Genomic DNA, 113,305 nt, shown 5'->3' with positions numbered 1-113,305 from the left:
CGCAGCAGCGTCGCCAGCACCCGTACCGCCGTGGTCTTGCCGGCGCCGTTCGGGCCGAGCAGCCCGTAGACGGTGCCGGCGGGGACCTGGAGATCCATGCCGGCGAGCGCCCGGGTGTCTCCGAACGACCGGGTCAGGCCCTCGGCCTCGATTGCCAGGCCGGTACTGCGTTTCATTGTCCCTACCTTTCGCATGTGTCCAGGAGACGTACGGGCGCGCGGCGCGGCCGTCCGCGCCTGTTTCAACGAGGCCGGGAAGCTGTGGTTGTACTCGGGGGTGACCACGGCGAACGCCTCCGCCAGGCCGACCCGCGCGACGAACGACCGGACGGCCGGCGTCGGCTCGGACGGACAGCTGGCGGGAAGGACGTGGTCAGCATGATTCTCCCTCCCGGCTCCGGTCCCACCCGTCTGGCGCGAGGAGGCGGCCAGCGCCCGCCAGATCAGAACTAGCGGGGCGGGACGCCGGGAGGTTTCGTGACGGACGTGCGGATCGGGGCGCTGAGCAGCCCCGCTGGCCGAGCCTCAGGCGGGAAGGTAGTCGAAGGTGTCCGGGTTCGGGCCCTGCCGACCGGCTGCACCCCTGTCCAGCCCGGTGATCCGCTCCATCGCCGCGTCGTCCAGCTCGAAGTCGAAGATCCGGAAGTTCTCCTCGATCCGCTGCGGGGTGGTCGACTTCGGGAAGACGATGTCGCCGCGCTGGACGTGCCAGCGCAGCACCACCTGGGCCGGGGTGCGGCCGACCTGCTCGGCGATGTCGACGACCGTCGGGTCGGTGAGCACCTTGCCCTGCGCGATCGGCGACCACGCCTCGGTGGGGATGCCGTGCGCCGCCCCGTACGCGCGCACCTCCTCGTTGCCGAAGTAGGGGTGGACCTCGACCTGGTTGACCGCCGGCGGCACCTCCGCCTCGGCGGCCAGCCGCTCCAGGTGCGGCACCTGGAAGTTCGACACCCCGATGGAACGGGCCCGGCCGTCGCGCTGGAACCCCTCCAGCACCTTCCAGGTCGAGACGAAGTCCCCGTCGTAGCGGGTGGGCAGCGGCCAGTGGATCAGGAACAGGTCGACGTGGTCCATCTTCAGCGCGGCGAGCGTCGACTCGAACGCCTCGCGGGCGTCGTCGGGCCGGTGGAAGCCGTTGTTCAGCTTGCTGGTCACGAAGACCTCGTCGCGGCCCAGCCCGGACTCGCGGACGGCCTGGCCCACCTCGGCCTCGTTGCCGTACATCTCGGCGGTGTCGACGTGCCGGTAGCCGACCTCCAGGGCCTTGCGCACCGCCGCGACGGTGTCCTTCGGGTCGATCTGGAACACCCCGAAGCCGAGCTGCGGGATGGCGTTGCTGTCGTTCAGTGCGATGTCGGGAATGGCGTGCGCCATCGGGGCTCCTTCACGGGCGTACGGTGTCGGAAGCGCTTCCACCTCCGGCGGGCCGACCTGTGGCGTACCCCTGATCAGGGGTCTTACAACCGGTCATGCCGCGTCGGTCAGGGTGCCGACATGTCGGCGAGGGCGCGCACCGAGCGCCAGTTGCGGGTGGTCGCCACCACGCCGAGCTTCTTCTCCAGGTGGTTGTTGGTGAACTTCGACCGGCCGTAGCCGCCGTCGGGATAGTGCAGGTAGGCCTCGCGCCCGGTGACCGTGAACGCGAGCTTCTCGCCGTCGGGCACGGTCAGGGCGGCCACGGCGGAGGGGGCGGGCGCGGTCGCGAGGAACACCACCAGCAGCCGCGTCGGGTCGTTCTCCCGGTCGGCGTACGGGTTGCCGCCGGCCACCGCCGCCAACTCCCGGCCGCCGCGCACCAGCACCGGCACGGTCAGCCCCAACTCGTCGGCGAGGGCCCGCTCGATGCCCCGCGCCAGCGCGTCGGCGTCGCGCACGGTGCTGCCGAAGACCACGTTGCCGCTCTGCAGGTACGTCTTCACGTCGTCGTGGCCGAGGCCGGTGACGATCCGGCGCAGGTCGGCCATGGCCACCTTCGCGCCGCCGACGTTGACCCCGCGCAGTAGCGCGACCCACCTGTCCACGTGACCTCCTCCGTCGTACGGGCCAGCCTATGCGTGCGGCGCCGGTTGGTTCAGAGTTGGCGGATGGCGGTGGAGTCGAGCCGGAAACCGATCGTGCGGTCCACGATCCGGTCCACCAGGTCCGCCTTGCGTAGCCCGCTGACGCCGCGCAGCTCCAGGCTCGCGGCGAGCGCCCGCAGGTCGCGGGCCGCCCAGCCGGCGAGGTACGCCGTACCGTCGTCGCGGCGGGACATGGCCGCCAGGTCGGCCCGGGCGCGGGCCGGATCCGGCCCGGGCGCCGCCCGACGGGCGGGTGGGGCGGCCCGGCGTGCCTGCGGAGTGCCCTGTCGGGCGGGGGAGGTGGCGCGGGCGGCGGGTGCGGCGGTCGGGCCCGTGCGGAGGGCGACCCGGTCGGACGGCGGGTCGGCCGCAGCCGCGTGGACCGGTACCACCGCGAGCCGGGCCCGTCCCTCGGTCAGGGCGGCGAGGTCGGCGGCGGGCAGCCCTCGCAGCAGCGCGGCCACCAGGTCGGCGACGTCGCGGGCGGGGCCGGTCACGCCCCGACCCGCTCGGGCTGGAGGTGGTCGAGGAACTCGGTGGCGAGCTGCCGCAACTCGTCGCGGACGGCCGGGGTGGCGATCCGGTCGCGGAGCACCACCGGCACGCCGCGCGGGGCGTTCGTGGCGAACGCGGTGACGTTCTCCCGCAGTGCGGTGGGGAAGACCGGCAGGCCGAGCGCCCGGACCTGGTCCATGTAGCCCTGGTGGGCGGCGATCGGCCGCTGCGCCATGAGGTGGATCATCGTGAACACCACGCCGGCCACGTCGGGGGCCACCTTGTGGTGCCGGCGGGTGGTGGCGAACCGGCGGGCGTCGGCGTTGTACTGGTCGACCAGCTCCCGGACGTTGCCGTGCAGGTAGTCGATACCCAACGTGGACAGGTAGTCCGCCTTCGCCGGGATGAGCAGGTGGTCGCTGGCGATGATGGCCGACTGGGTGACCACGTTGAAGTTCGGCGGGCAGTCGATGAGCACCATGTCGTAGCCGCCGAGCGCGTCGTCGTGCAGCCCCTCGGCGAGGGAGCCGCGCACCCGGAACAGCTCGGCGTCGTACCCGTCACCGTCGGCCACGGCCCGGGCCAGCGCCAGGTCGATGTCGACGAGCTGGAGGTGGGACGCGATCAGGTCGAGACGGCCCGTGCCGGTGAGTCGCGCGTTGGCCGGGCCGGGGGAGACGACCAGCTCGCCCAGGGTCGTCGCGGGGGTGTCCCCGCGCAGGCCGTCGTACCAGCGCTTGACGGTCCGGCCGTCGCGCAGCCGGTCCCGCCAGTCGTCGGGGTCGTAGAAGCCGAACGTCAGGCTGGCCTGCGGATCGAGGTCGATCAGCAGCACCTTCATCCCGCGGTTGGCCAACTCGGCACCGAGATTGGCGGTCACGGTGGTCTTACCGACCCCACCCTTGTAATTGATCACGGACACGACGTACACGTGGCACCTCCCCAGACGGGGAACGGTAGCGGGCGATGGATCTTGCGCCGAATCCGCTGCCGGGTCGGCGGCGAGCCGATCACGAGATCGGCGGGTCGAGCCGCCGGAACCCGTGCCGTCGACCTCCTGTCCGGCGCCGGCTCCCGGCATGCGTCGAGGCGCCCTCGGGTGGGGGCGAGACTGTTAGAGTCTGCGCTGCTCCTGGACCGGCGTGGGGAGGGATCGATGCTGGTGCCGTTCCGCGACGCGCTCTCGCAGATGCTCAAGGCGCGCTTCCCGGTTCTCTACATCGAGTCGTCCGAGGAACAGCGGGTGGTCGCCGAGGTCTGCGCCGTCGCCCGGGACGCCACCGTCGTCCGCACGCCCCGGGCGGTGTGGACCTGGTCGCTGACGACGGGGCTCGTGGAGCCCGACGGCACCGCCCGTAAGGGCACCACCGACCCCGGCGACGCGCTGGCCGCGGCGCTGCGCGTCGACCATCCCAGCGTGCTGATCTTCAAGGACCTGCACCCGGCGCACGGTGGCGGCGACCGGCCCGGCACCCCCGGGGTCGTCCGCCGGCTGCGGGACGTGGTGGCGGCCTTCAAGTCCGGCCCGGTGCCGCGCACCCTCGTCCTGATCTCGCCGGTGCTGCACATCCCGGTGGAGCTCGAGAAGGACGTGACGATCGTCGACTTCCCACTGCCCACCGAGACGGAGATCCGGCGGGTGCTGGACGGCATGATCGCCGCCAACTCCACCAGCGGCCGGATCCGGATCGCGCTGGACGACCTCGGCCGGGAACGGTTCGCCAAGGCGGCCCTCGGGCTCACCCTGCACGAGGCGGAGAACGCGTTCGCCCGCGCCATGGTCAACGACGGGGTGCTCGACGGCAGTGACCTCGCCGTCGTGCACGAGGAGAAGCGGCAGACCGTACGCAAGTCGGGGCTGCTGGAGTTCGTCGACGCCACGGTCGACCTCGCCGACGTCGGTGGGCTGGAGAACCTCAAGCGGTGGCTGGCGAAGCGGGACGGTTCCTGGCTGGCCGAGGCGGCGGCGTACGGGCTGCCCGCGCCCCGGGGCGTCCTGATCACCGGCGTGCCCGGCTGCGGCAAGTCGCTGACCGCGAAGGCGATCGCCTCGGCGTGGGGACTGCCCCTGCTGCGGCTGGACGTCGGCCGGGTCTTCGCCGGGCTCGTCGGGTCCAGCGAACAGAACATGCGCACCGCCATCCGGACCGCCGAGGCGACCGCACCCTGCGTGCTGTGGGTCGACGAGATCGAGAAGGGCTTCGTCGGCGGGGTCGGCGACTCCGGCACCTCCGCCCGGGTCTTCGGCTCCTTCCTGACCTGGATGCAGGAGAAGGCCCGGCCCGTCTTCGTCATCGCGACCGCCAACGACTTCGAGCGGCTGCCCCCGGAACTGCTCCGCAAGGGACGCTTCGACGAGATCTTCTTCGTCGACCTGCCGACCCGCGCCGAGCGGGCGTCGATCTGGCGGGTCCACCTCGCCCGGCGGCTGCGCAACCCGGCCGTCGCCGGTGCCCTGACGCCCGACGACGCCCTGCTCGGCGAACTGGCCGCGCTCAGCGAGGGCTACTCGGGGGCCGAGATCGAGCAATCCGTCGTCGGCGGGCTCTTCGACGCGTTCGCCGAACGGCGCCCGTTGCGCCGCGACGACCTGGTCCGGGCCCTGGTCAGCATGGTGCCGCTCAGCGTCACCCAGGCGGAACGCATCGATGCCGTACGCTCCTGGGCCGACGCCCGCGCCGTCGCCGCCACCGCCGCCGAGGACTGGGACCTCGGCGGCCGCCCCGGCGACCCGGGCGGTTCCCGCCCCGGCGGCCCCGGGCAGCAACGAGGGCAGGGCGGACGGGCGGTCGAGTTCTAGTGTGTGCGTCGACACGAAGGGAAGGTCGTTGATGAGCGTCTCACTGATACTCCTGCCGCTGGCCGTCGCCGCTGTCGCCGCGACACACGCCGCCACCGCCGGGCAGGACGGGGAAGGCCGCGTCGTCTGCGAGGTGCAGACCCGGATGCGGGACGAGACGCTGCTCGTCGCCGCGGTCCGCGACACCGGCGCGGCGGTCACCGCCGCGCAGGGCGAGATCACCGCGGAATGGGCCGGCGCGCGTGCCACCTTCCGGCGTGGCGAGGACGGCATCTGGTCGGCGCACTTCACCGGCGAGGTCGACGAGCAGCGGGCCGTCGAGGCGGTCCGGGCGATCGACGCCGCGTACGGGCGGCAGGTCCAGCGGGCCGTGCTGGAACGGCTGCGCGAGCAGGCGCCCGCCGCCGGGCTGCGGCTGGAGTCCGAACAGGTCACCGAGGACGCGAGCGTCCGCCTGGTGTTCGCCGTCGAGGGCAGGTCGTGATGGGCGGGCAGCCGCGGATCGTGGTCACCGTGACCAGCGAGGGCGTGGTGAGCGCCGAGACCAGGGACGTGTTCGGCGAAGGCTGTCTCGACTACGTCGCCGTGCTGGAGGACCTGCTGGCGGCCCGCACGGTGCACAGCGCCTACACCGCCGACCACGACCGCGCCGCCGTGCCCGTGCGGCAGGAGCAACGCGATGTCGAACGCGCCTAGCCCCGGCTGGCCGCCCCCGGCCGCCCCCCGGCAGCGCGCGATGTGGCAGGTGCTGCACAGCTGGTGGCTGCTGCTGCCCGTCCTCGGGTTCACCTGCCTCGGCGGCTTCGGTTTCATCTACGTGGGCCTGCGGGCCCGGCGCGCGGCGTGGTGGATCCCCGGCATCCTCTACACCCTGGTGGGCTGGGCGACGATCGTCGTCGTCGGCGAGTCGGAGAAGGGCAGCACCGCCGGCGACTGGGGGGCCGGCGCGTTCATCGCCGTGTGGATCGCCAGCATCATGCACGCCGCGCTGATCAATCCGGCGTGGCTGCGCTGGCTCGCGGACCGTCGTGCCAGGTACTCGGCGACGTCGTGGCCCGGCAGCGCGTACCCGCTGGCTCCCCTGCCCGGCATGGCCCCCGCCGGCCCGATCACCGGTCCCCACCCGGGCATGTCCCCGCCGTACCCGGGCATGTCCGTGGCGTATCCGCCCGGTTCGCCGGGATATCCGCCTGCTGCGTATCCGCCCGGGTACCTGTCGGCGTCCCCGGCCTATCCGTCGGTGTCGCCGGCACACCCGTCCGCGCCACCGGCCTATCCGTCGGTGGCGCCGGCGCAGCCATCCGCGCCGCCGGCCCACCCGCCGGGATATCCGTTTCCGCCGGCAGCCGACCCGACGATGGCGCCGTACCAGCCGGTCGACCACTTCGGGTCCGGGCCGGTCGCGACGCCCGCGTCTCAGCCGGCCCGACCGGCCGGCGGGCAGCCGGCCCCAGGGCTGATCGATGTCAACGCGGCCGGGCCGGGCGAACTCGCGGCACTGCCCGGCTTCGACCCGCAGCGCGCCTGGCAGGTGCTGGCCGAGCGGGAACGGCGCGGGTCCTTCGGCAGCCTGGCCGAGTTCGCCGCCGCCGCCAACCTGGCCCCCCACGAGTACGCGCGCCTGCGCGACATCCTGGACTGCGTTCCGCCCGCGGGGCCGCCGCACGGGCAGCCGCCAGCCGGCCGGGTCCTCGATGTCTGACGGTCCACCGACACCGGCCCGGTCCGAACCGCCCGGGGGCCTGCCCCGCCCGCCGGCCGGGGCGGCGGGGGTGCCGGTGGCCCGGTTCCTGGCCGCCACCCGAGCCGAGGGGCCGGGCGAGCGGACCGCCGTCTGGGTGCAGGGCTGCGCCATCCGCTGCCCGGGCTGCTTCAACCCGCACCTGTGGAGCTTCCGGGGCGGTGAACGGATCCTCCCCGCCGACCTGACCCGCCGGGTGCTCGACGCCGGCACCGAGGGGCTGACGCTGCTGGGCGGCGAGCCGTTCGACCACGCCGCCCCGCTGGCGGCCGTCGCGGCCGGGGTGCGCGCCGCCGGGCGTTCGGTGATGACCTTCACCGGCTACACCACCGCCCAACTGGACCGGGCGGTCGACGCCGGCCGGGACGACGTGGCGGCGCTGCTCGCGGCGACGGACCTCCTCGTCGCCGGGCCGTTCCTGGCCGACCGGATCGACACGCGGCGGCCCTGGGTGGGCTCGACCAACCAGGAGTTCGTGCTGCTCGGCAACCGTTTTCCGGGCCTGCTCGACGAGGTGTCGCACAGCCCGGACCGGGTGGAGGTGACCGTGGACGCCGCCGGCGGAATCGCGGTCAACGGCTGGGCCGAGGTCGACGTCCTCGACGAGCTGCTGGCGTCGGTGACCCGCCCCCGGACCCGGCGGGCCGACGCCGGGCGCCGCTAGCCGCCGAGGGCGTGGCTGACCGCGCCGGACACGTACCAGCCCCACCGGGAAAGCTCACTCGGCGATCGGCAGCACGACCTCGTTGTGGCGCAGGAACCACGGTTTCCAGGGCCGGTCGAAGCGGGCGTACCGGACCGCACCGGCGGGGCGCAGCCCGGCCGCGGTGACCGCGCGGCCCAGCGCGATGGCCCGCCGGTCGAACGCCTCCGCCGTCGAACGGCCCGCGAAGCGCACCGCGGCGGCGAGCTGCTCCGGAACCACCCGGGTGTGCACCCGCGGGTCCACCGGCTCGGGCAGCGTGTCGGGGGTGAAGCCCGACGGCATGACGAGCCACGCCAGCCAGTGGTCCGGCCGGTCCCCCTCCTCCTGCACGAACGGGGCCGTCAGCTTGATCGTCTCCGGGCCCGTCCCCCGCGCGATCGCCCGCCGGGAGCGGTTGGCGCCGTCGACGTACGCGCCCAGCGGCCCGAAGGCGTCCAGGGCGGCCCGCTCGAACGCGCCCTCCGCCCGCACCTCGGCGACCAGGTGTGCCGGGTATCGGCGCAGCTCGAAGCCGGGGTGCCGGGCCACCACCCGGTACGGCTGCTGCTCGGTCATCGCGCGCTCCCCGTGCCCCGGGCCCCGTCACGAGCAACGCTACCGGCCGTCGCCCTCCGGCTCAGCGGAAGTCGCGTCCTGCGGCCGGGGACGCGGGGCGGCCCGGGTCGGCCGCCAGTACTGCCGTTTGCCGTCGTCGCGGATCACCACCCCGGTGCGGGCCAGCTCGTCGCGCAGTTCCCGGGCCTCGCCGGCCTTCTCCCTGTCGAGTGCCCGCTGGCGGGCCCGCAGCAGCGCGTCCGCACCGGTCGGCAGCCCGGGCAGGTCCGGCACCCACCGCCGGTACGCGTCCCGGTGCGGGTCGCCCTCCGTCCACGGCCAGCCGTGCGCGCGGAAGGCGTCGCGCAGCCGGTCGACGGCCAGGTCCGACCGTTCCCGCACCAGCTCCTCGTCGCCTGCGCCGAGCAGCACCAGATCCTTGCCGTCGACGAAGACGGCGCGCACCGGCCGCCGCTCGACCTGCCGGTCGGCGCGGTCGCGGCGCAGCCGGACCCGTTCGGTGCCGACGGTGACGGCGAGCCGTTCGGCGGTGCCGACACCGGCGACCAGCAGCCCGCCCAGCGCGCCGACCGCCAGCCCGCCGATGCCGGCCTGCGGGTCGGGCAGCCCGGCGACCAGCTCGAACAGGCCCTGCGCCGGGGCCCAGGGCAGCCCGGCGATCCACCCCGCGCCCGCGGCGAGCAGCCACCCGGCACCCGCACCGAGCGCCGGGAGGCCGCCCCAGAGCACCACCAACTCCGCCACGCCGCCGTCGACGACGGTGGGGGTGCCGTAGCCGTCCACCGTCAGGACACCTCGCGCCGCAGCGTGCGGACCAGCCCCGCGAACAGGGGTAGGGCGAGCCAGACCAGCAGCGACACCGCGAGGCGCCCCCACTGCTCGGCGGTGACGTTGGGGGTGAACAGCGGTTCCATGGTCTGGCCCGTGTCCAGCCAGCCCGCCGGCCCGCGCAGCGGCCGGATCATCCCGCCGAGGATCGACCAGAGGGTCGGCAGCAGCAGGTACCCGACGATGGCCAGCGGAGTGTTGAGCAGCAGCAGGCCGAAACCGGCGCCCATCAGCACGCTGGCCACCTGGAGCACCACGGCGTGCAGCAGCAGGGCCCACTCCAGGCGCCAGGTGCCGGCACCGCCGGTGGCCGGGGCGACCAGGGTGCCGACGGCGGCCAGGCCGAGGCTCACCAGCACCGACGCCAGGGCGGCCAGCACCATCGCCGCCAGCTTCGCGACGATCACCCGCCCCCGCCGGGGCACCAGGGCGAACGTGGTCAGCGCCGTGCGCTGCGACCACTCGCTGGTGATCGACAGGATGCCCAGCACCGGCAGCAGCAGACCGATCGGCAGCAGCGACGGGACGAAGAAGTTGGCGAAGGTCTGATCGGCGTCGTCTGCCCAGACCAACTGGACCACCACCAGGGCGGCGGCGACCAGCCCGATGGTGATCAGCAGCCAGAGCCCGGCCCGCGTGTCGACGAACTTGCGCAGCTCCACCCCGGTGAGCCGGAGCAGCGACGGTCGGCGTACGCCCTCGGGATCACGGCGGGGGGCGACGGCGGGTGCGGGTGCGGTGGTGGTCATCGGACGGCCTCCTTGGTCGACGCGCCGGCGGTCAGGGTGAGGAAGAGCTGTTCCAGGCCGCCGCTGCCGGCGGCCCGCAACTCGGTGAGGGCGACGCCGGAGTCTGCGGCGGCCTGCCCGACCGTGTCGGCGTCGGCGCGGACCAGCAGCCCCTCGGTGCCCTCGGTGACCGCCAGCCCGGCCCGGTCCAGCGCGCCGCGCAGCGCCGCGCCGTCCCGGGCCCGGACCAGCGTCCCGCCGCCGGCCAGCAACTCGGCCTTGTCTCCCTGGGCCACGATCCGGCCACCCCCGATGACCACCAGCCGGTCCGCGACCGCCTCCACCTCGCGCAGCAGGTGGGAGGAGAGCAGCACGGTGCCGCCCCGGTCGGCGAAGTCGCGCAGCAGGCCGCGCATCCAGAAGATCCCCTCCGGGTCGAGGCCGTTGGCCGGCTCGTCGAGGATCAGCATCCGTGGGTCGCCCAGCAGCGCGTGTGCCAGGCCGAGCCGCTGCCGCATCCCCAACGAGTACGCCCGGATCCGCCGCTTCGCCGCGACCTCGTTCAGCCCGACCAGGTCGAGCTTGCCGGCGACCTGCCGACGGTCCACGCCCATGGTCGCGGCGGCCACGGCCAGCGCCTCCCGCCCGGTGCGCCCGGCGTGCTGGGCGGAGGCGTCCAGCAGTACGCCCACCTCCCGGCCCGGGTTGGGCAGTTCCCGGTACGGCCGGCCGCCGACTGTGGCGCTGCCGCCGCTGGTCGGGGTGAGCCCGCAGATCATCCGCATGGTGGTGGACTTGCCGGCGCCGTTCGGCCCCAGGAAGCCGGTGACGGTGCCCGGCTCGCAACGGAACGACACGTCGTCGACGGCAGTGTGCCGTCCGTACCGTTTGGTGAGGTGTTCCACGCTGATCATGGCGGTCACGCTGCCGGAGCCACCCGGCTGCCCGCTGCGGCCGACGGTCTCGCACGGCGGCTACCGAAGTCGACGCCGGGTCTCGACTTTGGTAGCTGGCCGGCGTGCCGGCGGGCTGCCTAGCATGGCGGCGTGACCAGCGCCGCCGTGCCCGACCACCCCTGGCTGCTGCCGGGGGCCCTCACCGAGGCGGCCGGGCGGACCCGGCGCACCACCCGCGACTGGCTGGTGGACACGCTCTGTTTCCTGATCGCGATCGGCTTTGCCCTGCTGGCGTTCGAGGACGCCACGTCGTCCGCTCCGCAGTTCGCGTTGAACACCGGCCCGGCCTGGCTGGAGGAGCTCGACTTCGCCTGCGGGCTGGTCGCCGCCGCCGCGCTCTGGGTCCGCCGCCGCTGGCCGGTGGGCCTGGCGCTGGCCAGCCTCCCCCTGGCGACCTTCTCCGTCGCCGCCTCGACCGCGATGCTGATCATCATCTTCACGGTGGCGGTGCACCGCCCGTTCCCGATCGCTGCCGGGCTGGTCGGCGTGCACGTGCTGCTGTCGTTCGCCTACTACGGGCTCCGCCCGGATCCGAGCACGGGGTTCTGGGCGGCGACGCTCTGGACGGTGTTGTTCATCGCCGCCGTGCTGGCGTGGGGGATGTTCGTCCGGGCGCGGCGGCAACTCGTCGTGTCGCTGCGCGAGCGGGCCGAGCGGGCCGAGGCGGAGCAGCAGCTGCGGGTGGCGCAGGCCCGGCACCTGGAGCGCACCCGGATCGCCCGGGAGATGCACGACGTGCTGGCGCACCGGATCTCGCTGCTCAGCCTGCACGCCGGCGCGCTGGAGTTCCGCCCCGACGCGCCGCCGGAGGAGGTGGCGAGGGCGGCCGGGGTGATCCGGGGCAGCGCCCACGCCGCGTTGCAGGACCTGCGCGAGGTGATCGGGGTGCTCCGCACGGAGACCCCCGGCGAGCAGGACCCGGAGCGCCCGCAACCCACCCTGGCCGACCTGCCCGCGCTCATCGAGGAGTCGCGGGAGGCGGGGGTGCGGGTCAGCGTCCGTGAGGTCGTCGTCGCGGCGGAACGGCTGCCGACGGCGGTGGGGCGCAGCGTCTACCGGATCGTGCAGGAGGGGCTGACCAACGCCCGTAAGCACGCCGCCGGGGCCTCGGTCGCCGTCGACGTGGCCGGTACTCCCGGCGACGGGCTGACCGTGGAGGTCCGCAACCGGTGGCCGGTCGGTGGCGTCGCCGGCCCGGAGATACCCGGCACCGGCACGGGCCTGGTCGGTATCGCCGAACGGGTCAGCCTGGCCGGTGGGCAGCTGGAGTACGGGCGGGACGACTCGGGCGACTTCCGGCTGGCCGCCTGGCTGCCGTGGCCGGCATGACCGGGCCGGCGACGGCGTGGCCCGGTCCCACCCCGGACCGGCCGGTGCGGGTGCTGGTGGTCGACGACGACGCGCTGGTCCGGGCCGGCCTGTCGATGATCCTCGGCGGGGTGCCGGACCTGCACGTGGTCGGGGAGGCCGCCGACGGCAGCGAGGTGCCCGCCGCCGTGGCCGCCTGCGCGCCGGACGTGGTGCTGATGGACATCCGGATGCCCCGGCTCGACGGACTCGCCGCCACCGAGGCGCTTCGCGCGTCGCCCGACCCGCCGGAGGTGCTGGTGCTGACCACCTTCGACGCCGACGAGCAGGTGCTTCGGGCGCTGCGGGCCGGGGCGGGTGGCTTCCTGCTCAAGGACACGCCGCCGGCCGAGATCGTGCGGGCGGTGCGCCGGGTGGCGGCGGGGGAGGCGACGCTCTCCCCGACGGTGACCCGCCGGCTGATCGACCACGTGACCGGTCCGGGCACGGCGGGTGGCTCCGACCCGCGCCGGGAGCGGGCGTTGCGGCAGCTCGCCGGGCTCAGCGAGCGGGAGCGCGAGGTGGCGGTCGCGCTCGGCCGGGGCCGGACGAACGCGGATATCGCCGCCGAGCTGTTCATGAGCGTGGCGACGGTGAAGGCGTACGTGTCGAAGCTGCTGGTGAAGCTCGACCTGAACAACCGGGTGCAGGTGGCCCTGCTGGTCCACGACGCCGGCCTCGTCTGAGCGGCACGCCGTGACCGGGGCACGACGGCGGCCCGGGCGGAGGTGGGAACCCCGTGCCCGGGCCGGCGTCGTCACCTGTCCGGCCGACCGGCTCAGTTGTTGCCGGCGCCGATCCCGCAGTCCGGCGCGGACCAGGTGGTGGTGTTCGGGACGTTGTCGCTGTTGTTCTCCCGCCGCGAGTCCACGTGCACGTGGTCGTCGTGGTCCGGGTAGCCCGGCCCGAAGATCCCGCTGAAGCCCCGGTTGCGGGCGTCCCGGGCGACCTGGCACAGCGACTTCGTACGCGACACCACGTCGGCGGCGTTGCCGTAGAGGTGCTGGCTGTCCGACGCCCCGCCGACCTGGTTGTTGCAGGCGCGGCTGCGGAAGCCGCTGCTGACGAGGATCGGCTTGTCGCCGAGGCTGCGCCGCATCGCCTCCAGCTTCCACATCGTGCGCAGCGCGTTCTGCCTGGTCTGGGCGGCGGAGAGCGGACCACCGGTCCAGCCTCCGCGACCGCAGCCGTCGTCCATCTCACTGAAGCTGAAGTGCCGTGGCGTGCAGTCGTTGTCCTGGAGTTCGTAGAGCTTGCCGTACGTCTGCGGTCCGGCGACGCCGTCGGCGCGCAGCCCGTACGCGGCCTGGAACCGCTTGACCGCGGCGGCGGTCTTCGGCCCGTAGCGACCGTCGTTCTCCACGATGTCCCGGTTGCCGGCCCACCCGGCCACCCGGATCTGCAACTGACGGACGTCGTCGCCGGAGCGCCCCTGGTAGAGGTTGCGCTTCCACGTGTAGCAGCCGTCGGCGTGGGCCGCTGGCGCGGCGACCACCGTGGCGACAGCGGCTGCCGGCAACGCCAGGGCGAATGCGACAGCCGCCCGTTTCAGGGTGTTTACGCGCACAGAAGTCCTCCCGATAGGAGTGTGAATGGGGTGGCATCCCGGGACATCGGCCTGGCCGTCCCGTCATTTCCACCCTGGCAGGCCCGCAGGCCGTTCGGGGCAATTAATGAGAATTGTCCTCACGATTTGCCGTTCCTGGGCATTGCCTGGGAATTACCCCGAATTGCGAAACGCCCATTGCTCGGCAACCGACGACAGGAACGCGCGAACGGCGCGGAAAGTCGCAGCTCAGCACGCCGAGGGTGATGTTCTCCCACTGGCCCGACCCGGTAACGTCAGCGCCGGCGGGACCGGGAGGGGGCGGAATGGCACGTGGCGGCGTCTTCTGCATCGAGGGCCAGTGGCACCGGGACCTCAACGAGCGTGGTTCCGTCCTGCCCACCCTCGAACTGCTCGAACGGCTCGGGAAGATCCGCTTCATCCACAAGGACGCGGCCACCCGCGACGAACTCTTCTACTTCGTCGACCGCTGGCTGCTCAAGCAGTACGCCGACCACCGCGTCGGCTTCTTCGCGATGCACGGCGAGCCGAGCCGGCTCTGCCTCACCGACTGGGAATCGGTGGCGCTCGTCGATGTCGCCGAGCTGATGGCGGGTCGCTGCGACGGCCGGCGGCTCTATTTCGGCAGCTGTTCGGTGCTGCGGGCCTCCGACGCGGTGCTGCGGGACTTCCTCGACGCCACCGGGGCGGCACTGATCTGCGGGTACACCCGCGAGGTGGACTGGGTCGAGTCGGCCGCCTTCGAGACCGTCCTGCTCGACGTGCTGGCCAACGGTCAGCGTCACAACGCCGCCGAACTGCGGATGGGCTCCGCGCACTGGGCGCCGCTCGCCTCGTATCTCGGCTTCCGGGTGATCTACGCCAACGGCCGGGCCTGGCGACCCTCCGTCCGGCCCCGGGTGCCCGCCCAGCCCGCCGCTGGCCGCGCCGCCGCACGACCCCGGTGAGACCGGTGCGCCGCGGCTGCCCTCAGTACGCGGCGGTGAAACGGCGGTTCTCGTGTTGCGGATCCTCGATCTCGTCGACGATCGCCACCGCCAGGTCCTCGTAGCTGAGCACCGAGCGGCCCTCGCGGTCGGTCACCGGCTGGTCGCCGCCGGTCCGGTAGTGCCCGGTGCGCTCGCCCGGGTGGAACTCCAGCGGCGGCGGCGAGACGTACGTCCAGCTCACCCCGTCGGCCGAGGAGCGGTAGAAGTCGAGTGCGTCGGCCTGGCCCAGCGCCGCCTCGCGGTATTCGTCGGGGAAGTCCGGCTCGTCGAGGTAGCGGGTGCCCTTCGGCGTGAGCAGGGTCGACCCGCCGCCCACGTGGATGATCCGGGGCGCGGCCGGCATCCCCCGCAGCGCGCCGACCAGGTTGCGTGCCGCGTCGAGCCAGAGACCGTGTTCGCCGCCGCCGACCGCCACCACCATGGCGTCCGTGTCGGGCGCCAGCTCCCGTACGCTCCGCTCGCTGGTGGCGTCCCCGGTGACCACCGTGACCGCCGGCGGCAGGTACGAGGTGGCCTCCGGGCGGCGCACCGCCGCGGTGACCCGGTGCCCCCGGCCGACCGCCTCGGCGGTGATCCGCGAGCCCGCGGTGCCACCCGCGCCGAACACGACGATGTTGCTCATGGCCGACCGCCTCCCGTCCTGCCCGACGTGTTCCGCCTTCAGGCTATTGACCGGGCCGGCCGACCGGTGCCGTTACCGCGATCCCGGGCTCAGTCGACCAGGGCGGAGTAGACGAGCTGCCGAAGCTGGGGCCGGATCGGGTGGGTGCTCGACGGCATGAGCTGGGTGAAGAACAGGGCCGTGACCTCCTCCGCCGGGTCGACCCAGAACGCCGTGCTCGCCACCCCACCCCAGTAGTACTCGCCGACGCTGCTCGGCACCCGGCTCGGCACGGGGTTGTCGACCACGGCGAAGCCGAGTCCGAAGCCGATCCCCTCGAGGGTGGTCTCGGAGAAGCCGCCGGCGGAGAGGGTCTCCAGGTCCTGCCCGCCGGGCAGGTGGTTGCGGGTCATGAAGCGCACGGTGCGCGGCCCCAGCAGGCGTGCCCCGCCCAGCTCGCCGCCGCGCAGCAGCATCTGGGTGAACCGGTGGTAGTCGGCGGCGCTGGAGATCAGCCCCCCGCCGCCGGAGAGCAGCAGCGGCTTCTCGTACGCCAGCGCGCCCAACTGGTCGTAGCGCAGCGCGCGGCCGGTGCGCGGGTCGGGCGCGTAGAGAGCGGCGAGCCGCTCGGCGACGTCGCCCTCGGCCCACCAGTGCGTGTCGGTCATGCCCAGCGGGCGGAAGATCCGGTCGGCGAAGAAGGCGTCGAGGCTCTGCCCGGAGACCACCTCGACCAGCCTGCCGAGCACGTCGGTGGCGACCGAGTAGCCCCACGCCGTGCCGGGCTGGAACAGCAGGGGCAGCTCGCCGAAGGCCTGGCAGGCCGTCGCCAGGTCGACGTCCGCCGGCGGGTACAGGTCGTAGCCGGCGGCCCGGTAGATGCCGTCGACCACCGAGGTCTGCATGAAGCCGTACGTCAGGCCGGCGGTGTGGGTGAGCAGGTGCCAGACCCGGATCGGCTCGATCGCCGGCACCGTGTAGGGCTTGAGCGCCGTGCCCTTGGAGTAGACCCGCAGGTCGGCGAACTCGGGCAGCCACCGGCTGATCTCGTCGGTCAGCTCGAAGCGGCCCTCCTCCCACAGCATCATCGCGGCGACGGAGGTGACCGGCTTGGTCATCGAGTAAATGCGCCAGAGCGTGTCCGCCTCGACGGGTGCGCCCGCCTCGGCGTCGCGCAGCCCGTACGTCGACGAGTGGGCGATCTCGCCGCGACGGGTGACCAGCACCTGGAAGCCGGCGAGACGGCCGTCGTCGACGTACCTGCCGAAGTGCTCGTCGATGCGCGCCAGGCGCGCCGGGTCGAAGCCGATCTGGTCCGGGTCGATGCTGCGTGCCACACTCACGCCGCCGAAACTACTAGCCGGTACGCCCCGTTGGAAGGGGCGGGTCGCGATGTCGGGCCTGGCCGATAGCCTGGCCCGATGCCCGAACTGACCGAGGACGCGACCTTCCGCAACGAGGACTGGTACGGCGAGGAGCTGGTTGACCGGCACTTCGTCCGCTGCGAGTTCTTCGACGTCGACCTGACCGAGGCGGTCAGCCGGGGCGCGGTCTTCGACGGCTGCACCTTCGGCAACGTGAGATTCAACGCCTCCCGGCACACCGACTCGGCGTTCACCCGCTGCGACTTCCAGCGGTGCAACCTCTTCGAGGCGGAGTTCACCGGCTGCAAGCTCGTGGGCAGCAGCTTCGCCCAGTGCGACCTGCGGCCGATGACGGTTACCGGCGGCGACTGGTCGTTCGTCGCGCTGCCCGGCGCCGACCTGCGCGGCGTCCGCATCACCGACGTCCGGATGCGCGAGGCGGACCTCACCGGGGCCAACCTGACCGGGGCCACGGTCACCGGCGTCGACCTCTCCGCCGCGCAGCTGCACCGTTCCCGGCTGTCCGGGGCCGACCTGCGCGGCAGCGATCTGACCGCGCTCGACCCGACGGCGGTGGAGCGCGCCGGGGCGATCGTCGACGCCGCGCAGGCCATGGTGATCGCGCAGGCGCTCGGCTTCGAGATCCGCTGAGGAAAGCTGACGTGGGTTGTCCGGATTGCCTGCCAGGCTGAGCGGCATGACATGGTGGGACGACCTCGTCCGCGAGGAACCCGAGTTCGCCGAGCGCGTCAGGGCGCGCTTCGCGGTACGCAGACACGGCACGATGGCGACGCTGCGCCGCGACGGCTCGCCCCGGATCAGCGGCACCGAGTTCGAGTTCGGCGCCGGGCACCTGCGGCTGGGCAGCATGGCGGGCGCGGTCAAGGCGCTCGACCTGCGCCGCGACCCACGGGTGGCGCTGCACTGCCCGACCGAGGACACGCCGGAGGACGACCCGGGATCCTGGGACGGCGACGCGAAGATCGCCGGGCGGGCGCACGAGGAACCACCGGCCGAGGACGGCTCGCACCGGTTCCGGGTCGAGCTGACCGAGGTGGTACTGACCCGGGTGGGCGACCCGCCGGACCACCTCATCATCGAGAGCTGGCATCCCGGTCGGGGCCTGCGTCGCCGACGACGGGACTGAGCCGGCCGTCGCAGGCCCGCCACCGCCGTCGGGATCGATGTTCGCGGTGACCGGCTTCCCTGCCGTGGGCGGCCGGGCGGCGTCGTTCGCCCGGCGACCGGCCGCGGCCCGGAGTAGCGTGGTCGCCGACCGGATGCGCGATGGCGAACGGGAGGGCTCATGACGTCGAGCGAGCAGGTGCTGGACAGCCCGCAGGACTGGGTGGCAGACCACATCCGGCGGTACGTCGAGACCGACGGCGCCGAGGGGCACGAGTGGCGGCCCGGGGTCTTCACGCTGCTGCTGACCACCAGGGGCCGGCGCAGCGGGAAGCTGCGGCGCACCGCGCTCATCTACGGCCGCGACGGCGACGCCTATCTGGTCGTCGCCTCGCAGGGCGGCGACCCGAAGCACCCGGCCTGGTATCTCAACCTGCTCGACGAGCCGCTGGTCGAGGTGCAGGTGGGCGCCGAGCGGTTCACCGTGCGGGCGCGTACCGCCACGGCGCAGGAGAAGCCGCGGATGTGGTCCACGATGGCCGGCATCTGGCCGGCGTACGACGACTACCAGGCGAGGACCGACCGGGACATCCCCGTCGTCGTGCTCGAACGCGCCTGACCTGGGCGGCCGGACGCCGTTACCTCACGGGTAATCGACGCCGGGCGGGTGCCGGCGGAAGACTCGGCGTACCGCCCCGGTGATCCGGCCGGGCGGACCGGCTCCAGGAGGACACATGCCCGCGTTCGCGCTCGCACAACTGCACGATGTCCCGATGAACGAGGACATTCTCACCTACCTCGAGCGGATCCAGGCCACGCTGGACCCGTTCGAGGGCCGGTTCCGGGTGCACGGCGCGACGGTCGAGGTCCGGGAGGGGGACTGGCCGGGCAGCGTTGTCATCGTCGAGTTCCCCGACCTCGACCGGGCCCGGGCCTGGTACGACTCGCCGGCGTACCAGGAGATCCTGCCGTTGCGCACCCGGCACATCCCGGGCGCGGTGCTGTTCGTGGACGGGGTCGCTCCCGGCTACGACGCCAGCCGGACGGCCGCCCGACTGCGCGCGCAGGTCGCCGGCTGACCCGCGGCTGCGCCCGTCGGGGCAGTTTGTCCGTCGCGCTGTGTCGCGCATTCCGTAACTTTCTGCTGTCCGCCTCCGACCATCCCCTGTGGAGGCTCGACCGATGCACCGGCGGGGCCCCCGCACCGGGCCCCGCCGGCCCGTCAGCAGGCGTTCGGCTTCACCCAGGCACACTCCAGGCCCTCCGGGACCCGAGGGGCGGTGGGCGCCGTCGGGAGCGTGGCGCGCGCGCCGGTCACGTCCTTCCCGGTGTACGAGGCCAACGCGATCGCGATCTGGTCCTCCAACGTCTTCACCGACGAGGCCAGGTAGTTGTTGAGCAGGATCGAGAACGCCAGCATCCGCCCGTCGGCGTCGGTGACGTAGCCGGAGAGGCCGGAGACGCCGGTCAGGCTGCCGGTCTTGGCGTGCACGTTGCCCGCCGCCGGGGTGCCCCGCATCCGGCTGCGCAGCGTCCCGCCGACGAACCGGTCCGCCTCGCCGGCGATCGGCAGGGCCGCGTACCAGGTGGCGAACCAGGGCTCCGCGCGGACGGCGGTGAGCAGGTCCACGAACTCGTCGGCCGGGATCAGGTTGCGCCGGGAGAGCCCGGAGCCGTCCCGCTGGCGCAGCGTGCCGGTGTCCATCCCGGCGTCGGCGACGTACTCGCTGATCGCGGTCAGCCCGGCCGACCAGGTGCCGGATCCGGAGAGCACCCGGCCGATCTCCTTGGTCAGCACCTCGGCGTGCCCGTTGTTGGAGAGCTTGAGGAACGGCACCATCAGCTCGGCCAGGGGCATCGAGCGGTGTCGCGCCACCTCGGCCGCGCCCTCCGGGGTGGCCTGGCCGAGCACCGTCCGCCCGAGCACCCGTACGCCGTGCTTGCGCAGCGCCGAGCGGAAGATGTCGGCGGCGTAGCCGGTGGGCTCCCAGACGCTGACCCAGTCGCTCGCGGAGGCGGCGCCGAGCGCGATCTGACCGGTGACCACGACCGTGTTGTCGCCGTGCCCGCGCTCGAAGGAGAGCGAGGTCTGCCCGTTCGCGACCGTCTCGGCCCGGTTGTCGATCTTCAGGTAGCGGGTGGCCGGGGTGGTGGTGACGACCGGGCGTGCGCCGGCGGTCGCGCCGGGGGCGGCGTGGACGATGACGGTGCCCGCGTCGTAGTCGGTGTCCGGCGCCACGGTCAGCGCGGAGACCTGCGCGGCGTAGTAGTACGGCTCGTCGTCCCAGGTCCAGTCCGGGCCGAGGCGGGTGTCGTCGTAGCGGGTGTCGTCGGCCACCAGGTTGCCGGTGACGACCCGTACGCCCGCGGCGGCGACCTGTGCGGCCAGCGCGTCGTAGTCGGCGGCCAGCATGGTCGGGTCGCCGCCGCCGCGCAGGTAGAGGTTGCCGGAGACCAGGCCCGCGTGGCGGGTGCCGCTGGTCCGCACCTCGGTGCTGAACCGGTGCCCCGGCCCGAGCAGCTCCAACGCCGCCGCCGACGTCAGCAGCTTGGTGTTGGAGGCGGGCATCAGGCGGCGCTCGCCGTTGCGGTGGTAGACCGTCTCCCCGGTGGTCGCGTCCTTGACCACCACCGAGGCCTGGGCCCCGGCCAGCCGGCTGTCGGCGAGGATCGCGTCGATGGTGGCGTTCAGGCGGGTCGCCGAGGGGGTCGGGGACTCGGCGGTGGCGGTGGGCGCGCCCGCCGTGGCCGCTGCGGCGACCAGCGCCACCAGCGCCAGCGTCCTGGGGAGGAGACGACGATGCATGGGGAGATGCTGCCACGCAGGTATCTGCCAGAAAAGACCGTCGATGGAAAGAAAATTTTCCGTCCCACGGGCACGGTGGCGGCATCCCCACCGGGCGGGCTGTGAGCGACGAGACGCCCGCCGGCGGGCAGCCGGACGGGTCCGGCGGTGTTGTACCCGGCATGGAACCCGTCGACGTGCTGGTGATCGGGGCCGGGCAGGCCGGCCTCTCCGCAGGGCACCACCTGCGCCGGGTCGGGTTCGCCCCCGGGGACGGCTTCGTGATCCTCGACGGTGGCGACGGACCGGGCGGGGCGTGGCGGCACCGCTGGCCCACGCTGCGACTCGACCGGGTGCACGGCTTCCACGACCTGCCCGGCCTGCCCTTTCCGGCGGCCGGGCCGGACCGGCCGGCGGCCGAGGTGGTCAGCGCCTACTTCGCCGCGTACGAGCGCGAGTTCGACCTGCCGGTGCGGCGCCCCGTACGGGTCCGGGAGGTGCGCGACCGGCCCGACGGCCGGCTGGCCGTGCACACCGATCACGGTTCCTGGACCGCGCGCGCCCTGGTCAACGCCACCGGCACCTGGACCCGGCCGTTCTGGCCGCACTACCCCGGCCGGTCGACCTTCCGGGGCCGGCAGTTGCACACGGCCGACTACCGGGGGCCGGCGGAGTTCGCCGGCAAACGGGTCGTGGTGGTGGGCGGCGGGACGTCGGCCGTCCAACTGCTCGCCGAGGTCTCGGCCGTCGCCGCCGGCACCACCTGGGTGACCCGGCGCCCGCCCGACTTCCGCGACGAGGAGTTCACCCCCGAGCGGGGGCGCGCGGCGGTGGCCCTGGTCGACGCGGCGGTACGCGCCGGCCGGCCGCCGACCAGCGTGGTCGGGGTGACCGGCCTGCCGCTGACGCCGGAGCTGCGCCGGCTGCGCGAGCGCGGTGTGCTGGACCGGTTACCCGTCTTCGACCGGATCACGCCCGACGGGGTGGCCTGGGACGACGGGCGGTTCGTGCCCGCGGACGTGATCCTGTGGTGCACCGGCTTCCGGGCCGCGTTGGACCATCTCGCGCCGCTGCGGCTGCGCGCCCCGGGCGGCGGTATCACGATGGACGGCACCCGGGTGGTCGCCGACGAGCGGATTCACCTGATCGGGTACGGCCCCTCGGCGAGCACGATCGGCGCCAACCGGGCGAGCCGCGCGGCGGTACGCGACATCCGGGCCCGGCTCGCCCGGACCGCCGCCGCGCACTGACCCGGCTCTATTTGACGGATCCCCCGGCAGGGGGCAACGTAGGCCGTGGAGGGGCCCTCAGCTGCCCCGAAGCGCGACGGCGATGTGCGTGTCGCCCTTCCATCGCCTCCCACGTGCGCTCGTCCGCGGGCCGATCACCGGTCCCGTACCGCGAATCCGAGAATCCACGAGGAGTTCCGCCATGCTCACCATGACCGACAACGCCGTGCTGGTGATCCGAGACCTCGCCACCCAGCAGGACGTCGCCGAGGACGGCGGAGTGCGGATCGCCGCCGACGCCGACGCGGGCTCGCTCACCGTCGAGTTGGTCGCCGAACCGGTCGAGGGCGACCACGTGGTCGACAACCAGGGCGCCCGGATCTTCCTGGACTCCGACGCCGCCGACCTGCTCGGCGACGCGTCGGTGGACGCGAGCGTCGACGACGAGGGCATCGTGCAGTTCGGGTTCACCGAGAAGGAGTGACGGCGGGGGCGTTTCCCCTGCCGCTGGCCCCTGGCCCGGCGCTCAGCCGGCTCGGCGGGTCTCCCCGCTCCGGTGCGGCCGGGCGGGACGACCCCGCTCGTGCGGGGCCTGACCGGATCGCCACGGCCCCGGCCCGGACTCCTGCCCCGGACGGGGCAGGGCAGCCAGCACGTGCGCCAGGTGGTGCGAGGTGCTCCACGCCGCCCAGTTGCTGGCGGACCCGGCGCCGGCGCCTCCGCGGGCACGCCGCAGGATCTCGTGGTCACCCCACGAGAAGGCGGCACCGACGGCCGGCCAGTGCGGCGCCGAGACCAGGGTGCGGCAGAGGTCCGCGAACCGGTCGTCGCCCCGCCTGCCCCGCCGTGACCAGCGGTACACCCACCAGGCGCCGTCGGTGGTGTAGCGGACGGTGGGCAGCCGGTCTCCCGACTGGTCCGCGCCGGGCACGGCGGAGCCGACACCGTAGTCGCCGTAGCCGACGCCGAGGTCGGCCAGCCGCTGCCAGAGCTGCCAGTCCCAGCGGTCGAGGCGTACCGGCTCGTCGGTGGGCAGGGCGGACAACGCCGGGGGCATCCCGCCCGCCGCCACGCTCACCGAGCACCAGGCGTGCCGGCGGGCCCACTCCAGCAGCCGGCGGACCCGGGGCTCGGCCACCCGCACGTCGGCCAGGCAGCACACGTCGCCCGCGTCGATGAGCAGGTCACACTGCTCGGGCACCAGCCGGGTGAACCGCCAGACCCGCTCCGCCGCCGCCGTGGCCGCGTCCGGGCCCGTCCGGTCGTGGCCGACCCGCAACCGGACGACCGCCCGTTGGGCGTGGGCCCGGGCCGCCGCGCCGTGCGCCACCAGGCGCCGGTCGCTGTCCGCGAGCCCGATGACCGGCACCAGCGGTACGCCCCAGCGGACCAGCTCGGCCCCCGGAACGTCGGGCAGGGCGGTGACGTCGACAGCGGTGAGCAGCCCGGCGGGCAGCCGGCGGAGCACGTCCAGGGTGAACTGGTCCAGGATGGACACCTGGAGGACCGGGGCGAGCAGGGGTGCGACATCTTCGTCGAGATGACCGAGCGCCTCCAGCTCGCCCCGCCGGTTGGCGAGGATGGGGCGGTAGACCGGTTCCGCCGCCCGGCCCCGGTGGGCGGGCACCATACCCCAATGTAGCCAGACATCGGTGTCGGTCACAGGGGCGATCGGTCCGGCGAGCACCCCGATCCGTCGTCCCGGTACGCGAACCGGGCGGGCGCCCCCTCGCCCCGCCCCGGCCCGCAACGACGACGCCGCCGCCCCGCGTGGCGGGACGGCGGCGCTACCGGCGACGGATCAGTCGTCGTCGCGGTCGTCATCGTCATCGTCGTCGCGGTCGTCGTCATCGTCGTCGACCGGCTCCTGCTCGGCCTTGACCACGGAGCCGTCGGCCCGGTCGACGTCGATCTCGTGCTCGGTCTGCCCGGCCACGATCTCGACGCTCCACACCGCCCGGCCGTCCTCGTCCTCGCGCTCCACCTCGACGATCCGGCCACCGCCGGCCCGCGCCAGCGCGATCTCGCCGGCCCGTTGCTCGGTCACCGCGTCCTCACCGGTGGCCGGAGCGCTGCTGCCCGACGGGGTGCCGGGCGCCGCCGTGGTGCCGCTGGTGGCCGGCGCGCCGCCCGTCGCCGGGGCGCTGCTCCCGGTGCCGCCCGGCGTGGCCGGCGTGCCCGGCGTGGTGGTGGCGGCCAGGGCGGTCGGCCGGGCCGCGCTGGTGTCGGCCGCCGCGACGCCGAAGGTCGCCCCGGTCACGGCGAGCACGGCCGCGCCTCCGAGCGACGCCAGCATCAGGGACTTGCGCTTCATCTCGTTCACCCTTCCTCGATTGCTGGTTCCCAGGATCACGCCTGCCCGGATAGCGCCACGCTGCCCGAACGCTAAGGCCGGGTTAAGCCTGGCCGGGGGACAACGGACCGGCGTCAGGGTCGGGGCGGGCCGAGTTCGAGGCGTACCTCCGCGCCCCCGGACGGGGCGGCGTGCAGGGTGAGCCGGCCACCGCTGGCCTGGGCGGCGCGGCGGGCGATGTCCAGGCCCAGGCCGGTCGAGCCGGCGCCGCTCGCGCCCCGGTCGATCGTGCCGGCCGGTATCCCCGGCCCCTCGTCCACCACGGTCAGCGCCGCCCGGCCGGCCTCCGCCCCCAGCCGGACGGCGAACGCCGTGCCGTCCGGGGTGTGCGCGAAGACGTTGCCGAGCAGGGCGTCCACCGCCGCCGCCAACTCGTCGGCGGGCACCCCCACCGGCAGCGGTCCCGGTGCCAGGTCGAGCGTCACGGTCCGTCCCGTGTCCTCGGCCAGCACCGACCAGAACGCCACCCGTTCGGCCACCACGGCCGCCGCGTCGGCGCTGGCCGCCCCGGCCGTGGGCGCCCGCCAGCGGGCCTGCCGGATCAGGCCGGTGACCGCCCGCTCCAGCCCGTCCACGGCCGCGGTCACCCGGGCCGCGTCCTCCGGGTCGCGCAGCGACTCGGCCTCCAGCCGCAGCGCGGTCAGCGGGGTGCGCAGGCGGTGCGAGAGGTCGGCGACCTCCTCGCGCTCCTGCACCAGCAGCACCTGGATGCGACCGGCGAGGTGGTTGAGGGCGCCGGCGACCTCACGCAGCTCGGGTGGCCCGGTGGGGGTGACGCGCGCGTCCAGTTCCGCGTTGGCCAACCGGTGCGACACGGCGGAGAGCTCACCGATCGGCCGGACCAGGTTGCGGGCCAGCCGGTCGGCGACGGCCAGCCCGATCAGCACCAGCAGCGCGCCGAGCAGGGCCAGGGCCAGCCAGGACCGGGTCACCCCGGCGGTCAGCTCGGCGGGCGGCACCAACGTCCGGATCACGCCGGTGCCGTCCGGGCGGCCCTGCACGGCGATCACCACCTCCCGTCCCCGCCCGGACTCGGCGGTGAGGCTCTGCCCCCGTTCCGCCAGCGCCACCGCGGCCGTACGGGGGGCCGGGGCGCCGAGCACCGTGCCGTCGGGCAGGAACACCGTGACCGGCCGCTCGGACTCCGTGGCCAGCTGTTCGACGGTCAGCCGGATCGTCGCGGTGTCGGCGGTGCCGACGACGGTGATGAGGCTCTGCGCGTCGGCGGTGGCCCGCACGGTGGCCCGGTCGGCCGCGACGGTACGCACCAGCAGCGCCAGCGGCACCAGGAAGGCGACCAGGGTGAGGACGCTGACGGCGGCGACCAGCAGTGCCAGCCGCGCCCTCATCCGGCGCTCCCCGGCGCCTCGAGCCGGACCCCGACGCCCCGTACGGTGTGCAGGTAGCGGGGTGCCTGCGCGTTCTCCCCGAGCTTGCGCCGCAGCCAGGACAGGTGCACGTCCACGGTCTTGTCCGCGCCGCCGTACGGGACGCGCCACACCTCGGCGAGCAGTTCCCGCTTGGTGACCACCTGGCCGGGGCGGCCCGCGAGGTGGTGCAGCAGGTCGAACTCGCGCGGGGTCAGCTCGACGGCCTCCCCGTCCAGGGTGACCTGCCGCGACCGGGGGTCGACCCGCAGCCCGCCCACCACCAGCGCCGGGTCGTCCGGGGCGGACCCCGCTCCGCGCCGCAGCACCGCCCGGATCCGCGCGTCGAGCTGCGCGGCCGTGAACGGCTTCACCACGTAGTCGTCCGCTCCGGCGTCGAGCACCCGGACGATCTCGGTCTCGTCGTCGCGCGCGGTGGCGACGATGACCGGCACGGCGCTGACCGCGCGGAGCATCCGCAGCAGCTCCCGGCCGTCCAAGTCGGGCAGCCCCAGGTCCAGCACCACCAGGTCGGGCCGGTCGTCCAGCGCGTCGCGCAGGCCGGTCATCGCCGTCGAGGCGGCGGCCACCGCGTGCCCCCGTTCGCGCAGTGCCCGCAGCAGCGGCGTACGGATCGTCAGGTCGTCCTCGATGAGCAGCAGGCGGGCCACAGGTGGCAGGCTAGCCGCCACACGACGCCCCGGCTCGGACCTTAACCCTCCCTTAGCCTCGTCCAGGGCTCGTCCCAACTGCGGATCGGGGAGACTCGGGGGATGCGTCGCCGTCCGTTCCTCGCCGTCGCCGGGTGGCTGGCCACCGCCGCCGTCGCCACCGTGATCGGGGTGGCCGCGATCGAGTGGGTGGGGGAGAGCATCGCCGGCACGCCGGGCGGGGTGCTCAGCCAGGAGGAGGTCGAGCGGGCACTGGCCTCGCCCGCGCCCAGCGTCCCGGGGGTCGGCGGGCCGTCGTCGCCGACCGGGAGCCCACTGCCGCCGGGAGCGACCGGATCGACCCCGGCGGGCCCACGTCGGGCCTTCGCCACGACGGGGGGCAGCGCGGTCGCCGAGTGCGGGCCGGGCGGGGTGCGGCTGGTCTCCTGGACGCCCGCGCCGGGCTACCGGGTGTCCGAGGCGGAGCAGGGGCCGGACGACGACGTGGAGGTCACCTTCGCCGGCCCGGGCGGCGAATTCGAGCTGAAGGTGCGCTGCGTGGGCGTGGAGCCGGTGTCGGCCGACGACGACTGACCGTCGCGCCGCGACCCGGGCCCGGACACGAGCGCACGGCGCCGTTCGGATCCCGGGGATCGGAACGTCGCCGCGCTCTGGCCGTCTCCCACCGCCGCAGCCGTACGGCGGTACGTCAGCGGGGACCTGGCTCGACCGGCCACCGTGCGCCGGCTAGGCACTCGATCCCCGTCCACGGAGGATCGAAACCCCGGAGGAGTGGCGAATTCCACCATCTGCGAGTCCCGGCGTGACAGCGGGCCCTGGCGGGTATGGGTGTCGGCATGGAGCATTTCACGATCGCGACCGTCGCCGAGAAGAGCCCGGACTTCCGGCGGGTGCTGTGGACCGGTGAGCACACCCAGCTGGTGATCATGACGATTCCGCCGGGCGGCGAGATCGGCGAGGAGGTCCACGAGGGCATCGACCAGATCCTGACCTTCGTCAGCGGTACGGGCGAGGCCCGGGTGGCGGGGGAGAAGCGCGAGGTCGTGCAGGGCGACCTGGTGGTGGTGCCGGCCGGCACGAAGCACAACTTCGTCAACACCGGCCCCAACCCGCTGGTGCTCTACACCGTCTACGGCCCGCCCGAGCACGCCGACCAGGCGGTGCACCGGACCAAGGAGGAGGCCGACGCCGCGGAGGCCGCCGGCGAGGACGAGCCGCCCACCTCCTGACCGTCCCGCGTACCGGTGCCGCCTGGCGTGGGCGGCACCGGTCGTGGACGCCTCAGGCCGGCAGGACCGGTACGTCGGTGACGTCCACGGTCTCCGGGTACTTCACGCCGGCACCGGTGTTGAGCACCACCACCCGTTCGCCGGCCCGGATCCAGCCGCCCGCGCGCAGGTGCCGGGCGGCGGTCAGGCAGGCGGCCCCCTCCGGACAGAGCAGCAGCCCCTCGCGGGCGGCGAAGTCCCGCAGGTCGGCCAGTATCTCGGTGTCGTCCACCGCGATCGCCGTGCCGGCGCTGGCGCGCAGCGCGTCGAGGATCAACTCGTCGCCGAGCGGGGCGGGCACGGTGATGCCGTACGCCACGGTGTGCGCGTCGGCCCACGGCCGCGCCCGCTGCTCACCGGCGGCGAAGGCGCGGACGATCGGCGCGCAGCCGGTGGACTGCACCGCGACCAGGCGGGGCAGCCGGTCCTCGATCCACCCCAGCTCGCGCAGCTCGTGCAGCGCCTTCTGGATGCCGATCAGGCCGACCCCACCCCCGGTGGGATAGATGATCACGTCCGGCACCTGCCAGCCGAGCTGCTCGACGATCTCGTACCCCATCGTCTTCTTGCCTTCGAGCCGGTACGGCTCGCGCAGCGTGCCGGCGTCGAAGACCGCGCCGCCGGAGCCGGCGACCAGCCCCGCGACGTGCCGGCCGGCGTCGCTGATCAGCCCGTCGACCAGGCGCAGGTCGGCCCCGGCGGCCACGCACTCGCGCCGGCAGATGGTCGGCGCGTCCAGCGGCATGACGATGGTCGCGCCCAGCCCGGCCCGTGCGGCGTAGGTGGCCCAGGCCGCGCCCGCGTTGCCGTTGGTCGGCATGGCGATCCGCTGTACGCCCAGCTCACGGGCCCGGCTGACGCCCACCGCCGCGCCGCGTGCCTTGAACGACCCGGTCGGGGTCAGCCCCTCGTCCTTGACCATCAGGTCGGCGATGCCGATCTCCGTGCCGTAGGCCGGGGCGCGCAGCAGCGGCGTCCAGCCCTCGCCCAGCGTGGTCTCGTGCCGGGGGTCGGCCACCGGCAGCAGTTCGCGGTAGCGCCACAGGTCGGCGGGGCGCAGCGGGAACCGTTCCGGGGTGAGCACCTTCGCCACCGCCGCCAGGTCGTAGCGGGCCAGCAGCGGGGATCCGCAGTCGCAGAGGTTGGCCGGTCGGGTGGCGTCGTGCTCCCGTCCGCAGCGCGGGCACTCCAGGTGTGTCAGGTACACGATGCTCCTCGCCGTCTCAGCTCGGGTCCCGGCCCGTGTCGATGCTCAGCCAGCGCCGGCTGCGCCGCCCAGGCTCGTAGGCCGAGTCCAGCCGCTTCGCCACCACCCCGGGCAGCCCCTGCTCCCGCCCGGTCCGCAGCGCCTCCCGGCCGGCGCCCGGGAACCAGGGCGGAGTTTGCCAGTGCGGGCCGGCGAGCGCCAGACCGTCGAGCAGCTCCCGGCGCTGTGCGTAGGGCAGGTCCGTGCTGGTCACGCCCTCCATCCAGAGCAGGTCGAAGATCAGGTACTGGGCGTCGGGGGTGCGGCGCCCGCCGCGTGCCGGCCGCACCCGGCCGGCGCCGTCGATGCGGACCAGAACGCCGTCCAGCACGGCCTCCGTGGGCGCCAGCTCCTCGGCCATCTCCCGCAGCCAGGGGTACGTCCCGGAGACGTCCTCGTCGTCCTCCGCGAGCAGCCGCAGCCGCCCACCCGAGACGTACGCGACCGCGCGCACCCCGTCCCAGCGCAGCTCGTAGCCCCACTCCGCCTCGCCCCGGGGCAGTTTCGCCGCCCGGGTGGGCAACATCGGGCGGACCAGTTCCGGCATGCTCGTCCAGCCCTGCGGGGGCGGGTCGGTGCGGCGGACCATCCAGTCGCGCCCGCCCTTGCGCCCGGTGGCGAAGAGGACGTACCGCCCGGTGGTGCGCTCGCCGTCGAGCACCACGATCACCTCGTCGTCGCGCCACTTCTCGCAGTGGTAGGTGCCCCGGTCGTGGACGGTCATCCGCCCGCCGCCGTACTCGCCGGCCGGGATCTCGCCGTGGAAGTCGAGGTACTCCATGGGGTGGTCCTCGGTGTGCACGGCGAGGTGGTTGCGGCCGGTGTCGCGGGGCAGCCCGCGCGGCACGGCCCAGGAGGCCAGCACCCCCTCGTGTTCCAGCCGCAGGTCCCAGTGCAGGCTCCGGGCGTGGTGCTGCTGGATGACGAACCGGGCCGTACCGTCGGCGGCCTTCCTCCTGCGCGGGTGGCGCTTCGGCACCGGTTCCGGGGTGCGCGCCGCGTCCCGTTTGCGCCGGTACTCCTCCAACGGGTCAGCCACATCCGTATTCTCCGGCAATCCGTCCCGGTCCGCCGGTCGCCCGCGTGTCCGGTACGCCGGTCCGTTCGGGCATGTCGCAGGTCAGCCCGGGTAGACGCGCGGCATGGACCACGAGGACCAGCCCACCGTCCTGCTCCCGGGCGAGGTGCGGATGCCGCTGCTCGGCTTCGGCACGTGGCAGGCCACCGGCCAGGCCGGGTACGAGGCGGTGCTCGCCGCGCTCGACGCCGGCTACCGCCACGTCGACACCGCCACGATGTACGGCAACGAGGAGGAGGTCGGCCGGGCGGTCCGGGAGAGCGGGCTGCGCCGCGAGGACGTCTTCGTCACCACGAAGTTGCCCCCGGACCGGGTCGGACGGGAGCGGGAGACGATCGAGGCGAGCCTGACCGCGCTCGGCATCGACCAGGTCGACCTGTGGCTGGTCCACTGGCCGCCGGCGAGCCCCGGGGACAACATCCCCGTCTGGCGGGAGATGCTCGCCGCCCGGAACGAGGGGCTGGCGCGCGCGGTGGGGGTGAGCAACTACGCCACCGCCCAGATCGACGCGCTGATCCAGGCGACCGAGGAGAACCCGGCCGTCAACCAGATCCGGTGGAGCCCCTCGTTGTACGACCGGCAGCGGCACAGGGACCACCGTGACCGGGGCATCGTGCTGGAGGGTTACAGCCCGTTCAAGAGCAGCGACCTCGCCGACCCGGTGCTGACCCGCATCGCCGCCGCGCACGACGTCTCCCCGGCCCAGGTGGTGCTCCGCTGGCACGTCGACCACGAGATCGTGGTCATCCCCAAGTCGGTGACCCCGGAGCGGATCCGCGTCAACGCCGACATCTTCCACTTCTCGCTCACCGCCGAGGAGATGCGCGACATCGACGCACTCGGCAACCCCTGACCGACCCCTTCCGGCCGCCCGGATCGGGGCCCGCTCCGGGCGTCGCACCCGGACGCGTTTGCCAAATTCCTTCAGCCTGAATAGGGGCGATGAAGGGTATCGACATAGATGCTCGTGACGATATACCGTGCGCGTCACCAGTTCATCGATGAGTCGGAACCCCTCCGCCCTTGTCTGAAGGAGCGCCATGAACGCGTCACGACCAGCACGCCTCCCCCGACGCGGGTTGCTGGGCATGTCGGCCCTGGTTGTCACCGCGGCGGCGGTCGCCGCCAAGCCCGCCGCGGCCAGTGCCGCGCCGCTCGCCGCGCCGAAGGCCGAGTGCCTCGCCGACCTGCTCGGGGAGTCCTGATGGCCACCATTCCCTGGCTGGTGGACGTCCTGCGGGGGGCGGGCGTCCAGGTCGTCGTCGAGGGCGACTGGCTCAATCGGTCGGCAGGCAGCTCGTTCGCCCCGATCGGCGTGCTCTGGCACCACACCGCCGCCACCTCCAGCGCCAGCAACCCGCACCCGGCGCTCAACATCTGCATCAACGGCCGGTCCGACCTGCCCGGCCCGCTCTGCCAGGCGCTCGTCGACTACCACGGCGTCTTCCACGTGATCTCCGCCAACCGCTGCAACCACGCGGGTGTCAGCCGGGGCAGCGGGCCGATCCCGGCCGGCGACGGCAACACGCTGATGATCGGCTGGGAGATCGACTACAACGGGGTCAACCAGGAGATGACTGCGGCGCAGTACAACGCGTCGGTCGCCGCCACCGCCGCCGTGCTCAAGCGGCTGGGCAGGGACGCCAGCCACGCCCGCGGCCACCGCGAGACGAGCACCAGCGGCAAGATCGACCCGTCCTTCATCGACCTGAACACGATGCGCGCCGACGTCGCCGCGAAGATGGCGGGAGGCGGCACCGCCTGGAGCTCCGTGGTGGACAACTCCACCGCCGGCCGGTTCACCGCCAGCGCCAGCTGGGGCACCTCGTCGTACTCGACCCAGCGGTACGGGGCCGACTACCGCTTCGCGGATCCGGTCGCCGCCAGCGACGCCGCCTGGTACAAGTTCAACGTCCCGGCGACCGCCAACTACCGGGTCGACGCCTGGTGGCCGGCGGTTTCCGGCTACAACGCCGCGACTCCGTACATCGTCTCCACCACCACCGGCAACCGCACGATCATCGTCGACCAGCGGGCGACCGGCGGGCAGTGGCGCACCCTCGGCACCTTCACGCTGCCGGCCGGTGACGCCAACCGGGTCGCGGTCAGCCGGTGGAGCTCCGCCGCCGGCCTGGTCATCGCCGACGCGGTCCGCCTCACCCGGGTCTGAGCCGGCAGGTCCTCCGACTCGCGACGTCCGCCAGGCATCGGGGTGGCCCGGCGGACGTCGCGTCCGGCAGTGCCGACCTGGGCGCGCCGGATCGGCACCTGCTCAGGCCCGCGAGCAGGCGACCCCGTTGAGGGTGAAGCTGGTCGGGGACGAGTACGCCCCGCTCAGCGTCCCCTGGTAGCCGAAGCTGGCCGTGCCGCCGGGAGCGAGCGTGCCGTTCCAGCTGATGTTCCGCGCGGTCACCGCCGTCCCGCTCTGGCTCACCGTGGCGTTCCACGCGTTGGTCACCTGCTGCCCGGTGGGCAGGTGGTAGGCGAGCGTCCAGCCGTTGACCGGGCTCGACCCGGTGTTGGTGACCTGCACGTCGGCGGTGAAGCCGTTGCCCCACGCGTTCGGCGTGTACTTCACGGCGCAACCCGAGCCGCCGGGCGGGGGAGTGGTCGGTGGCGGCGTGGTGGGCGCGGGAGTGGTGGGCGGCGGGGTGGTCGGGTTGCCGCCGCTGTTGACCGCGGCCGAGAACGAGGTCACCGCGAGACCGGCGCCGCCCTGCCACGGCTCGAAGCCGGCCTGGATGCTGGTCAGGTACCAACTGTTGGTGATCGCGCCCCGGTTGCGGGTGTCGTCGACGAACGCCAGCAGGTTGAGGTTCGCGTTGCTGATCGCCGACGGCGCCAGGTACGAGATGACGTTGTTGGCGCCGTTGCTGCCCCGCCAGACCTCCCAGCTCCGCCCGTCGACGGTGGCGGTGCCGACCGGGGAGCCGATGGGCTGGATCGGGCCCTGCCGGTTGAGCCAGATCATGATCTCCATCTGGTTGACCCCGTCCCGCCTGGGCGACGGGTCCAGCCAGATGTCGTACGAGGCGTTGTAGGTGGCGCCGCTGACGTACCGGTAGGCGATGCTGCTGGTGGCGCTGCTGATCTGGCCGACCTGGATCGGCAGGTTGGTGCCGGGGGAGCAGTTGGTGTAGTGGCAGCCCAGGAAGACAGACGGGTACGCCGTCGGGGCGCCGTTGGTGGGGTTGCTGCCGTTCTGGGTGGTGATCTCGAAGCCGCTGTCGGTGACGTTGATGCACTGCTGGGCAGTGGTGCCCCAGCGGTTGTTCTGCACCACGTAGCGGCCCTGGATGGTGGTCGAGCCGTACTGCTCGCAGATCTGGGTGTCGGCGCTGGCGGTGCCGCCGAGGGCGACGGCGACGATCGAGCCGGCGGCCAGCAGCGCGGCTGCCGCGAGGGCTCGGAGTGGACGTTTCATGATGCTCCTTGGCTTCGGCAGGGGACGCCGGACGTCATCGGCCGGTACGGCGCGGGAGCGCTCCCACATCTGTCGACACATTTACATCTCTGAAACACCCGCGCAATGGATCCGGGGTATTGGGGAGATAAGTGAGGTTTGTCACGCGCGGAGCGGCCGGTGGGCAGGTGGTCCACCGAAGCGCCCGACCTGGCCGCCGAGGATTGTTTCGTCTGCAACGGTTGACTCTGGTGTGCGCCGATTGCGCCGAGTAGTGTCTTGCCTCCAACGCGTGCCGAACCCCTCCGGAGGCGTACACCACCATGGGTGGCTCCCCCCTGCGCATCCTCGTCGTCGGCGCGGGCATCGCCGGCCTGGCCGTGGCCCGGGCGCTGCGGATGGCGGGCCTCCGGCCCGACGTCACCGAGAGGCTGCCCCCGGGCGAGAACGCCGAGGCCGGTCTCTACCTGCCGGGCAACGCCGCCCGGGCGCTGCGCCGGCTCGACCTCGACGGTCCCGTCCGCCCGCTCGGGCACGTCATCCACCGGCAGCGGTTCCTCGACGCGGCCGGTACGCCGCTGTGCGAGGTCGACCTCGACACGCTCTGGGCCGGGGTCGGCGAATGCCGGGCGCTGCCCCGGGAGGACCTGCACCGGGTGCTGCTCACCGGCGCCGGCGGCGCCGTCCGGCACGGCGCCGAGGTGCGCACCATCGACCTGCTGCCGCACTCCGTCGGCGTCACCTTCGTCGACGGCACCGCCACCGAGTACGACCTGGTGATCGGCGCCGACGGGCCGCGCTCCTCGATCCGCGCCCTGGCCGCGCTCGGCGGCCCGCCCCGGCCCGCCGGCCAGGTCGTCTACCGCGCCGTGGTGCGCGACGCTCCCCCGGTCGCGGAGTGGACCGCGCTGCTCGGCCAGCGCGCCGGCTTCCTCGTCGTGCCGATCGGCGGCGGGCGGCTGTACTGCTACGCCGACGAGGCCGGCACCGTCGCGCCGGCCGACCCGACGGCCCGGCTGCGCGAGCTCTTCGGCGACTACGGCGGACCGGCACCGGCCGTGCTGGGGGCGCTGGACCGGGTGCACGTCGGGATCACCGAGGAGGTGGAACTGGGGCGCTGGTCCCGGGGACGGGTGCTCCTCGTCGGGGACGCCGCCCACGCCACCGCGCCGACACTGTCCCAGGGCGCGGCGATGGCGTTGGAGGACGCGGTGGTGCTCGCCGAGTCCCTCCGGGCGGCGGGCGGCGACGTCGAGGCGGCGCTTTCGGCGTACGAGAGTCGTCGTCGCCCACGTACGCGATGGGTGCGGGACCGGACCCGGGACCGCGACCGGACCCGGGACGTGCCGCCGGCGCTGCGCGACCCGCTGCTGCGCGGGCGCGGCGGCCGGATCTTCGGCGAGCACTACCGGCTGCTGCTCGGCCCTCTGTAGCGCCGTCGGCCGAGGGTCCTCCACGCCGGGTGGCGCAGGCTACCCGACCACCCCACGCAGCATGGCCACCTTGCGGGGACTATCCTCCTTGCGGATGACGGCCCGCAGATAACCAGCGTGTGCCGAGCGGGACAACCCAGAACCGGAGGCCACTCGTGACCACCGTCGCACCCAAGCCGGTCGTGACCCGGCCCTGGCCGGTCCGAGAGCCGGTCAAGGGGTCGGCCATCGCGCGGATGCTGCGTACCACGGACGCGAAGCAGATCGGGATCATGTACATGGTCACCGCGTTCGTGTTCTTCATGATCGGTGGCCTGATGGCCCTGATCATGCGGGCCGAGCTGGCCCGGCCCGGGCTGCAGTTCCTGTCGCCCGAGCAGTACAACCAGCTGTTCACCATGCACGGCACGGTCATGCTGCTGTTCTTCGCGACGCCGATCGTGTTCGCCTTCGCGAACTACGTGGTGCCGTTGCAGATCGGCGCCCCTGACGTGTCGTTCCCCCGGCTGAACAGCTTCGCCTACTGGCTGTTCCTCTTCGGCGGCACGATGACGATGGTCGGCTTCGTCACCCCCGGTGGGGCCGCCGACTTCGGCTGGACCGCCTACACGCCGCTGAGCAACGTCGACCACTCCCCGGGCATCGGCGGCAACCTGTGGGTCGTCGGCCTGGTCATCTCCGGTCTGGGCTCGATCCTCGGCGCGGTCAACCTGATCACCACGATCCTGACCCTGCGCGCGCCCGGCATGACCATGTTCCGGATGCCGATCTTCACCTGGAACATGCTGGTCACCAGCCTCCTGGTGATCCTGGTCTTCCCGCTGCTGGCCGCCGCGCTCATGGCGCTGGCCGCCGACCGCCTCCTGGGCGCCCACGTCTACGACCCGGCGACCGGCGGGCCGATGCTGTGGCAGCACCTCTTCTGGTTCTTCGGCCACCCCGAGGTGTACATCATCGCGCTGCCGTTCTTCGGCATCATCTCCGAGATCATCCCGGTCTTCTCCCGGAAGCCGATCTTCGGCTACAAGGGCCTGGTCGCCGCGACCATCGCCATCGCCGGCCTGTCGATGAGCGTCTGGGCGCACCACATGTTCGCCACCGGCCAGGTGCTGCTGCCCTTCTTCAGCTTCCTGAGCTACCTGATCGCCGTGCCGACCGGTATGAAGTTCTTCAACTGGATCGGCACCATGTGGCGCGGCCAGATCAGCTTCGAGACCCCGATGCTGTTCTCCATCGGCTTCCTGGTCACCTTCCTCTTCGGCGGCCTGACCGGTGTGCTGCTGGCCAGCCCGCCGCTCGACTTCCACCTGCACGACTCGTACTTCGTGGTGGCCCACTTCCACTACGTGCTCTTCGGCACCATCGTGTTCGCCGTCTTCGCCGGCATCTACTTCTGGTTCCCGAAGATGTTCGGCCGGATGCTCGACGAGCGGCTGGGCAAGGTGCACTTCTGGCTGACCATGATCGGCTTCCACACCACGTTCCTGGTGCAGCACTGGCTGGGCAACGAGGGCATGCCGCGCCGGTATGTCGACTACCTGCCCGGCGACGGCTTCACCACGCTGAACATGATCTCCACGATCGGCGCGTTCCTCACCGGCATCTCGACTCTGCCGTTCATCTGGAACTGCTGGAAGTCGTACAAGGCCGGCCCGGTGGTCGAGGTCGACGACCCGTGGGGCTACGGCAACTCGCTGGAGTGGGCGACCAGCTCCCCGCCCCCGCTGCGGAACTTCGACCGGATGCCCCGGATCCGCTCCGAGCGGCCGGCGTTCGACCTCAAGTTCCCCGAGCTGGCGGCCGGCGGCCAGAGCCTGGCCGGCCCGCCGGAGGGCGGCGCCAAGCTGCTGACCAGCGAGGCGGACGGCGGCGCCAGCTACCGCGAGGACACCGCCAGCGACATCGACCGGCACTGACGCTCCGCAGTACGTAGGACGGGCGCCACCCCACCAGGGGCGGCGCCCGTCACCATTCGCGAACCGACCCCTCCGTCTACCCGGGGCAGAAGCAGTACCGCTCCCCGCCAGCGACCCCGACCCCACACCGCCTGCCACCCCGAACCACTCCCGGACCCGCGCTCTGCCGCTGACGCGCGACGTGCACTTTGTGCCCGCCCGCAACGGGCCACCCCGAACCGCTCCCGCGCCGTGGCCATGTCTGACGCGCGATCTTGCAAAATGTGCCCGGGCGAAACGGGATGAAGTTCGCAACGTGAGGGCCGAAAGTGCAAGATCGACGCCGGGCCGGGCCGGGCGGGGTGGGGTGGGGTGGGGTGCGGGGTGGGGGGGGGCGGTAGCCGCCGCCAGCGGGTTAGCTGGGGGTTGGGATTGGCTGGGGCTCGGGAGCGGCGGGGGTGGTGGTGGGGGTGAGGGTGGTGGGGGTGGGGGTAGTGGGGGTGGGGGTAGTGGGGCGGTGGTGGCGCAGGTTGATTGGGAGGACGGCCAGCGCCACCAGCGCGCCGACCGCCCCGGTCACCGCGAAGCCCCAGACGGGCGCGGAGGCGTCGATGACGGCGCCGGCGAGCGGCGCGCCGACCGCGATGCCGACCGTGACCGCCGAGCCGTGCAGGCCCATCGCCTCGCCGCGTACGGAGGCGGGGGCCAGCCGACTGACCGCGTCGGAGGTGGCCGCGATGGTCGGCGCGCAGAGCGCCCCGGCGGGGATCAACGCCAGACAGAGCAGCCACCAGTGTGCCCCGCCCAGCCCGACCGGGATGGTGCAGAGGCTGAGTGCGGCCATCAGGGCCAGCGGCGAGAAGGATCGGCTGACCGCCCCGTACGCGAAGCCGCCGACCAGCGACGCGACCGCCCAGACGGCGAGGACGGCGCCGGTCCACCCGACGTCGCCGCTCTCCCGGAGCACGGCGACCACGGCCACGTCGGTGCCGCCGAGCACCAGCGTGCCGGCGGCGCTGACCGCCAGCACGGCGAGCAGGCGCGGGGTGAGCCACGACCGGCGGGGCACCTTCGGCTGCGGCCCGGTCGCCTCGCCGCCACTGCGGGTGGGCGGGTTGAGCACCCAGAACGCGATGCCGGCGGCGACGATGCCGGCGCCGACCAGGTAGAGGGTGGTCCGGGCGGAGATCGCGGTGACCGCCGCCACGGCCAGCGCGGGACCGACCATGAACGACAGCTCCACCGACATCGAGTCCAGCGCGTACGCGGGGCGGCGCCGCTCGGGTGGCGCCAGCGCGGCGATGGACTGCCGGACCACCGAGAAGATCGGCAGGGCGAGGGAGCCGGCCAGGAACGCGGCAGGCAGCAGCACCGGGTACGGCAGCACCGGCGCGGTGGACCAGAAGACCGCCTCGGCGATCCCGGTCAGCACGAGCACCGGCCGCAGCCCGTGCCGGTCGATCAGGCGGCCGAGCAGCGGGCCGCCGATCGCGGCTCCCACGGTGATCGCCGCGCCGACGAGCCCGGCCGCCCCGTAGCCACGCCCGAGGTCGAGCACGACGTAGAACGTCAGGGTCACGCCGGTCGCGGTGAGTGGTACGCGGGCGAGCACCGACACCAGCAGCAACGACCGGAGACCGGGCAGGGCGAGCGCCTCCCGGTAAGGCTTCATGTTCATGTCGGTGCCTACCTCCGGCCGACATCCTCGGCCGTGGATACGACACCCGCCAGCGAATTACCGCCTCATGCGGCGCTGATCACAGGCGCCCCGCGCATGGTGACCCCGGCGCCCTCGAAGGCGCGCAGCGCCACGTCGGTGGTGTCCGGGGCGACCCCGGCGGTCAGGTCCAGCAGCACGGTGGTGGCGAAGCCCTCCCGGGCGGCGTCCAGGGCGGTCGCCCGTACGCAGTGGTCGGTGGCGATGCCGACCACGTCGACCCGGTCCACGCCGTGCCGGCGCAGCCAGTCCGCCAGGCACTCGCCGTCGGCGGCGTGCCCGTCGAAGCCGGAGTACGCGGCGGCGTACTCGCCCTTGTGGAAGATCGCCTCGATCCGGTCGGTGGCCAGGTCGGGGTGGAACTCCGAGCCCGGGGTGCCCACCACGCAGTGCCTCGGCCAGGACTCCACGAAGTCCGGCGGGTCGCCGAAGTGGGCGCCCGGGTCGACGTGGTAGTCCTTCGTGGCGACCACGTGGTCCCAGCGCTCCGGCTCGGCGGCGAGCAGCCGGGTGATCCCGGCCGCCACGCCGGCCCCGCCGCCCACGGCCAGCGAGCCGCCCTCGCAGAAGTCCTTCTGCACGTCCACGACGATCAGCGCGTTGCTCACCGCGTGCTCCTTTCTCAGTCGGCCGGGACGACCGTGACGGGAATGGCCGGGTCGCCGGCCGAGAGCTTCAGCCCCTCCCAGGGGATGGAGATCAAGCACTGTCGCAGGTGTTCCCGCGACTCGTCCAGCGTCGGCCGGTCGACGGGCTCGCCCCCGGCCACGAACGAGTGCTGGAGCAGCCGGTCGTTGGGCCGGGGGTCGGGCACGCCCTGCGGCACGACGACCTCCTCGGTGGCGGTGCCGGTCGGCTTGTGCCGGCGTACGGCCACCTTCCGGCCGCCGATGGTGGCCTTGTGTTCGGAGCGCTTGACCACCGGGCGGCCCTCGACCTCGACGAGCTTGTAGACCAACCCGGCGGTGGGCGCGCCGGAACCGGTGACCACGGCGGTGCCCGCGCCGTACATGTCGACCGGCTCGGCGGCGAGCGAGGCGATGGCGTGCTCGTCGAGGTCGCCGGAGACGATGATCCGGGTCTCGGTGGCGCCCAGCGAGTCGAGCAGCTCGCGGGACTGCTGGGCGATCACCGCCAGGTCGCCCGAGTCGATCCGCACCGCCCGCAGGTCGGGCCCGGCCACCGCGATCGCGTTGCGGATGCCCTGGCTGATGTCGTACGTGTCGACCAGCAGCGTGGTGTCCTTGCCCAGCGTGGCGACCTGCGAGGCGAACGCCGCCCGCTCGTCGGTGTGCAGCAGGGTGAACGCGTGCGCGGCCGTGCCGGCGGTCGGGATGCCGTAGCGCAGCCCGGCGGCGAGGTTCGAGGTGAACCGGAATCCGGCCAGGTACGCGGCCCGGGCCGCGGCCACCGCCGCCTCCTCGTGCGCGCGCCGGGAGCCCATCTCGATCAGGGTCCGCCCGCGGGCGGCGGTGACCATCCGCGCGGCGGCTGCCGCGACCGCACTGTCGTGGTTGAGCACCGACAGCACGAGCGTCTCCAGCACCACGCACTCGGCGAAGCCACCGGAGACGGTGAGGATCGGCGAGCTGGGGAAGAACAGCTCGCCCTCGGCGTAGCCCTCGATGTCGCCCGTGAAACGGTAGTCGCGCAGCCAGGCGGCGGCCTGCTCGTCGACCACGCCGGTACGCCGCAGGAAGTCGACCTCGTCGGCGTCGAAGCGGAAGTCGCGGATCAGTTCGATCAGCCGGCCGGTGCCGGCGACCACGCCGTAGCGGCGACCGGCGGGTAGCCGACGGGTGAACACCTCGAAGACGCAGGGGCGGTTCGCGGTGCCGTCGCGCAGGGCGGCACTGACCATGGTCAGCTCGTAGTGGTCGGTCAGCAGCGCGGGGCGAAGGGTGCTCACCCGCCCAGCCTAGAGTTCACCCGTTCTCGCCGCCGTCGTGGCCCGGGATCGCCCGCAGGGCGGCCCGCAGTTCGGCCCGGCCGGCGACGCCGAGCTTGCCGTAGATCCGCTGGAGGTGGTTCTCGACGGTGCGGGCCGAGAGGTAGAGCCGTTCGGCGATGACCCGGCTGGTCGTCCCGTCGGCGGCGAGCCGGGCCACCTGCCACTCGCGTTCGCTCAGCATCGGCGCCCCGGCCTGCAACGCCGGGGTGCGGATCAGGTCGCAGCGGCCGAGGAGGGCGGCGAGGCGTCCCCGGGCCGTGGCCGCCGCCGGGGACCGCTGCCGGCGCAGCCGGTCCAGGGCGGTGGCGGTGGCTTCCGCCGCGTACACGGTCAGGTCCAGTGCGTCGAAGCCGTCGGCGACCGCCAGCAGGGCGTCGGCGGAGCCGCCCGCGGCGGCGCGGGCGTGCCGGGCGAGCAGCGGCGGCAGCACCCCGTCGACCCGTTCGGAGAGCTCGGCGAGCCGCTGCGCGACGGTACGCCGGCTGCCGTCCGAGCAGGTCGGGCCGAGCGGCGCGGTCGCCTGGTCCAGCCGGACCAGGTCGTGCAGCACATGCACCTCGTGGCCGGCGAAGCCGTCCGCGCGGAGCCGGTCGGCCAGCCCGGTCAGGTGCTTGACGGCGCCGGACACGTCGCCACCGGCGGCAAGTGCCGCGCCCCGCGCCTGCTCCAGCCACGGGTACAGCACGACCATGCCGGGGGCGTGGGTGCGGTCGGCCTCCGCCATCGACTCCGCCGCCTGGGCGGCGTCGCCGCGCAGGGCCGCCGCCTGGGCTCGTTCGGCCTGGGCCAGTCCCGCGTAGACCCGGCTGGTGGCGAGCACCGCGCAGGCGCCGAGGCTGGTCCGCAGCGCCGTGTCGCTCCTGCCGCGCAGCCGGGCCGCGTACGCCTGGAGGATGGCCAGGTAGCCGGTGCCGAGCCGGAAGTCTCCGGCCCCGGCCAGGTCGGCGAACTCGTCGGCCACGATCGCGTCGATGCCGGCCAGGTCGCCGGCGAGCGCCAGGCGGGTGCCCCGGGCCAGCTCCAGGGCCAGTTGCAGGTATGGCATGTCCGTCCGCCACCGGCCCGCCTCGGCCTGCACCTGGTCGATCGCGGTGGCGCTGCGCTGCAACTGACCCTGTGCCGCCTGGAGGTGGGCGATCGTGCTGCGGGCGAGTTCGCGGGCGGCGACGCTCGCGGCGGGCCGGTCCAGCACCGTCTGCCCGAGCCGCAACGCGATGCCGGTGTCCAGCCGGTGCAGTCGCATGATGCCCTCGAAGGCCAGCACCCTCGCCTGGTCGGCGGAGTCCGCCAGGGTCGACCCGCGGGCCGCGATCTCCTCCACCGTGGACTCGCGGCTCAGGCCCCAGTAGCTGACCATGCCCCGTACCGTCAGCCAGCGGCTCAGCCGCCGGTCGCCCTCGATGTCGACGGAGACCGCGTCGAGCACCTCGATGGCCTCGTCCGGGCGGTCGGCGAACATCAGGATGGTGGCCAGCAGCTCCGCCGCGTCGAAGCCGCCGCCCGCGTCGAGCGCCGCGCGGGCCAGCCGGGTCGCCAGCGGTACGTCGTACCGGGCGAACGCCTGCCCGGCCGCGTCGAGCAGCAGGGCCGGATCCTGCGCGGTGCCCGAGTCGAGCCGCCAGACGGCCACCCGGAGCAGGTCGTCGCGGCGCCGCTTGCCGACGAGCTCCAGCAACTCGGCGAGGCGGGCCTGCAACCGGCGCGTCCGGCTGACCGGGCAGCGGCGGCGCATCACCTCGCCGTAGAGCGGGTGGGCCAGCCGCACGTTCACCCGTCGGTCGTCGCGTTCCACGGCGATCAGCCCGCGTTCCTCGGCGGTCTCCACGTCCACCGGGTCGACGGCCTGGTTGAGCAGGTGCAGGCCGAGCGGCTCGCCGAAGGCCACCAGCTCCACCACCCCGCGTACGCCCGGCGTGAGCTGCCCGATCCGGATGTCGATCAGGTCCGTCAGGCTGGGCGCCAGCTCCAGCCGGCCGGTCCACTTCCAGATTCCGTACGTGCGGGTCAGCTCGTCACGGTCGGCGGCGAACACCAGCTCGCGCAGCAGCAGCGGGTTGCCCTCGGAGAGCCGGCCGAGCCGGTCGGCGGAGATGGCGTCGACCGGGCCGTTCAGGATCTCGGAGAGCAGCCGCGTGGTCTCGGCCGGCGCCAGCGGCTTCAGCTCGACGTGCTCGACCAGGCCGTCGGTCCACAGGGCGCGGATCGGCAGCGGGAGTTGCTCGCCGTCGCGCGACGTGCCGATGACCGTGGCGTTGTCGGCCCGGGCGACCAGGTGCACCAGCGCCGCCGACGGCGGGTCGAGCAGGTGCGCGTCGTCGACCGCGAGCACGATCCGGCGGCCGGCCGCCTGCTGTTGCAGCACGTCCACCGCCCAACGCAGGATGCCGGCGGGGGACAGGCCCTGCGGCTGCGCGGTCGGGAGCACCTGGACGAGACCGCCGAAGGGGAGCGCGGCGGTGGTGGCGCTGGCCGCGATCGACCAGACGGCGTACCCGTCGCGGGGAAGGGCCGCCACCCCCTCGCGCAGCAGGCGGCTCTTGCCGATGCCCGCGTTGCCGCTGAAGAAGAGGCCCCGCCCCTCCGTGCCGGTCACCGCCGACAGCAGACGGTTGAGCTCATCCGTTCGGCCGACGAAACTCCACCGACTCATCCGAGCAGCATATCGACCGGAATCCGTCCGCGTACGCATCGTCACGCACCGAAGTTGAGTAATCTCGTTGTCAGCTCTGAGTATCCGGGGTGTTCCGTGCGGGCCCCCGCCCGCCCGTACTCTTCCGGCATCCGGGGGTGCGACCCGGATGATTCCACGCGGCCGGCCGCTGCCGGTCGCCTGCCACGGGAGGCCGCTTTCGATGAAGGGTCCTCTCCCCGCCGTCGACGTGCCCGACGACATGGCCGGAGCCGCCGGGCTGCCCCGCCGGGGGCGGCAGCCCGCCGGGCCGGGGGCCACCGAGCCCCGTCCGGAGGAACCGTTGGCCGTGATCGGCGTCGGTCCGGCCGGCGCGGGTCGGTCCGAGGTGCTCGCCCGCCTGCTCCAGCTCGATCCCGCCATGCTCGCCGTGCCCGCCGGCAGTTGGCTCGTGCTGCGCCACTCCCGGGTGCCGACGCGGGCCGCCTACGTGCCCGGCTACCGGCAGCCCCATTCGTACGGAACCGACCGGCTGGCCGCCGGGCCGGCGCTCGCGCGCCCGCCGCGCCGGGTCGAGCTGAGCCTGCCCGAGCCGCTGCTGCGGCACTTCAGCCTGGTCGACACGCCGGACACCGCCGCCCTCGGTGTCGCCGGTGTCCAACTGCTGCGCGACGCGGCCGGCCGGTCCGGGGCGGTGCTCTTCGTGATCGCCGCCGACCAGGCGTTCACGGCCGTCGAGCTCCACCTGCTCGCCGGGTTGGCCCGCGCCCGCGTCGAGGTCGTCTTCGCGGTCACCCCGGGCGCGGGTGGTTGGGCCCCGGTGCCGGAGGGCACGGCGACGACGGAGGGCACGGGGGCGTCCGTCGGTTCCCCTCCGGCGCCGGTGGATCCGGTCGCGGTCACCGTCGAGGCGCACCGGGCGACCCTGCTGGCCGCCGTTCCCGGGCTCGCCGACGCCCGTTGGTTCCCGCTCGACGCCGCAGACGACGGGGCGGACCTGCGCCGGGCCCTGGTCGGCTGGGCCGCCGACGAAGGGCTGCGGCGGGCGAGCGCGGAACCGCCGGTGCTGCCCGGCTCGCACGGCCGGGTGCCGGTGGTGGCCGACCCGGGCGACTGGTCGGAGCAACTCGACCGGCGGGCCCGGTCCTCCTCCCGGCGGATCCGCCAGCACCTCGCCCTGGAGTTGGCGAACATCCACCTCCGTGTGGTGCAGGAGATCGTCTTCGGGGTCGGCTGCGCAGGCCTGCCGCAGTTGCTCGACCGGGAGATGGAGGCGCTGTCGTTGCTGGCCACCGTCCAGTGCGACGAGGCGGTGCGCGGGCTCGTCGAGGAGGCCGCCGGCCAGGTCTTCGGCGCGCCGCTGCCGGTGGGCGTCCACCGGCGCCTCCACACCCCGGTGCGCTGGGGCCTGGCAGACCACCAGAGCGAGCACGAGCTGGACCGCGTCCTGCTGGTCACGAGCACCGGGGGCGTGGCGGGGCTGACCGGGGCCGGCGCGTCCGACGCCCTGGCGAGCTACCCGGGCGCCGGGCGCGTCGAGGTGCTTCCACCGGTGGCCGTGGCCCTCTCGGGTGCCTGCTGGCAGCACTGGCGCAGTCCCGCGAACCGCGACCCCAACGCCGCCCGGGCCTGGGCGCAGCGCGCGCTGCGCGAGGTCGAACTGGAGCTGTCCCGGGAGGTGTCCCGGCGGTTCGAGCTGGTCCGCCTCTCGCTGGACGGGGTGCTCTCGGATGCTGTCGACCACGGCATGCTGCTTGCCTGACGGCGCTCCGGTCGCTCGCGGCGTCGGCACTGCGCCGAGGTCGCCGCTCGCCGCTGCCGACGCCCCTGACCAGGCAGGACCCGGCGATCAGCGCCGGGCCGGCGTTCCGGTTCCTCGGTTCGCCGCATCCGGTGGCACGATGGGGGGCATGGCGGCTCCGCAGGTTGCACCTGTCGAAACGCCGGACACCGATGAGGTGCCGGCGTCCGACCGGCCGTGGGTGACGATCGTGTGGGACGACCCGGTCAACCTCATGACGTACGTGACCTGGGTCTTCCAGAAGCTCTTCGGCTACAGCCGCGAGAAGGCGGAACAGCTCATGCTCGACGTGCACCACAAGGGTCGCGCCGTGGTCTCCAGCGGAGCCCGGGAGCGGATGGAGCACGACGCGTCGCAGCTGCACGCGTACGGGCTGTGGGCGACGGTGGACCGGTCGTGAGCATGTTCCGTCGCCAGGGCGACCACTACGTCGCCACCTTCGCCGTCGACGAGGTACGCGTGCTGCGGAAGGTGGCATCCGAGGTGGTCGGGCTGCTCACCGACGGCTTCGACCACACCGACCCGGTGGTGGGCCGGCTCTTCCCCGAGGTCTACCCGGAGGACCCGTCCGGCACCGCCGAGTTCCGCCGCTACACGGAGGGCGACCTCAAGACCGCCAAGATCGATCAGGCGGGCGCGATCCTCGCCGCACTGCCCGACGAGTCCGGCGGCGAGGTGCGGCTCGACGCGGAGGCGGCCGAGGCGTGGCTGCGGGCGCTCAACGACGCCCGGCTGGCGATGGGCGTCCGGCTGGAGATCAAGGACGGCACCGACCTCGGTGAGGAGCTCGACGACGCGGTCGCGGAGGACCCGACCTCCAGCCGGGTGTTCCAACTGTCGGTATACGCGTACCTCGGCTATCTCCAGGAATCGCTGCTCAACGCCTTGATCGACTAGGCGTGACCGTCGCCACCTGAACGTCGCGCCCGGTACGGGTTAGGCTGGGCACGTGCTGAGTATCGACCGGTCGATCGTTGACGCGATCGTCGCCCACGCTCGTCGGGACCACCCCGACGAGGCATGTGGCGTGGTCGCCGGTCCCGCCGGCAGCGACACCCCCACCAGGCACATCCCGATGGACAACGCCGCCCGTTCCATGACGTTCTACGAGTTCGACTCGATGGAGCAGTTGCGGGTGTGGCGCGAGATGGACGACAGGGACGAGGAACCCGTCGTCATCTACCACTCGCACACCGCCACGGAGGCGTACCCGTCCCGGACGGACATCTCCTTCGCCGGCGAGCCCGGCGCGCACTACCTGCTGGTCTCCACCCGCGATTCCGACACGGAGGAGATCCGCTCCTTCCGGATCGTCGACGGCGTGGTGACCGAGGAGCCGGTCCGGATCCTGGACGCGGGGGTGGACCCGCACGCCGTGCAGTCCTACATGTTCGGGCAGAGCCCGGCGACGGTCGACTACGAGTGTTCCGGCCGCTGATCCAGCGCCGCCACACCCGTCCACGTCCCGTCACCTTCCGGCACGCCCGACCATCATCGAGGAGCACGACACCATGGCCATCGAAGTTCGCATCCCCACCATCCTGCGCAGCTACACCGGCGGCGCGAAGGTCGTCGAGGGCACCGGCGACACGCTGGGCGACCTGCTCGCCGACCTGGACTCCCGGCACGCCGGCCTGAAGGCCCGGCTGGTCACCGAGGCCGGTGCGCTGCACCGCTTCGTCAACGTCTACGTCAACGACGAGGACGTCCGCTTCCTCGGCGCGCTGGACGCCAAGCTCAACGACGGCGACAGCGTGACCATCCTGCCGGCCGTCGCCGGTGGCGCGTTCGGGTTCGCGGCGGCTGCCGCGATCGCCCAGCACGGCGCCGCGACCGCCGCGCGGTCGGCCGTCGCCGCCCGCTGACGGCGGCGGTCGCCATGGCGCGGTACGACAGCCTCCTCGACGCCTGCGGCGGAACGCCGCTGGTCGGACTACCACGGCTCTCACCGACGGTGCCCGACGGGGCGCCGCCGGTGCGGCTCTGGGCGAAGCTGGAGGACCGGAACCCGACCGGCAGCATCAAGGACCGGGCGGCCCTGTTCATGGTCCGCGCGGCCGAGGAGTCGGGCCGGCTCCGGCCGGGCGACACCATCCTCGAACCGACCAGCGGCAACACCGGCATCTCGCTGGCCATGGTGGCCAAGCTGCGGGGCTACCGGCTTGTCTGCGTGATGCCGGAGAACGTCTCGACCGAGCGGGTGCAGCTGCTCCGGATGTACGGCGCGGAGATCATCTTCTCGCCTGCGGCGGGTGGCTCCAACCAGGCGGTGGCCACCGCCAAGCTGATCTCGGCCGAGCACCCCGACTGGGTCATGCTCTACCAGTACGGCAACGAGGCGAACGCCCGGGCACACTACGAGACCACCGGTCCTGAGCTGCTGCACGACCTGCCCACGATCACCCACTTCGTGGCGGGCCTCGGCACCACCGGGACGCTGATGGGCACCGGGCGCTACCTGCGCGAGAAGGTCGACGGCATCCAGGTCGTCGCGGCCGAGCCGCGCTACGGCGAGCTGGTCTACGGGCTGCGCAACATCGACGAGGGATACGTTCCGGAGCTCTACGACGCGACGGTGCTGTCCCGGCGCTTCTCCGTCGGCACCCGGGACGCGGTGTTGCGGACCCGCCAGCTGGTGGAGGTGGAGGGCATCTTCGCCGGGTTCTCCACGGGTGCGATCCTGCACGCCGCCCTGGCGGTGGCGCACGAGGCCGTCCGCGCCGGCCAGCGCGCCGACGTGGCCTTCGTGGTCTGCGACGGCGGCTGGAAATACCTCTCCACCGGGGCGTACGGCGGCACCCTCGCCGACGCGGAGGAAGCCCTGGAGGGTCAGCTCTGGGCCTGACGTCGGGTGGCCGGGTCGCCGCACGCGGCGGTGGCCCGGCCGCGCGTCGCGGCCCGCGGGCACGGTCGGTCGGCCCCCTCACGCAGCGCTGTCGGCGGGCGCCGTTTCGTCACCTGCTCCCGCCGTGCGGCGCGGCAGGCGCCGGGCGGGGTGTCACGTTGGTGACAACTTCCGGTGGATGACTCTTGTCGCCGCGCGCGCGAGCGTAGGCTGCCCTGCGTGGCGTACGCGTCGGTAGAGATCATCCACAGGGCGACCGTCGGCGCGGAAACTACGCAGCGCGACAGTGAGACGACTCGATGCGACTGACCGTCCTGGGCTGCGCGGGCAGTTTTCCCGGTCCCGAGTCCCCCTGCTCGGCCTACCTCCTCGAAGCGGACGGCTTCCGGCTGCTTGTCGACTTCGGCCCCGGGTCGCTGTCCAACCTCCAGCGCTACGCGGGGCTGCACGCCCCGGACGCCATCATCCTCACCCACCTGCACTGCGACCACATCCTCGACGCCGTGTCGTACGTGGTGGTCCGCCGCTACGCCCCGGACGGCCCCTACCCGGCGCTGCCGGTCTACGCCCCGGCCGGCGCGCCGGACCGGCTGGCGACGGCGTACGGGCAGGAGGACGGCACGGTCGACGACGTGTACCAGTTCTACGCCCTCGAACCCGGCACCTTCCCGATCGGTCCGTTCGCGGTCACCGTCGACCGGGTCAACCACCCCATCGAGACGTACGGCGTCCGGCTGGAGCACGGTGGCCGGGTGTTCTGCTACTCCTCGGACACCGCACCCTGCGAGGCGCTGCTCCGGCTGGCCCAGGACGCCGACACGTTCCTCTGCGAGGCGAGCTACCTCGACGGCGTGGAGAACCCGCCGGACCTGCACCTCACCGGCGGGGAGGCCGGCGAGGTGGCGACCAAGGCGGGGGTGGGCCGACTGCTGCTCACCCATCTGGTGACCGCCTGGGGCAGCGAGGCGCACACCGTGGAGTCGGCCGCCGCCGCGTACGACGGGCCGCTCGAGGTGGTCCGGCCCGGCGCCAGCTACGAGATCTGACCGGCCGGCACCCGGGGCGGGACACCCCGGGGCGCACCGATCGGAGCACCACATAGGGTGCAGGCATGGCACGACCTGACGGGCGGCGACCCGACGAACTCCGACCGGTGACGTTGACCCGGGGCTGGAGCACCCACCCGGAGGGCTCGGTGCTCGTGGAGTTCGGCGGCACCAGGGTCCTCTGCACCGCCAGCGTGACCGAGGGGGTGCCCCGCTGGCGCAAGGGCTCCGGGCTCGGCTGGGTCACCGCCGAGTACGCGATGCTGCCGAGGGCCACCAACACCCGCTCCGACCGGGAGAGCGTGAAGGGGCGAGTCGGCGGCCGTACGCACGAGATCTCCCGGCTGATCGGCCGGAGCCTGCGGGCGTCCATCGACCTGAAGGCCCTCGGCGAGAACTCGATCGTGCTCGACTGCGACGTGCTCCAGGCCGACGGCGGCACCCGCACCGCCGCGATCACCGGCGCCTACGTGGCGCTGCACGACGCGGTGACCTGGCTGGCCGGGCGCAAGTCGTTGGCCGGCAGGCCGGAGAAGGTGATGCACCGCTCGGTGGCCGCGATCAGCGTCGGGATCATCGACGGCGAGCCCCGGCTGGACCTCGACTACACCGAGGACGTGGCCGCCGAGGTCGACATGAACGTGGTGTGCACCGGCGTCGGCGACTTCGTCGAGGTGCAGGGCACCGGGGAGGCCGGCGTGTTCGCCCGCGAGCAGCTCGACGCCCTGCTCGACCTGGCCGTCGCCGGCTGCGTGGAACTGGCCGAAGCACAGCGGAAGGCGCTTCTCTCATGAACAAGGTGCTGCTCGCCACCCGTAACCGCAAGAAGCTCGTCGAGCTCCAGCGGATCCTCGACGGCGCGCTCGGCGCGCACCGCGTCGCCCTGATCGGGCTGGACGACGTCGAGGAGTACCCGGAGCTGCCCGAGAGCGGCCTCACCTTCGGCGAGAACGCGCTGATCAAGGCGCGGGAGGGCTGCCGGCGCACCGGCCTGCCGACGATCGCCGACGACTCGGGGATCGCCGTGGAGGCGCTCAACGGCATGCCCGGGGTGTTCAGCGCCCGCTGGGCCGGGGCGCACGGCGACGACCAGGCCAACTTGCAGCTGGTGCTGGACCAGATCGCGGACCTCCCCGACGAGCACCGGGGCGCGTCGTTCGTCTGCACGGTGGCCCTGGTGCTGCCTGGCGGCAAGGAGCACCTGGTCGACGGCCGGCAGACCGGCCGGCTGCTCCGGGTGCCACGCGGCGACGGCGGGTTCGGCTACGACCCGATCTTCCTCGGCGACGGGCAGGACCGCACCAACGCCGAGCTGACGCCGCAGGAGAAGGACGCGGTCAGCCACCGGGGCAAGGCGCTGCGGGAGCTGGCCAAGCTGGTCGCCAAGGTGCTGCCGCCCACGAGCTGACAGCCCGGGCCACCGTGGCGCACGGTGGCCCGGGACGGAGTCAGTCGAGCGCCCCGATCTCGCGTTCGATGGCGGCGCGCAGCTCGGGCCCGGCCAGCACACCCCGGGCGGCCTCCATCAGCGGGGCCAGGAAGACGTCCGGGCCGGGTTCCCCGGCGATCCCGCCGAGCGCCGCGACGGCCGCCCGGCCGGCCGGCGACGGGTCGAGCGGGGCGCGCAGCTGGAGCCCGCGTACCGCGGCGAGCAGTTCGACGGCGAGCAGGCTGGTCAGGTTGTCCAGCACCGTACGCAGCTTCTTGGCCGCCGCCCAGCCCATCGAGACGTGGTCCTCCTGCATCCCGCTGGTGGGTAGGGAGTCCACCGAGGCGGGCGCGGCGAGCCGCCGGTTCTCCGCGACGATCCCCGCCGCCGTGTACTGGGCGATCATCAGCCCGGAGTTGACCCCGGCGTCGGGGGAGAGGAACGCCGGCAGTTCCCGGGACCGGGTGACGTCCAGCAGCCGGTCCACCCGGCGCTCGGAGATCGCGCCCACCTCGGCGGCGGCGATGGCCAGGAAGTCGGCGGCGAAGCCGAGCGGCGCGCCGTGGAAGTTCCCGGTCGACTCGACGCGGCCGTCGGGCAGCACCACCGGATTGTCCACCACCGAGACCAGTTCCCGGTCGGCCACCGTGCGGACGAAGGCCAGCGTGTCCCGGGCCGCCCCGGCGACCTGGGGCGCGCACCGCATCGAGTACGCGTCCTGCACCGCGTGCGCAAGGTCGTCGCGGTGCGAGTCCATCACCCGGGAGTCCTGGAGCAGCCGGTGGATGTTCGCCGCCGAGGCCGACTGCCCGGGATGCGGCCGGATGGCGTGCAGCTCCGGCAGGAACGGCCGCTCCGAGCCGAGCATCGCCTCGATGGCGAGGGCGGCGGTGACGTCGGCCATCGTGAACAGGTGCGCGGCGTCGTGGATCGCCAGCAGCAGCATGCCGAGCATGCCGTCGGTGCCGTTGATCAGCGCCAGCCCCTCCTTGGCGGCCAGCTCGATCGGCGTCAGCCCGGCCCGGCGCAGCGCGTCGGCGGCGGGCAGCCGCTCGCCGGCCGGGCCGAGCACCCAGCCCTCGCCGAGCAGCACCAGCGCGCAGTGCGCCAGTGGCGCCAGGTCGCCGGAGGCGCCCAGCGAGCCGTGCTCCGGCACCCACGGCGTCACGTCGTGGTTGAGCAGGTCGACCAGCGCCTCGGCGACCAGCGGCCGGACCCCGGAGCGGCCGAGCGCAAGCGAGCGGACCCGCAGCAGCATCATCGCCCGGACCACCTCGCGCGGCATCGGCGCGCCCACCCCGGCGGCGTGCGAGCGGATCAGCGCGTGCTGGAGTTCGGCCCGCCGCTCGGGCGCGACGAAGGTGTTCGCCAGCGCGCCGAAACCGGTGGAGACGCCGTAGACCGGGCGGCCGGCGGCCTCGATGCCGTCCACGATGGACCGGCTGACGGCCATCGCGTCCACGGTGCCCGGGTCGAGGACGACCTTGGCGGTGCCGCGGGCCACGGCGAGCACGTCGGCGGGGGAGATCCCGGTGGGCAGAATGGTCACGGTCGTCATTGCGGCACTCCGTTGCGCAGAACCTGGCGGATCAGTGGCACACCGGGCCGGTAGGCCAGGTGCAGGTGGGACGGGGCGTCGAGGATGCTCAGGTCGGCCCGTGCCCCCGGCCTGAGCACTCCGATGTCGTCGCGGCGCAGCGCCCGCGCGCCGCCGGCGGTAGCGGCCCAGACCGCCTCCGCCGGGGTCATCCGCATCTCGCGTACGGCGAGTGCGACACAGAACGGCATCGACGAGGTGTACGACGAGCCGGGGTTGCAGTCGGTCGCCAGCGCCACGGTGACTCCGGCATCGAGCAGCCGGCGGGCGTCCGGGTACGGCGAGCGGGTGGAGAACTCGGCGCCGGGCAGCAAGGTGGCGACCGTGTCGGCCGACGCCAGCGCGTCGATGTCGGCGTCGGTCAGGTGCGTGCAGTGGTCGACGCTCGCCGCGCCCAGCTCGACGCCGAGCTGGACGCCCGGCCCGGGGCCGAGCTGGTTGGCGTGCACCCGCACGCCCAGGCCGACGGCCTGCCCACAGGCGAGGATCGCGCGGGCGTGGTCGACGTCGAACGCGCCCCGCTCGCAGAAGACGTCGATCCAGCGCGCGTGCGGCGCGGCGGCGGCCAGCATCGGCCCGCAGACCAGACCCACGTAGTCGTCGGGGCGGTCGGCGTACTCGGCGGGGACGACGTGGGCGCCGAGGAAGGTGGTCTCCTCGCTGACCTCGGCGGCGATCGCCAGCGAGCGGGCCTCGTCGGCGACGGTGAGGCCGTACCCACTCTTGATCTCGATGGTGGTCGTGCCCTGCCGCATGGCCTCGCCGTGCAGCCGGCGCACGGTGGCCCGCAGCTCGTCGTCGCTGGCCGCCCTGGTCGCCCCGACGGTGGTCCGGATGCCGCCACCGGTGTACGGCTGCCCGGCCATCCGGGCGGCGAACTCGGCGGCCCGGTCCCCGGCGAAGACCAGGTGGGCGTGGCTGTCCACGAAGCCGGGGAGCACGGCGGCACCCCCGGCGTCGATGCGCCGGTCGGCGGCCGGCGCGTCGCGGGCCGGCCCGATCCAGGCCACCCGCCCCTCCTCGACCAGGAGGGCGGCGTCACGCCGGATGCCCAGCGGCCCGGCCTCGCCCCCGAAGTCGTTGGTCACCAGCTCGCCGATGTCGTCGACCAGCAGACTGCTCAAGACGTCACCTCCTCGATCGCCGCGGTCAGTTCGGCCGGCACGTCGACCGTCAGGTGCCGGCCGTCGCGCACCACCGTGCGGCCGTCCACCACGACGTGGGTGACGTCCGCGGCGCCCGCCGCGAACCACACCCCCACCGGCGGTACGCCGGCCGTGCGCGGGCTGTCCAGTCGTACGGTCACCAGGTCGGCGCGGGCCCCCACGGCGAGCCGCCCGGCGTCGCGCCAGCCCAGCGCGGCGTGACCGCCCACGGTGGCCGCGTCGCGCAGCTCGGCGGGGCTGAAGTGGCCACGCCGGCGGGTACGCAGCCGCTCGTCCAGTTCCACCGCGCGGGCCTCCTCGAAGAGGTCGATGACGGCGTGGCTGTCGCTGCCCAGGCTCAGCGGCAGTCCGACATCGGCCATCCGCCGGGCCGGGCCGATCCCGTCGGCCAGGTCCCGCTCGGTGGTCGGGCAGAGGCAGACGCCGGTACGACTGTCGCCGAGCAGCGCGAGGTCGCCCCCGGTCAGGTGGGTGGCGTGCACGGCGGTGGTGTCCGGGCCGAGCGCCCCGTGGTCGGCGAGCAGCCGGGCCGGGGTGCGGCCGTGCGCCGCCCGGCAGGCGTCGTTCTCGGCGGGCTGCTCGGAGAGGTGCACGTGCAGTGGCGCCCCGTGCCGGTCCGCCCACCCGGCCACGGTGGCGAGCTGCCCGGCCGGCACCGCCCGCACCGAGTGGATCGCCGCGCCCACCCGGGCGTGGTCGCCGGCGGGCGTGAACGCCTCGGCCCGTTCCGCCCAGCGCAGCGCGTCGCCGTCGCCGAAGCGCCGCTGCGGCCCGGCGAGTGGCTGCCCGTCGACCGTGGCGGTGAGGTAGCAGGTGTCCAGCAGGGTGATCCGGATCCCGGCCTGCGCGGCGGCCTCGACCAGCGCCGTGCCCATCGCGTTCGGGTCGGCGTACGGGGTGCCGTCCGGGTTGTGGTGCAGGTAGTGGAACTCGCCCACGCAGGTGACGCCGGCCAGCGCCATCTCGGCGTAGACCGCCCGGGCCAGGGCCAGGTACGAGTCCGGGTCCAGCCGTTGCGCCACCGCGTACATCCGGTCGCGCCAGGTCCAGAAGTCGCCGCGCCCGCCGTGGGTACGCCCGCGCAACGCCCGGTGGAACGCGTGCGAGTGGGCGTTGGCGAGCCCCGGCAGGGTCAGCCCGGGCAGCCGGACCGCGTCGCCGAGCACCTCCACGCCGGCGGGTGGATCGCTCTCGGCGGTCAGCGGCGTGACGTCCGTGATCCGCCCGCCGGCCGTCCCGATCAGCACGTCGGGGGTCGGTTCGGCATGGTCGGGCAGCCACGCGTACTCGGCGAGCCAGCGGGTCCCGGTCATCTCGTGCGCCTCCTGTCGAGCTGCCCCGTCAACAGGACCGCCGGATCCGACCCGGGCGAGCGCCGTGCGGCACGGTGGCCCCGCCCCGCCTGCGACGCCACCGTGCCCAACGAAGCAGCCCGTCCCGGTCGTTGCCCCGTCCGTGCGGGCAGCTCGACAGGGCCCACGGGGCGGGCCGGGTGCCGGCCGCGTCCCGTGACAGGGCCGGGCGTGCGATCGCCCGGCCGGCCGGTCAGCGGCATGTCAGCTCCTCCAGCACCCGGGCCAGGGCGGTCACCCCGGCGGCGCAGTCGTCGTCGCTGGCCGACTCCGCCGGGGAGTGCGACACCCCCGTCGGGTTGCGCACGAAGAGCATCGCCGTGGGCAGGTGCGCGGCGAGCACCCCGGCGTCGTGGCCGGCCCCGGTGGGCAGCACCGGCGCGTCGAGCAGCGCGGCGAGCCGCTTGGCCAGGCCACCGTCGAAGGCGACCAGCGGCGTTGCCGACTCCTCCGTCAGCGCCACCCCAGTGCCGTCGCGGCGGGCCCGCTCCGTGGCCTTTGTGTGCACCGCGTCGACCAGCCCCGTCAGCGTCTCCGGCTCGGCGGCCCGGGCGTCCAGCCAGCCGGTCACCTTCGACGGGATCGCGTTGGTGGCGTTTGGCTCCACCGCCACCCGGCCGACCGTGGCGTGGGCGCCGCGCAGCCGCGCCTCCTTGTTCGCCGCCAGCACCGTGAAGGCGTACGTCAGCATGGGGTCGCGGCGGTCGGCCATCCGGGTCGTACCGGCGTGGTTGCCCTCGCCGGTGAACTCGAAGCGCCAGCGGCCGTGCGGCCAGATGGCGCTGGCCACCCCGACCGCCGCGTCGGCGTCGACCATCGCGCGGCCCTGCTCGACGTGCAGCTCGACGAAGGCGGCGAAGCGGCCGAGCAGCTCGGGTCGGGCGCCCGCCGGCCGGGCGCCCAGCGCCTCGGCGAAGCTCACCCCGTCGGCGTCGCGCAACCCGGCCGCGCGGTCCACGGCGATCTCGCCCGCGAGCAAGCGCGATCCCAGGCACGGTACGCCGAACCGCGCGCCCTCCTCCTCGACGAACGCCCCGACCACGACGGGGCGGGCCGGCGCGACGCCGGCCGCGCGCAGCTCGTCGACGGCGAGGAACGCGCTGACGATGCCGAGCGGCCCGTCGTACGCCCCGCCGTGCGGCACCGAGTCGAAGTGGCTGCCGGTCAGGACCGCGTCGCCGGCCTCCGGGTCGCCCCACCGGGCGAACAGGTTGCCGTTGCCGTCCTCGGTGACCGGCATGCCCCGGCGGTCGGCCTGCTCGCGGAACCACTCCCGCAGGCGCAGCTCCGGCTCGGTCAGCGCGTACCGCAGGTAGCCGCCGCTACGGCCGTCCCGCCCGATCGGCGCGATCTCGTCCCACAGCGCCCGGAACCTGTGAGGAAGGGACCCTTCCTCCGTCACATCCGTTGACAAGATGTTCTTCCTCACGCCTCGGCCATGGGGGTGCGGACGCCGGTGCGGGTGGCGACCTCGCGGGCGGCGTCGTAGCCGGCGTCGACGTGCCGGATGACGCCCATCGCCGGGTCGTTGGTGAGCACCCGCTCGATCTTCTGCCCGGCCAGGGCGGTGCCGTCGGCCACGCAGACCTGCCCGGCGTGGATGGAGCGGCCGATGCCGACCCCACCGCCGTGGTGGATCGACACCCAGGACGCCCCGCTGGCGGTGTTGACCAGCGCGTTGAGCAGCGGCCAGTCGGCGACGGCGTCGGAGCCGTCGGCCATCGCCTCGGTCTCCCGGTACGGGCTGGCCACGCTGCCGCAGTCCAGGTGGTCCCGGCCGATCACCACCGGCGCGGACAGCTCTCCCGAGGCGACCATCTCGTTGAACCGCACACCCGCGACGTCGCGCTCGCCGTAGCCGAGCCAGCAGATCCGTGCCGGCAGGCCCTGGAAGGCGACGCGCTCGCCGGCCATCCGCATCCACCGGGCCAGCGACTCGTTCTCCGGGAACAGGTCCAGGATCGCCCGGTCGGTGGCGGCGATGTCGGCCGGGTCGCCGGAGAGCGCCGCCCACCGGAACGGGCCCTTGCCCTCGCAGAACAACGGCCGGATGTACGCGGGCACGAAGCCGGGGAAGTCGAAGGCCCGCTCGAACCCGCCGAGCTGCGCCTCGCCCCGGATCGAGTTGCCGTAGTCGAAGACCTCCGCGCCGGCGTCGAGGAACCCGACCATCGCCTCGACGTGCTTCGCCATCGACGCCCGCGCCCGATCGGTGAACTCGGCCGGCTTCGCCGCCGCGTAGTCCCGCGCGTCGGCCAGCTCCACCCCCTCCGGCAGGTACGACAGCGGGTCGTGCGCGCTGGTCTGGTCGGTGACGACGTCGATGTCGACGCCCCGGCGCAGCAGCTCCGGGAAGACCGTCGCCGCGTTGCCCACCACGCCGACGCTCAACGCCCGCCGGTCCCGCTTCGCGGCCAGCACCCGCTCGACGGCGTCGTCGAGGGAGTCGGCGACCTCGTCGAGGTAGCGGTCGTGCACCCGGCGGTCCAGCCGGCTGCGGTCCACGTCGACGATCAGGCAGACGCCGCCGTTCATGGTGACCGCGAGGGGCTGCGCCCCGCCCATCCCGCCGCACCCGGCGGTCAGCGTCAGCGTGCCCGCCAGGGTGCCCCCGAACCTCTTGGCGGCGACGGCGGCGAACGTCTCGTAGGTGCCCTGGAGGATGCCCTGGGTGCCGATGTAGATCCACGAGCCGGCGGTCATCTGCCCGTACATGGTCAGGCCGAGCTGTTCGAGGCGACGGAACTCCGGCCAGGTGGCCCAGTCGCCGACCAGGTTGGAGTTGGCCAGCAGCACGCGGGGCGCCCACTCGTGGGTACGCATGACGCCCACCGGCCGGCCGGACTGCACCAGCATGGTCTCGTCGTCGCGCAGGTCCGTCAGGGTGCGCACCAGCGCGTGGTACGACGGCCAGTCCCGCGCCGCCTTCCCGGTGCCGCCGTAGACCACCAGGTCGTCGGGGCGCTCGGCCACCTCCGGGTCGAGGTTGTTCATCAGCATCCGCAGCGCGGCCTCCTGGGGCCACCCACGGGCGGTGCGTTCGGTGCCGCGTGCGGCGCGGACGGGCTGGGTCATCTCGGCTCTCCTCCGGGTCATCCGAGGAACAACTGGCGGCGCGCGGCGGAGGCCTCGAAGGCCTCCAGCCGGCGCTGGGTGTCGGTCGGGGTGGCGTCGCAGATGGCCTGGAGCAGCACCATGGCCAGGGTCATCGGCGCGGTGTGCAGGTCGAAGACGAGCTGCGCGCCGACCGCGGCGGGCAGCACCACGTCGGCGTGCTCGGTGGCCGGGCTGACCGGCGAGTCGGTGATGGCCACCACGGTGAGGCCGGCCGCGCGGGCCTCGCGCAGCGCGTCCAGGGTCTCGCGGGGGTAGCGGGGGAGGACGAAGGCGAGCAGGGCGCCCGCCCCGGCCTCGGCGGCCTGTTCGAGGCGGTCGGTGAGCAGGCTGCCACCGTCGTCGAGCACCCGCACGTCGGGGTGCACCTTGGCGGCGAAGTAGGCGAAGTAGGCGGCCAGCGGGGCGGCGGCGCGCAGGCCGAGCACCGGCAGGGGACGGCTGGCGGCCAGCAGCCGGCCGGTCTCGGCGATCCGGTCCCGGTCGGCGAGCTGCCCGGCGAGGCGGTCGAGGTTGCCGATCTCGGCGCGTACCGCCTGCTGGAGCTCGTTGCCGGCGTCGGTGACGCCGCCCGGGGTGCCGGCGGTCAGCTCGCGCAGCCGGCGGCGCAGCGCGGGGTAGCCGTCGTGGCCGAGCGCGACCGCGAACCGGGTGACCGACGGCTGGCTGACCCCCGCCAGCTCGGCGACCTCGGCCGCGGACAGGTACGCCGCGGCCGGCGCGTGCTGCACCAGGCAGTGCGCGATCCGGCGCTGGGTCGGGGTGAGCCGGACCCCCTGGAACAGGTCCAGCACCTGCTCGCCGGGGACGACGACAACTCCCTCATTCATGTCCTGACTCTATGCATGGAAACTTTCAGGAAGCAACCCTCCTGCCCGGATGATCGCGACGCGGGCCTGACGAACGGTGCGCCGGTCCACCAGGGCAGCCGGCACGTCCCACCACGTGTCGGGCCGGCGACGGCTGGGCGGAAAGGCTGGCGCCGGCTCTGTAGGATCCGCACGGCGGTTGAGCAGAGGAGTTGGCATGCAGCCGGGAGGTCCCTACAGGTTCACCCATGCGCTGGGCGAGTCCCCGGTGGGTAAGGCCTGGGCGGCCATCGACGAGCATGGTCGCTTCGTCACCGTGGCCGTCCTGGACGCCGCCGTTGCCGCCTCGCCCGGCTGGCGGGAGGCGTTCGTCGGCATCACGAACTCCCTGGCACAGGCGCCGGACGGCGTGCCCTTCGCGTACGCCGACTTCTCGGCCGCCGAGCCCTGGGTGGCGTACGCGGCCGAGGTCGGACCAGGGGCGGAGAAGCTGTTCCGCGCGCTCGGCGTGGAGTACACGCCGGCCCCGCCCGCCGCGCCGCCGGTCTCGGCTCCCCCGGTTTCCGGCCTTCCGCAGCCGGTCCCCGGGATGCCCCAGCCCGTGTCGGGAGCGCCCGAGTCGGTGTCCGGCCCTCCGCACGCCCCGTGGGCGTTGCACGCGACCTCGATCCCCGGCCAGCCGGTGTCCGCGGCCCCGCACCCGGTTTCGGCTGCGCCGGCCTCGCCCGCGACGCCGACGGCCACGCCCGCCGACGGCCCGGCCCAACCACCGGCCGCCCAGCCCGGTCCGGGCGGTGCCCCGGTCCACGATCCGTTCGCCGCACCTGACCGCCGCATCACACCCTCGCAGCCGCGTCGGCGCCGTACCGGGCTCTGGGTAGGGATCGTCGCACTGGTCCTGGTCGTGCTCGCCGGCGCCGGCGGCGTGTTCGTCTGGGCGGGATGGGAGGGCTCCGGGAAGCCGGAGAGCACGCCCAGCGGCACCCTCGCGGCGCCCCCGGCCCTACCGGCGTCACCGCCGCAGTCGCCTGGGCTCGAACCGCCCAGCGCGGGCGAGTGGCCGAAGGACTGGCCGAAGTTCACCCCGCAGGACCACGTGCGGACGTTCTCCGACCTCGAAGGCCTGGGCTTCACACTCAAGCTGCCGGGGGAGTGGGACTGCACGCCCGCCGGTCGCGCGGAGGGGTTCGTCAAGTACAACTGCGGTGTCTCCGGGGGCGCGCAGCCGGAGATCGGCGGCGAGTTGATCGTGCGGGACTGCCCGTTGCCGTGCAACGGCGAGCGGCAGACCACCATGCGCCAGGCAGAGGATGCCTGGAGCCTGCAATGGATGCATGGCGGGCAGTACGTCGCCTACGCCGACTCGAGCCGGCTGCAGATCGACGGTGAGCGGCGGTACGGTCTCGTCGTCGTCGCGTACTGGCGCAGCGGAGACAGCGGACGTGTCGATCGTCAGCTGGTCCTCCGCATGACGGCACCGCTCGACGGCGCGGGACGGCTGCGCCGGGTTGCCAACTACCTCCGTGACACGGTGATTTTCTGACCGAGCCAGCTCGCCCTCGTCGCGCGGAGACCGACATGTCCTCTGGTGCCGTCTTGGCGCGTCGGTCTGCCGTCCTGCTCGGCATCATCACGGCCGTGTGCGGTGCCGCCGTCCCCGCCGCGGCGGCACCGACGTACGCACGGAACGAACCGGCCACCGCGGTCGCCATGCCGTCCACCGTCTACCTTGAGGCGACATACACCGGCTACATCCGGGACGTCAAGGCCGGCACCCTGGTTCGCCGGAAGCCGGTGGTCGTCACCCGCCGGTGCAGCGGTGTCGTGGTGAATCCCGACGGCTACGCCGTGACCACCAGCGTCTGTGTGCAGCCGAGCAGGGACGTCCTCCTCGTCAACGCCCTGTACAGGCTCGGCCGCACCCTCGTTCAGGAGAACGGGCTGGCGGCCGACGAGTTGGACGCCTTCGTCGGCAAGCTCAAGGACTCGTCCGCGTTCACCGGCGAGCGGCGGGGCACGAAGCCGTCCTTCACGCTGTTGGGGCAGTTGGGCACGGCGACCTCGGGCGCCACGGCTGCCCCGGCCACCCCCGCGACGATCACGAAGGCACTACCGGCGGCCGACGGCAACGCGGCGCTCGTCAAGCTGCGGCGCACCGGCGTACCTGCCATCGAGATCGACACCGCCGCCGACCTGCGGACCGGCACCCCGCTGGTCGTACTCGGCTACGGCCTCGGCGAGACCACCGGCGGTTCCACCACCTACACCGTGCGGACCAGGGCGGTCGAGATCATCGGGCGGACCGGAACGAACCGCATCGGCGTCGACGGCCAGATCGGTCCCGATTCGCGCGGCGGCCCGGTCGTGGACGCGACCGGCCGCCTCGTCGCGGTTCTGGACACCGACACGTCTGCCGAAGGCGAACCGATCCGGGATCTGATCACCATCGCCAACATCAATCGGGTCCTGGACCAGGGCGATGTCGACAGCCGGCTGAGCGAGGTGGACCGTGGATACCGCACCGCGCTGAGCGCCTACTTCGCCGGGCGGTACTCGCAGGCGGTCCGGCGGTTCGACGACGTCCTGAAACAGGCTCCCGGGCACTCCGCCGCCCAGGCGTACCGGCAGCGGGCCGAGGAGCGGCTGCGCCTCGACGGCGACGCGAAGGAGAACTCGGCGGAGTGGCTGCTGTACCTGCTGTCCGCTGCCGGCGGGGCGCTGATCATCGGTGGAACGAGCCTCGCGCAGCGCCTGCTTCGTGACCGGGCCCGGCCGGCGGGAGTGACCGAGACGGGCGACGCCAGCCGGGGCGGTGACGAGTGGCGGCAGCCACCGCAACGGTTCACCCCACCGGAGCCGAGCCCGGGAAACCGACCCGCCCCGCCGTACACGCGACCGTCTCCGGACAACGACGCCACGGTCGTCCTCTCCCTGGACGACACGGTCGTCCTGCCGCTCGACACGACAGTCATCCTGCCGCGGGTCGAGACCGCGCCGGAGGCTGGACGATCGGCGCGAAAGACGGAGTCGCCCTCGTGGGCACCGGGCGAGCGTCTCGCCGGGCACGTGGATTGGCGAGGACACCATGACGGCCCATGACATCGGCACCGTCCACCGGTCGGTCCCCGCGTCCGCGCCGCATCATGGTGCCCCTGCTGTGGGCCAGGGGGAGCAGGCCTCCGACGGCCGACCGCGAAGCGGCTTCCGAAAGGACATCGAGGGTCTTCGGGCCCTCGCCGTCGTGCTGGTGGTGCTCTGGCACGCGGACGCCCCGTTCGTCTCCGGCGGATTCGTCGGCGTCGACGTCTTCTTCGTCATCTCCGGATATCTGATCACCAGAGGGATGGCGGCGGAGGTGGCTGCCCGGGGCCGCCTGTCACTCACCCGGTTCTATGCGAGGCGGGCGAAACGGCTGCTACCCAGCGCCGCGCTCGTCCTGCTCGTGGCCCTGGCCCTCACGTATCTCTTCCTGCCGGGCATCCGATGGAGAAACACGGCGTGGGACGTCGTGAGCAGCGCTCTCTACGTGGTCAACTGGCGACTCGCCGACCAGTCCGTCGACTATCTCGCCGCGGAGCAGGCTCCGAGCATCGTCCAGCACTACTGGTCGCTCGCGGTCGAGGAACAGTTCTACCTGCTGTGGCCCGTGCTGTTGGCGGGAGTCGCCTGGTTGGTCCGACGGAGGTCCGCCGGCCGTCCGTCCTTCGGCAAGGTCGCCGTGGCGGTCGTCGGCGTTGTCGGGGTGGCCTCCTTCGCATGGTCGGTGGTGCTGGTCCAGACCGATCCCGGCCGTGCCTACTTCGTCACCACGGGACGGATGTGGGAACTGGTGGTCGGCGCGCTGCTCGCCCTGCTGCCGTTCCCGCGGTTGCCCCGCGTCGTGGCGTCGGCGTTGGGTTGGGCCGGTGTCGCGGCCATCGTGGTTTCCGCCGTGACGTTCGACGCCTCGACGCCCTTCCCCGGCGCGATGGCACTCCCCGCGACCGTCGGAACCGCACTCGTCATCGGTGCGGGTGCGGCCAACAGGCACGGGCCGGTGGCGGTGCTGGGCCTGCCACCGCTGCAGTTCCTCGGTGGCATCTCGTACACCCTCTATCTCTGGCACTGGCCGCTGCTCGTGGTGCTCACCACCGGGATGGACGATCCCGGTTTCACCGGTCCGGCTGTCGGGGTGGCGCTTTCGGTCGTTCTCGCGTATCTCACGAGCCGGTTCGTGGAACGGCCGGTCTGGCACTCGCGGAAACTCTCGGTCAAGCCGCAGGCCGCGATCGCGGTCGGGTTGGCCGCAACGGTGCTGTCGGTCTACGCGGGCCTGGTCTTCCACCTCGCCACCGCTTCGGCGCGGCCGGACGACGCGGCCGTCTGGAGCGCTCCGGGCGCCGCCGTCCTGAAGGCGGGCGCCGCCGCCACGGACGTGGGTGCTCCCGTCGACCGCGCTGCGTTGGTCGTCCCCGATCCGCTGGTGGCTCGTGACGACCTTCCGTCGGTCTATGCCGACGGATGCCATGCCAGCCAGACGGAGACCAAGGTCCGGAGCTGCACGTACGGCGCGCCCACCGCAGCGGTCACCGTCGTCCTGATCGGTGATTCACATGCTGCGCAGTGGGTGCCCGCCCTGCGGTCCATCGCCGAACAGCGCAACTGGAAGCTGGTGACGTACACCAAGTCGCAGTGCCCCTTCCTCGACATCGCGGTGGCCGGGGGTGAGGAGGGTCGCCCGAACAACAGTTGCGCGACGTGGAACGACTCCCTGCGGCGCACGCTCGCCGAGGACAGCCCGGACCTCATCGTCACCAGCAGCTTCAACTACTCGGCCCACCGCGACGGTGACGTGCTGCGGGGGGCGGAGAACCACACCGCGCTGGTGGATTCGATGCGTCGGAGTTGGCTGGGGCTGGCCGGGGTGGCGCCCGTGGTGGTCATGAGGGACAGCCCGGCGCCGCGCCTGGACATCGCCGACTGCGTGTCCGCCAACCGTGAGCAGTTGACCAAGTGCGCCGTACCCCGCGACCAGGCCTTGGCCGGCATCGGCCCCCTCCAGGCCGAAGCGGCGAAGGGACTGGCAGGCGTGCACCTGGTCGACCTGAACGACGCCATCTGTCCGACGGACCGGTGCGCGGCGGTCATCGGCGGCGTGCTCGTCTACCGCGACACCAACCATCTGACGGCGACGTACGCGCGGACGCTGGCGGCCCGGCTCGACGAGCAACTGCAGGTGGTGATGAGGTGAGCTGGGATACCAGCCGCCGTCAGGGGGCGCACGCACCCCCCGACGGCGCGAGATCGGTGTGGTTGACAGAACCGGTGGGAACGGCTTTATTGGTACGGCCCTCGTACGTCCTGCCCCTGGTCCACCGTGGCCGGGCGACGGTAGACGCCGCGGCCTAGTAGCCGGACGACGGGTTCTGCCAGATCAGAGGAAGGGGACGGACATCACCGAGGTCTATCCTGCCCCCAGGAGCGAGCACGCTCCACTGATGGCAGGCAAGTCGGTCGCCTTGGTGCACGAGTGGTTCGGCGCCACGGGTGGGTCCGAGAACGTCTTTCTCGAGATCCGCGAGGTGCTGCCGGACGCGAAGGGGTTCGTGCTGTGGCGCGATCGTGACGCCCGGCGCGGGCTCGACTTCGAGGAGTCGTGGCTCGCGCGCACGCCGTTGCGGCGGTCGAAGGCGCTGGCGCTGCCGCTCATGCCCCTGACGTGGCGCACCCTGACCCGCGAGAAGTTCGACGTCGTCGTTTCCTCGAGCCACGCGTTCGCGCACACCGTGAAGATCGGGTCATCCCCGGACACGCGCTACCTGAGCTACATCCATTCGCCGGCCCGGTATCTCTGGAGCCCGGACTTCGACAGCCGAGGATCGAACGGTCTGCTCAGTCTTCCGCGGCGCGTCCTCCGTACGGCCGATGTCCGGCTGAGCCGACACGTCGACAGCTACGCCGCGAACTCGCGCGAGGTGCAGTCCCGGATCCAGCGATTCTGGAAGCGGGACGCCCGCATCATCCATCCACCGGTGGACGTCGACTACTTCGCGACCGCCCCCGCACCGCAGCGGCAGCAGGAACGCGGATATCTGCTGGGCGTCGGGCGTTGGATCCCGTACAAGAAGTTCGATCTGATGATCGACATCGCGGACGCCGCGGGACTTCCGCTGGTGATCGCGGGCTCGGGTCCGGAGGAGGAGTCCCTCCGTCGCCGGGCGGCGCGGGTCAGGGTTCCGGTCACCTTCGAGCGTCAACCGTCCCGGGAACGGCTCCGCGAACTGTACTGGGGAGCCAGGTCGCTGCTCTTCCCCACGCACGAGGACTTCGGCATCATCCCGGTGGAGGCCATGGCCTGCGGGACCCCGGTGCTGGGGCTGCGCCGGGGTGGTGTGCTGGAGACGGTGGTCGACGGGGAGACCGGATTCCTGATCGACTCGAGCGACCCACACGAGTACGCCGCGATGCTGCGGCACGTCGACGGACTTGAGCGCAACCGGATCAGCGCCCACGCCGAGTCGTTCTCCTCTTCCACATTCAGGGCGAAGGTGGCGTCGTGGGTCTCCGATGAGTCGTCCTGAGCGGAAGTCGCCACCCGCCAGGCACACGCAGCGCACGTCGGCCTCATCTGTCGTCGCGGCCGTCGCGGGGATCGCCGTCGTCGCGCTCCTCGCTGTCACCACCGTGCTTCCCCGCCCGACCGTCGCCGGTGTCCTCGGCCTCGTCGTGGTGGCGGTGTGCCTGACGGCCCTCTACAAGACCACCCTCTCCGGATCGTTCACTCCGGTCGCTGTCACATTCTGGGCCTTCGTGACGGTCTGGGTCGGCTTCGCGCCGCTGCTGCAGATCCGCGACCGGCGACTGCCCTGGCCCGACCTGCCCCTCGACCAGCACCACGTCAGCGCGCAGGTCATCCTCCTGCTGGCGGTCGTGGCGTACTGGGCCGGCAACACCCGCAGCCTTCCCGCCCCGCGGCCGACCACGTCGCCGCGTACCCGACTCACGATCGAGAAGACCGTCGTCGTGACCGGGGTCGCCGTCGTCCTGGCGGTCGGCTGCCTTCCGATGACCGGCGGGCTTGCCGTCAGGTTCGGCAGCCGCGACGATCTGCAGCGCGCGATCACCGAGGCGGGGCTGAAGAGCCAACAGGATCTGGCACTGCTCGGGCTGCTCAGCACCTTCCCGGCTGCCGTGAGCGCCGTCGCCCTCGTGTTCTGTCTGCTCTGCTGGAGGAGCCGGAACCACGCGGACTCGAGGGCGAGGACCATACTGCTGATCACCACCGGCGCCGCGGTGACTCTCAACCTCATCTACAACAACCCGCTGTCCGCCAACCGGTTCGCGTCCTTCGGCGTGCTGCTCGCCGCAGGCCTCGCGTTCGTGCGCTTCGAGCGGCAACGCTGGCGGACACTGTTCTCGGTCGGGATGCTGTTGGGGCTCGCCGTCGTCTACCCGTTGGCAAACCTCTTCCGCAACGAGCGCTCGCGCGGCGACCTGCGGCTGGGCCTGGACGCGTACTACACCTGGGACTTCGACGGTTTCCAGCAGACCGTGAACGCCGTCCACCACGCGGGCGTCAACGGCCACACCTGGGGGCACCACCTCGTCTCGGCACTGCTGTTCTGGGTGCCCCGATCCTGGTGGGAAGGAAAGGCGATCCCGGCGGGCAACGCCGTAGCCGACAGCCGAGGCTACGAGTTCCAGAACCTGGCCCTGCCGTTCTGGGCGGAAACGTACCTGGAGTTCAGCTTCGTCGGCGTGGTGGTGCTGTTCTTCTTCTACGGCAGGCTCGCGCGCCGACTGGACCGCGCGCTGACCGGATCGCCGGCCAGTCTGGGGACCGCTCTCACGGTCATGTTCGCCGCGTTCCAGATCGGGCTGTTGCGTGGTCCCCTGGGCGCGCAGATTCCGTTCGTCGGCGCCGCCTTCGCGGTGCTCATCCTGGGCGTCGTGGCCTGGTCCGGCCCGCGTTGGGGCGCCACCCGCCCGCCCGAACCCGCGGACGACCGTCCTCCGGTGGGCGAATCGACCAAGCTCGTGGAGCTGCGCTGATGAATGATCCGTTGCCCAGGGTGGCATTCCTGGCCGACTGGTGGTGGCCGGAGGACGTCGGCGGCGCGGAGCGCTCCGCCCGCGCGGCGGCGCTGGAGCTGGCCCGGTTCGCCGAGGTGTCGGTCTTCGTGCCGGCCGCCGTCGAGTCCTCGTACGTCGACGGCCCGCTCACGGTGCACGCCGTCCGCAGGCCCTTCGCCCGGCGCGTGCACGCGGACACCAAGCTACGCCGAGGGCTGGAATTCCTGAGCGCGTGGCTCCTGCCCTGGAACGCGTCGCGTCTGGCAGGCAGGATCGAGAGCTTCCGACCCGACGTCGTCGTCGCGACGAACGTCTCGCGCACCGGCCCGTGGTTGCCGCGTTGGGTGAAGGCCCGCGGGGTGCGGTACGTCCGGGTCTTCCACGACCTGAGTGACACCTGTTGGCGCCGCTCCAGGCTCAAGGATTCGCGCAGCTGCGAGACGGTCTGTGGGGAGTGCCGGATCAAGGCGCGGATCATGCGTAACGCCACCCCGCCCTCCGCGGTGAGCGTGTGCGTCTCCGGCTTCGTCCGGGACGAGCTCGTCAGTTCCGGCCTGACCACCCCGGCCGCGAGCCTGGTCGCCTATCCGCTGATCGGTCCGGCCGAGCCGGTACGGGCGCCACGGCGCGGCGACGGCCGGGAGGTGGTCATCGGGTACATCGGCCGGGTCAGTCCGGTGAAGGGCATCGAAGCCGCTATTCGTACCGCAGCCGCCTACCGGCGGAACACGGGCAAGGCAGTCAGCATGGTCGTCGCCGGAGAGGGGCAGGCCGACTACGTGCGGACGTTGGTGGACCTGGCCCGGTCGGAAGGGCTCGACATCCGCCTGCCGGGGCACATGGCCGTCGACGCCTTCTGCGAGTCCGTGGACGTCGTCCTGATTCCCTCCAAGTGGATGGAGCCGTTCGGGCGGGTCGCTGTCGAGGTCGGGCGCGCGGGGAAACCGATGCTGGTCTCGCCGCTGGGCGGCCTGCCCGAAGCGGCCGCCGTCTCCGGCGGTGACTACGCGTTCGCGGAGTTCCAGGACCCCGAGGCAGCCGCGGTCACACTCGGAGAGCTGCTGGGAGGAACGTCGTACCGCGCCCCGTCCGCACCCGGGGCGGCGATGCCGCTGGTGCAGGGCGTCGCCGCCGCCACCCGCCGGGTGCTGTCCGGCACCGGTGACGGGAACGGCAGGCGGCAGCCATGACTGGTACCACGGGAGGAGCGCGGAACTGGGCGCGGCTCGCCCTGACCCTGGGCCAGCTCGCTCTCATGGGCACGAGCCTGATCTTCAGTCTCTCCCTGGGGTACGCGGGCGACCTGTCGGCGGTCGGAGCCACGGCGCCGGCCATGCTCGTGTTCCAGCTGACCTGCGGCGTCCTGCAGCGGTCGCTCGCGGAGGCGACGCTGCTGAGTTCGGCCCACGCCGAGCGGGCGGCTGAGCGGTCGGACTGCCAGTGGTCCGTGGCCGCCGCCCTGGCCGGGGGGCTCATCGGTGCGGCCGTGGCGGTGGCGTCGGCGCTCGCGGTGCCTGGCGGGTCGCTCGCGTTGTCGGTCGCCTACGCGGCCGGGATTCCCTTCGCGATCGCGTTGGACATCGGTCGTGCCGCCGGCGTGGCCGCCGGGGCCGCCCGCTCCGTCTTCGTGGAGACGGCCGCGTGGCTGGCCGCCCAACTGGCACTGATGATCGTCTTTGCTGCCGCCCACTCGCCCCTGCTCGTCTGCGTGTCGTGGGCCGCCGTGAACGCGGCGTTCTTCCTCGCCTCCGCCCGCCACATCCACCGGCGGCCGATGTTCACCGGCCTGTTGGCCTGGGTGCGGTCGCGGCGGGGCGCGATGGGTGCCGCCTCGCTCGACGCCTTCCTCGTGGGCCTGACGCCGGTGCTCGCCATCCAGGCCACCGCCTTCGTCGCCGGGGCGGCCACGCTCGGCGTCATCCGCATCGTGCAGCAGCTGTTCGCGCCGCTGGCATTCGTGTCGATCACGTTCCGCCGGGTGCTCGTGTACCAGCGGAAATCCGAGGTCAGCACGTCCAGACGGCAGGACTTCCGCGACGGGATGCTTGCCTTGGCGCTGATAACCGCCGGCGCGGTCGTCCTCGGGGCGGCGGTGCTCGTCGGGCGGGAACTCGTCCCCGCGTTTTCCTTCATCCCCGTGGGTTTCGTCCTGCTCGCGGCCGGTGTGGAGAAGGCGGCGCTCGGGTTCTCCTACGGCTGCTCCCTGAGCAGATTCGTGCGAGGGGAGTTCAACGCTCTCCTACGAGCCCGCTGGGTCATGCTCTTCCTGACGGTGCTCGCCGCGCCGTTGCTGACGGCCGGGTTCGGCGCGCCTGGTTACCTGGTCGGCTCAGCCGTCGGAATGTTCGTCTACTCCGTCGTCGTTCTGGCGTTGCGTGCTGGTCAGCGACCACAGTCGACGTTCCAGGGGGCAGCCGCCAAACTTTCGTGACACGTTCCTCTCGATTAGGTTGGCAGTCATGAGCGACGGTATCGACCTGCTGTTGCGTCGCGCTGGCTTCGGCGCGACGGCCGTGGAGCTCTCCGCGGCGCGTCAGGCAGGCTACGATGCGGCGCTGTCGGCGCTTGTCGCGCCACCCGGGCCGGATGTCGGTGCGATGAGCGCCCCCATCCCGAACCTGGGACCGGACGCGTACGCGGGCAAGCGCGACCTGACCTACGAGGAAAAGGTGAAGCTGGAGGATCTCCGGACGGCCCAGACCGAGCAGATCACCCAGTGGTGGCTGAACCGGATGACGGTCGCCAGCCACCAGGCCGTCGAGAAGCTGGTCTTCTTCTGGCACGGGCACTGGGCGACCTCGGTGAAGAAGGTGCGAAGCCCTCAGCTCATGCTTCAGCAGCACCGCACCCTCCGCAGCGCCCCCGACTTCAAGGCCATGTCGCGGAAGATGGTCACCGACGCGGCCTTGAACCACTACCTGGACGGCCATCTCAACACCAGGCAGGCGCCCAACGAGAACCTCGCCCGCGAGTTGTTCGAACTGTTCGTCCTCGGGATCGGGCAGTACACGGAGAAGGACATCAAGGAGGCGGGGCGAGCGCTCACCGGCTGGAGGTTCAGCCTGACCAAGGGCAGTTCGGTCTTCGACCCGCGGGCCCACGACGCAGGAAGCAAGAACATCCTCGGCCGCAGGGGGCACTTCGCGGCGGACAGCCTCGTCGAACTCCTGCTGACGCAGGACGCCTGCCCGCGATTCATCGCGGCCCGCCTCTGGTACCGCTACGGCTCGGCCACCGAAGCCATCCCCGGGCGACTTCAGGACAAGATGGTCCAGGCGTTTCCCAAGCCCCTGGACATGCTTCGGGCACTGTTCGGCGACGAGGCGTTCCATGCGACCGGCGGCACGATGGTGAAGCAGCCGGTCGAGTGGTTCGTCGGCGCCATGCGGCAACTGGGGCTGCGGCCGTCGAACCTCCCGCCGGAGACCCGCAAGAGGGTTCTCCGTGACCTGGAGAGCCTGGGTCAACTGCCGTTCGCTCCCCCCAACGTGGGCGGCTGGCCCGCCGGTGGCGCCTGGTTGACGTCCGCCGCCGCACAGGTCCGGCTGCGTCTCGCCGGCACCCTCGCCGAGCACGTGTCGGTCAGCTCGCTCACGCCCGAGAACCTGGCCTACCTCCTCTGCGTCGAACGGTGGACGAATCGGACGTACAACGTGCTGCGGGGCACGCAGGATCGGCGGCTGTTGTTGATACTTGGGCTGGTGAGCCCGGATTACCTGGTGACGTGACATGGATGCACTGACTCGACGTCGTTTCCTCCTCGCCTCGGGAGTGGTCGCGGGCGGCGCGCTTGCGGCGGGTGTGGGCGGGATGGGCCTCGCCGAGCTGTTGCGCACCGCGGCGGCGGACCCGTCCGCTGCCGCCAGGACGAAGAAGCTCGTCCTGGTGACGCTGTACGGCGGCAACGACGGCCTCAACACCGTCGTCCCCTATGCGGAATCCGTCTACCACGCCGCCCGGCCGGAGTTGGCGTACGACGCCGGCAAGGTGCTGCACCTGAACGATGCCCTGGGCCTGAATCCGGTCATGCGGGGAATGAAGCGGCTCTGGGACGAGAAGCGGATGGCGATCGTCCTGGGTGTGGGGTATCCGAAGCCGGACCGCAGCCATTTCAAGTCCATGGACATCTGGCAGACCGCCTCGCCGGTCGAGCCGGTCACCACGGGCTGGCTGGGCCGTTGGCTCGACGGGACGAATGCCTCCCCGGAGGCCGCGGTCAGCTTCGAGCCGGTGTTGCCGCCGGTGCTTGCGGGGGAGACCCGAGCGGGATCCTGCGTAAACGTCGGCGGGATGGAGCTACCCCCTGGGATCACCGTCGACATGGTGGCGGCTCTCGGGCAGAGCGAGCCCGGCGAGCCGGAGTTGCAGGCTCGCGCGGCAGGCGCCTACCGGGACCTGCTGCGTGTGGAGGGGCTGGTACGCGGAGCCGAACAGCATCAGACCTCTGCCTCCCCGGCCAGCGAGGAGGCAGAGGTCCTGACGACGGGGCCAGGCACCCGGAGTGTCCTGGAGACGCAGCTGGCGCTCGTGACCCGCTGTATCGAGGCGGGCGTGCCCACCCAGGTCTACTCGGTGAGCCTCGACGGCTTCGACACGCACGCGATGGAGCGGGCCGGGCACGAGAGTCTGCTGAGCCGGCTCGACCGGGCGTTGTCGGCCTTCGTCACGAGGATGGCGCGGACGGAGGCTGGCCGTCAGGTGACCGTGGTCGTCTACAGCGAGTTCGGCAGGCGGGTACGCGCGAACGCCTCACAGGGCACCGACCACGGGACGGCGGGCCCGGTGTTCGTACTGGGCCCGGAGGTGGCCGGCGGGTTCTACGGTGAGCAGCCGAGCCTGGCCGATCTGGACGATGGCGACCTGAAGGTGACGACAGACTTCCGTGACGTCTTCGGCACCGTCCTGACGTCGGTGCTCGGCGCCGATCCTGACCGTTACGTCGGCGGTGGGTACCGGACGAAGCCGTTGCCGTTGTTGGCTGCCGGCTGAGGACGGGGCCCCTCAGCGGCCACCCGCCCGGAACACCTCTGCGGCGGTCCGAAGGATGACCTTCACGTCCAGCCAGAGCGACCAGTTCTCGATGTAGTAGTTGTCGAACCTCGCCCGGTCGGAGATCGGCGTGTCGCCGCGCAACCCACTGACCTGCGCCAACCCGGTGAGCCCGACGGGCACCCGGTGGCGCATCGCGTAGTTGGGATACTCGGCTGAGAACTTCTCCACGAAGTACGGCCGTTCGGGCCGCGGCCCGACCACGCTCATGTCCCCACGCAGGATGTTCCAGAGCTGGGGTAGCTCGTCCAGCGACGTGCGGCGCATGAACCGGCCGATTGGCCCGACCCGACGGTCGTGCGCGATCGACCAGTTCGTCTGCGACTCGTGCTCGTCCACCGGGCGCATCGACCGGAACTTGATGACGTTGAACGGCTTGCCGTACCGGCCGATCCGCTCCTGCCGGAAGAAGATGTCACGGCCGCCGTCGAGGAACGTGGCGAGCGCGCAGAGCAGCAGCACCGGGCTCAGCACGATCAGCGCCACTGCGGCGAAGAGCACGTCGGACGCCCGCTTCGTGGCCCACCGCGGGCCCGAGAGAGTGGTGTCGCCGATCTTGACGATCGGGATGGCACCGACGTGGTCGGGATATCCGCCCTGGGAGCGGGATCCCCAGAGGCGCGGCACCGCCCAGAGGTCGCAGCGCGAGCTGGCCGGCTGGAGCAGGATCTCCATCAGGGTCGACTCCGGGCAGTCCGGGTCGGCTATGACCAGGACGTCGCACTCCAGCATCGTGGCGAGCTTTTCGAGGTCGGCCAGGGTGCCGATCAGTGGAACCGCTCCGACGCTCTGCCGCGACGGGGCGTCGACACAGCCGACGAACCGCAGGCCGTACTGGGGATAGCGGCGCAGCAGCCGGGCGAGCTCCACGCCGATCGGGCCGCTACCGATGATGATGGCGTTGTGTTCGACCCACCGACGCTTCCGCGCGACGATGATGAGCATCCGACTGAACGCTCGGCCCACGATCACCAACCCGGCGGCGATCGCGACGTCCTGCATGAACCCGCCGACGTACGACACCGAGGAGTGCCGCTCGGCCGCGATGATGGCCACCACCGCGGCGGAAGCCAGCAGCCGCCCGCCGAGGCTCGGGAGTTCGTCCAGGATGCTCAGGTCGCGGCGCGCCCGGTAGAGCCCGCCGGCCGCGAAGATGACCACCGTGAGAACGGCGTTGGCCAGGGTCCCGCGCCAGTAGTTCTGAGTCACCAGCAGCGGGGCGAGCAGCGCGACGACGTCGACGGGGGCCGTCACCATCCAGGCCCGCAGCCAGCGCGTGCGCGTGGAGGCCCGGGATCCGGCGTACGGCAGCACCGTGGTCGTGTCGAGACCGGCGCGGGGCGGGGCGGTGACCTCGGGACCGCTCGTCGGCTGGAGGGAGAGGCCCGCAGCGAGCATCTCGCCGTCGGCTGCGCCACGCTGTGGCCACGCTGCGTGGCGCGGTGCGCCGTCAGGGTCTGTGGTGCCCGGAACCGGGCGGCCCATGGCCGGTCGGCTTGACATGGTTGGTCCTCCCCGTGAGCCCCCTGACGTGCGTGACGACCGAAGGCGCCAGGGCAGGATACGGCCGGGTCAACTGCCTCGCCATCGCCGGTACGGCATTTCGGACTCCTACTTTCCGGCGGTCAGGATCTCCGGGACGGAGTCGCGGCGGACCGCGTCGAAGAGGCGTTTCGCCTTCGCCGTGTCCGCCAGGACGACGCTCTCACTGCCGATCCGGCCCGTTCCCTTGGTGGGGCAGGTGAAGAACCCGAGATTTCCGCTCCTGAGGTGGCGAAGCTCCATCGCCAGGTCCACGAGGGACATCGACTTGTCCACCGCCACGGCGTTCGCCGTGGCCTTCACGAACGAGTTCAGCTTGCCCGGGTTGGCCAGCACGCCACCGGAGGCGGCCTTGTCCAGGATCGCCTTGATCACCTGCTGCTGGTGTTTGATGCGGGCGAAGTCGCCGTTGGCGAAGGCGTAGCGCTCGCGGGCGTAGTCCAGCGCGGCGGCCCCGTCCATGCTCTGTCGACCCTTGACGAACTCCCGGCGACCATCGGGATTGAGCGAGTGGGTCGAGGTGAAGCTCTGGTCGACGTCGATCTCGATGCCGCCGAGGGCGTCGACGATCTCCTTGAAGCCGGCGAAGTCGACCATCGTCACGTGGTCCACCCGGACGCCCGTGAACTTCTCCACCGTCTGGACCATCAGCGGGATGCCGCCCCACGCGTAGGAGGCATTGATCTTGGCGTCCCGTCCGCCCTGTCCCCGCGCCGACTTGGGCACGTGCACCCAGGTGTCACGCGGGATCGAGATGAGCTGGGCACTCGACCGGTCCTTGGGCAGGTGAGCCAGGATGATCGTGTCGCTCCGGGAGCCCGAACTGCTCTCCGGGTCGCGGGAGTCGCTGCCCAGGATCATGATGTTCATGGCGCCCTTGGCCACGACCTGCGGACGAGAGGCATCCGGGACGTCGTCGAATGCGTCGACGCGCTCGATGTCGGAGTCGATCGAACGGACGTAGAGCCCCGCCGCGATCAGGCCGCCACCGCCGAGCAGCGCCACCACCAGGAAGGTGATCAGGGCGACGCGCCGCCACCGGCGACGCCGGGGGCGCGGCTCGCCGGTCGGTTCCGCTGCCGACGGCTCGTCGAAAAACCGGGATTCGGGCTCCGCGTACTCCTCACGATGGCGCATGGCGCGATGCTACTGATTCCGATTCCGGCCCGCGTACCCCCGTCTGGGCACCATGGGTCCGCCTCGTGAATCAAAACTTTCACCGACAGTGGTCCGTCTTCGACTGGTAGAACCCTCTCGTGGACGCAACGAAACTCCGGCGGGCCATCGCCCGCACCCCCCTCGCCCCCGTCGCGGCCTTCCCCAAGCGCCTGGCCCGAGTCGCCCGCCACGACGTGAAGGTGCTGCGCACCTCGGCCCGCTGGCTGGTCACCTCCCGGGAACACCACAACTACACGTACGAGCTGACCACACTGAGCCGCCACCACCTCGCCTGGTTCGTCAGCGTGGTCTGCGACGTGCCCGTCACGCAGGTCCGCGCGTACTTCGCCGAGATCGAGTCGGACGACGCGCTGCGTCGGCACATCGAGTCCGCCACCGCCGGCGCCGCCCGCCGTGGCCTCGCCGACAAGCAGGTCCGCTACGCCCGTCGGATCGGCTGGTACGCCATCGTGCGGGCCACGAAGCCGGCGCACGTGGTCGAGACCGGCGTCGACAAGGGGCTCGGCAGTTGCGTGCTCGCCGCCGCGCTGCTGCGTAACGCCGCCGACGGGCATCCCGGCCGGGTCACCTCACTGGACATCAACCCCGAGGCCGGGTACCTGGCCCGGGTGGCGCCCTGGTCGGAGGTGGTCGACCTGGTGATCGGCGACTCCATCGCCTCCATCGCCGCGCTGGACCGGCCGGTCGACCTCTTCCTGCACGACAGCGACCACAGCCGGGCCCACGAGAAGCGGGAGTTCGAGGCCGTCGAGGGCAGGCTCGCCCCCGGCGCGATCCTGCTCACCGACAACGTCACCGCCACCAACGTCCTCGCCGAGCACGCCGAGCGCACCGGCCGGAAGTTCCTCGCCTACCGGGAGACCCCGGCCAACCACTGGTACCCGGGCGACGGTATCGGCGTGGCATGGTGAGCGGGTGCGGCTGAGTGCGATCCACACGTACCCCGTCAAGGGTTGTCACCGGCGCGACCACGAGGTCGCGCCCGTCGAGCCGTGGGGCCTGGCCGGCGACCGGCGCTGGATGATCGTCGACGGTGACGGCCTCGGCGTCACCCAGCGGGAGACGACGCGCCTGGTCGCCCTCCGCGCCACGCCCCACGACGGCGGACTGCTGCTGCGGGCCGAGGGCCACGCCGACCTGGCCGTGCCCGAGCCGGCCGGCGGCGAACCGGTTACGGTACGGACCTTCCGCAACCGGAAGCTGCCGGTCCCCGCGCTCCCCGCCGGCCCGTCGGCGGACGCCTGGATCAGCGCGTTTCTGGGCCGGGTGGCCCGCCTGGTCTGGCTCGATCGACCGACCCGGCACATCCCGTCGGGGGACCGCGAGCACGATACCGGCGACCAGGTCAGCTTCGCCGACGCCTATCCGCTGCTGCTGGCCGGCGCCGCCTCGCTCGACGCGCTCAACGACTGGCTGGCCGAGGCCGGTGAGGAGCCCGTGCCGATGGCGCGGTTCCGCCCCAACCTGGTGGTCGAGGGCGCGTCGGCCTGGGCCGAGGACGACTGGGCCGGCCGCCCGCTGCGCATCGGCGGCGTCCGCTTCCGCGCCGCCGGGCCGTGCGAACGCTGCGTGGTGGTCACCACCGACCAGGAGTCGGGGGTACGCGGGAAGGAGCCGTTGCGCACCCTCGGCCGGTACCGCAACGTCGGGCAGAAGCTCCTCTTCGGACTGCACCTCGTCCCCACCACGACGGGGCAGGTGGCTGTCGGCGACGAGTTGGTGGTCGAGGGCTGACCGACGGTTCAGCCCGCGGGCGGCGGCGGGGCGGTGAGGTCAAGCCACATGAGAAGCTCGTCGCGGTCGTCGCCCGGGGCGACCCGTAGCGCGCCGGGCAGCCGGCCGACCTCCCGGTAGCCGAGCCGCCGGTAGAACCGGTCCAGTCCCAGCCCGTCCCGCACGGTCACGTGCAGGGCCTCCCGGCCCATCTCCCGGCCGAGGCGTTCGGCCTCGCGCATCAGCGCCAGGCCGTACCCGTGGCCCTGGGTGTCCGGGTGGACCATCACCCGCTTCAGCACGCACCAGTGCGCCTTCAGGTCGAACCGGTTGTCGCAGAAGATCAGCGCGGCGACGAGCCGTTCGCCCGCGTACCCCAACAGGAGCCGGTCCGGGCCCTCGGCGATGCCGGCGAAGGTCGGATCAGCCATGTGCCGTACGTCGGCGGCGGTGACCGGCGCGACGAAGCCGACCGCCCCGCCGGCGTTGGTGACGTCGACCCAGAGGGCGACGATCAGTTCGCGCAGCTCGGGGGTCAGTTCGGGGTCGAGGACGAAGCGCAGGGTCACCCGGTAATCCTGACCGCGCCGGCCCGCGTCGACCCGGGATCGTGATGAGCCCGACAGGGGGTGTTCGGTGCGGGAGGGGGGATTCGAACCCCCACGTCCTTTCGGACAATAGGACCTAAACCTACCGCGGCTGCCATTACGCCACTCCCGCCGACCCGCTGAGTCTAGAGTGTCGCGCCGCACCGGTGGTGAGCCGGCCGCCGTAGGCGGCACCCGGTGCGGCGGCGGCCTCAGTCCAGTCCGAGATCCCGGCGCAGCTTGGCGACGTGACCGGTGGCCTTCACGTTGTAGAGCGCGCGTTCGATCTTCCCGTCGGTGTCGATCACGAAGGTCGAGCGGATCACGCCGGTCACCGTCCTGCCGTACGACTGCTTCTCGCCGTACGCGCCGTACGCGGTGAGCACGGACCTGTCGGTGTCGGCGACCAGCGGGAAGGTGATGGCGTCGCGCTCGCGGAACTTCGCCAGCTTCTCCGGCTTGTCGGGCGAGATGCCGACGACCTCGTAGCCGGCCGCCTGGAGCGAGGCGAGCGAGTCACGGAAGTCGCAGGCCTGCTTGGTGCAGCCGGGCGTCATGGCCGCCGGGTAGGCGTACAGCACGACCTTGCGGCCGCGCAGGTCGGCCAGCGAGAGCGTGTCGCCGGTGTCGGTGGGGAGGCTGAACTCCGGCGCGGGGTCACCGGGGGAGAGGCGGTCGGGCGCGGTCATGGCACGACCCTACCGCCGGCCCCGGCCGCCCCCGGGCGGCACGCCGGCTCGGCCACTCGCCTCTCGTTCGGGGGCTCGACGTGTCCCTGCGTCGTGGGCCGCTGGGGGTGCGGGACACAGGGGGCGCGGAGCGCACGGTGGCCGCAGGGAGTGCGGCGCGCACGGTGGCCGGGCCGGTCGTGCCGCCTGCTGACGGGCGGCACGCCGGGCGCGCGCCTGCCCGGCCCCAGCCACCGAGGCCCTGTTGGTGTGCTGTCGAGTTGCCCCGCCTATGGGACCGGCGTCGCTGGGGGCGCGCCTGTCGGTGCCAGCCACCGAGGCCCTGTTGGTGTGCTGTCGAGCTGCCCCACCCATGGGACCGGCGTCGCTAAGCGGTGCGGCCAGCTCTGCCCCATCTGTGCGGGCAGCTCGACAGCGCCACCGGCAGCGCACCAACGGGGCGCCGCGTCGGGCAATGGCTCGGATGATGCCGGTGCCGGTGTGGGGCGGGGGCGGGGCGGCGGTATTCGCGATCGGGAAGACGCCCTGTTGCCAACTATTGGCAACAGCTGGGCTCAGTAAATAGACTGCCGTCAACGGCCTGGACGGGCCCGCCGACGCGTGGGAGGTCACGTGGAAAACCTGGCGATGCACATCTCGAACGGGATCATCGACGGTCCCGTCGCGGCGGTCTTCGCGGCGGTGGCGCTGATCGCGATGACGTTCTGCGTCCTGCGCGGCAGGCGCGAACTGGACGACCGGTTGGCCCCGATGGCCGGGCTCGTCGCCGCCTTCATCTTCGCCGTGCAGATGCTCAACTTCCCGATCTTCACCGCCGGCGTCAGCGGCCACCTGCTGGGCGGGGCGCTCGCCGCGATGCTGGTCGGCCCCTGGGTCGGCGCGCTCTGCCTGACCGTGGTGCTGGTCGTGCAGGCGCTGGTCTTCGGCGACGGCGGCGTGGCGATGCTCGGGCTCAGCATCACCAACATGGCGGTGATCGGCACCGCCGCGGCGTACCTGCTGATCGCGCTGCTGCTCCGCGTGCTGCCGCGCACCCCCGCCGGCCTCGGTGTGACCGCCTTCGTCTCCGCGCTGGTCAGCGTGGTGGTCGCGTCGATGGGCTTCGTGTTCCAGTACTGGCTCGGCGGCACCACCGACCTGGGCGGCAACCTGGGCGGGCTGGCCGGCACGATGGCCGGCGTGCACCTGCTGATCGGCATCGGCGAGGGCCTGATCACCGCGACCACGGTGGTCACCGTCGCCAAGGTCCGGCCCGATCTCGTCTACGCGCTGCGCGGGTTGCGCCCGGCGTCCGCGCCCGCCGTCCCGGCCGTCGGAGGTGTCCGGTGAGGAAGCGTCTCTGGGGTTTCGTCGTCGGCGGGCTGCTGGTGGCCCTGCTCCTCGCCGGGGTGGTGAGCAGCTTCGCCTCGTCCCATCCGGACGGGCTGGACTCGTCGCTGCGTGAGGGCTGCACCTTCGACGCCGACGACAACATCACCGGCGGCAGCTGTCCCGCGCAGCGGGAGAGGGAACACGAGGTCGGCGGGCCGCTGGCCGACTACGGCGTGGCGGGCATCGACAACGAGTTCCTCTCCACCGGCCTGTCGGGCGTGCTCGGCGTGCTGCTCACCTTCGCCGTCGCCGGCGGGGCCTTGTGGCTGGTCCGCCGCCGCGGCCCCCGGGGCGAGGACGCGGCCGACCCGGAGCACACCCCCGCCGCCACGACGGGTCGGGAGTAACGGCGGATGGGTGCCGGGCACGCACACGTGCTGTACCGGGAGACGACCTCACCGGTGCACCGGCTCCCGCCCGAGGCCAAGATCGCGGCGATGGTGGTCTTCACCCTCGCCGTGGTCGCCACGCCGCGCGAGGCGTTCTGGGCCTTCGGCGCGTACGCCCTGCTGGTCGCCGTCGTGGCGGCGCTGGCCCGGGTGGGGCCCGGATGGCTGCTCACCCGGTCGCTGATCGAGCTGCCGTTCGTGCTGTTCGCCGTCGCGCTGCCGTTCCTCGGCGCCGGTGAGCGGGTCGACGTGCTCGGCCTGCGCCTGTCGTCCGACGGGCTCTTCGGGGCGTGGAACATCGTCGCCAAGGGCACGCTGGGCGTACTCGCGTCGCTGTTGCTCGCCTCGACCACGACGACCCGGGACCTGATCGTGGGCCTGGACCGGCTGCGCTGCCCGCAGATCCTCACCCAGATCGCCACGTTCATGCTGCGCTACCTGGACGTGCTGGTCGGCGAGGCCCGCCGGATGCGGGTGGCGCGGGTGTCCCGCGGCGACGACCCGCGATTCCTGTGGCAGCTGCGTGGCTTCGCGGCCGGCGTCGGCGCGCTCTTCCTGCGCGCGTTCGAGCGCGGCGAACGGGTCTACCTGGCGATGCTGTCGCGCGGCTACACCGGGCGGATGCCGGCGGTGTGGCAGGGGCCGGGCGTGGCGACGGCCGGGCAGTGGCTGCTCGCGTCCACCGTGCCGGTCCTGGCGGCCACCGTCGCCGCCACGGCCGTCGTGCTGACATGATCGGAGCCGTGCGGACCGCACTCTCCCTGGACGTCCGTGGCGTCCGGTACGCGTACCCGGACGGGCACGTCGCCCTGCACGGAGTTGACCTGACCGTGCCACGCGGGGACCGGGTGGCACTCCTCGGCCCCAACGGCGCGGGAAAGACCACGCTGGTGCTGCACCTCAACGGCATCCTCACCCCGGCCGAGGGGAGCGTGAGCGTCGGTGGGCTGACCGTCAGCCAGGACCGCGCCATCCTCGCCGAGGTACGCCGCCGGGTGGGCATCGTCTTCCAGGACCCGGACGACCAGCTCTTTCTGCCCACCGTCGCCGAGGACGTGGCGTTCGGGCCGGCCAACCTGGGGCTGCGCGGGGCGGAGCTGTCCGCAAGGGTGGACGAGGCCCTCGCCGCGGTCGGGATGGGCGAGCACCGGGACCGCGCCCCCCACCATCTCTCCTTCGGACAGCGGCGCCGGGTCGCGGTCGCCACCGTCCTGGCCATGCACCCGGAGATCCTGGTCCTCGACGAGCCGTCGTCCAACCTGGACCCGGCGGCCCGCCGCGAACTGGCCGGGATCCTGCGCGCCCTGCCGGTGACGCTGCTGATGGTCACCCACGATCTGCCGTACGCCCTGGAGCTCTGCGACCGCTCGGTCATCCTGGACGCCGGCCGGATCGTCGCCGACGGCGCCACCCCGGACATCCTTGCCGACACCAACCTCCTCTCCCACCACCGCCTTGAACTCCCCCAAGGCTTCACCCCCACCCCCCACTGACCCGCCCCCGTCCCCCGCCCCGCCCGCAGTCGACGCGGCGATCTTGCACTTTCCGCCCCGACAAAAGCCGCTCATCGCCCATCCCGAGGGCCCAAAGTGCAAGATCGCGGGGCAGGGTGGGGTGGGGCGCGGGAGCGGGCAGGGCGCGGGGGTGGGTTAAGGGCGGGTTGGGGTTGGGGTTGGGGTGGGGTGGCGGGAGGTGGCGTGGAGGCGGAGGGCGCCGGCTGCGGTGGCGCCGGCGCCGGCGACGAGGATCAGGGCGATCAGGATCCGGGCCGTCGTCGCCGGCCAGGGCACGGGGGCTACGGCGCGGGCGAAGACGGCGGCGTTGGCCACCCCGGCGAAGAGCGCCAGGCAGGCCCCGGCCAACGCCAGCGCGAAGTCGGCGGCCGGGCGGCGGGCCAGCGCGAAGATTCCGGCGGCGATGGCGCCGAGCCCGGTCAGCAGCGCCCAGACCTGCCCGCCCAGCAGGCCGGTCAGCACCCCGCCGACGCCCCGCGCGCCGGCGTCCAACTCCCGGCCCACGGTGAACACCACCGCAGCCAGCCCGCCGACCACCAGCAGTCCGCCGAGCCCGGCCAGCGCCCGCCTGCCCGGCCCGGAACCGGCGGGCAACAGCCCGAGCGCCCCCACGGCGAGCAGCCCGACGGTGGCGGCCACCCACCAGACGTACGCGTCGGGCGGCGGCACCCAGTCGAGGGTGCCGCGGATCTCCCCCGCCTCGGTGCCGGCGCGCAGTGGCACCGTCCAGTTCCGCACCCGGTGCTCCCGGTCGGGCGCGGCGCGCACCTGCGGCGGTGGCGCCGACTCCCGCCAGAGCGCCCGCTGGTCGTGCCAGCGCACGGTGGCGGAGTCGTCGACCCGCCGCCAGTTCGGTGGGGCGGCCGGGTCCGCCTCGGCCGGCAGCCTGGTGTCCCCGGCGATGGTCCGGTTCAGGTACGTCGCGGGGGAGCGGGTGTTCTCGTACACGCCGTCGGGGCCGACCCGCAGGTAGGGCTCGCCGGAGTAGCCGAGCACCTCGACGGCGCGGTCACCGGTGTTGGTCAGCTCCAGTCGCGCGCCCGCCTCGACGACCCGTACGCGAACGGCGGGCAGGGCCGGGTCGACCGCGCTCACCTCGGTGCGGTAGTCGGTGCCGTCGGGGGCGTCGGCGCCGTGCGCGGCGGCTGGCCCGGCGAACGCGACGGTCGTGGTCAGCGCGCCGACGAGCACCAGCCCGGCGCGGGTCAACAGGTCGCGGATCACCTGCCGGCCGCCTCCACCGCCGCCTTGATCCCCTCGGGGCTGCGGTCGGCGACCTCCTTGCCGTCGACCAGGATCGTCGGGGTGCCGGTGATGTTGGCCTTGCTGGCTTCCTCGGTCACGTGCTCGGTCCACGGCTTGAAGGTGCCCTCCCGAAGGCAGGAGGCGAAGCCGTCCCGGTCGAGGCCGGCACCCGCCGCGATGTCGGTCAGCTCGGCGTCGCTGAGCCCGGCGCCCCCCTCCGGTGGCTGCCGATCGAACAGCGCCGTGGCGTACTCCCGGTACCGGCCGCCCTCCGCCGCGCAGCCGGAGGCGGCCGACGAGCGGGTCGAGTACTGGGTGCTGGAGAAGCGGTTCAGGTACGCCACCGGGTGGTAGACGACCCGGACCTTGCCCTCGCTGACGAGCTGGTCGATGGTCGGGCCGCTGGTCTGCTTGAACTGCTTGCAGGCCGGGCAGAGGAAGTCCTCGTAGACGTCCAGGGTCACCGGTCCCGAGCCGACGACGACCCCGGTGCCGGCCTCGTTCGAGCCGGTCGGCGGGGTGAAGTCGTCGGAACGCTGGCTGGAGTAGACGCTCCACCCGATGAGGCCGGCGATCACCAGGACGGCGACGGCGGCCACGGACAGCCAGAGCGTCCGCTTGCGCCGCCGTTCCCGGGCCAACTGTTCGCGTACCACCCGGGCGGCGTCCTTCCGCCCCTTGCGACTACTCATCCTCGTCCTCCACGGATGTGTTCCCCGTCAGCCAGCCGTCCACCGAGACGGGGGTGCGGGGCCAGATCAGCAGGAATCCGGCCAGTGCCAGGAATCCCAGGTCCCGGAGGATCTCCGGGAGGTAGCTCGGGGTCTGGCCCTCGGCGAGTTGCCCGCCGGTGCCGAAACAGCCGCAGTCGATGGCCAGGCCCCGCGTCCAGGCGGAGACGATGCCGACGACGAAGACCACCAGCAGTGCCGCGGAGACCCCGGCGGCCAGTCGGGTGGCCAGCCCGAGCAGCAGGAGCAGGCCCAGCGCCAGCTCGACGAAGGGCAGCGCCGCGCCGATCACCGTGGCGAGGTCGTACGGCATGACCTGGTAGGCGTTGACGGCGCGGCCGGAGGCGGCCAGGTCACCGACCTTGCTGCCGCCGGCGACCAGCCACACGGCGGCCAGGCCCAGCCGGGCGGCGACGCCGAGCCAGGGGCGGACGACGGGCCAGCGGGCGGCCGGGGTGTGCGGTGCGGTCACGATCATTGGTCGCCCCGTTCCCGGCGGAAGTTCCCGGTCATCCGGCGAGGGCGTCGCCGACCGCCTCGACGAGGTCGTTGCGGGCCCGGGCCACCCGGGAGCGGATGGTGCCCACCGGCACCCCTTCCACGGCGGCGGCCTCGGCGTACGACAGGCCGAGCAGTTGGGTGAGCACGAACGCCGCGCGCCGCTCGGCGGGCAGCCGGCGGACCAGGTCGGCGGCCCCGAACTGGCCGACGGGGTCCGGGTGCGGCTGGTCGGTCCAGGCGTTGGCGGCGAGCCGCTCGCCGAGCCGGCGGCGACGGACGACGGTGCGTAGGTGGTCGGCGCAGGCCCGGCGGGCGATGCCCAGCAGCCAGGTGCGGGCGGTGGATCGTCCCTCGAACGCCGGCAGCGCCCGGAACGCCCGCAGGTAGGTCTCCTGGGTCAGGTCGTCGGCGCTGTCCGGATCGACCAGCGCGGCGGTGAAGCGCCACACCTCGGCCTGCGTCAGCCGGACGAACGCGGCCTGGGCGACGGGGTCCCCGTCGCGGGCGGCCAGCGCCCACTCGGTCGCCGACTCCCGCGCGGCGACGACCGCGTCAGCGGCCGGACCGGCGGCGGGGGTCTCGCGTGGGGCGGGGATCACGACAGTTCAGGTTACGCGGCACGGCTGGGCGGGGGAGGGTCCTTCGGCCCTTCCATGGCCTGCGCCACCCCGGGAACTATTCCCGCGCGCCGGACGACTACCCCCACATGACATGCGACGACGTACGCGCGGCGTTGTCGGCTCGGCTGGATGGCGAGGATCCGCTGGCGGCGCCGGCGGTGCTGGACGCACACGCGGAGAGCTGCCCCGGCTGCCGTGCCTGGCTGGCCCGGGCCGAGCAGGTTACCCGGCTGGTCCGGGTGCAGTCGGTGGCGGTGCCCGACCTGACAGCCTCGGTGCTGGCGGCGGTCGCCGCCGATCCGCGGGCGGCCGGGCGTACGCGGGCGACGGCCCGGGCGGCCCGCCGCCAGGTGTTGCGGGTGGCGGTCGCGGTGGCCGCGGTCGCCCAGTTGGCGATCGCCCTGCCGGTGCTGCTCGCCGGGCTGGGTGTGACCGTCGACCCGCACACCAGCCGCGAGATGGCCTCCTTCGACGTGGCGCTGGCCGTCGGCTTCGCGCTGGCCGCGTGGCGGCCCGAGCGGGCCCGGGCGTTCGTGCCGGTGGCGCTGGTGCTGGCGGTCTGCCTGGCCGGGACGAGTGCGGTGGACATCGCCAACTCGACGACCGCCCTGGTGCACGAGGTCGGCCACCTGGCCGCCGTGGTGCAGGCGGGGCTGCTGTGGGCGCTGGGACGGGTCAGCGACGAGCCGGGCCGCCGGCCGTCGACCGCACTCCAGGCCCGCCATGGCTGACGTCGCACCGAAGGGGCCGGGCGGGTGGGTTCCGGCGAGGGTGGGCATGGCCGGAGTCGCGCGGGGCGGGTCGCATCCGAGAGCATTGCCGGCATGAGTGTCGCCAACCGCCGCCGGATCGCCCGGCTGATCGCCACCGCCGGCCTGCTGGTCACCGTCGTCGCCCTGCTGGTCGCCCCGGCCGGTCCCGCCAGTGCCCATGCGGTGCTGGCGAGCAGCAGCCCGATCGCCTCGGCGGTGGTGTCGAACGGGCCGTCGGAGGTCGTGCTGACGTTCAGCGAGTCCGTGCGCAAGGTGCCGGGCAAGATCCGGGTGATCGCGCCGGACGGCTCCCGGGCGGACCGGGGCGAGCCGAGCTTCGAGGACACCGTGGTCACCGTCCCGGTCGACCCGGCCGGCGCGCGCGGCACGTACCTGGTCAGCTACCGGGTGATCTCCGCCGACAGCCACCCCGTCTCGGGCGCGTTCACCTACTCCGTCGGCGCCCCCTCGACGCCCCCGGTGGACAGCGGGAACGACAGCCGGGCCGACCCGGTCGTCAGCAACGCGATCAAGGTCGCCAAGTACGCCGGCTACGTCGGCCTGCTGCTGCTCGTCGGCTCGGCGCTGGTGCTCGCCGTGCTCTGGCCCCGGCGGCTGCCCCGGCCCGGCCCGGCCCGGCTGGCCTGGGCGGGGCTCGGCCTGCTGGCAGCCTCCACGGTGACGACCCTCCTGCTCCAGGTGCCCTACACCGCCGGCGGTGGCGTGTTCGACGTGACCGGCCAGGGTCTGAGCGACGTGCTGGGCAGCTCCTTCGGCGCCGCGCACCTGGTCCGGCTGGGCCTGTTGGCCGCGGCGGCGTTCCTGCTCCGGCCCCTGATGGCGGGGCCGGTCGAGCGGAGCGACCTGGTCATCCTGGGCGTGCTCGGTGCGGCGGCGCTGGTGACCTGGCCGCTGGCCGGGCACCCGGCGGCCTCGCCCGCCCCGGCGGTCTCCGTCGTCGTCGACGCCGTCCACCTGGGCAGCATGGCGGTATGGCTGGGCGGGCTGGTGATGCTCGCCGTCTTCCTGCTGCCCCGGGCAGACGAGCGGGAGTTGGACGCGATCCTGCCGATCTGGTCACGCTGGGCGGCGCTGGCCGTCTCGGCGCTGCTGCTCGCCGGCACCGTCCAGGCGCTCATTGAGGTGGCCACCCCGGGCGCGCTGGTCGACACCACCTACGGGCGGCTGGTGCTGGGCAAGATCGGGCTCTTCGTGCTGGTGATCGCGGTGGCCGCGTACTCCCGGCAGTTGGTGCGCCGGCGCACCGCGGCCGGCCGGCCGACGTCGATGCGGCGGGCGGTCTGGGCGGAGTTGGCGATCACGGCGGTGGTGCTGGGCCTCTCCGCCGTGCTGGTGCAGACCACCCCGGCCCGCACCGCGGGCGCCGACGTGGCCGGTGCGCCGGACCGCTACTTCTCCACGACGCTGTCCAGCCCGAACTACTCGCTGCAGATCGAGCTGGACCCGGCCGAGCGGGGCAACAACACCGTGCACTTCTACGCGTACACGAAGGACAACCGGCCCCAGCCGGTGGTGGAGTGGCGGGCCACGGCCGCCCTGCCGGCGGCGGGGATCGAAGCGATCCAGGTTCCGCTGCTGCCGCTGACCGACAACCACGCCACCGGCGAGATCAACTTCCCGGCGGCGGGGGAGTGGCAGTTGCGCATCACCGTCCGTACGTCGGACATCGACCAGGCCACGGTGACCGCCACCGTGCCGATCAGATAACAGGAAGGCTCGCAGCATGATCCGTCACCGGCGTACCGCAAGCGTCGCCGCAGCCCTGGCGCTCGGCGCCGTCGCCACCGCCGTCCTCGGCTTCGCGGCGCCCGCCTCGGCCCACGTCTCGGTCAACCCGCAGGAGGCGACCCAGGGCGGATACGGCCGGTTCGCGTTCCGGGTGCCCAACGAGAGCGACACGGCCTCCACCACGAAGGTGGAGGTGGTGCTGCCGGAGAACGCGCCCGTCGGCTCCGTGTCGACCATGCCGGTGCCCGGCTGGACGGTGGCGGTGGAGAAGCGCAAGGTCGACCCGCCGGTCGAGGTGCACGGCAGCCAGCTCACCGAGGTCGTCTCCAAGCTGACCTGGACGGCCGCCGGGGACGCGGGGGTCAAGCCCGGCCAGTTCCAGGAGTTCCCGATCTCGCTGGGGCCGCTGCCGCAGGTGGAGACGATGGTCTTCAAGACCTTGCAGACCTACTCCGACGGCAACGTGCAGCGGTGGATCGAGGAGCCGACCCCCGGCGGCGAGGAGCCGGAGAGCCCTGCCCCGGTGCTCACCCTCACGGCGGCCTCGCCGTCGGCCGCACCCACCGGCGCCGCCACGCCGCAGGCCGCCGACGCCGACGATGACGACGCCGACAGTGCCGGGGTGGCCACCGGGCTCGCCGTCGCCGGCCTGGTCGCCGGCGTGGGCGGCCTGCTGCTCGGCGGGCTCGCGTTCTCGCGTACGCGGCGGACGCCGACGTCGTAGGCGTCACCCGTACCGCTCGCCGGCCCGTCGGACGATCCGACGGGCCGGCTGCTTTCCGGCCCGTACCGTGGATATCCGCTGATCGGTCGCTCCGCGTCGGTAAGGTCGGCCGGGTATCCGGCTACGGAGGGGGACGATGCGAATGCGGTTCGTGCGGGTGCTCGCCGCAATGCTGCTGTTGACGGTCGGGATCACGGCGCTGCTCGCCGGCGGGGCGCTCGCGCTGCTCGCCCGGCAGGCCGACCCGGGCGGTGCCTTCAGTGCCCGGTTCGAGACCGTGCGGGCCTCGGGTCACGCGGTGGTCGTCCGGGACGTCGACGAACTGTTGCGGGCCGAAGCGCCGTTCGCCCGCGCCGGGCAGGCCAGGCTTCGGCTGGAGGCCCGGACGCCCGACGGCCCGGCCTTCGTCGGGCTGGCTCCCGCCGACGAGGTGCGGCGCTGGCTCGACCCGGTCCCGCACGCCGAGGTCCGCCGGGTGGTGCTGGCCCGGGGCCCGCTGCCGGTCCGGCTGGAGCCCGCCGGTCCCGCGCCGTCCGCCGGTCCCGCGCCGTCCGTCGGTCCGGCGCCGTCCGCCGGGCCGATCGGCCAGCCCTTCTGGGTACGCGAGGGGATCGGCGCCCTGGAGTGGTCCCCGGAGGAGTTGGCCGACCGGCGGCTGAGCCTGGTGGTGATGCGTCCCGACGGGCGGGCCGACCTGAGCCTGGAGCTGCGCGCGGGGCTGCGCACCGGCTGGACCGGCCCGGTGGCGGCCGGGCTGCTGGCCGGCGGGGTGCTGGCGGTGGCGCTGGCCCTGCTCCTGCTGCGTCCGGTGCGCCCCCGTGAGGTGGTCTTCGTGGTCGAGCCGGACCAGGTGCCGGTGCTCGCCGGCCGCCTCGGGGTGACCTCGCTCAGCGGCCTCGGCGCGCAGCCGACCCGGGACAGCGACCGCTCCCGCGTCGCCGGGCGGCAGCTCGCCTCGGTCGGGGCCGCTGCCACGGGAGCCCGGCCGGCGATCGGGCCGGTGCCCGCCCGCCGCCCCGAGACGCTCGCCGACCTCGACGGAGGCGAACCGGCGTCGCCGCCACCCGAGGTGAACCTCACCCTGGCCTGGCCGCCCGTCGCCCCCGAGGAAGCGGCCGACCCGGTCGCCCCGCGAGGACGCCTCCGTCCCGCCGCTCCCGACGCCGGTGAAGAAGAGTCGCCGGACGCCCCGCGCTGACCCGCACCCGCCCAGGCTCGGTCAGGGAGTGCGGGTGGCCGTCCGGGGTCACGGAACGGCGCCCGGTCCCGGGGCGGGGTCGGACGCCGAACGGCCCTCCGCGCTGCCGACGCGGAGGGCCGCCCTCACCGGGGGATCGGTGCTACCCGAGAGACGTCTGAGGTGGTTGCGACCAGATTAGCGGTGAAGGGGCAACTCGGGAAGAGTGTCCTTTTGGCGCGACTTTCCGCCTCCTGGCCGCATCGGCAGGGTCACCAGCAGCAGCAGGCTCAGCAGCACGTACGTGTTGCGCACCAGGAACTCGACCGGCGAGTCCGTACGCACCGGGGCTATCCCCCAGTCGTGGAAGGTGACCACCCCGTACACGATCAGGGCGGACGTGCCGACGGCGAGCCCCACCAGCCACCTGCGCCGACGGGCACCCCTGCCGGTCGCGGGGTCGGCGCTCAACGCCGCGTCCGCCAGCACCACCACCGCCGGGATGAACCAGTAGATGTGGTGGGTCCAGGTGATGGGGCTGACCAGCGAGCCGACCAGCCCGGTGAGGGCGAGGCCGGTGAGCGCGTCCCCCGCCCGGGCGGCCCGCGCGGCGCGCCACAGCCCGTACCCGGCGACGACCGTGACCAGCAGCAGCCAGCCCAACTGGCCCGGCTTCTCCGGCGCGGTGATGCGGCTGAGTAGGCCGAACAACGACTGGTTGCCGGTGTAGTCGGTGCGGCCGACCCGGTCGGTCGCCCACAGCTCGTGGGTCCAGAACCGCCACGAGTCGCGCGGCGCGACCGCCGCGGCGAGCAGGGTCGCGGCGGCGGCCGTCACGCTCGCCACCGCCGCCGCCCGCCACCGGCGGGTCACCAGCAGGTAGACGATGAAGATGCCCGGAAAGAGCTTGAGCGCCGTCGCCAGCCCGACGCCCACGCCGGCCCACCGGCTCTTCCCCGGTACGGCGAAGAGCAGGTCCGCCAGGATCAGCACGACCAGCAGCATGTTGATCTGACCGAAGGTGATCGTCTCGCGGGTGCTCTCGACGGCCAGCACCAGCAGGACCGCCACGGCGAGGGTGAACACACGGGGCAGGCCGTGCCGGGCGATCACGGGCGCGAGCAGCCAGCGGGTGGTCACCACCACCGCCAGTCCGGTCAGGACCGTGAAGATCGTCACCGTGGCGCCCAGCGGCAGCAGCGCGAACGGACGCAGCAGCAGCGCGCTGAACGGCGGGTAGGTGAAGTAGAGCTCGCCCTGCACCCGGTCGGGCTGCACGTAGTCGTAGAGCGGGTTGCCGGCCGCCCACCAGTCCATCGCCCGCATGTAGATCTTCAGGTCGAAGAAGTCGTGCACCGTGCCGGGCAGGTAGAGCGCCGGCAGGACGGCGGCCAGCGCCAGTACGGCGACGAGCCGACGGACCGTACGGCCACCGTTGTCGTCGTCGGTGACGGCGGGCGGTGCGGCGGGTTCGGCTGGCACGGGGGAAACCCTAGCGGTCACCTCGCGCCTCGGTGCGCGGGCGCGCGGCCGGACGCGCTGCGCGTAGGCTGTCCCGGTGGCTGATCTTCTCGTCTGGATCGACTGTGAGATGACCGGGTTGGACCTCGGCAGGGACAAGCTGATCGAGGTCGCCGCGCTCGTCACCGACCCGGACCTCAACGTGCTCGGGGACGGCGTCGACGTGGTGATCCACGCCGACGATGCGGCGCTGGAGGCGATGCCGGAGATCGTGGCGACGATGCACGCCAAGTCGGGGCTGACCGAGGAGGTCCGGCGCTCGACGGTGACCCTCGCCGAGGCCGAGCAGATGGTCCTGGACTACGTGGCGAGGCACGTGAAGGATCCGCGCACCGCCCCGCTCTGCGGCAACTCGATCGCCACCGACCGGGGCTTCATCACCCGCGACATGCCCCGCCTCGACGCGCACCTGCACTACCGGATGATCGACGTGTCGTCGATCAAGGAGCTGTGCCGCCGCTGGTACCCGCGGGTGTACTTCGGCCAGCCCCAGAAGGGGCTCGCCCACCGGGCCCTGGCCGACATCCGGGAGAGCATCCGGGAGTTGGAGTATTACCGGCGGACCGTCTTCGTGCCCCTGCCCGGGCCGGACGTGGAGACCGCCAAGGCGATCGCCGCCGGGCTGTAGAGCCGGCCGGCGGAACCCGCTGGACGCGGCGGGCGGGGATGAGGCTATTATTGGTCCGCACCCCGCCCGGGGCGATCAACCGGGCGTGGAAGGCATGGTGGCTGTAGCTCAGTTGGCAGAGCACCGGGTTGTGGTCCCGGTTGTCGTGGGTTCAATTCCCATCAGTCACCCGTTGACCGAAGGCCCCCTCCGCGCGGAGGGGGCCTTCGGCGTTGCGGGCTCAGCTGGTCGGGGTGACCGTGGGCTCGCCGCTCTCCTGCGGGGCGGCCCCGGTCGACGGCTCGTACGGCAGGGCGCTGCCCTTGACGTACTGCTCCCAGCTCATGTTCCAGTCCGTCCAGCCGTTGCCGTTCTGGAGCTTCCGCTCGGTGCCCTTGACCGTGATGGGGTCGCCGACGCGGGTGTTGGCGAACAGCCAGGCGCCGTTGGCCATCGAGACGTTCACGCAGCCGTGCGAGACGTTCACCCGACCCTGCTGCCCCTCCGACCAGGGCGCGGCGTGGATGAACTCGCCGCCCCAGGTCAGCCGCTGGGCATAGTCGATCTTCGTGCGGTAGCCCTCCTCGGGCCCCAGCTCCTCGAAGGTGTCGAAGACCGTCTTGCGCAGCTTCTCGGTGACCACCATGGTGCCGCTGGAGGACGGGGTGCTCTTCTTGCCGAGGCTGACCGGGATGGTCTTGATCACAGAGCCGTCCTTCGTGACGGTCATCCGCTTGGTCTTGTTGTCCACCGTCATGACCAGCGCCGGGCCGACCTTGATGCCGACCGTGAGGTCCGCCCGGCCGTACCAGCCGTCGCCCAGCGGCAGGCCGCCCGCCTGGACCCGGTAGGAGACCGTGCTGTTCGCCTGCCAGAACTCCTTCGGGCGGAAGCGGATCTCGGTCGGGCTGACCCAGTGCCAGACGCCCTCCTGCGCCGGTGTGGAGGTCACCGTCATCCGGCTCTGCACGTCGTCGCGGAAGTCCTCAGGAATGGCCCGGCTGAACTTGACGATCAGCGGCATGCCCACGCCGACGACCTGGTCGTCCCCCAGGAAGCTGCTGACCCGGACCTGCTTGCCGGGCTTCGCCATGGTGGTGAAGGTGCTGGTCGCCGTGGCCGGCCGGTCGTCGTCGCCGGTCGCGGTCACCGTCGCCGTGTACGTCTCGCCGTACTTCAGCGCGCCGGCGGGCAGCCAGCTCTTCCCGTCGGCGGCCAACTCGCCCTCGACGGCCGCACCGGCGGAGTCCTTCAGCTCGACGGCGGTCTGCCGGGCCTCGGTGGCGGTGAAGGTGATGCCGGTCGACGCGGGCACGTCCTTCGCGTCGGCCTTGGGCTCGACGATGGTGGCCGCCGCCTTCGGCGCGGCGGGCTGGTCATCGCCGTTCTGCCAGCCCGAGGGCTTGCCCCCGCCGCCGTCGGTGCAGGCGGAGGCGAGCGCGAGCGTCACGGCGAGCGCCGCCGCCGCGAACCCGCGGCGTCGCCCACCCCGCCGGTCGCCTCCGCGCCGGATCAGCTGGTCCTGGACAGCTCGCATGTTTTCCTCACAGTCGTGGTCCCCGGTTGCCCATCGTCTCTCACTGACGCACCGGGGCAGGTACCCGTTCCGCGGGGTGAACCGAAACACGCCAGGCGAGATGTCCGGATGTTGATAAAATCCGGGCTTCCCGTACCCACGAAGACGGCGACCGCCCCGCGGGCCGGTCGCCGTCTTCGGATCCTCCCTGGGGCGTGCCTCAGAAGGCCGACCCCTCGCCTGCCTCGGGCACCGGCAGAGCGCTGCCCTTGACGAACTCGGACCAGCTCAGGCTCCACGCCGTCCAGCCGTTGCCCGGCGCCAGCTTGCGCTCGGTGCCCTCGACGGTGATCGGGTCGCCCACCTTGGTCTTCCCGAACAACCACCGGGCGTTCGCCATGGAGATGTTGACGCAACCGTGCGAGACGTTCACCCGGCCCTGCTGCCCCTCCGACCAGGGCGCGGCGTGGATGTACTCGCCGCCCCAGGTGATCCGCTGGGCAAACTCGATGTCGGTGACGTAGCGGTTGGCCGGGTCCGGGTCGTCGCGGGTGTCGAAGACCGTGGCCTCCTTCTTCTCCATCACTACCATCGTGCCGCTGGAGGACGGGGTCTTCTTCTTGCCCAGGCTCACCGGCAGGGTGCGGATCACCTGACCGTCCTCGTACACCGTCATCTTCTTCGTGGCGTTGTCCACCTTCATCTCGAAAGCCCGGCCGATCTTGCCGGTCGCCGCGCGGTCGACGTTGCCGTACCGGCCGTTGCTCAGCGGGATGCCGGCAAGCGCGATCCGGACGGTGAGCGTGGTGCCGGGCTTCCAGTACTCCGGCGCGCGGTAGTAGGCCTGGGTGCCGTTCTCCACCCAGTGCCAGGCGCCCGGCTGCGGCGGATCGGTCTGCACGAACATGCGCTTCTGCACCGCGGCCCGGTCCTTCTTCGGGATCCCCGGGTGGAACTCGGCGACCACCGGCATCGCCACGCCGTAGGTCTTGTCGTCGAAGAGATAGAGGCCGGAGCTGATCACCGACTTGGGCTTCGCCATCGTCGTGAAGGTGCTCGTACCTTGACTCGTCGCCCCGTCGGCCCCGGTGGCGGTGACCGTGGCCGTGTAGCGGGTCCCGTACTTCAGCGGCTTCGACGGCACCCAGGACGAGCCGTCGGCCCGCAGGCGCCCCTCGACCTGACTGCCGTCGGCGGCGGCCAGCGTGACGCTGGACACCTTCCCGCCGGGCAGGTCGGCGCTGATCTCGGAGCTGACCGGCCTGTTCTTCCCCCCGTCGGCCGGGCTCACCGTCAGCGGCGGCCCACTCGGCGCGGCCGGAGTGCCGGGCTCGCCCGCCGCACCGGATGCGCCGGACGTGGCCGGCGTAGTGCCGCCGACGAACTCCGCATTCTTCTTCTGCTCCGCGCCGCAGCCCGTCAGTGCCAGCGACGCCACCAGGCCGAGGGCGCCCACCATCGCCCCGGCCCGCGTGAACATGCCCATCCCCACCTCTGTTCTCGCGTACCTGGCGCACATCGTGCCGCATCGTCGCCTCCTGTCCGCCCCCTCTCGCCGTCCGCTTGGCGATTTTGTCCTGGATGCCCGTTAAGCTCGGCCGAAGGGGGGAGCCGGGGATCGGATTGGAACCCCGCTCGGAGGGGTGCTAATGTTCTCTCCGTTGCCAACGAGCGCCGCTAGCTCAACTGGCAGAGCAGCGGACTCTTAATCCGCGGGTTCGGGGTTCGAGTCCCTGGCGGCGCACCAGCAATAACGGCTCTGGCCTGGTGGTTTCCACCCGGCCGGAGCCTTTTTCGTGTCCGTGGCGATGGCTGGGTGCTCGCCGGGTGCTCGGGAGCGGTTGGACGGTTCCGGTAGGCCATGGACGCGGTGCCGTGATCGTGGACACAAGCCACCCAAAACCGTGGGCGGCGCGCGGCCGGCAGCCGGGGTGCCGGCCGAGACGTCGTTACGTTCGCCGGGGTTCCCCGTGGCGGATCTTGGCTCTGGCCCCTTCCCCGGGCGGGGCGCGCCCTGTGGATCATGCGGGAAGATCCATGCCGTGGATGTCCCCGAGCTTCTTCGTCGAGCTGCCTGTCACGTGCCCGTGGCCGTAACGGGTGAGGCCGGCATCACAGTGGCCGATGCGAACGAGTACCTCGACCACGATGAGTGGGAAATCGCGCTGGACATCCTCGTCGAACTCGGCGACGCATACCGCACCGAGACCGCCTTCTGGGAACTCCTCGCCGAGGCCGCCAGGATGATGTAGCTGTCCCGGACCGAGCGGTGGTGCCACTGGCGTCGGGCTGAAGTCGTTCACGGGGTGGTTCGCGCGGACCTTCAGCTCGTCGATCCGGTCGTCGCCGGCGGCAGGCGAACTCCCATTCCGGGCGACGGGCGTCTCCGTCCGCTGTGGGACATGGGCGCTGTGACGGCGGCGGGCGACCCGGACCTGTACGTCGCGCGGATATGGGTTGAGTCGCTGCCAGATCTTCAGCCCGGCGGAAGAGCCCTGGTCCGCCTGGCTCCGTTGAACCCGCAGCGGTGGCAACGTCTCGTGCCCGGCGACGTCATCACGATGCATGAACAGCGGCCAGTGGCCGGGACCGCGACCATCGTCGAGTCAGCGTTCTCCGTTGACAAGGATCATCATCTGTGACGGAGGGTGACGGCGGGCGGGTTCAGGCATGCCTCGGCGTTGACTTGATCGCGGGCGTTTGGCGCCGCTTCTGGGGCTGCCGGCTCTGACGCCGGCGTGGCTTAGAGATCAACAACAGGTTGCCCACTATGTGTCTTATAGACGTTATTATGCTCGGCTCTTCGGTGGATTCGCTGAACAGTGATCTCCAAAATCTGTCCCTAAACCGCGATTAGAAGGGTGAGGGAGCTCCGCGGGAGCGCCAGCGCTTCGTTCGGCGGTCCATACGGCATCCGACGCCGCTGCAGATGATCCTGGTGGCCGTTCGCGGCGAAGGACCTCCCATCACGTTGCGTGATGACCGATTCGAAATGGCTATGAGCCGTTGATGTTCGGCGGGATCATCGGGACATGAACGACCGTACGGCCGTGCGGCGGTTGTCGCTGCGGCGGTGGCGGATCCTGTCGTTCCTGGCGCAGCACGGTTCGGCGTCGACACTGGATGTGGCGCTGGTCTGTGACGTGTCGCGGCTGACGGCTCACCGGGACCTGGCCTGGTTGCACGACGAGGGGCTGGTGCGCCGCGATCGCTCGGCGGAGGACCGCACCCACACCTGGTGGTACGCGGCCACGGCGCAGGGAGCCGAACTTCTCAGGCGTGAGCTGGCGGCATCCGGGCGGTCGGTGCCTCTGCAACTGGGCCGACGGCATCCGAGCCCGGCGGATGCCCTGCTGTTCCTGCCGTTGGTCGAGGTGTCGCGGCGGAATGCCGGGACCTGCGAGCTATTCCAGTGGTTAGCGACGATGGAAACCTCGGCGCGGCTGCGCCAGCATGACCTGGCCCACCTGCGTGCCGACGGCTACGGCGTCTGGTTCGAGGACGGGCGCTGCCTGCGGTTCCTGGTGCACGTTGACCGAGGCCCGGTAGGCGACGCCATCGCCGAGCAGGAGAAGCGGACGTCGGGACTGAGTGGGCTGCTGACCGGCTACCGGCGTAGCCACCGAGCGGTGCCGGTCGGGACGGTGTTGATCACCGCTCAGGACACCGAACGGGAAGAGCAACTGCTGACCGACCTGGTCCGCGATCCGCTACGACCGCAGATTGCGGTGACCACCAGGGAGATGCTGTATCGGCACTGGCCCAATGATCAGGTGTGGAGGCTGCCCGGGGACGGCATGGCCCGGCGGCTGACCGACCTCGGAGCCTGATTCGTCTCATGCCTCCGATGCTGCGTTGCACGTTGGAGTCAGCTGCGATCAGTCCTGCCGGCCGGCACCTCGCCGGCCAGCCGTGTCGCCGCTTCGAACGCCGTCGCCCACGGGAATGCCTTCTGGCGGCTGTTGCCGCCGCCGGGCGGGTGCGGCTCCCATCCGTCGTCGGTCCCGAGAAGGACCCGGACGCGCTCCCTACGGAGGTTCGCCACGGCACGTTGGAAGGGTGCGCGGGCGGCCAGGGCGGCGTTGACGAACGGGACGACCACGGTCGGCACCTGCCGGCCGACCAACTCGGCGACTGCGGTCAACGCGTAGTTGTCGGCGATGCCGAGGGCGATCTTGTTGACTGAGTTGTAGGTGGCGGGGGCGATGATGAGCGCATCCGCTGCGGGGAGCGAGCGGTGGGTCCGATCGGACGACCGGTAGGTGGACCGGACCGGGTACCCGGTCAGCCGCTCGATCGCTTCCGCGTCGATGAAGTCGAGGGCGCTGGGGGTGGCGGTGACCGCCGTTGTCCACGCCTGTTGCGTCGCGGTGGTGATCAGTTGAGTCACGTCTGCGGCGGGCCCGGCAGCGCAGACGACGATTTGTAGGTGGCGGCGAGTCATACGTGGATCCCGGCTTGCTGGGCGAAGTCGATGACGGCGGTACGGACGTGCCCGTGGGTGAGGACTGCCAGGTCGCTGGCGATGCCCTGCACCGCTGGCCGGCACCGGATCTCCTGTGGGGCCACCTCATACGCGCTGCGTAGCGCGTTCAGGCCGTGCTCGTAGCGATCCCACTGCGTGTAGGCGCGTGCCACGTCGACGAACAGGGAGGCCTTGCGTTCGGCGAGGTCGATCCTGTCCAGCGGCACCTTGCGGGCGAGAGCAATCGCGGTGCCGGCGTCGCCCAGGGCCAGCGCGATGTTGACGCGGTGCAGCAGGACGTTTGTGGCACCGAACCCGGTCCACCGGTCGTTGCCGTCATAGCCGAGTCGTCCTGCGGCGTGGGAGGCCTCGTCGAGCATGACTTGTGCGCTGTCTCGGTTGTCGTCACGGGCTGCGGCGATAGCACCGCGCAGCAGCAGCGCGCCGTAGACGGCGACTGCGTCGGTCGAGGCGAGCCGGGTGCCACGTTGAAGGGTCTCGGCCGCGTGTTCGGCAAGCTGCCGTGCCTGATTGTTGTGGCCGTTGCTCATAAGGGCGTGGGTCATGATCCGCGCGCTGGCGGCCATCGCCACCGGGTCTTGACTGATCAAGGCGGCGCGGGTGCTGCGTTCAGCGGCAACCAGAGCCATGCCCTTGTCACCGACCTTGAGCAGCACGCTGCCGACGACGTGGTACATGTCGCTGGAGGCGGTCACCGCGTAGCCCACGCCGCTGCGCCTCCTGATAACACCAGGGCACCATCAGCAGGTACCGCGCCCGGTTCTGAAGCACCGACGTACCAGGGAACAGTAGGTCACTGAACGCGTCCCGGACCTGGCCGATGCCCAACTCGTCCCGGCTCTCCGTGTCACTGAAGAGCTTGAGCAGCTCACGAACGCGCTGCTGGTCGTCGCGAGAGCTGTCCAGCCAGCTCAATCCTGAGGCCATGAATGCCTTCCGCTCATGCTTCTGCGACATTGATGAGGCCGCTGAGCGGACCGGTGGGCAGTGCGATCCAGCCCTCGGTACGTGCGACCATTCGCTGCTCGTCGTCTGGCTGCGTCGCCATGTCGATCGCCGCGGCACGCGCATTCAGCGCCGCGATCACCGAGTCGAACGCGTCATGGCTGCGTCGGCACAGCGCCTCGAAGGCACCCAACTCCAGCCAGGGCGCGGCCCTGCGGAGTGCGCTCACAAGATCGGCTTGCTGGTCGTTCTGACCCCGGCCCTTGTAACCGCGGTACGTCAACCCCCAGCGGCACAGGGCCGCGGCCGGGTATACCTCGACGATCCTGCCGCCGCCGCAACGGTCGATGTCCTGTCCGGCGGCGGCGAACATCGCCAGCAATCCGGCGCAGCGAAAGGCGGCATGAGCGATGCGGTCCGCAGCCACACTGAGTGGGATGATGCTGGTTTCCTCACGGACCACCTCGTCCGTCAGCCGGTAGGCCAAGCGCCGCCGCCACTGCGCACCGTCGCCGTCGGTGACGGTGACGTGGCCGGACCGGTGGGCTGTGACGAGCGCGATGAAGGGTTCCGGCCAGCCGAGCGGGCAGTCCAGCCCGATCTTGTCCGCGTCCTGGCCTGCCTTCACGATCCGGCCGTCGCTGACGTCGAGGACCAGGTCCCGCACCACCGCGCGGCCCGACAGCCATTCGATAGTGGCCATCGCCGTACGCTTATCCGCCGCTGCGAAGTCGACGCCGAGGGTCAGCACCGCACCACTCTAGGTGCAGTTCACTCGGTACAACATGGCTCGGTCGCCGGTCGTTATAGGACGTTTAGTCGTATCCGGCTGCCGATTTGGTGGGCCAGGACGGCCTCTCCATGTAGGTAGGACCTGCGTCGCCAAGTTCTCGGCGTCCCTGCATGAGTCGAATGGCCGGCAGGTGGCCCCCAGGGTGGGTCGTATGAGTCAATAAAGATCAACCTTGCCTCTCGGCTCGACAGGATCTACGGCGTGGGAACGCTGTCGTGCTTGTGGCGCGCGGCTCCGATGAACGGCCCGCGTAACTGATCACTGCCGATTGGATGTTTCCCAAGGTCATCCGGGCCACTCGCGGTGCCTCGCCCCGGTTTGCCTGGCTGATTCGGCGCGAACTGAAGGCGGCCATGTACACCTACTGGGCCCGGGTCTGTCCGGAGACCGAACGTGTCGGTGCGCAGCGGCAGAAGCTGCTGCTGCTCGCCCACTACGCCGGCCCCGATCTCGGGCGTGGGCTGGCTAACTGTGGCGGGCGCTGTCCCGCGCAGGTCACCACCACCACCATAAATTCGACGTCACCGCAGCCGAACTGGCCTGGCTCCGCAAACGCGGGGCAAGCGAAGGATGCTCACATCTACGACGACCCGGTTGCGCGGAAGGATGACTTCCCACTCGATAACTGGCATCCTGGAGTCCAGTGCTGCTTCGAAAGGGGCGCGGTGGCCAGGCATCACACGATCAATGACTGGTACCTCGGTCGTGGCTTGTCCACTGCGGGTGACAGGACTGACGACGAGGCTCCCGATCGCGGGCCCGACACATGGCTGGACCGAGCCATGGCCGGACCTGACCGTTCCGCCGCACCCCTCGTCATCAAATCCAATCCGCCTGCACGGCGACGAGGCAAGGCGGACGTGATCGCGACGTCGGCAGTCATTCGCCGCGCACCGAAGCCGTCGGTTCGTGAACTTGAGAGTGAGATTACTGCGATTCTGCGCTCGAGGGCGCAGGAATCCGTCCAGAAAATTCTTCATCGCAAGGGCGACGGTTGGGCTCGCCTGACGTCGAAAGAAATCTCTCTCGCGGTACGCCGGGTGCAATCCCGAATCAAGCGTACACCGAAGCCTCGCAAGGCGGCGGCGGTCGCTGCGGAATCCAGACCCGTCGAGGTGCTCCCTCCTCTCAAGGAGATTCGACGTGTGGTTCTTCATATTCATGCGCTTCGTCCTCTGTGGGCCACCTGGGAGATCTCGCGTTACCTGCGCAACAGGGGATGGTCGAACGTGTCGACCGACCTGGTGAGGAGCATTCTTCCGCCGCCTGGCAATCCGGTACCTGGTACCGGTAGCCCGGCCGTTAAGCGTCGCCGCGCCAAGACCAAGAAAGAGTGGATCGGCCCGAAAACCCGCAAAGCGCTACAGCAAGGGGCTTCGGCCCGCCAGGCGGAATCCGCTGCCGCTCCGCCGCCCGTGACGCATCGAACGCCACCCGAGGTTTTCGCACGAGACGCGACGCTCTGCCCTTCATGCGGCGTGCGGATCTCGATACTCGGGTCGTGCCGCTGCTCGTGAACATCTTTCACATGCCGATGTCGAGGGTGGCTTGCGAAACAAACCACCCTTTCTGTGAGCGCCCGGACATATAAACACCACCGGTGCGGTGCGCGGTCGTGCGACCCGGAACCGCACACTCGCCGGGGCTCGAGACCCCATGCCAGCGCGTGCCCGTGGGTGCTCGGTGGATGCTCCGGCGCAATGGACGGGCCAGCATCTGGTGGAGTAAGCGGGACGCCTTCAGGCACGGTTTGGGATTGACCGCGATTAGATGGACTCACGCGACCCGGCTGGACGCAATGACAGAACCAATTCCAAGCTCTTAATCCGCGGGTTCGGGTTCGAGTACCTGGTGGCGCACCAGCAATAGGGGCTCTGGCCTGGTGGTTCACACCAGGTCGGGGCCTTTTTCGTGTACGCGGGTGGCGGGCGGTCGCTCGGCGGGTGCTCGGGAGCCGTTGGACCGGCCAGGCCTATGTTGGACGCGGTGCGGTCGTCCCGTGGACGCCAGGTCAGGTCATGTGCGGCGCTCGCGAGGTAGCTTGTCGTATGTCGATCGTCGGTCAGCAAGGCGAACCGGCACCGACCGGGTCGAGGTCCTCCCGATCGACCTCGGTAACCCCGCCGTGTGCCCGGCACACCTGCTTGTGCCAGTTCCGAGGGTCGGTCGATACGCGTCCCCAGCCGGCGTTGTTGTAGGACACGAGCATCTCTGCGCCCTTCGGGGCGAGCTGCTCGGGAGTACCCGCCGCTGGCAGGACGACCTGTGCCGCTCCGTCGCCGCGTAGCCTGTCCCAGAACGTCGCGGGCTCGGTGCGCTGCACCACGAGGCTTTCGCCGGTGGACAGCGCGATCCGGCCCGGCATCGCGAACCAGTGCGGGCGGGTTCCGTTCAGCTCGAAGCGTTGGACGTCCCGGCCGCCATCCGTGCTCTGCAGCAGTAGCGGACCGTCGCTGTAGGTGATCGCCAGGCGGTCCCCGTCCGGGTGCAGGGCCAGCCCGTACGCCGACCGCCCCCGATCATCACCGAGCGGCTGCCACCCCCCTTCGCGGCGGCCGGTGGCAAGGTTCCACGTCTCGATGAAGTTGTCTGGCGCCGTCAGGACGAACACCACCGGCCGCGTCGGATGGGGCGCCGTAAGCACGTAGCTGTCGGCGATTCGGAACGGTCCGCTGCGTTGCGCGCCGGTGCGGGCGTCCCACACAGAGGCCGTACCGTTGCAGATGGCGACCACCGTCGCCGCCGAGTAGGCCCAATTCAGCGAGGGCAGGTGACCGGACAGGGCGGTGGCCGCGCCGCATTGCGGCAGGGCGATTGTCGCCAGTCGCCGCATCGTCCGGGTCTCCCAGAGCGCGAGCGAGCCGGGTGCGCTCCCCGTGGTGGCCACCAGGGTGCCGTCGCCGTTGAAGGCGAGTGAGCGGTGCAGCTCCCAGCTGGTGGTCCAGCCCGGCGTCACCCGCTCGGTGCTCACTGCCCGTTGCTGGCCGGTGCGTCGATCCCAGGCGCTCAACACCCCGTCTTGCCCCTGCACCACGATGAACTCGCCTGTCGGGTCGTACGCCGCGGCCTGCGCGGAGGCCAGGGCGAAGTCGACAGAGCCGACGGCGGGCAACTCGAGCACCGCGATCCCTCCGTCACTGTTCACGGTCAGCACGCCGCTGCCGTCCGGGGCGACCTGTAGCCGCAGTAGGGAGTCGGTCCCGTCGAAGTAGGAGAAGGGTGCCGGGAAAGAGGCGACCTGACGACGGGCACGGTGGTCCCATATCTCCACCGCCTCGTCCAACAAGCGAAAGCGCTTTCCGCCCTCTTCGAACGGCCCGTTCTCGAGAAGGGCGGTGACCCCGTGTGCCAGATCCACCGCGGCGTAGGCGCAGTAGCTTGGATCCGCCGATCGAGGCACGTCGGCGAGCAGGGGCCGCTCGCGGCCTGTCTCCAGGTGCAGCAGCAGATAGTCCACCCGCTGTACGGAGCCGCCGCGCCCCTTGCGCGGACGGCACAGGACGAGCTCGGTGCTGTCCGGAAGGGAGCCGACGACCTGGGTGCCAGCCGCCATCGGGGTCACCGGCCCCCGGGACGGGCGGAACAGCCCGTATCGGAAGCTGTTCTTGTCGTCGTATGCGACGACGCCGAGGCGACCGTCCGGGCCGAGGCGGAGCGACGCACCGTGCCGTGACTGCGGCTTCACCGGCAGGCGGGACCGCTCGCCCCGGTCGGCGCCGGTGGTGGTGTCGATCACCCCTGCTATGTCGCCCACGACGTACCCCAGGCTGGTGCCGGTGTGGTCGAGCGCAAGCCGAACCGGGCGGTCGGTGAAGAGGTCCGCCACCGGCCGGGCCAGCGGACGCCGGGCCACCGGCTTCCCGTTGGTCGCGTCCCACAGGGTCATGATGCTGTCGGTCAGGGTCGCGACGGTGCGTCCGTCGCCGCTGATCGCAGCAGCCTTGGCCCTCGTGGGCAGAACGACGACCTGAGGCGGGCGGCCGGCGGTCAAGGTGTCCAGGCGCCACACCTCCACGCCGCCCATGCTGCCGTCGTAGAGCAGTTGGGCCTCCTGGTTGGCGCTGGTGGTGAGCATCTCGTGCCCGGAACGCCAGCTCCGTGCGGGCGGTGACACCGACCGCACGTACCGGTAGCCGCGGTAGGCCTCGGCCAGGGCTTCCCGGGTCCTGGGTGTGTCTGCCCGGGCGAAGGCATCAGCCGCCACCAGCGCACCGGTACGCCCGCGCCAGGTGGACGACGCGCGCTCCAGAAGCCCGTGGGCCGCCCCGGTCGCAGCCTGTTGTTTACTCGCCCGGTCCCGCCACCACCACAGGCCGGTGGACCCGACCACGCCGCACAGCAGCACCAGGACGACCGCGAGAACCGCGGCCATCACCGTCCGGGCGGCGCGACGTAGGCGACTGCTCGCCACCACGAACTCCCGCTCCGGCACGCTGAGGTCGCACTGATGCCCGTTCATCAGCGCCTCGGCCCGGCGCAGCTCGGTGCCTTCGAGTAGTGCGGGTCGGTCGTCGGCGTCACCAGCCCAGGCGAGGACCCGGTGGCGCACTTCGCTGCGCCACCGGAGCAACTCCTGCGACTCGGCCAGCCACCCGGCCAGACGAGGCCACTGGGCCATCAGGGCGTCGTGAGTGAACTCCACCGTCTCGTTGCCGTCGACTGCGACGCGCAGTACCAGCATCCGGGTGGTGGCAAGCACCTGGGCCAGCTCCCACTGGGCCACGTCGAGTTCGTCGCGGTGGGCGATGCGGCGGGCATGTCCACCGTCCTCCAGCGGCACGGCGAGGTGCAGAGCGAGACGCCGCGTCTGCTCGCGCTCCTGCGGACCGAGGTCACGGCTCCACACCTCGTCCAGGTGCTGGGCGATCGGGCCAGCGCCCTGCTGACTCTGCTGGTAGGCCTCGTGGGTGAGCAGTCCGTCGACGGTCTGCCGTTCCCACAGGTACGTCAGCGTGGCCTGGAGCACCGGAAGACAGTACGGCTGGTCGCGCAGATCGGCGATGATCCGCTCGGCCAGCGCTGGCTCGTATCGCACCGTCCCGGCAGTGCGGACCGGCTCGGTCACCACCCGGTGCAGTTCCTCCGTGTCCATCGGCGTCACGTCGACGACGGTGGGCGCCACACGGGTGAGCCCTTCTACGGGAGCGGAGCTGTCACCGTCCGGGGGCACGCCCGTGAGATCGGCGATCACGTCGGTGCGAGAGGCGATGACCAACCGGACGTCCGGCGGCCGCTGGGACGCGCCGACCTCGGCCAGGCGCACCAGCATCGCGAGGAAGCGCCGGGCATTCGTCGGATCCGCCGCCGACAACTCCTCGAACTGATCGATGATGAGCACCAGGCAGCTGTACTGGAGTCGGTCGAGCACCCCGTGGACGTAATCCTCGGGCGGCACGTCCCTGAGCAGCGCGGCGACTCTTCCCTCCGCCTCCAGGGCTTCCGCCGGCTCCCGCTCGGGGGCAACCACCCGCTCCAGCGCCGCCGCGAGCGCCAGCCACGGATCGCTGCGGGCCGCCGGGCGAACCACGACCGGAAGGAACCCGTTCCGCCTCCTTAGGGAAGGCAGGATGCCAGCATGCAGCAGTGAGGTCTTGCCGGCTCCGGACGCGCCTTTCACCATGCAGACGCGGCCGGCCAAGACGGCCGCGACGGTCCGGTCGATCAGCCGTTCCCGTCCGTGGAAGTTGCCAGCGTCGGACTCTTCGAACGGTGCGAGCATCCGGAACGGACAGGCAGCGCGGACCTGGTCGGCCAGCAGTGGCCACGCGGTGAGCACCGTGTCGGCGGGCAGAGCGAATCCCTCGACCGCTACGCCCCGATGCCGCCGTACCGCGCGCACCAGGCCCACGACCTGGCCACGGTGGCGGTCCCAGAGCGGCGTGCCGCTGAATCCGGGCTCCACCCGTGGCGCGTCCGCAGTGGCGTCGGGTGCGAGTTGAAGCCAGCCGTGCCGGACGACACCACGAATCTCACCGACGACCCAGGTGCCGATGCCGGCCGCGTCCCGCGCGGAGCTGCCGTACGCCACGAACCCGTGACCACTCACCCCGGCCGAGCGGGCCAACGGTGTGGGATGAGCGCCCTCGGGCAGGGTGCCGTACAGTCGCAGTCCCGCCACGTCCCCTGATTCGTCTTCGGCGATCGGCTGCCAGACCTCGACCCGTGCGGTGAGAAACCGGTCCTGGCCAAGTAGCGGGAACTCCAGGAGAACCGGAGCGTCAGGCGCCGACGTCGACGCCTCGGGAAGCCGTTCCGGCAGCCCCAGGGCCCGAGCTACGACGTGGGCACACGTCACCACCTCGCAGGGACCGACCAGCAGACCGAGTCCTACGCCAGCCCTGTCCCCGTCGAGGATACGGACGATCGACGCACGCAGCGGGTATGCAGAAACACCGTCGAGCATGGGCAGGCCATCGTGCTCTGATGCTGGCCGGCTCACTCGTCGTCAGCCGATCCCCTCGGCGTGACCTCGCTACGCTGCCATTCGAAGAGGACCTTCAACTGCCCCTCGACTCCGGTTTCGGCCAACACCAACTTGCCCTTGGCAGTCACCTTGACGCCCAACTCGACGGCCACCCGCTCGGGCGAGTGCGTCTGGTTCCACGCCTCCCGCACAACCCCGGCGGCCATCAGGCGGAACCGGGCAAAGGACTCCTCGAATGGCTCGGTCACGCGACCTACCACGTCGCTTACTCGACCTGCCGAAACAACTCCCTCCACCTGCTCGGTCACTTCGGCGAGCACCACCGAGCCGTCGGGCAGGGGCACCTCAACATAGAACGCCACTTTATAAAATCCCTTCGATGGCATCCGGTGTCCGAAGCTAGCATTGTCGACGAACGCAAGAAGCCGAGAGGTCTTCTGAATCCTTTCCGGATCGCATGTCTCCACCGTGGTTCGGCTGGCCCGCGTCTCACCAGGCCCCGCCAACCGATCCGCGGTGGAAATTCGCAGGTCCGCGCAGGTGAGGCGGCGGGGGACGCTGCTGTTTCGCACCACGGCAGTCGTCGCACCTGGCGTGCTCGGCAGGGCGGGTCCGGCAATCATGATGTGGTGCCTCGCCGTCTTGGCGATCACCAGCACTCTCTCTCACTGGTACGGCGAGTCCGCTATGCGTGACTGAACCTGGATACCGGCGTCGACATCTGCTTCTGCGACCCGCACAACCCCTGGCAGCGCGACGCGAACGGCCCGCTACGCCAGTACTTCCCAAAGGGCGCCGACCTATCGCGACACAGGGGCAAAGGCCACGACGCCATCGCTGCCGCTCCGAACAGCCGACCCGCAACGGATGCCGGTTACGGCGAGTTCGGAGGCTTGGCCTTTTGTGGGTAGATCGTCTCGTGGCGGGCGAGCATGGCGACGAACTCACCGATCTTCCGCTCGCGGGTCTGTGCCCGTTTGACGGCGTTGACGCGGTGGATGAGAGCGAACCGGTTGGTCTTGGTGAGTACGTCGAACATGGCCTGGGCAGCGGGGTTGGCGGCGATGGCGGCGAGGAGGTCGGCCGGCACCTCGGCTTCCGACGGTGGGGCGTAGGCGGCCGCCCACCGCCCGTCCGCCTTCGCGGCTTCCACCACGGCGCGGCCCGGGGGCAACATCAGCCCCTGCGACTCCAGCCGGGCCACGTGGGCGACGTTGCGTTGTGACCAGGAGCTGCGGGGCCGGCGAGGGGTGAACCGGATCCAGGAGCTTTCCTGATCCCGTTTACGGGCCTGCCCGTCGATCCAGCCGAAGCACAGGGCCTCGTCGACCGCCTGCTGCCAGGTCAGCGTCGTGACGGTGCCGCCCTTCCTGGTCAGGGCGAGCCAGACGCCGGACGACGTGGCGTGGTGGGCCGACAACCACGCGCGCAGCGCGTCGGCGTCCGCGACGACCAACTCTTCCAGCTCGGCGCTCGCCATGACGGCAGACTAACCGCTGCGCGGTGGCCGTAGCCCCGGCCTTTGGCTCACCCGACTCGCGGGACCTCACCGGCCCGTCTTCGACCGTTGCGTGTGCAGCTCGGGAGGGAGTCGCTGCCCCGGATGCCGATGTGCCGGGTGACCGCCGTGTGGGTCCGGCGAGGCCGCGCCGCCTGATGTCCGGCCTGTGAAGGAATCCTTCGGCGCCATCGAACTCGATGCAAGCTCTCGACATAGACGGATGTCGCGCTATATGGTGCGGCCACCCGGGCGACATGTTCACAGTCGCCCTTTGTAGTCGACGAGGAGTGACGGTGACTGTTCGGAGACCCTCGCGTCGGGTGAGCCAACTGCTCGGCGGCGCGATGATCCTGATGATCGGACTGACCAGCCAGCCAGCCCAGGCCGCACCGCAGCGGGGCGGAGAGACGCTCGCAGCCGCCTTCGACCAGGCGGCGGCCCGCTCCGACGTGCCGCGCGACCTGCTCGCCGCGCTCGGGTACGCGGAGACCCGACTGGACGGCCACAACGGCGAGCCCAGCGCCTCCGGCGGGTACGGCGTGATGCACCTGACCAGCAACCCGAAGGTGCGAACCCTCGACGAGGCCGTGCAGCGAGCCCGACTGGACCGCGCCGAACTGCGTACCCGTGACGCGGCGAACGTCGCCGGCGCGGCGGCGGTGCTCCGCTCGTACGCCGACCAGGCCGGGCTCACCGCGGCGCAGCGCGACGACGTCAACCAGTGGTACGGCCTGATCGCCCGCTACGGCGGATCGTCCGACAAGGCCACCGCCCGGCTGTACGCCGACGCCGTCTACGACCTGCTCGCCAGCGGTTTCAACGCGACCACGGCCACCGGCCAGGTCACCGTGGACGGCCGTCCGGTCGCGCCCCAGCGAGGCGAGTACGCCGACGTGGCGCCGCTGGGCACCGCCGACTTCGGCATCCAGAGCACCGACTACGGCCCGGCGGCCTGGGTGCCGGCGAACTCGGCCAACTACACGGTCTCCAGCCGCGAGTCGGCGTACCCGATCAACTACATCGTCATCCACACCATGCAGGGCAGCTACTCCGGGTCGATCAGCTGGTTCCAGAACGCCGCCGCCGGCACCAGCGCGCACTACCTGCTCCGCTCCTCGGACGGCGCGGTGACCCAGATGGTGCGCGACAAGGACATCGCCTGGCACGCCGGCAACTGGACCTACAACACCCAGTCGATCGGCCTGGAGCACGAGGGCTACGTCAACAACGCCTCCTGGTACACCGACGCCATGTACCGGTCGTCGGCCGCGCTGACGCGGTACCTGTGCGACAAGTACGGCATCCCGAAGACCCGCAACAACATCATCGGTCACAACCAGGTGCCGGGCGCCACGCACACCGACCCGGGTCCGAACTGGAACTGGACCTACTACATGCAGCTCGTCACCGGCACCACCACGCCTCCGCCGACCTCCTGGTCGACGATCGTGGACAACACCACCGCCGGCCGGTTCACCGCGAGCGCCAACTGGGCCACCTCGACGTACTCGTCGCAGCGGTACGGCGCCGACTACCGCTACGCCAACCCGGTCTCGGCCAGCGACACGGCCTGGTACAAGGTGAACATCCCGGCCACCGCCACCTACCGGGTGGAGGTCTGGTATCCGGCCGTCGCCGGCTACAACACCACCACGCCGTACATCGTGGCGACCAGCAGCGGCAACCAGACGGTCTACATGAACCAGACGACCAACGGCGGTGGATGGCGCTCGCTGGGCAACTTCACCCTCGCCGCCGGGGACGCCAACAAGGTGGGAGTCAGCCGGTGGTCCGGTAACACCGGCTACGTGATCGCCGACGCGATCCGCATCACCCGCGTGTAGCGCGGCAACGCTGTGGGTTAGGAAGGGTCCCCTGCCATCGGATTTGTATGGCAGGGGGCCCTTCCTTGCATCCCCGGGATCGACCAGCGGTGGCGTCGCCGCCGTCCGGGGCCGCCGGGAGCCGTCGGTGTGTCGACTTCGGGGGCCGAGCACGCGCCACGAGCGGTCGGCGAACGAGGGAGTACGGGGCGACGTGCGTGCGAACTCCGCGCCGACAATCACTCGGAATTGCGTTCGGCGGCGGCCAGGTCCGCTTTAATGGAGAAACTGGCCTCCGTTGTGGTCAGATGTGTGATCACAGAAACTATGACGCCCGCAGCGCCGGGTATGTCAACTCCTCGCCGTAGGCGCGCAGCAATCCGTGTAGTACGTAACGGTCGGGTCCCCGATCCTCGATCAGATGCAACCGTGCCAGTTCGCTCAGCAATTGATGCGCCTCGGCAGGAGAGAGCAGGGCGAGGGCGGCAGCCTTTTTCGCCGTGATTTCCTCCTCTCGATGGCGGGTCAACAGTCGGAACAGCCGGGCGGCCTCCGGCGAGAGCGTCGTGTACGACCAGGAGAACACCGACCGGATGTTCGTCGCCGGATCGCTGCCGGAGAGGATGTCCAGCCGCTGGTGCGGGTTGCGCAGCTGCGCGGCGAGGTGGCCGAGCGAGGCTTCGGGGTGCCGGTTCGCGAAGGTGGCCGCGCTCGCCAGCGCCAGGGGCAGCCGGTCGCAGTGTTCGATGATCTCGTCGAGCGCCCAGTGGTCGGCGGCTGCCCGCTGGACGCCGAGGCGGCGGGCGAGCAGCTCCCGGGCCTCGACCAGCGGCATGCGAGGCAGTGTCAGCAGGCCGGCGCCGTCGGCCGTGACCAGGCCGGAAAGTCGGTCTCGGCTGGTCACCAGGACCAGCGAACCGGCCGACCCCGGCAGCAGGGGGCGGACCTGCTGGGCGTCCCGGGCGTTGTCCAGCAGGATCAGCATCCGGCGTCCGGCCATCAGGCTCCGGTAGAGGCCGACCTGCGCGTCCGGGTTCGCCGGCACCAGGTGCGGTGGGCAGTGCAGGGCCGCGAGGAGGTTGTGCAGGGCGGCGCAGGTCGTCAGCGGGCTCTGGTGCGGGTCGAATCCGCGCAGGTTGAGATGGATCTGGCCGTCGGGGAACTGGCGGCGCACCCGATGGGCCCAGTGGACGGCCAGGGTCGTCTTGCCGATGCCGGCGCTGCCCACGATCGCCTGGGTGACCGTCGCGCCGTCTCCCGGGGTGAGGTGGGTGTCGAGCCGCCACATCGGCTCCGTCCGCCCGACGAACGAAGGGATGCTGGCGGGAAGTTGTGCCGGCACCGGTCCGGTATCCGGCTTCGTCACGATCCGTGTCGGGAGCACCCGTGACGTCACGGCCAACGCCCGCGCCTCCTCGTTACTGAGGGTGAGTGCGTCGGTCAGTTTGCGGAGTGTGCCGGTGTGTGGCTGCCGGATCCGGCCGGTCTCGAGACCGCGAATCGTGCCCACGCTCAGCTGGGATATGTCGGCAAGTTCTTCCTGCGTGAGTAGGGCCCGCCTGCGTAAAGCGCGCACGAGGCCGGCGAGTGAAGCGTCTGCTGTGGATGCGTCGCTTCTCGGTTCCTCCGTCAAGGCCGTGCCCCCAAATTGATGCCTTATTAACGGTCGGTTATCTGGCTCCACCTCGCGTGGCCGGGAGAAAGTGTAGCCACTCTCTGTCGATTTTCCGGAAGGGGGCTCGCGAACTCTTATGGCCGCCAAACCGCCTGCCACGTCCGCTTTCCGGCTATTGCTGAGGTACGTTCGTCCGCACCGTCGGGTCCTGTTGCTCGGCACGCTGGTGAGCTCCGTCGGCGGCGCCACGGCCCTGGCGACACCACTGTTGGCAAGGGAGTTCGTCGACCGGTTGGGCTCGGGGCGACCGATCCTGGGGCTGAGCGTCCTGCTCTGCGGGATCGTGCTCGCCGGTGCCGCCGTCGCCGCAGGGGGCCGGTACCTGATCGACCGGACCGCCGAGGAGATCGTCCGTGACGTCCGGTCCGGCCTGGTCACCCGGCTGCTGCGGCTGCGGGTCGGCGCGTTCAACACCACGCCACCCGGTGACCTGATCTCCCGGGTCACCGCCGACACCACGCTGCTGCGTCACGCGACCACCAACGACCTGGTGGACCTGCTGCTCGGGACGGTCGTCCTGCTCGGAATGGTCGGGTTCATGGCGTACCTGGACCCGGTCCTGTTCGGCGTGGTGGCCGTGGTGATGCTGGTGGTCGGCGGGGCCACCGCCCTGGTCCTGCCACGCCAGGGCGCGGCGAACCGGCGGGCACAGGATGCCCTCGGCGACATCGGCGGCCACCTGGAACGCGCTCTCGGCGCGCTGCGCACCATCAAGGCCAACGGCGCGGAGCAGCGCGAGGCGAGGGTGATGCACCGGGCGGTCGAGACGGCCCGCGACGAGGGGATCACCGCCGCCCGATGGAGCGCCGTCGCCAGCTCCGCGTCCGGACTGGTCGTCCAGCTCTCCTTCCTCGCCGTGTTCGGGGTCGGTGGCGCCCGGGTGGCCGACGGCAGCCTGCCGGTGTCGTCGTTGATCGCCTTCCTGATGTACCTGTTCTACCTGTTCTCGCCGATCAACCAGCTGGTGCAGGGGGCCAGCGGGGTACAGGCCGGGATGGCCGCCGTACGCCGCATCGAGGAGGTCGACGCGCTCTCCGCCGAGCCGGACGACCGGACGCCCGCCATCGGCACCGGACGAGGTGCCCCGGCCGGCGTCGTTCCGAACGGCGCTTTCGACGGCTACCCCGGTGGCGGCCGGTCCGCCGACGTCGCCGTCGCCTTCCGCGCGGTCCGGTTCCGGTACGCCCCCGACGGGCCGGACGTCCTGTCCGGAGTGGACTTCGAGGTGCCTGTCGGTGGGATGACCGCGCTGGTCGGCCCGTCCGGTGCCGGCAAGTCGACGGTGTTCGCCCTGCTGGAACGCTTCTACGAGGCGGACTCCGGGGTGGTGGAGTTCGCGGGCCGCGACGTCCGCGACCTGTCCATCCCGCAGTTGCGCGCGGACCTGGGGTACGTGGAGCAGGACGCGCCCGTGCTGTCCGGGACCCTCCGGGAGAACCTCCTCTTCGCCGCGCCGGACGCCTCCGCCGCCCAGCTCGCCGAGGCCCTGGAACAGACCCGGCTGAACGACCTCGTCGGTCGGCTCCCCGACGGTCTGGACACCCTGGTCGGGCACCGGGGGATGAACCTCTCCGGCGGGGAACGGCAACGCATCGCCATTGCCAGGGCCCTGTTGCGCCGTCCCCGGGTGCTGCTGTTGGACGAGGCGACCTCCGCCCTGGACGGGCTCAACGAGCTGAGCCTGCGCGACGCGATCGCCGAGGTGGCGCGGGTCAGCACCGTGTTGATCATCGCGCACCGGCTCTCCACGGTGACCATGGCCCGGCAGATCCTGCTCCTCGACGCAGGCCGGATCCGGGCCCGCGGCACCCACACGGAACTGATCGACTCCGACGACCTCTACCGAAGCCTGGCGATGACGCAGCTGCTCGACGCGGAGCCCGGCTCCGTCCGACGCACGGTTCCAGCCTCCTGATCCACTGCGCAACGAAGGATTGGCCAGACAGACATGACACTGCAGGGCGAGATTGCGATCGTCGGGATGGCCGCCCGGGTCCCCGGTGCGGACGACGTCGAGACCTTCTGGAGCAACATCCTCGACGGCCATGAGGCGATGGTCGCCACCGACGACGAGGTCGCGCGCCGGAGGGGCGTCCAGGAGTCGACCCTGACGCGGCCCGAGTACCGGCGGGTCTACGCCGGCGCCGCCGACCTCGACCTGTTCGACGCCGAGTTCTTCGGCCTCAGCCCACGGGAAGCAGCCCTGGCCGACCCGCAGTTCCGGCTCTTCCTGGAACTGGCCCACTCCGGCCTGACCGCCGGCGGGTACGACCCGGCGGGCGATCTCGGCCGGGTCGGCGTGTACGGGGGCAGCACGGCCAACGACTACCGGGAGGACTACGTCGAGGCCAACCCCGCGGTGGCCGACGCGGCCGGCGGGATGAGCATCCGCATCGGCAACAACCCCGACTACATCGCCCCCCTGGTGTCGTACAAGCTCGGCTTCCAGGGGCCGAGCCTATCCGTGTACACCGCCTGCTCCACCTCGCTGGTCGCCGTGCACCTCGGGGTGCAGGCCCTGCTCCTCGGTGAGATCGACGTGGCCGTGGCCGGCGGTGTCCAGGTGGACCTCCCCCTGGACGTGGGCTACGTGTACGAGGCCGGCGGGATCCGTTCCGCCGACGGCCACGTCCGCCCCTTCTCCGCCGACGCCTCCGGCACCATCTTCTCCAACGGCGGAGCCGTGGTGGTGCTCAAGCGGCTGGCTGACGCGCAGGCCGCCGGGGACGTCATCCACGGCGTCCTGCTCGGCTCGGCGATCAGCAACGACGGCAACCGTCGGGCCGGGTTCGCCGCGCCCGGCGTGGACGGGCAGATCAAGGTGGTGCGGGCCGCCCTGGAGCGCGCGGGGCTGACCGCCCGGGAGATCGGGCTGATGGAGGCCCACGGCACCGGCACCGTGGTCGGCGATCCGATCGAGGTGGACGCGCTGACCCAGGCGTACCGTGCGGACACCGACGAGGCCAGCTACTGCGCGCTGGGGTCGGTGAAGGGCAACGTCGGACATCTCGGCCCGGCCGCCGGGGTCGCCGGACTGATCAAGGCGACTCTCGCGGTGCGGGAGGGAATCATCCCGCCGACGATCAACTGGGCCCCGGTGAACCCGGCCATCACGCTCGACGACAGCCCGTTCCGGCTCGCCACCGAGCCCCAGCCGTGGACCGGTGGGTCCCGGCGGGTCGCCGCGGTCAGCTCGTTCGGCATCGGCGGGACCAACGCACACGTCATCGTGGCACCGCCAGCGGAACCCGAGCCGCGGCCCGAACCGGTCGGGCCGCACCTGCTCACCCTCTCCGCCCGTACGCCGGAGGCACTCGCCGCCGCCACGGACCGGCTCGCCGCACACCTGGAGCGCGCCGACGTCCGCCTCGACGACGTCGCGTTCACCCTGCACGAGGGGCGTACGGCGCACCCGCTACGACGGGCGGTGGCGGCCCGGTCGACGACGGAGGCGGCAGGCCGGCTGCGGGCCGCCGCCCACCCGGCCGTCCCGGTCACCGGTCACCGCGAAATCGCCTTCCTCCTGCCCGGACAGGGCGCCCAGCACGCCGGAGCAGGGCGCGGGCTGTACGCGGCCGAGCCGGCGTACCGGGAAGCGGTCGACGCCTGTAGCGACCTGCTCGTCCCGCTGCTCGGCCTGGACCTGCGCACCCTCCTGCACGCCGACCCGACCGACGACACCGCGCAGGCCGCCCTGGCGCGTACCGCCGTCACCCAGCCGGCCATCTTCACCCTGGAATGGGCGTTGGCGGCCCTGTGGAAGGCCCGGGGAGTCGTACCGGCCGCGCTGATCGGGCACAGCGTCGGCGAGCTCGCCGCCGCCACCATCGCCGGGGTCTTCTCCCTGGAGGACGCGCTGCGCGTGGTGGCGGCCCGGGGCCGGCTCATGCAATCCGTCGCCCCGGGCGCGATGCTGGCCCTGCCCGTCGGGGTCGAAGCCGCGGCCGACCTGCTCCCCCCGGACCTGGAGATCGCCGCCGACAACTCCCCGTCGGCCTGCGTGGTCAGCGGCACCGAGGATGCGGTGGCCCGGTTCGCCGCCGAGCTGGAGGACATCGGGATCACCGGCACACCGCTGCGTACCTCGCACGCCTTCCACTCGCGGATGATGGAGTCGATCCTCGACGAGTTCGCCACCGTGCTCGACGGGACCCGCCTCGCCGCCCCCACCGTGCCGTTCCTGTCCAACGTCACCGGTGACTGGGCCGACGCGGAGCAGGTCACCCATCCCGGCTACTGGGTGACGCAGCTGCGCCAGCCGGTCCGGTTCCGGGCTGCGGTCACCCAGCTGATCCGCCGGGGGAACCCGTTCCTGCTGGAGGTCGGCCCGGGACGCGCTCTCGGTGCGTTCGCCCGACAGACCGCCATCGCGCAGGGCACGA

The 113,305-nt window shown here is 72.3% G+C and carries 103 protein-coding genes, 3 tRNA genes and 4 pseudogenes (2 of these 110 only partly in view); 59 read left to right on the top strand and 51 right to left on the bottom strand.

The features are described 5' to 3' along the window. The 6 genes and pseudogenes from AB0D32_RS00705 to AB0D32_RS00680 form a co-directional block, all read right to left on the bottom strand. Positions 1-176, bottom strand: the 5' end (the start) of a protein-coding gene (locus tag AB0D32_RS00705; protein WP_357082624.1) for an ATP-binding cassette domain-containing protein. The gene continues 835 nt to the left of window position 1, outside the view; only the first 176 of its 1,011 coding nucleotides appear in the window; it begins with the start codon at positions 174-176; its stop codon lies off the left edge, out of view. 45 nt (positions 177-221) lie between these two features. After that, a pseudogene (locus AB0D32_RS00700) lies at positions 222-431 on the bottom strand (NAD(P)H-dependent oxidoreductase); the annotation flags it as partial. A gap of 93 nt (positions 432-524) precedes the next feature. After that, the gene (locus AB0D32_RS00695) at positions 525-1,376 is read right to left on the bottom strand and encodes an aldo/keto reductase (RefSeq protein ID WP_357082621.1); all 852 of its coding nucleotides are present in this window, start codon (positions 1,374-1,376) and stop codon (positions 525-527) included. Positions 1,377-1,483: 107 nt separating this feature from the next. Next, positions 1,484-2,023 (bottom strand): DUF1697 domain-containing protein, encoded by a 540-nt coding sequence (locus AB0D32_RS00690; protein WP_357082618.1) that lies wholly within the window; start codon positions 2,021-2,023, stop codon positions 1,484-1,486. A 50-nt stretch (positions 2,024-2,073) separates the two neighbouring features. Beyond that, a complete protein-coding gene (locus AB0D32_RS00685; RefSeq protein WP_357082615.1) occupies positions 2,074-2,559 on the bottom strand; it encodes a Rho termination factor N-terminal domain-containing protein in 486 nt (161 codons plus the stop codon). Further along, on the bottom strand, positions 2,556-3,488 hold the full coding sequence (locus AB0D32_RS00680; RefSeq protein WP_357082612.1) for an AAA family ATPase: 933 nt from the start codon (positions 3,486-3,488) through the stop codon (positions 2,556-2,558). The genes AB0D32_RS00685 and AB0D32_RS00680 overlap by 4 nt, the downstream gene beginning before the upstream one ends. Positions 3,489-3,713: 225 nt before the next feature. Between AB0D32_RS00680 and AB0D32_RS00675 the strand changes: the two genes are divergently transcribed. From AB0D32_RS00675 to AB0D32_RS00655, 5 genes are read left to right on the top strand one after another with little or no spacing between them, the layout of a single operon-like run. Beyond that, a complete protein-coding gene (locus AB0D32_RS00675) occupies positions 3,714-5,357 on the top strand; it encodes an AAA family ATPase (RefSeq protein ID WP_357082609.1) in 1,644 nt (547 codons plus the stop codon). A gap of 31 nt (positions 5,358-5,388) precedes the next feature. Further along, positions 5,389-5,841: a hypothetical protein gene (locus AB0D32_RS00670; RefSeq protein WP_357082606.1), complete on the top strand. Its 453-nt coding sequence runs from the start codon at positions 5,389-5,391 to the stop codon at positions 5,839-5,841. Beyond that, entirely contained in the window at positions 5,841-6,053 is a 213-nt protein-coding gene (locus AB0D32_RS00665; RefSeq protein WP_357082603.1) for a DUF2997 domain-containing protein, read from the top strand. The genes AB0D32_RS00670 and AB0D32_RS00665 overlap by 1 nt, the downstream gene beginning before the upstream one ends. Next, positions 6,037-7,059: a helix-hairpin-helix domain-containing protein gene (locus AB0D32_RS00660; protein WP_357082600.1), complete on the top strand. Its 1,023-nt coding sequence runs from the start codon at positions 6,037-6,039 to the stop codon at positions 7,057-7,059. Before AB0D32_RS00665 ends, AB0D32_RS00660 begins: the two co-directional genes overlap by 17 nt. Further along, on the top strand, positions 7,052-7,762 hold the full coding sequence (locus tag AB0D32_RS00655; protein WP_357082597.1) for a 4Fe-4S cluster-binding domain-containing protein: 711 nt from the start codon (positions 7,052-7,054) through the stop codon (positions 7,760-7,762). The genes AB0D32_RS00660 and AB0D32_RS00655 overlap by 8 nt, the downstream gene beginning before the upstream one ends. A gap of 54 nt (positions 7,763-7,816) precedes the next feature. On the opposite strand, the gene AB0D32_RS00650 is transcribed toward AB0D32_RS00655, so the two are convergent. Genes AB0D32_RS00650 through AB0D32_RS00635 form a run of 4 tightly spaced genes read right to left on the bottom strand, consistent with a single transcriptional unit; the run spans position 7,817 to position 10,829 of the window. Further along, positions 7,817-8,359: a heme-binding protein gene (locus tag AB0D32_RS00650; RefSeq protein ID WP_357082594.1), complete on the bottom strand. Its 543-nt coding sequence runs from the start codon at positions 8,357-8,359 to the stop codon at positions 7,817-7,819. A gap of 39 nt (positions 8,360-8,398) precedes the next feature. Next, entirely contained in the window at positions 8,399-9,142 is a 744-nt protein-coding gene (locus AB0D32_RS00645; protein WP_357082591.1) for a hypothetical protein, read from the bottom strand. A 2-nt stretch (positions 9,143-9,144) separates the two neighbouring features. Further along, positions 9,145-9,936: an ABC transporter permease gene (locus AB0D32_RS00640; RefSeq protein ID WP_357082588.1), complete on the bottom strand. Its 792-nt coding sequence runs from the start codon at positions 9,934-9,936 to the stop codon at positions 9,145-9,147. Then, the gene (locus AB0D32_RS00635; protein ID WP_357082585.1) at positions 9,933-10,829 is read right to left on the bottom strand and encodes an ATP-binding cassette domain-containing protein; all 897 of its coding nucleotides are present in this window, start codon (positions 10,827-10,829) and stop codon (positions 9,933-9,935) included. The genes AB0D32_RS00640 and AB0D32_RS00635 overlap by 4 nt, the downstream gene beginning before the upstream one ends. A gap of 132 nt (positions 10,830-10,961) precedes the next feature. Here AB0D32_RS00635 and AB0D32_RS00630 point away from each other — a divergent pair, with 132 nt between their 5' ends. Next, the gene (locus tag AB0D32_RS00630) at positions 10,962-12,200 is read left to right on the top strand and encodes a histidine kinase (protein ID WP_357082582.1); all 1,239 of its coding nucleotides are present in this window, start codon (positions 10,962-10,964) and stop codon (positions 12,198-12,200) included. Then, positions 12,179-12,904 (top strand): response regulator transcription factor, encoded by a 726-nt coding sequence (locus AB0D32_RS00625; protein ID WP_357084140.1) that lies wholly within the window; start codon positions 12,179-12,181, stop codon positions 12,902-12,904. Before AB0D32_RS00630 ends, AB0D32_RS00625 begins: the two co-directional genes overlap by 22 nt. Before the next feature lie 92 nt (positions 12,905-12,996). On the opposite strand, the gene AB0D32_RS00620 is transcribed toward AB0D32_RS00625, so the two are convergent. After that, positions 12,997-13,785 carry a D-Ala-D-Ala carboxypeptidase family metallohydrolase gene (locus tag AB0D32_RS00620; RefSeq protein ID WP_357082579.1) on the bottom strand — a complete coding sequence of 263 codons (789 nt, stop codon included), beginning with the start codon at positions 13,783-13,785 and terminating at the stop codon, positions 12,997-12,999. A 305-nt stretch (positions 13,786-14,090) separates the two neighbouring features. On the opposite strand from AB0D32_RS00620, the gene AB0D32_RS00615 reads away from it, so the two are divergent. After that, on the top strand, positions 14,091-14,732 hold the full coding sequence (locus AB0D32_RS00615) for a hypothetical protein (protein WP_357082577.1): 642 nt from the start codon (positions 14,091-14,093) through the stop codon (positions 14,730-14,732). A gap of 22 nt (positions 14,733-14,754) precedes the next feature. Here AB0D32_RS00615 and AB0D32_RS00610 read toward each other — a convergent pair whose 3' ends face one another. Together AB0D32_RS00610 and AB0D32_RS00605 are read right to left on the bottom strand one after the other, a co-directional pair. Further along, positions 14,755-15,396: an NAD(P)H-binding protein gene (locus tag AB0D32_RS00610; RefSeq protein ID WP_357082574.1), complete on the bottom strand. Its 642-nt coding sequence runs from the start codon at positions 15,394-15,396 to the stop codon at positions 14,755-14,757. An 89-nt stretch (positions 15,397-15,485) separates the two neighbouring features. After that, positions 15,486-16,718: a serine hydrolase domain-containing protein gene (locus tag AB0D32_RS00605; RefSeq protein WP_357082571.1), complete on the bottom strand. Its 1,233-nt coding sequence runs from the start codon at positions 16,716-16,718 to the stop codon at positions 15,486-15,488. 78 nt (positions 16,719-16,796) lie between these two features. Between AB0D32_RS00605 and AB0D32_RS00600 the strand changes: the two genes are divergently transcribed. The 4 genes from AB0D32_RS00600 (at position 16,797) to AB0D32_RS00585 (ending at position 18,943) form a co-directional block, all read left to right on the top strand. Next, positions 16,797-17,390: a pentapeptide repeat-containing protein gene (locus AB0D32_RS00600; RefSeq protein WP_357082569.1), complete on the top strand. Its 594-nt coding sequence runs from the start codon at positions 16,797-16,799 to the stop codon at positions 17,388-17,390. 46 nt (positions 17,391-17,436) lie between these two features. Continuing rightward, positions 17,437-17,886, top strand: a complete 450-nt coding sequence (locus AB0D32_RS00595) for a pyridoxamine 5'-phosphate oxidase family protein (RefSeq protein WP_357082566.1) — start codon at positions 17,437-17,439, stop codon at positions 17,884-17,886. Between the two features lie 159 nt (positions 17,887-18,045). Then, positions 18,046-18,483, top strand: a complete 438-nt coding sequence (locus AB0D32_RS00590) for a nitroreductase family deazaflavin-dependent oxidoreductase (protein WP_357082563.1) — start codon at positions 18,046-18,048, stop codon at positions 18,481-18,483. A gap of 115 nt (positions 18,484-18,598) precedes the next feature. Continuing rightward, a complete protein-coding gene (locus tag AB0D32_RS00585) occupies positions 18,599-18,943 on the top strand; it encodes a DUF1330 domain-containing protein (RefSeq protein WP_357082560.1) in 345 nt (114 codons plus the stop codon). A gap of 143 nt (positions 18,944-19,086) precedes the next feature. On the opposite strand, the gene dacB is transcribed toward AB0D32_RS00585, so the two are convergent. Then, the gene (gene dacB / locus AB0D32_RS00580) at positions 19,087-20,670 is read right to left on the bottom strand and encodes a D-alanyl-D-alanine carboxypeptidase/D-alanyl-D-alanine-endopeptidase (RefSeq protein WP_357082557.1); all 1,584 of its coding nucleotides are present in this window, start codon (positions 20,668-20,670) and stop codon (positions 19,087-19,089) included. A gap of 161 nt (positions 20,671-20,831) precedes the next feature. On the opposite strand from dacB, the gene AB0D32_RS00575 reads away from it, so the two are divergent. Both AB0D32_RS00575 and AB0D32_RS00570 read left to right on the top strand, forming a co-directional pair. Continuing rightward, positions 20,832-21,899, top strand: coding sequence for an NAD(P)-binding domain-containing protein (locus tag AB0D32_RS00575; protein ID WP_357082554.1), 1,068 nt, complete (start codon positions 20,832-20,834; stop codon positions 21,897-21,899). A 181-nt stretch (positions 21,900-22,080) separates the two neighbouring features. Continuing rightward, on the top strand, positions 22,081-22,362 hold the full coding sequence (locus AB0D32_RS00570; protein WP_357082551.1) for an adhesin: 282 nt from the start codon (positions 22,081-22,083) through the stop codon (positions 22,360-22,362). A gap of 42 nt (positions 22,363-22,404) precedes the next feature. Here AB0D32_RS00570 and AB0D32_RS00565 read toward each other — a convergent pair whose 3' ends face one another. The 4 genes from AB0D32_RS00565 to AB0D32_RS00550 form a co-directional block, all read right to left on the bottom strand. Continuing rightward, complete coding sequence (locus AB0D32_RS00565) at positions 22,405-23,508, bottom strand: hypothetical protein (protein ID WP_357082548.1); 1,104 nt, start codon at positions 23,506-23,508, stop codon at positions 22,405-22,407. A 171-nt stretch (positions 23,509-23,679) separates the two neighbouring features. Continuing rightward, positions 23,680-24,192 (bottom strand): PepSY domain-containing protein, encoded by a 513-nt coding sequence (locus tag AB0D32_RS00560; protein ID WP_357082545.1) that lies wholly within the window; start codon positions 24,190-24,192, stop codon positions 23,680-23,682. 113 nt (positions 24,193-24,305) lie between these two features. After that, positions 24,306-25,580 (bottom strand): HAMP domain-containing sensor histidine kinase, encoded by a 1,275-nt coding sequence (locus AB0D32_RS00555; RefSeq protein WP_357082541.1) that lies wholly within the window; start codon positions 25,578-25,580, stop codon positions 24,306-24,308. Next, entirely contained in the window at positions 25,577-26,269 is a 693-nt protein-coding gene (locus AB0D32_RS00550) for a response regulator transcription factor (RefSeq protein WP_357082538.1), read from the bottom strand. Before AB0D32_RS00550 ends, AB0D32_RS00555 begins: the two co-directional genes overlap by 4 nt. A gap of 102 nt (positions 26,270-26,371) precedes the next feature. On the opposite strand from AB0D32_RS00550, the gene AB0D32_RS00545 reads away from it, so the two are divergent. Both AB0D32_RS00545 and AB0D32_RS00540 read left to right on the top strand, forming a co-directional pair. Then, positions 26,372-26,842 carry a septum formation initiator gene (locus AB0D32_RS00545; RefSeq protein WP_357082535.1) on the top strand — a complete coding sequence of 157 codons (471 nt, stop codon included), beginning with the start codon at positions 26,372-26,374 and terminating at the stop codon, positions 26,840-26,842. A 263-nt stretch (positions 26,843-27,105) separates the two neighbouring features. Then, positions 27,106-27,498, top strand: coding sequence for a cupin domain-containing protein (locus tag AB0D32_RS00540; protein ID WP_089001794.1), 393 nt, complete (start codon positions 27,106-27,108; stop codon positions 27,496-27,498). A 52-nt stretch (positions 27,499-27,550) separates the two neighbouring features. Here the strand turns inward: AB0D32_RS00540 and AB0D32_RS00535 are convergent, their stop codons facing one another. Continuing rightward, complete coding sequence (locus AB0D32_RS00535; protein ID WP_357082531.1) at positions 27,551-28,744, bottom strand: threonine synthase; 1,194 nt, start codon at positions 28,742-28,744, stop codon at positions 27,551-27,553. A 16-nt stretch (positions 28,745-28,760) separates the two neighbouring features. Continuing rightward, positions 28,761-29,822: a DNA polymerase ligase N-terminal domain-containing protein gene (locus AB0D32_RS00530; RefSeq protein ID WP_357082528.1), complete on the bottom strand. Its 1,062-nt coding sequence runs from the start codon at positions 29,820-29,822 to the stop codon at positions 28,761-28,763. A 103-nt stretch (positions 29,823-29,925) separates the two neighbouring features. Here AB0D32_RS00530 and AB0D32_RS00525 point away from each other — a divergent pair, with 103 nt between their 5' ends. Then, a complete protein-coding gene (locus AB0D32_RS00525; RefSeq protein ID WP_357082525.1) occupies positions 29,926-30,714 on the top strand; it encodes an aldo/keto reductase in 789 nt (262 codons plus the stop codon). A gap of 351 nt (positions 30,715-31,065) precedes the next feature. After that, entirely contained in the window at positions 31,066-32,031 is a 966-nt protein-coding gene (locus AB0D32_RS00520; protein ID WP_357082522.1) for an N-acetylmuramoyl-L-alanine amidase, read from the top strand. 102 nt (positions 32,032-32,133) lie between these two features. On the opposite strand, the gene AB0D32_RS00515 is transcribed toward AB0D32_RS00520, so the two are convergent. Beyond that, positions 32,134-33,285 carry a cellulose binding domain-containing protein gene (locus tag AB0D32_RS00515; RefSeq protein ID WP_357082519.1) on the bottom strand — a complete coding sequence of 384 codons (1,152 nt, stop codon included), beginning with the start codon at positions 33,283-33,285 and terminating at the stop codon, positions 32,134-32,136. A 302-nt stretch (positions 33,286-33,587) separates the two neighbouring features. Here AB0D32_RS00515 and AB0D32_RS00510 point away from each other — a divergent pair, with 302 nt between their 5' ends. Together AB0D32_RS00510 and ctaD are read left to right on the top strand one after the other, a co-directional pair. Further along, positions 33,588-34,697 carry an FAD-dependent monooxygenase gene (locus AB0D32_RS00510; protein ID WP_357082516.1) on the top strand — a complete coding sequence of 370 codons (1,110 nt, stop codon included), beginning with the start codon at positions 33,588-33,590 and terminating at the stop codon, positions 34,695-34,697. 155 nt (positions 34,698-34,852) lie between these two features. After that, entirely contained in the window at positions 34,853-36,613 is a 1,761-nt protein-coding gene (ctaD, locus tag AB0D32_RS00505) for a cytochrome c oxidase subunit I (RefSeq protein ID WP_357082513.1), read from the top strand. A gap of 394 nt (positions 36,614-37,007) precedes the next feature. On the opposite strand, the gene AB0D32_RS00500 is transcribed toward ctaD, so the two are convergent. From AB0D32_RS00500 to AB0D32_RS00485, 4 genes are all read right to left on the bottom strand, one after another. Further along, positions 37,008-38,270 (bottom strand): MFS transporter, encoded by a 1,263-nt coding sequence (locus AB0D32_RS00500; RefSeq protein WP_357082510.1) that lies wholly within the window; start codon positions 38,268-38,270, stop codon positions 37,008-37,010. Between the two features lie 65 nt (positions 38,271-38,335). Beyond that, positions 38,336-38,917, bottom strand: a complete 582-nt coding sequence (locus tag AB0D32_RS00495; RefSeq protein ID WP_357082507.1) for an isochorismatase family protein — start codon at positions 38,915-38,917, stop codon at positions 38,336-38,338. A 14-nt stretch (positions 38,918-38,931) separates the two neighbouring features. Next, a complete protein-coding gene (locus AB0D32_RS00490; protein WP_357082504.1) occupies positions 38,932-40,218 on the bottom strand; it encodes a nicotinate phosphoribosyltransferase in 1,287 nt (428 codons plus the stop codon). A 16-nt stretch (positions 40,219-40,234) separates the two neighbouring features. Continuing rightward, complete coding sequence (locus AB0D32_RS00485) at positions 40,235-42,910, bottom strand: LuxR C-terminal-related transcriptional regulator (RefSeq protein ID WP_357082502.1); 2,676 nt, start codon at positions 42,908-42,910, stop codon at positions 40,235-40,237. A gap of 202 nt (positions 42,911-43,112) precedes the next feature. Here AB0D32_RS00485 and AB0D32_RS00480 point away from each other — a divergent pair, with 202 nt between their 5' ends. From AB0D32_RS00480 to rdgB, 9 genes are all read left to right on the top strand, one after another. Next, positions 43,113-44,651: a hypothetical protein gene (locus tag AB0D32_RS00480; RefSeq protein ID WP_357082499.1), complete on the top strand. Its 1,539-nt coding sequence runs from the start codon at positions 43,113-43,115 to the stop codon at positions 44,649-44,651. A 148-nt stretch (positions 44,652-44,799) separates the two neighbouring features. After that, positions 44,800-45,090, top strand: a complete 291-nt coding sequence (clpS, locus tag AB0D32_RS00475; protein ID WP_089001780.1) for an ATP-dependent Clp protease adapter ClpS — start codon at positions 44,800-44,802, stop codon at positions 45,088-45,090. Positions 45,091-45,092: 2 nt separating this feature from the next. Next, positions 45,093-45,587, top strand: a complete 495-nt coding sequence (locus tag AB0D32_RS00470; protein ID WP_357084137.1) for a DUF2017 domain-containing protein — start codon at positions 45,093-45,095, stop codon at positions 45,585-45,587. A gap of 52 nt (positions 45,588-45,639) precedes the next feature. Then, positions 45,640-46,128: a M67 family metallopeptidase gene (locus AB0D32_RS00465; RefSeq protein ID WP_357082495.1), complete on the top strand. Its 489-nt coding sequence runs from the start codon at positions 45,640-45,642 to the stop codon at positions 46,126-46,128. 73 nt (positions 46,129-46,201) lie between these two features. Further along, complete coding sequence (locus AB0D32_RS00460) at positions 46,202-46,555, top strand: MoaD family protein (protein WP_357082492.1); 354 nt, start codon at positions 46,202-46,204, stop codon at positions 46,553-46,555. A gap of 14 nt (positions 46,556-46,569) precedes the next feature. Then, the gene (locus AB0D32_RS00455; protein ID WP_357082489.1) at positions 46,570-47,535 is read left to right on the top strand and encodes a pyridoxal-phosphate dependent enzyme; all 966 of its coding nucleotides are present in this window, start codon (positions 46,570-46,572) and stop codon (positions 47,533-47,535) included. A 299-nt stretch (positions 47,536-47,834) separates the two neighbouring features. Next, positions 47,835-48,581, top strand: coding sequence for an MBL fold metallo-hydrolase (locus AB0D32_RS00450; RefSeq protein ID WP_357082486.1), 747 nt, complete (start codon positions 47,835-47,837; stop codon positions 48,579-48,581). Positions 48,582-48,646: 65 nt separating this feature from the next. Beyond that, entirely contained in the window at positions 48,647-49,375 is a 729-nt protein-coding gene (gene rph / locus AB0D32_RS00445) for a ribonuclease PH (protein WP_357082483.1), read from the top strand. Continuing rightward, positions 49,372-49,989 carry an RdgB/HAM1 family non-canonical purine NTP pyrophosphatase gene (rdgB, locus tag AB0D32_RS00440; RefSeq protein ID WP_357082480.1) on the top strand — a complete coding sequence of 206 codons (618 nt, stop codon included), beginning with the start codon at positions 49,372-49,374 and terminating at the stop codon, positions 49,987-49,989. The genes rph and rdgB overlap by 4 nt, the downstream gene beginning before the upstream one ends. A gap of 40 nt (positions 49,990-50,029) precedes the next feature. Here rdgB and hutH read toward each other — a convergent pair whose 3' ends face one another. From hutH to AB0D32_RS00410, 6 genes are all read right to left on the bottom strand, one after another. Beyond that, positions 50,030-51,568 carry a histidine ammonia-lyase gene (gene hutH, locus AB0D32_RS00435; protein WP_357082477.1) on the bottom strand — a complete coding sequence of 513 codons (1,539 nt, stop codon included), beginning with the start codon at positions 51,566-51,568 and terminating at the stop codon, positions 50,030-50,032. Beyond that, a complete protein-coding gene (gene hutI, locus AB0D32_RS00430) occupies positions 51,565-52,731 on the bottom strand; it encodes an imidazolonepropionase (protein ID WP_357082474.1) in 1,167 nt (388 codons plus the stop codon). The genes hutH and hutI overlap by 4 nt, the downstream gene beginning before the upstream one ends. After that, a complete protein-coding gene (locus tag AB0D32_RS00425; RefSeq protein WP_357082471.1) occupies positions 52,728-54,086 on the bottom strand; it encodes a formimidoylglutamate deiminase in 1,359 nt (452 codons plus the stop codon). The genes hutI and AB0D32_RS00425 overlap by 4 nt, the downstream gene beginning before the upstream one ends. A 232-nt stretch (positions 54,087-54,318) precedes the next feature. After that, a complete protein-coding gene (locus tag AB0D32_RS00420) occupies positions 54,319-55,539 on the bottom strand; it encodes an allantoate amidohydrolase (protein ID WP_357082468.1) in 1,221 nt (406 codons plus the stop codon). An 11-nt stretch (positions 55,540-55,550) separates the two neighbouring features. Next, positions 55,551-57,200, bottom strand: a complete 1,650-nt coding sequence (hutU, locus tag AB0D32_RS00415) for a urocanate hydratase (RefSeq protein WP_357082465.1) — start codon at positions 57,198-57,200, stop codon at positions 55,551-55,553. 17 nt (positions 57,201-57,217) lie between these two features. After that, positions 57,218-58,069, bottom strand: a complete 852-nt coding sequence (locus AB0D32_RS00410; RefSeq protein ID WP_357082462.1) for a MurR/RpiR family transcriptional regulator — start codon at positions 58,067-58,069, stop codon at positions 57,218-57,220. Positions 58,070-58,265: 196 nt separating this feature from the next. Here AB0D32_RS00410 and AB0D32_RS00405 point away from each other — a divergent pair, with 196 nt between their 5' ends. The 9 genes from AB0D32_RS00405 (at position 58,266) to AB0D32_RS00365 (ending at position 71,089) form a co-directional block, all read left to right on the top strand. Next, positions 58,266-59,591, top strand: coding sequence for a hypothetical protein (locus AB0D32_RS00405; RefSeq protein ID WP_357082459.1), 1,326 nt, complete (start codon positions 58,266-58,268; stop codon positions 59,589-59,591). 53 nt (positions 59,592-59,644) lie between these two features. Then, positions 59,645-61,147, top strand: coding sequence for a serine protease (locus tag AB0D32_RS00400; RefSeq protein ID WP_357082456.1), 1,503 nt, complete (start codon positions 59,645-59,647; stop codon positions 61,145-61,147). A gap of 58 nt (positions 61,148-61,205) precedes the next feature. Then, on the top strand, positions 61,206-63,278 hold the full coding sequence (locus tag AB0D32_RS00395; RefSeq protein ID WP_357082453.1) for an acyltransferase family protein: 2,073 nt from the start codon (positions 61,206-61,208) through the stop codon (positions 63,276-63,278). Positions 63,279-63,525: 247 nt separating this feature from the next. Then, complete coding sequence (locus tag AB0D32_RS00390) at positions 63,526-64,608, top strand: glycosyltransferase (protein WP_357082450.1); 1,083 nt, start codon at positions 63,526-63,528, stop codon at positions 64,606-64,608. Further along, positions 64,595-66,079 carry a hypothetical protein gene (locus tag AB0D32_RS00385; protein WP_357082447.1) on the top strand — a complete coding sequence of 495 codons (1,485 nt, stop codon included), beginning with the start codon at positions 64,595-64,597 and terminating at the stop codon, positions 66,077-66,079. The genes AB0D32_RS00390 and AB0D32_RS00385 overlap by 14 nt, the downstream gene beginning before the upstream one ends. Beyond that, positions 66,079-67,290: a glycosyltransferase gene (locus AB0D32_RS00380; RefSeq protein ID WP_357082444.1), complete on the top strand. Its 1,212-nt coding sequence runs from the start codon at positions 66,079-66,081 to the stop codon at positions 67,288-67,290. The genes AB0D32_RS00385 and AB0D32_RS00380 overlap by 1 nt, the downstream gene beginning before the upstream one ends. Then, complete coding sequence (locus AB0D32_RS00375) at positions 67,287-68,531, top strand: hypothetical protein (RefSeq protein WP_357082441.1); 1,245 nt, start codon at positions 67,287-67,289, stop codon at positions 68,529-68,531. Before AB0D32_RS00380 ends, AB0D32_RS00375 begins: the two co-directional genes overlap by 4 nt. Before the next feature lie 28 nt (positions 68,532-68,559). After that, positions 68,560-69,828, top strand: coding sequence for a DUF1800 domain-containing protein (locus tag AB0D32_RS00370; protein ID WP_357082438.1), 1,269 nt, complete (start codon positions 68,560-68,562; stop codon positions 69,826-69,828). A gap of 1 nt (position 69,829) precedes the next feature. After that, entirely contained in the window at positions 69,830-71,089 is a 1,260-nt protein-coding gene (locus AB0D32_RS00365; protein WP_357082435.1) for a DUF1501 domain-containing protein, read from the top strand. A gap of 12 nt (positions 71,090-71,101) precedes the next feature. Here the strand turns inward: AB0D32_RS00365 and AB0D32_RS00360 are convergent, their stop codons facing one another. After that, positions 71,102-72,547 (bottom strand): sugar transferase, encoded by a 1,446-nt coding sequence (locus AB0D32_RS00360; protein WP_357082432.1) that lies wholly within the window; start codon positions 72,545-72,547, stop codon positions 71,102-71,104. A gap of 213 nt (positions 72,548-72,760) precedes the next feature. Beyond that, a complete protein-coding gene (locus AB0D32_RS00355) occupies positions 72,761-73,828 on the bottom strand; it encodes an LCP family protein (protein ID WP_357082429.1) in 1,068 nt (355 codons plus the stop codon). 119 nt (positions 73,829-73,947) lie between these two features. On the opposite strand from AB0D32_RS00355, the gene AB0D32_RS00350 reads away from it, so the two are divergent. Both AB0D32_RS00350 and AB0D32_RS00345 read left to right on the top strand, forming a co-directional pair. Beyond that, on the top strand, positions 73,948-74,781 hold the full coding sequence (locus AB0D32_RS00350) for a class I SAM-dependent methyltransferase (protein ID WP_357082426.1): 834 nt from the start codon (positions 73,948-73,950) through the stop codon (positions 74,779-74,781). Positions 74,782-74,785: 4 nt separating this feature from the next. Further along, the gene (locus AB0D32_RS00345; protein WP_357082423.1) at positions 74,786-75,604 is read left to right on the top strand and encodes an MOSC N-terminal beta barrel domain-containing protein; all 819 of its coding nucleotides are present in this window, start codon (positions 74,786-74,788) and stop codon (positions 75,602-75,604) included. A gap of 8 nt (positions 75,605-75,612) precedes the next feature. Here AB0D32_RS00345 and AB0D32_RS00340 read toward each other — a convergent pair whose 3' ends face one another. From AB0D32_RS00340 to bcp, 3 genes are all read right to left on the bottom strand, one after another. Then, positions 75,613-76,152 carry a GNAT family N-acetyltransferase gene (locus tag AB0D32_RS00340; RefSeq protein ID WP_357082420.1) on the bottom strand — a complete coding sequence of 180 codons (540 nt, stop codon included), beginning with the start codon at positions 76,150-76,152 and terminating at the stop codon, positions 75,613-75,615. 68 nt (positions 76,153-76,220) lie between these two features. Beyond that, positions 76,221-76,303: transfer RNA gene (locus tag AB0D32_RS00335), tRNA-Leu, on the bottom strand. A gap of 79 nt (positions 76,304-76,382) precedes the next feature. Next, entirely contained in the window at positions 76,383-76,859 is a 477-nt protein-coding gene (bcp, locus tag AB0D32_RS00330; RefSeq protein ID WP_357082417.1) for a thioredoxin-dependent thiol peroxidase, read from the bottom strand. A 612-nt stretch (positions 76,860-77,471) separates the two neighbouring features. Here bcp and AB0D32_RS00325 point away from each other — a divergent pair. Genes AB0D32_RS00325 through AB0D32_RS00310 form a run of 4 tightly spaced genes read left to right on the top strand, consistent with a single transcriptional unit; the run spans position 77,472 to position 80,112 of the window. Continuing rightward, positions 77,472-78,188, top strand: coding sequence for an energy-coupling factor ABC transporter permease (locus tag AB0D32_RS00325; protein WP_357082414.1), 717 nt, complete (start codon positions 77,472-77,474; stop codon positions 78,186-78,188). Continuing rightward, a complete protein-coding gene (locus AB0D32_RS00320; RefSeq protein ID WP_357082411.1) occupies positions 78,185-78,577 on the top strand; it encodes a PDGLE domain-containing protein in 393 nt (130 codons plus the stop codon). Before AB0D32_RS00325 ends, AB0D32_RS00320 begins: the two co-directional genes overlap by 4 nt. A 6-nt stretch (positions 78,578-78,583) precedes the next feature. After that, positions 78,584-79,354, top strand: a complete 771-nt coding sequence (gene cbiQ / locus AB0D32_RS00315; RefSeq protein WP_357082408.1) for a cobalt ECF transporter T component CbiQ — start codon at positions 78,584-78,586, stop codon at positions 79,352-79,354. Continuing rightward, positions 79,351-80,112 (top strand): ABC transporter ATP-binding protein, encoded by a 762-nt coding sequence (locus tag AB0D32_RS00310; protein WP_357082405.1) that lies wholly within the window; start codon positions 79,351-79,353, stop codon positions 80,110-80,112. The genes cbiQ and AB0D32_RS00310 overlap by 4 nt, the downstream gene beginning before the upstream one ends. A gap of 156 nt (positions 80,113-80,268) precedes the next feature. Here the strand turns inward: AB0D32_RS00310 and AB0D32_RS00305 are convergent, their stop codons facing one another. The 4 genes from AB0D32_RS00305 to AB0D32_RS00290 are packed head-to-tail and all read right to left on the bottom strand — an operon-like array spanning position 80,269 to position 83,209. Next, on the bottom strand, positions 80,269-81,357 hold the full coding sequence (locus AB0D32_RS00305) for a hypothetical protein (RefSeq protein WP_357082402.1): 1,089 nt from the start codon (positions 81,355-81,357) through the stop codon (positions 80,269-80,271). Next, positions 81,354-82,070 (bottom strand): thioredoxin domain-containing protein, encoded by a 717-nt coding sequence (locus tag AB0D32_RS00300; protein ID WP_357082399.1) that lies wholly within the window; start codon positions 82,068-82,070, stop codon positions 81,354-81,356. The genes AB0D32_RS00305 and AB0D32_RS00300 overlap by 4 nt, the downstream gene beginning before the upstream one ends. After that, on the bottom strand, positions 82,063-82,587 hold the full coding sequence (locus tag AB0D32_RS00295) for a MauE/DoxX family redox-associated membrane protein (protein ID WP_357082396.1): 525 nt from the start codon (positions 82,585-82,587) through the stop codon (positions 82,063-82,065). Before AB0D32_RS00295 ends, AB0D32_RS00300 begins: the two co-directional genes overlap by 8 nt. Positions 82,588-82,618: 31 nt before the next feature. Further along, positions 82,619-83,209 (bottom strand): sigma factor-like helix-turn-helix DNA-binding protein, encoded by a 591-nt coding sequence (locus AB0D32_RS00290; protein WP_357082393.1) that lies wholly within the window; start codon positions 83,207-83,209, stop codon positions 82,619-82,621. Between the two features lie 107 nt (positions 83,210-83,316). Here AB0D32_RS00290 and AB0D32_RS00285 point away from each other — a divergent pair, with 107 nt between their 5' ends. From AB0D32_RS00285 to AB0D32_RS00270, 4 genes and pseudogenes are all read left to right on the top strand, one after another. Beyond that, positions 83,317-83,961 (top strand): zf-HC2 domain-containing protein, encoded by a 645-nt coding sequence (locus AB0D32_RS00285; protein ID WP_357082390.1) that lies wholly within the window; start codon positions 83,317-83,319, stop codon positions 83,959-83,961. A gap of 84 nt (positions 83,962-84,045) precedes the next feature. Next, on the top strand, positions 84,046-85,710 hold the full coding sequence (locus AB0D32_RS00280; RefSeq protein WP_357084134.1) for a copper resistance protein CopC: 1,665 nt from the start codon (positions 84,046-84,048) through the stop codon (positions 85,708-85,710). Positions 85,711-85,726: 16 nt separating this feature from the next. Then, entirely contained in the window at positions 85,727-86,455 is a 729-nt protein-coding gene (locus AB0D32_RS00275) for a YcnI family protein (RefSeq protein WP_357082387.1), read from the top strand. A 688-nt stretch (positions 86,456-87,143) separates the two neighbouring features. After that, positions 87,144-87,422: pseudogene (locus AB0D32_RS00270) on the top strand (hypothetical protein); the annotation flags it as partial. Positions 87,423-87,830: 408 nt separating this feature from the next. Here the strand turns inward: AB0D32_RS00270 and AB0D32_RS00265 are convergent. Beyond that, the gene (locus tag AB0D32_RS00265; protein WP_357082384.1) at positions 87,831-89,114 is read right to left on the bottom strand and encodes a glycosyltransferase family 87 protein; all 1,284 of its coding nucleotides are present in this window, start codon (positions 89,112-89,114) and stop codon (positions 87,831-87,833) included. Positions 89,115-89,190: 76 nt separating this feature from the next. Between AB0D32_RS00265 and orn the strand changes: the two genes are divergently transcribed. Together orn and AB0D32_RS00255 are read left to right on the top strand one after the other, a co-directional pair. Continuing rightward, a complete protein-coding gene (gene orn / locus AB0D32_RS00260; RefSeq protein WP_357082381.1) occupies positions 89,191-89,781 on the top strand; it encodes an oligoribonuclease in 591 nt (196 codons plus the stop codon). Between the two features lie 97 nt (positions 89,782-89,878). Continuing rightward, positions 89,879-89,951, top strand: a tRNA-His gene (locus AB0D32_RS00255). A gap of 50 nt (positions 89,952-90,001) precedes the next feature. Here AB0D32_RS00255 and AB0D32_RS00250 read toward each other — a convergent pair. Both AB0D32_RS00250 and AB0D32_RS00245 read right to left on the bottom strand, forming a co-directional pair. Beyond that, positions 90,002-91,297, bottom strand: a complete 1,296-nt coding sequence (locus AB0D32_RS00250) for an Ig-like domain-containing protein (protein ID WP_357082378.1) — start codon at positions 91,295-91,297, stop codon at positions 90,002-90,004. A 199-nt stretch (positions 91,298-91,496) separates the two neighbouring features. Beyond that, positions 91,497-92,762: an Ig-like domain-containing protein gene (locus AB0D32_RS00245; RefSeq protein WP_357082375.1), complete on the bottom strand. Its 1,266-nt coding sequence runs from the start codon at positions 92,760-92,762 to the stop codon at positions 91,497-91,499. Positions 92,763-92,947: 185 nt separating this feature from the next. Here AB0D32_RS00245 and AB0D32_RS00240 point away from each other — a divergent pair. From AB0D32_RS00240 to AB0D32_RS00225, 4 genes are all read left to right on the top strand, one after another. Next, a tRNA-Lys gene (locus AB0D32_RS00240) sits at positions 92,948-93,023 on the top strand. A gap of 295 nt (positions 93,024-93,318) precedes the next feature. After that, positions 93,319-93,528 (top strand): hypothetical protein, encoded by a 210-nt coding sequence (locus AB0D32_RS00235; RefSeq protein ID WP_357082372.1) that lies wholly within the window; start codon positions 93,319-93,321, stop codon positions 93,526-93,528. A 150-nt stretch (positions 93,529-93,678) separates the two neighbouring features. After that, complete coding sequence (locus tag AB0D32_RS00230) at positions 93,679-93,918, top strand: hypothetical protein (protein WP_357082369.1); 240 nt, start codon at positions 93,679-93,681, stop codon at positions 93,916-93,918. A gap of 417 nt (positions 93,919-94,335) precedes the next feature. Then, the gene (locus AB0D32_RS00225) at positions 94,336-95,106 is read left to right on the top strand and encodes a DeoR family transcriptional regulator (protein ID WP_357082366.1); all 771 of its coding nucleotides are present in this window, start codon (positions 94,336-94,338) and stop codon (positions 95,104-95,106) included. 38 nt (positions 95,107-95,144) lie between these two features. Here the strand turns inward: AB0D32_RS00225 and AB0D32_RS00220 are convergent, their stop codons facing one another. The 4 genes and pseudogenes from AB0D32_RS00220 to AB0D32_RS00205 form a co-directional block, all read right to left on the bottom strand. Further along, complete coding sequence (locus AB0D32_RS00220) at positions 95,145-95,720, bottom strand: flavoprotein (protein WP_357082363.1); 576 nt, start codon at positions 95,718-95,720, stop codon at positions 95,145-95,147. Further along, positions 95,717-96,448: pseudogene (locus AB0D32_RS00215) on the bottom strand (hypothetical protein); the annotation flags it as partial. The pseudogene AB0D32_RS00215 and the gene AB0D32_RS00220, both read right to left, overlap by 4 nt. Next, the gene (locus AB0D32_RS00210; RefSeq protein ID WP_357082360.1) at positions 96,399-96,689 is read right to left on the bottom strand and encodes a DUF6361 family protein; all 291 of its coding nucleotides are present in this window, start codon (positions 96,687-96,689) and stop codon (positions 96,399-96,401) included. The pseudogene AB0D32_RS00215 and the gene AB0D32_RS00210, both read right to left, overlap by 50 nt. 13 nt (positions 96,690-96,702) lie before the next feature. Continuing rightward, entirely contained in the window at positions 96,703-97,458 is a 756-nt protein-coding gene (locus tag AB0D32_RS00205; RefSeq protein ID WP_357082358.1) for a DUF429 domain-containing protein, read from the bottom strand. A gap of 314 nt (positions 97,459-97,772) precedes the next feature. Between AB0D32_RS00205 and AB0D32_RS00200 the strand changes: the two genes are divergently transcribed. Then, a complete protein-coding gene (locus tag AB0D32_RS00200) occupies positions 97,773-99,017 on the top strand; it encodes a hypothetical protein (protein ID WP_357082355.1) in 1,245 nt (414 codons plus the stop codon). A gap of 545 nt (positions 99,018-99,562) precedes the next feature. Here AB0D32_RS00200 and AB0D32_RS00195 read toward each other — a convergent pair. Then, positions 99,563-103,903, bottom strand: a complete 4,341-nt coding sequence (locus AB0D32_RS00195; RefSeq protein ID WP_357082352.1) for a trypsin-like peptidase domain-containing protein — start codon at positions 103,901-103,903, stop codon at positions 99,563-99,565. A 32-nt stretch (positions 103,904-103,935) separates the two neighbouring features. Beyond that, positions 103,936-104,583, bottom strand: coding sequence for a CU044_2847 family protein (locus tag AB0D32_RS00190; RefSeq protein ID WP_357082349.1), 648 nt, complete (start codon positions 104,581-104,583; stop codon positions 103,936-103,938). A 42-nt stretch (positions 104,584-104,625) separates the two neighbouring features. On the opposite strand from AB0D32_RS00190, the pseudogene AB0D32_RS00185 reads away from it, so the two are divergent. Further along, positions 104,626-104,733 (top strand): annotated as a pseudogene (locus tag AB0D32_RS00185) (IS30 family transposase); the annotation flags it as partial. A 65-nt stretch (positions 104,734-104,798) separates the two neighbouring features. On the opposite strand, the gene AB0D32_RS00180 reads toward AB0D32_RS00185, so the two are convergent. Next, positions 104,799-105,404, bottom strand: a complete 606-nt coding sequence (locus AB0D32_RS00180; protein ID WP_357082346.1) for a YdeI/OmpD-associated family protein — start codon at positions 105,402-105,404, stop codon at positions 104,799-104,801. 914 nt (positions 105,405-106,318) lie between these two features. Here AB0D32_RS00180 and AB0D32_RS00175 point away from each other — a divergent pair. Beyond that, positions 106,319-107,269 carry an N-acetylmuramoyl-L-alanine amidase gene (locus tag AB0D32_RS00175; RefSeq protein ID WP_357084130.1) on the top strand — a complete coding sequence of 317 codons (951 nt, stop codon included), beginning with the start codon at positions 106,319-106,321 and terminating at the stop codon, positions 107,267-107,269. Between the two features lie 304 nt (positions 107,270-107,573). On the opposite strand, the gene AB0D32_RS00170 is transcribed toward AB0D32_RS00175, so the two are convergent. Next, a complete protein-coding gene (locus tag AB0D32_RS00170; protein ID WP_357082343.1) occupies positions 107,574-108,824 on the bottom strand; it encodes a helix-turn-helix transcriptional regulator in 1,251 nt (416 codons plus the stop codon). A gap of 250 nt (positions 108,825-109,074) precedes the next feature. On the opposite strand from AB0D32_RS00170, the gene AB0D32_RS00165 reads away from it, so the two are divergent. Continuing rightward, positions 109,075-110,838, top strand: a complete 1,764-nt coding sequence (locus AB0D32_RS00165; protein ID WP_357082340.1) for an ABC transporter ATP-binding protein — start codon at positions 109,075-109,077, stop codon at positions 110,836-110,838. A 33-nt stretch (positions 110,839-110,871) separates the two neighbouring features. Next, a protein-coding gene (locus tag AB0D32_RS00160; protein WP_357082337.1) for a beta-ketoacyl synthase N-terminal-like domain-containing protein crosses the window boundary here: on the top strand, positions 110,872-113,305 show its 5' end (the start). The gene runs 3,023 nt beyond the window's last position; the window shows 2,434 of its 5,457 coding nt (coding positions 1-2,434); the start codon lies at positions 110,872-110,874; its stop codon lies off the right edge, out of view.

The sequence above is a fragment of the Micromonospora sp. NPDC048170 genome (genome assembly GCF_040652795.1).
Taxonomy (GTDB): domain Bacteria; phylum Actinomycetota; class Actinomycetes; order Mycobacteriales; family Micromonosporaceae; genus Micromonospora.
The sequence above is the reverse complement of the archived record's forward strand: the minus strand, read 5'-3'. Positions and strand labels throughout refer to the sequence as shown.

Coding starts and splice junctions, on each gene's coding strand:
- AB0D32_RS00410 (WP_357082462.1), bottom strand. CDS start 58,069: ATGAATGAGGGAGTTGTCGTCGTCCCCGGCGAGCAGGTGCTGGACCTG.
- AB0D32_RS00210 (WP_357082360.1), bottom strand. CDS start 96,689: ATGGCCTCAGGATTGAGCTGGCTGGACAGCTCTCGCGACGACCAGCAG.
- AB0D32_RS00460 (WP_357082492.1), top strand. CDS start 46,202: ATGGCCATCGAAGTTCGCATCCCCACCATCCTGCGCAGCTACACCGGC.
- AB0D32_RS00615 (WP_357082577.1), top strand. CDS start 14,091: ATGGCACGTGGCGGCGTCTTCTGCATCGAGGGCCAGTGGCACCGGGAC.
- AB0D32_RS00230 (WP_357082369.1), top strand. CDS start 93,679: ATGGGCGCTGTGACGGCGGCGGGCGACCCGGACCTGTACGTCGCGCGG.
- AB0D32_RS00575 (WP_357082554.1), top strand. CDS start 20,832: ATGGAACCCGTCGACGTGCTGGTGATCGGGGCCGGGCAGGCCGGCCTC.
- AB0D32_RS00570 (WP_357082551.1), top strand. CDS start 22,081: ATGCTCACCATGACCGACAACGCCGTGCTGGTGATCCGAGACCTCGCC.
- AB0D32_RS00510 (WP_357082516.1), top strand. CDS start 33,588: ATGGGTGGCTCCCCCCTGCGCATCCTCGTCGTCGGCGCGGGCATCGCC.
- AB0D32_RS00295 (WP_357082396.1), bottom strand. CDS start 82,587: ATGATCGTGACCGCACCGCACACCCCGGCCGCCCGCTGGCCCGTCGTC.
- AB0D32_RS00365 (WP_357082435.1), top strand. CDS start 69,830: ATGGATGCACTGACTCGACGTCGTTTCCTCCTCGCCTCGGGAGTGGTC.
- AB0D32_RS00405 (WP_357082459.1), top strand. CDS start 58,266: ATGCAGCCGGGAGGTCCCTACAGGTTCACCCATGCGCTGGGCGAGTCC.
- AB0D32_RS00360 (WP_357082432.1), bottom strand. CDS start 72,547: ATGCTCGCTGCGGGCCTCTCCCTCCAGCCGACGAGCGGTCCCGAGGTC.
- AB0D32_RS00480 (WP_357082499.1), top strand. CDS start 43,113: ATGAAGGGTCCTCTCCCCGCCGTCGACGTGCCCGACGACATGGCCGGA.
- AB0D32_RS00390 (WP_357082450.1), top strand. CDS start 63,526: ATGGCAGGCAAGTCGGTCGCCTTGGTGCACGAGTGGTTCGGCGCCACG.
- AB0D32_RS00455 (WP_357082489.1), top strand. CDS start 46,570: ATGGCGCGGTACGACAGCCTCCTCGACGCCTGCGGCGGAACGCCGCTG.
- AB0D32_RS00375 (WP_357082441.1), top strand. CDS start 67,287: ATGACTGGTACCACGGGAGGAGCGCGGAACTGGGCGCGGCTCGCCCTG.
- AB0D32_RS00585 (WP_357082560.1), top strand. CDS start 18,599: ATGCCCGCGTTCGCGCTCGCACAACTGCACGATGTCCCGATGAACGAG.
- AB0D32_RS00595 (WP_357082566.1), top strand. CDS start 17,437: ATGACATGGTGGGACGACCTCGTCCGCGAGGAACCCGAGTTCGCCGAG.
- dacB (WP_357082557.1), bottom strand. CDS start 20,670: ATGCATCGTCGTCTCCTCCCCAGGACGCTGGCGCTGGTGGCGCTGGTC.
- rdgB (WP_357082480.1), top strand. CDS start 49,372: ATGAACAAGGTGCTGCTCGCCACCCGTAACCGCAAGAAGCTCGTCGAG.
- AB0D32_RS00385 (WP_357082447.1), top strand. CDS start 64,595: ATGAGTCGTCCTGAGCGGAAGTCGCCACCCGCCAGGCACACGCAGCGC.
- AB0D32_RS00285 (WP_357082390.1), top strand. CDS start 83,317: ATGACATGCGACGACGTACGCGCGGCGTTGTCGGCTCGGCTGGATGGC.
- AB0D32_RS00660 (WP_357082600.1), top strand. CDS start 6,037: ATGTCGAACGCGCCTAGCCCCGGCTGGCCGCCCCCGGCCGCCCCCCGG.
- AB0D32_RS00425 (WP_357082471.1), bottom strand. CDS start 54,086: ATGACCGGGACCCGCTGGCTCGCCGAGTACGCGTGGCTGCCCGACCAT.
- AB0D32_RS00380 (WP_357082444.1), top strand. CDS start 66,079: ATGAATGATCCGTTGCCCAGGGTGGCATTCCTGGCCGACTGGTGGTGG.
- AB0D32_RS00485 (WP_357082502.1), bottom strand. CDS start 42,910: ATGAGTCGGTGGAGTTTCGTCGGCCGAACGGATGAGCTCAACCGTCTG.
- AB0D32_RS00560 (WP_357082545.1), bottom strand. CDS start 24,192: ATGAAGCGCAAGTCCCTGATGCTGGCGTCGCTCGGAGGCGCGGCCGTG.
- AB0D32_RS00640 (WP_357082588.1), bottom strand. CDS start 9,936: ATGACCACCACCGCACCCGCACCCGCCGTCGCCCCCCGCCGTGATCCC.
- AB0D32_RS00525 (WP_357082525.1), top strand. CDS start 29,926: ATGGACCACGAGGACCAGCCCACCGTCCTGCTCCCGGGCGAGGTGCGG.
- bcp (WP_357082417.1), bottom strand. CDS start 76,859: ATGACCGCGCCCGACCGCCTCTCCCCCGGTGACCCCGCGCCGGAGTTC.
- cbiQ (WP_357082408.1), top strand. CDS start 78,584: ATGGGTGCCGGGCACGCACACGTGCTGTACCGGGAGACGACCTCACCG.
- AB0D32_RS00670 (WP_357082606.1), top strand. CDS start 5,389: ATGAGCGTCTCACTGATACTCCTGCCGCTGGCCGTCGCCGCTGTCGCC.
- AB0D32_RS00300 (WP_357082399.1), bottom strand. CDS start 82,070: ATGAGTAGTCGCAAGGGGCGGAAGGACGCCGCCCGGGTGGTACGCGAA.
- AB0D32_RS00635 (WP_357082585.1), bottom strand. CDS start 10,829: ATGATCAGCGTGGAACACCTCACCAAACGGTACGGACGGCACACTGCC.
- AB0D32_RS00355 (WP_357082429.1), bottom strand. CDS start 73,828: ATGCGCCATCGTGAGGAGTACGCGGAGCCCGAATCCCGGTTTTTCGAC.
- AB0D32_RS00520 (WP_357082522.1), top strand. CDS start 31,066: ATGGCCACCATTCCCTGGCTGGTGGACGTCCTGCGGGGGGCGGGCGTC.
- AB0D32_RS00565 (WP_357082548.1), bottom strand. CDS start 23,508: ATGGTGCCCGCCCACCGGGGCCGGGCGGCGGAACCGGTCTACCGCCCC.
- AB0D32_RS00515 (WP_357082519.1), bottom strand. CDS start 33,285: ATGAAACGTCCACTCCGAGCCCTCGCGGCAGCCGCGCTGCTGGCCGCC.
- AB0D32_RS00610 (WP_357082574.1), bottom strand. CDS start 15,396: ATGAGCAACATCGTCGTGTTCGGCGCGGGTGGCACCGCGGGCTCGCGG.
- AB0D32_RS00655 (WP_357082597.1), top strand. CDS start 7,052: ATGTCTGACGGTCCACCGACACCGGCCCGGTCCGAACCGCCCGGGGGC.
- AB0D32_RS00370 (WP_357082438.1), top strand. CDS start 68,560: ATGAGCGACGGTATCGACCTGCTGTTGCGTCGCGCTGGCTTCGGCGCG.
- hutH (WP_357082477.1), bottom strand. CDS start 51,568: ATGACGACCGTGACCATTCTGCCCACCGGGATCTCCCCCGCCGACGTG.
- AB0D32_RS00450 (WP_357082486.1), top strand. CDS start 47,835: ATGCGACTGACCGTCCTGGGCTGCGCGGGCAGTTTTCCCGGTCCCGAG.
- AB0D32_RS00555 (WP_357082541.1), bottom strand. CDS start 25,580: ATGAGGGCGCGGCTGGCACTGCTGGTCGCCGCCGTCAGCGTCCTCACC.
- AB0D32_RS00650 (WP_357082594.1), bottom strand. CDS start 8,359: ATGACCGAGCAGCAGCCGTACCGGGTGGTGGCCCGGCACCCCGGCTTC.
- AB0D32_RS00695 (WP_357082621.1), bottom strand. CDS start 1,376: ATGGCGCACGCCATTCCCGACATCGCACTGAACGACAGCAACGCCATC.
- AB0D32_RS00195 (WP_357082352.1), bottom strand. CDS start 103,903: ATGCTCGACGGTGTTTCTGCATACCCGCTGCGTGCGTCGATCGTCCGT.
- AB0D32_RS00665 (WP_357082603.1), top strand. CDS start 5,841: ATGGGCGGGCAGCCGCGGATCGTGGTCACCGTGACCAGCGAGGGCGTG.
- AB0D32_RS00275 (WP_357082387.1), top strand. CDS start 85,727: ATGATCCGTCACCGGCGTACCGCAAGCGTCGCCGCAGCCCTGGCGCTC.
- hutU (WP_357082465.1), bottom strand. CDS start 57,200: ATGACCCAGCCCGTCCGCGCCGCACGCGGCACCGAACGCACCGCCCGT.
- clpS (WP_089001780.1), top strand. CDS start 44,800: ATGGCGGCTCCGCAGGTTGCACCTGTCGAAACGCCGGACACCGATGAG.
- AB0D32_RS00310 (WP_357082405.1), top strand. CDS start 79,351: ATGATCGGAGCCGTGCGGACCGCACTCTCCCTGGACGTCCGTGGCGTC.
- AB0D32_RS00245 (WP_357082375.1), bottom strand. CDS start 92,762: ATGGGCATGTTCACGCGGGCCGGGGCGATGGTGGGCGCCCTCGGCCTG.
- rph (WP_357082483.1), top strand. CDS start 48,647: ATGGCACGACCTGACGGGCGGCGACCCGACGAACTCCGACCGGTGACG.
- AB0D32_RS00590 (WP_357082563.1), top strand. CDS start 18,046: ATGACGTCGAGCGAGCAGGTGCTGGACAGCCCGCAGGACTGGGTGGCA.
- AB0D32_RS00470 (WP_357084137.1), top strand. CDS start 45,093: ATGTTCCGTCGCCAGGGCGACCACTACGTCGCCACCTTCGCCGTCGAC.
- AB0D32_RS00200 (WP_357082355.1), top strand. CDS start 97,773: ATGTTTCCCAAGGTCATCCGGGCCACTCGCGGTGCCTCGCCCCGGTTT.
- AB0D32_RS00545 (WP_357082535.1), top strand. CDS start 26,372: ATGCGTCGCCGTCCGTTCCTCGCCGTCGCCGGGTGGCTGGCCACCGCC.
- AB0D32_RS00250 (WP_357082378.1), bottom strand. CDS start 91,297: ATGCGAGCTGTCCAGGACCAGCTGATCCGGCGCGGAGGCGACCGGCGG.
- AB0D32_RS00600 (WP_357082569.1), top strand. CDS start 16,797: ATGCCCGAACTGACCGAGGACGCGACCTTCCGCAACGAGGACTGGTAC.
- AB0D32_RS00675 (WP_357082609.1), top strand. CDS start 3,714: ATGCTGGTGCCGTTCCGCGACGCGCTCTCGCAGATGCTCAAGGCGCGC.
- AB0D32_RS00540 (WP_089001794.1), top strand. CDS start 27,106: ATGGAGCATTTCACGATCGCGACCGTCGCCGAGAAGAGCCCGGACTTC.
- AB0D32_RS00500 (WP_357082510.1), bottom strand. CDS start 38,270: ATGAACATGAAGCCTTACCGGGAGGCGCTCGCCCTGCCCGGTCTCCGG.
- AB0D32_RS00180 (WP_357082346.1), bottom strand. CDS start 105,404: ATGGCGAGCGCCGAGCTGGAAGAGTTGGTCGTCGCGGACGCCGACGCG.
- AB0D32_RS00220 (WP_357082363.1), bottom strand. CDS start 95,720: ATGACTCGCCGCCACCTACAAATCGTCGTCTGCGCTGCCGGGCCCGCC.